Here is a 115,343-nt window from a genome sequence, read left to right as displayed (position 1 = left end):
TACAGCTGGCATTACGCCTTCCCAATTTATCTTCATATCATAATTTTTATCAAAAATAAGACTTAAACAAAAAGCCCTCTTTGTCATTATTAACCTATATCTGGACTATATTACCACATCTGTTGGATAATCTGATTTTTTTGATAATATTTACATAATTAAATACTATTCCGTTGAAAATTTTACCTTTTAAAATACCTAAAACCGAGAGAGAAGCTCTTATTTATCAGGAGGATATAGAACGTGTGTTTTATGATCAGCTGCATCAGCATGAAGAAATTCAGATTAGTTATATCCTGAAAGGTTCTGGTACTCTAATCGTTGGAGATTCGATTAACGATTATAAAGAGGAAGACATTTTGGTTATTGGCGAAAACTTACCTCATGTTTTTAGAAGTAATGTAGAAGCAAGTGAGGAGTCTGTAATGCTGACTCTTTTTTTTACCAAAACTTCTTTTGGAAAAGATTTCTTTGCCCTGACTGATATGAGTAATGTGGAAGATTTTTTTAAGGATTCGGAATACGGAATGAAAATCCTTTCGAACCAGAATAAAATTATCCATCAATTTTCAAAACTTAAAAAACAGAACAAAATACAGCGAATCGCTTCTTTTCTAAAAATTATAAACATCATTATTTCTTCTGAGAAAACCCCGCTTTCTTCGTTCGTATATAAAAAGAAATATACAGATGATGAAGGAAGACGTATGAGTGCTGTTTTTGAATATGCTGTTGAGCATTATCACCATAACATTACTCTGGACGAAGTTGCCAATAAGGCTAATATGAGTAAAAATGCCTTCTGCCGTTATTTTAAAAAACGTACCAATAAAACTTTCTTTCAGTTTTTGATCGAAATCAGAATTGAAAATGCCTGTAAACTCCTCCATCATAAAAAAGACCTTTCTATCTCGTCGATTTCTGAATTGTGCGGTTTTCAGGATATTGCCAACTTCAACCGAAAATTTAAGGAACTAAAGGGTATTTCTCCTTCTCAGTATCGCGCACAGTTTTAGCTTTTATAATTTAAAAATAGATTTTCGGATCTCTGACTGTAATGGTGACACTTCCGGAAGTGCTTTTATCTCAAAACTTCTTTCTGTAATCTCCGGTTTGGGCACCGATGGCTGAACCGGGCTTAAATCAATCTGCAGTCCTGCATACTGTAAATATTTAGTGTAATTAATTTCATCTACGGTATTTACATACGATTGTATCTCTGCAAGGGGTTTTCCTGCTATTTGTTCGCACACCTGCCAAAACTCAGCTTCGGTAAATCCTCTTTTCTTTTTTTCATAGTATTCATTGTATAAAAAACGCATGACATCGTCTAAGGATTTTTGATTTCGGGTATTGTTTCTGATTTCTAAATCCAGCAGTAAACCTATTATCGGGCCTTTGTTGTAATACGATATCGTAGTTTGTTTCGCATTACTTTCATTATTGAAAAAGTTCAGCCAGATATCAAAACTGGATCTGGCAAGCGACATATGCCTGCTGCCTTCAATATTTTCATATCGTTTTATAGATTCTGTAATATATTTAAGGGCTTCATCTCCGGTAAGCAGGCCGGCTTTCAGCATAATAATATATTCGTAATACACTGTAAAACCTTCGGAAACCCATAACATGGTGGTGTAGTTTTCTTTATTGTAATCAAAAGGCCCCAATTCTACAGGACGAATGGCTTTTACATTATACAAATGAAAATATTCATGGGTTACAAAATTCAAAAAATCGGTATACTGTTCTTTTGATCTGAAGTCAAAACTGCCCTGGGTAAATATGGCCTGGGAATTCCAGTGCTCCAAACCGCCGCCGCCCGCTTCCATCATAATATAACTGTAATAATCATACGGCACTTTTTTCATGACAGCGGTTGTGGCAGTCATTATTTTTTTGAGATCAGAAATAAACTTTTCTTCGTTTAGTCCTTTGGGAGTAGCAATTCCCAACGCATATGATTTTCCTTCGTGTTCGAAATCTATAGTTTTCTGATTGCCCAGATAAACAGGACTATCATACAAAATATCGATATTTTTAGCCTGAAACGTCAGGGCATTCTCCTGCAGCGGACGTAATCCTGTCGAAACTTTTTTCCAGTTTTTATGAGGATTAAGAGTCAGTGTTACCGGATTGTTTACGGTATTCTCTACATGCATCAAAATAGTGTTGGGCATTAAAAAAGCTTTATCGGCATCAACATAAGATTCTGCAACCGATTTTTTATTGGCAAAAACCCGGTATTTAACTTTTATATCTCTTTTATCCTGATTATAAACTACCCAGCAGTTTTTGGCCTTTTTGTTCCAATCTATTTTATGACCTTCTTTATCGGTCACCTCAAAATCTACAACATAACGGGGTGTATCTAAAATTAAATAATAACCGGGTGTCCAGACCGGAAGTATCAGACTGGTTTGTGAGGAAGGAAGCTGTTCCAAATCTAAAACCACTTCCAGATAATGGGATTCCGGGTTATCAAAAGAAACAGTATAAGCTGTTTTTATCTGCGAAGACGTAAGCTTAGACGTGGTTGTGCACGAAATCAGGCTTAAGCAGATCAGTACTGCACAGCTGATTTTTAAAGTTCTAATTTGTAATGTATGTTTCATAGTACCTGATTTTAACTTAAAAAAATGAAAAGCCATCCCTAAATCTATAAGGGATAGCTTTTCAACACTTACAAGTGACCAACTTGCAACCTTAAACTTTACGGTTATGCCCGGATTAATACCCCGGATTTTGTTTCAAATTTTTGTTTGTATTTAATTCTTCTAATCCAATAGGGAAAAGTGTTGTATAATTTCCTTTTGGAACATGATTGTACCAGCTTTTTTTCTGATATACCCCAAAACGGATTAAATCGGTTCTTCTTCTGGCTTCAGCGGCAAATTCCCAGCCTAATTCATCCAAAAATCTGCCATACTGAACTACAGTCTGGTCTCCAGGCTGATCAATCGTTCCGTCTTTAGCCAGTGTACCGTATTTAATGGTTGTATTTCCCTGAAGCTCTGCTCCGGTTACGGCGGCATCGGCAGGATTATCAAAAGATCTCAATCTTACATCGGTAACGATCTGGGCGGCTTCTGTACTTTGCCCTGTTCTTAATAAACATTCAGCTTTCATCATTAAAACATCCGTATATCTTAAGAAAGGAAAATCATTATTAAGACTTCCTGTAGCACCGCGTTGTATCTCAAATTTTCCGCATCTGAAACCTTGTGTTGCATCACATGAATATATACTTGGCATTTCTTTAGTCAAGGCAAATTCAATACTACCAGTATCTGCGTTATATTGATTTCCCATCAGCCAGGTATCTGCCAAACGTTTATCTTTTGGATTATAACTGTCTATAAACTGCGGGTTACAGCTTGAACCTCCCCAAGGCTGTGTTTCCATTCCGAATACTTTTCTATGACCAGGCAACAGCATCTTCATATGAGCACTAAATCCTCCAGCGTACTTCTGGTCATAAGGAATTGCAAAAACCATTTCCGGATTGCTTTCATTGGTCGCGCTGAAAATAGCTTTATAAGAATCTGATTTTTTAAAAAAGCCGCTTGCTATAATCTTATCACATGCCTCGATACATTTCTGCCATTGTGCTGTACCGGAATATACTTCGGCATTTAAATACACTCTTGCTAATACATGATAAGCAGACCACTGGGTCATACGACCATACGTACTTTTATCTACTTTAGCTGACAGATCCGGAATTACCTCATTTAATTCGCTTACAATAAAATTATAAACTTCTACTCTTGTATTCTGTTCCGGAAGTTTATCGCTGTAATTAGGAATAATAGGAACATTACCATGTGTATCGACCAAAATAGAATAATATAGTGCTCTCACGGCTCTCATTTCGGCCAGAATAGCGACTTTCTGCTCTTCACTAATTGGAAACTTTCCGGATTCCATCTGCAGCATAACCCTGTTAGCCGCGTTAATTCCGTTAAAACAGGTAATCCACGTATTTCTGGGCTGCCAGTCAGTTTTTGTCCATTCGTGAAAGTGCATTCTTTTATAAGTTCCTCCATCGTCCCAGCCATTTGGTCTTGTAGGCGTAACAAATGCATCTCCGGGTTCTTCCTGTACATCAAATAACCCCTGCCAGTCCATCACATAACGTAAAGGTGTATAAGCCGAAGCCATAATGGCCACAATATCTGATTCTGAGGCAACAAAATTAGATTCGGTTACTTCTGAGAACACTTCTTCATTCAGGTCTGTACAGCCAGACAAAGACAAGCCTGCTGTAATAATTAAGGCGAAGTATAAAATCTTCTTTTTTAAGAAAGATAATTGATTTATTAAATTTTTCATTTCTCTTATTTTTTAAAGTGTGATATTAAGTCCTAATGAAAATGATCTGGTCGAAGGGTATTTGTCCCTGTCGTCGTTACCCGGAAACAAACCTTCTCTGTTTACCTCAGGGTCAATTCCTTTATACTTTGTGAAAGTGGCCAGATTGTTCCCCGCTACATAAATTCTTAAAGTATCGATAAACTTAACAGTCGATTTAGGAAGTGTAAAACCTAAAGTAATGTTATCGATTTTCAGGAAGTCACCATCTTCAACGTAGTAGCTTACATAACGCTGTACATCATTTAGTACGGCTTTATCATATACTTTATCATAAGCAGAATCTAAAGTGTTGTAAGCAATAGTCGGGTTTTCATAAAACATTCTGGAAAAATTCAGGATCTGGTAATCTGCTGCCCCTCTCAGGTTGATATTCATATCCCAGTTTTTATAGCGTACTGTATTGTTAATGCCGTAATATGATTTTGGAAGTCCGTTTCCTAATATCTGGCGGTCTTCGGTTGTGGCTTCTGTCGCCGGAATTCTTCTTCCGTCGGGTGTTTCAATGATCCAGATACCGTCATCGGTAATATCTACACTTTTCAGACCAAAGAAATTACCAACCGGCTGTCCTTCCTGAATACGGTGTGTTGAAATCTGGATAGGCTCTCCGGTGTATCCCGTATCAAAAAAGTTATTGGTAAGCTGAAATTTATCATTGGATAAGGATACAATTTTATTAGTATTTCTGGAGTATGTTAAATTCGCTGTCCAACTAAAATCTTTAGTTTTTACCGGAGTAACATTCAATAACAGTTCTAAACCAGAATTTTTAATTTCCGCAGCATTAGCGGCTATCGTTCCAAAAAAATAAGGGGGTGTTGGAACGCTGTAATCCATCAGAGCATCTTTTGTAGTTCTTCTGTAATAGTCAACGGCTCCGCTGATACGGCCTTCAAAAAAGCCAAAATCTAAACCAAAATTAAGCTCTTCCTTTCGCTCCCATTTCAAATCAGGATTGGCATTTCTGGTAGGCACCAATTCTCTAATCCATTTTCCGTCATTTAAAAAATAGTCGCCATACGTTAATCCGCTTAATGACTGATAGTTCGTTCCTGCATTAATTCCGGTAATACCATAACCTGCTCTTAATTTTAAATCACTGACCCATTTTGCATTACTCATGAAAGCTTCGTTACTGATACGCCATCCGGCCGAAATTCCCGGGAAATTTCCCCATTTGTTGTCTTCTCCAAATCGGGATGACCCTTCATGTCTGATACTGGCCATTAACAGATACCTGTTATCATAGTTATAGGTCATACGGCCAAAGAATGCAATCAATGTATTAGAGTTTTTATAACTTCCCATTCCTGCTTCTCCCAATTGAAGCCCCTGACCAGAACCTATGTTATTGTACGTAAAGGCATCTGTAGGAAAACGTCTGTTTGTGGCATAAAATCCTTCTGTTACGTTATCTTCATAGTTGTAACCTGCAAGTCCTGTAAAAGTATGTTTCCCAAAAGATTGTTTATAATCTAATGTAAATTCACCATAATTTCCGCGGTAATCTTCTGCGCTTCTGGAAGCAAATCCATCCTGCCCGTATTTTACTGTTGAGACATGGTTTTTAGTCTGGTAAAAACCTCTCATAATTGAATTACCTTTTCTGGTATAAACTCCTTTTAATTTAAAATGCTGATTAAAATCGTAGCTCATACTAAAATCAAAACGCGTATTTCTTAACCTGTTCTCTCCTATTGTTTCTTCTATATAACCAACCGGATTATCATAGAAATAAACATCTCTTTCATTCCATTTTCCATTTTCATCTCTTACAGGTTCTGTAGGATTTCGAATCAAAGCCTGTCTGTAGATATAAGGATTAAAACTGGTTCCGTCTCCTAAAGCATTATAAACCTGTTCACTGGCAATGAAACCAATATTGGTCTTTAATCTTTTATCAAACATCGAATGGCTTACATCTGCTCTTCCTGTCATTCTGGTGTTATCGGACTTTAAAAATATTCCATCACCGCCTTTATAGTTAATAGAGGCACTAATATTGGTTACATCTGTACCACCTCTGAACAATACATTATGTGTTTGGGTAAGTGCTGTACGGGTAATTTCGTCAAGCCAGTCTGTATTAGAACCGAAATCTTTATTGTTGGCCCCGATAAAAGTATAACCTTCAGCCATTTTTTCACGCAGCTGATTCGCATCTAAAAAGTTCATTCGTCTGCTTATTGTTGAAACAGTCGAATAACCATTGTACTCAATAGTAGGTTTAGAATTAAAACTTCCGCTTTTTGTTGTAATGATTACAACACCATTGGTTCCTCGTGTCCCGTAAATAGCTGTTGCTGATCCGTCTTTAAGAACATCGATCGAGGCAATATCTTCGGGCGCCACAGTATTTAAACTGCCGGGTACTCCGTCTACTAAAATTAAAGGAGCACTGCTGCCCGTAAGAGAAGAAAATCCCCTTAACTGAATCTGGGAACCTTCGGTTGGGTCACCGGAAGGTGCTGAAACGGTAAGTCCCGCTACTTTTCCCTGAATTAACTGTGCTGCATCACGTACATTCCCCTGAACAAAATCGGTTGATTTTACAGAAGCAATCGCACTGGTAACATCTCCTTTTTTCTGCGAACCGTATCCAATTAAAACAACTTCTGTTAATTCATTTACATCTGATTCCAGAACAACATTCAGAACAGTTTTACTGCCGGGTTTTACTTCTTTTGTTTTGAGTCCTAAATAAGAGAAAACTAAAATGGCATCATTTCCTTTTGTTACAATTTCAAATTTCCCATCGAAATCAGTTGCCGCGGCATTGGTTGTGTTCTTTTCTAAAACGGATACTCCGGGAAGAGGAAGATTGTCTGCATCTGTAATTTTTCCTGTGATTTTCTGCTGCGAAAATGAAGCAAAAACAACAAACAATAATAAAATTGTAAACAGCTTCCTGTCTCTGTAACAAGACGCTGCAGTACCTTTTAAAGCATGAGTGGTTGGTTTCATAATTTAACGATATTTGGTTAGTGTATTATTAACACTTGTAAAATTATGTTAAATCAGAGTCTAGGAAAATGCTTATATTACCACATGCTAAGACTATATTATCCGTTTTTGCATAATATTTTACATTTACGACCAATCACGTATTATTTACCAACAAATTGGATTTAAAATTTTCACATATCTATTTTTATACCTAAAAAACAGCATTAAACGCAAGAAAACACTAGCTTTTTTTAGATAACCAAATCCTGACCAGATAGCGTAAATACCCTATTCCGCTTAAAATAGTATGAAAAGCTTCTTCAAATTTAAAAAGCTGAAAGCCGGATTTTGTTATGATGGCTTTAGTAAAGATATTCCCCTGCTATTCTTTAAATTCAAAGGAGTCCGTAAAAAGTATTGTTTGATTAAGTCTGAATTACTGCCGCAAAGTATTATTTACTTTCTTCTTTGTGCTTCGCTGTTCAGCTTTCTTAAATTTTTATGAAGTATACTGCGCGTGGATGCTTTTTTGAGTTCGTAACTTCGGGCGCATCTCTGTAATTCGGTAAATAAAACCATAAAACTGCTGTATAATATATCGAGTTCTTCCATATTCTGGTAAATTCGGGTATTGTCTTCCAGTTCCATTTTACTGCTGCAGTAAATGTTTTTATACTTTTTAAATACTTCTACTAAGTTTTGATGTTCTCTTTTATCGATTCCCTGCATAAAGCTGATTATTTTAAAACTACGGAATAAATTCTACCCATCCGGCATCTGCTTTGTTCGCAGATAAAGGCAGCGTTGTTACAATTGCAGATTTTATTCTGGCTGTACCCGGATTCATTATCTTCAAAGCAGCTGCCAGAACTGCTTCAGAAGGATCCCCTAAAGGAAAAATTTCGGGCCGCTGTATTTCGTTGACAGCAATAACAGGCTGTATTCCTTTTGAATAATTTCCTTCGTGTCTGGAATTGTATAATTTATAAATGGCCGGATATAAGGTCCAGCCTCTTTTTCCTGTAATGCGGTTGTCTTCTATTGGAAATCCTGCCACATCTTTACCAAAAGTTGTTTCGCCTATTGTAATGACTTCCATATAAGGTTTCAGGTTGTTTATGATTAATTCTGAAGCCGAAGCAGTATGTTTTCCGCATAAAACAAAAACCCGGTTTATGGAAGGATGAACATTTCGCAGCGCTTCAAAGCTAATCCGGGTTTCGTTGGCTGCTAATGCCTGCTGAAAGGACTGGTCTACGTTTCCTCCATTGGCATTTCCTTCAAATTTGATAAAAAGATCAGCAGGCTGAATTTGAGGTGCCAGAATAATGCTTAAGGCGGCTGCCGAAGCAATATCACCTCCTCCATTGTATCTTAAATCCAGTACCAGTTCTGTTATCGATTCGTTTTTCAGTTTTTCAAAAATCTGAAGGTACAGACCCGCCTGCCCCACATCAAAATGCGGAATCCCGACATAAGCTGTTTTTTTAGTTCCAATTGCGATACTATGATACGGAATGGGCTGCGAAAAGTTATATCCCTGTTCTATGGTAATTTCTTCCGGTTCAGAAAAACCGGATTCCGCTGAATAGGAAACTAACTGTAAACTGATTCGGGAAGCTTCTGCCATTTTAGTATACAATTGTGTATAATTACTCTGGCTTATTTCTGTACCGTCAATTGCGGTAATCAGTTTTCCTCTTTTTAACCCGCTTCTTTTGGCGGGAGAATCTTCGAGTGCATATAAAACGGCTCCGTAATATTTTCCGTTTAATTCAAAAAAGGAAATATCAAAACCAAAACTTCGTCTGAGGCTTTTAGGAGCTGTTTCGGGCAGCTCCGGATGCATCATATAGGAATAAATGTCTTCTTTTTGCAAAAGCCTGGAGAAATACTCTTTGGGATTAAGCTTTAAATTGCTTTTATCCGGCATAGTGGTATTCCACCGGTAATATCTTTTCATCTGGCTGTATATCCAGTCATTTACATATTCATTGGTACCGGCTTCATATTGTATCGGCTCATCATCGTTTTGACAGGATGCCGTAAGTATGAAAACAACGAATAGAAAATTTCTGAAAACAGTGTAATATGTAAAACGCTGGTCCGGCATTTAAAATGAAAAATAATCCGTTAAATTAAGTAAGCCTTCCACATTTTGAAAACCGCCTTCAGCATTGGCTTTTTCTTCAAAAACAATCAAACTGGATTTGTTTTTTTGGGTCACAGTCCTGAAAACAACTCTTCTTCCGGGAACATACGATTCATTGGTGCCGTGTTTTACCAGTTCGATATCAATAATAGGCGGCAAACTAAAGGTGAATTCACAAAAAGTACTAAACTGGTCTGTTTTTATGTTTTCGGAGATTCCCAGCAGTTCCCCGTTCACTTTTCGGATAACGGCATCTAAAGAACCATTATAACCGCTTTTGGAATATTTATTAACTGACGGAAAAATAAATTTATATCCTGTACGCCCCGTTTCAGTTAATTTCCCGGGTTTAAAAGATAAAACATTTCCTATCCAGATATTTTCTTTAGCAAAAAAAGAAAGGGTATCTACCGGTTTGGCTGCTGTAAAAGTATAGGTATGTAAAACCTCCTGTGTGTTTTTATGAATAATTTCGACATTTTTAATGGCATTATCATAAAAAACAAACTCGTAGTTTCTTTCTACTTTTTTCAGAAAAGCGTCATGTTTATCAAAAATGAGCGGTTTTCCGTCTATGGCAATCTGCAATGAATCCTGCATGGCATTATAACCTCGTATCACTATTTTTCCTGCTTTTTGTTCCTCATAAAGCGGAACTAAATTGTCGTTGGTACAGGCCGTAAAAAGAACCACAGGTATAAAAAAAAGAAATATGGCTTTGACTATTTTCTTCATGAAGTATAAAATATTAAAAAGTAACAAGGACTCGTCTTTGCTATTATTGTTTGATAAACTTTATTTTTTTTACGGCATCTCCCTCTTTTATAAGCAGGAAATAAACACCCGAAGCCAAATCACTAACCAAAATTCCTTCTGGTTTATAAGGTGATTCTTTCAACAGTGTACCGGCCGTATTGTATATTTTTAGTGTAAAATCTTCCTGGTTTATAGTGGTTCCCAATTCCAGTTTTACGAAATCGGTTACCGGATTCTGCTTCAGAAAAGTATTCTTTTTATCTTCCTGATTGTCTAATCCTAATCTAGCTGCGGTTATCGAAACTTTATCTATTTCATAACCAATAACAAAATTGGGTGCGCTTAAAAAAGCGAAATATACTTTTGACAGTCCAACGAAAGGTGTAATATCAAAAATATAGTCTTTAAATTCTGTGTCCATTACAGATTCTCTGGTAATCTCTATTGCTCCGACCTGAGAAAACGAATCAGGATCAGTATTGGTTGTAGAAGCGTATAAATACAAAACATCCGGACCGTCGAATATCGCTTTTTGGGCATTTACAGTCATTTCCATGCTTCCGGCATAATACGACAAATCTATTTCGGGCATTATAGCCCAGTTTTTCTGTTCTACTCCCAAAGGAGCACCGCTGGCAAAATCAATATTATAGGTTCCCAGAACTTTATAAGTACCGCCTGTTATGGCTCCATTTTCATCAAGCTGTATATTGTTTCGGGCAATCCAGTTCATTCCGTCACCATCGGCATCCCGTAATATCCAGTCTGATACTTCAGCATCATCAAAATCATCTTCCCAGATGGTAAACTGTGCCGATACCATTCCGGAGGTTAGTAAAAAGAGTAATAAGAGTAGTTTATGTTTCATTTTTTGTTGTTTAAAAGAAGGCTGCCTAAAGAGCGGGAACAGTAGTGCGCTTCTGCCGTAAGATGAGCAATGATAAAGCAGACGGCGTACTGAACTGACCAGCCCTAAAAAAAACATAAACACTCTTTAGGCAGCCTGAACTATTACTTAATAAGGAATGCTAATTAAAAATTAAGAAACTTAGTCCATGTATTGGTCCAGTTTGCTTCTGTTTTAAACGCACCTGTTGCTCCTGTGAAGTTTAATGTACCATTATTGAAGAATGGCTGTGTTAAGCTCCATGCTGTAGCAGGATTAACTGTAGAAGTTGTGCTTCCTAATCCTAATGAAGTACCCGTTGGTAATACAGGATTTGTAAATCCGTGAACTGATAAAAGGCTCCATGAAGAGTTAGCAGGAAGTGAAGGGCTTTCCCATCTGATTCCGGTAACATATCCTGTAACGGTTACGTTAGTAAGGCTTACCTGTCCTAATCTGCGCACATGGATTGCATTTTCGTAAAGAGCAGCATCTGCAGCAGAGCTTGTTCCAATGATAGACATTTGAGAAATTACAGGTCTTGTGATAATTGCTGTAGAAGTTCCTGTAGCATTGTTGTCTAATTCGATACCGTTTGAATCAGGGTTTCCACCGCTTAAACTGTGAGTAGAATTTTTATCGGCAATAGCGATTGCTTTAGTAATTGTACCTGTATAACCAAAATCGAAATCAAAGTTATCATCATCCGGTGCCAAAGAAACTAAGTGAGATGCATTTACAGTTCCCCCAAAGAACTCAAATGAATCATCTCTTCCGTAAGATACCTGTACATAATCTACAGTTGTACCGCTACCAACACCACCAAATGTTAATCCGTTGATTTCAACACCTGTAGCAGCATCCAGAATACGACCTGCAAATTCGATACGAACATATTTCAGGATTCCGGCATTGTGTGCGTTGTTTGATCCACCATAGTAAAAATCAGATACGTTTGGCTGATCTCCTAAACCTTCGATAACGTTTGTAGTTACCCCTGTATTTACCTGAGCGTCTCCTAAAAGGGCAACTCCTCCAAAATCTCCAGGAGTTCCTACTGTAGAAGCATTTCCGTCTAAAAGGTTGTAACTTGTAAAGATAATTGGAGAAGCAGCAGTACCCTGAGCATCAATCTGTCCTGTTTTTGTAACTACCAATACTCCTGTTGCCACTCCGGCGGCTAATGGTTTTGCCTTGATGAAAGTACCTGGCTGTATCGTTAATTTAGCGCCAATTACGCGAACCACTCCGCTGATTTCCCACACTCTGTCATTTGTCCAGGTAGTGTTAGTAGTAATGTTTCCGCTGACAGTCTGTACTGTTGAAGGAACACCTGAATAATCTGCACCGGCAGAAGTCATTGCAAATGATGAATCCGCAGCTGCGTCATCATTCTGACAAGAATGTAAGGAGATAATTGCAATCGCTAATAAAAAAACTTTTTTCATGGTAATTGAATTTTGATTATATTTGCTGCCAAATTTTACATCACAGGTCATTGAGGAGAGCAGCAAATTTTCTTCCCTTTGACCTTTCCTTTTTTGGTAAATACTGTAATAAGTTTTCCGTTTTACCACCGGAAACTTATCCCTTGATTCTTCTTTCATTTTCGGGGCTTCAATGAAAGCGGTACTTCTTTTAAAATTATAAACACCCTGGCAGTTCTGTCTACGTGACAACCTATTTTAACCTGTACGCCATTCTTATGGCCGGGACATTTTTGCGGGTTTCTTACGTGTCAATTTCTACTGTGTCCTTGTCGTAATTTTAAAAGAAACTTTTTTTTAACACTTTATTAACAACAACTTATTATTCTCCATTTGAACCTAGAAGTTGGTAAACTTGGTCCAGGTGTCCGTCCAGCCTGCTTCGGTCCTAAACGCTCCGGTTGTTCCGGTGAGGCTGAGTGAACCATTGTTAAAGAAAGGCTGCGTTAATCCCCAGGCGGCAGCCGTGTTCGAAGTAGATACAGTGCTCCCTAATCCTAATGAAGTACCCGCTGGTAATACCGCATTTACAAATCCGTGAACTGATAAAAAACTCCAGGAAGAATTTGACGGAAGCGAAGGACTTTCCCATCTTATTCCGTGATTATATCCTGTAATCGTGGCATACCTGAGATTTATCTGTCCTAATCTTCTAACATGAATTGCGTTTTCATACAAATTAGCATCTGAAGGCGAAGAAACTCCAATTATTGATAATTCTGAGATTACCGGTCTTGTAATAAGCGGGTTCATAGCATAACCGTAGTAATTATTATCCAATTCGATACCATTGGAATCCGGGTTAAAACCGCTTAAAGAATGTATCGAATTTTTATCGGCTATTGCGATTGCTTTTGTAACAGAGCCTGTGTAGCCAAAATTAAAATCAAAACTATCATCGGCCGGAGCAAATGAAACTAAATGTGATGCGTTTACTGTTCCTCCAAAAAATTCAAACGAATCATCAAGTGCGTAAGAAACCTGTATATGATCGATTACGGTATTACTTCCAACACCGGCACATGTCAGCCCGTTAATTGAATTATCAACATCCAAATGACGTCCGGCATATTCGATTCTGACATACTTTAAAATTCCGCCATTGTGTGCATTATTATTTCCGCCATAATAATACTCCCCTATATAAGGCTGATCTCCCAGACCTTCCACTAAATTAGTACCATTTGATGTGTTAATCTGTGCATCTCCTAAAATAACAATACCATCAAAATCACCCGGTACTGCTATTGTAGCGGCATTATGATCTAACAAATTATAACTTGTAAAAACAATAGGAGCATTTGGCGTTCCCTGCGCATCAATCTGACCTGTTTTTGTAATTACCAAAACTCCTGAAGCATTTCCATAACTTAATGGTTTGGCTTTGATAAAAGTCCCGGGCTGTATCGTTAATCTTGCCCCTCTTACTCTTATTACTCCTTCTATCTCCCAAACCCTGTCATTTGTCCAGGTGGTATTGGTGGTAATATCGCCGCTTACGGTTTGTACGTTAACCGGGAAATTTGTATAATCTGCATTAGCCGCTTTCATTGAAAAAGAAGAATCTGAAACTGCATCTTCATTTTGACAGGAATACAATAGTATGATTGTAAATACGATTAAAATTTTTCTCATGACTCTTAGTTTTATAATCTGCGGTTAAACTTATCTGGAAATTCAGACGGCATAATTTATCCGCCTTTTATATACATTAGACTTTAAAAGAGAGAAAAATCACCCATTTTTTTATCCTTAACAGTTTCTTAATTTTAATCCTTCTAATGTTAAAAATGGGTAATCAAATGGGATTAAAATGTGTAGTTTATGGAGAAATTAAAGGATCTCCCGCTCCAGGCCCTGAATTTTTTCTGATCAATATCCGGATCGTATTTATCAGTTGCACCGGCTCCCAGTGTTTTTTGGTTCCTTGGGTTTGTCCCTATTTCAAAATCCTGTATTTTAGAATAACTATTAAAGTTATTATATGTTTCTATCACGGTATCAAACAGGTTTTTGATTCCCAGTTTTAGTTCTATGTTTTTTTCTTTCAGGAATTTGTAACTCATCTGAAAATCGGTTACGGCATAAGGCATACGGATTTCTTCGGCCTGATAATCAAAACCTACCAAAATATACTGGTCACCTATCGCATTGTGCCTGATACTCAAACCTAAACGCTCACCTATATAATCAAGTCCCAAATTGTAATTATAAGGAGCCTGACCATATAAAGGACGATTGGCTTCATAAAGTCCGCCCGTACCATCAATATTTACATAACCCGTTACTTTTGTTTTATTGAAAGCAGCATTTCCGCATAAAAATATCTTTCTTAAAAGTTCGTCTTCACCAAGGAAAGAGAGGTTTTTGTACACTTCAATCTCAGCACCAAAAAGCTTTGCACTGTCAGAATTCATGTTGTAGATGTATCGTGATCCTCCGTCGTTACCAATTTGAGTGACTCCTTCGATTGGATTTTTTATATTTTTATGATACAATCCAAAGGAAACAATCTCACCCGGCGACGGGAACCATTCCGTTTTAAAATCTATATTATCAACTACCGTAGAAACAATTCCACCTGTATAATTTAAAACCTTTGCATCACGAAGCGGATCATAATACGGCATGTTCAGACGTTCTGCAAACTGAGGTCGTAATACTGATTTATTATATCCTACTCTTAAATTGAGTTTATTGTTCGGACTAACGGTAAGGTTTACCGAAGGCAGGTACTGCCATACTTTATCGTCTTTTTGTACCGTTTCAAAACCGGCTTCGTTATCGGCCTGGCTGGCGATCTGGGTATAAACATAACTTTCGGCACGCATTCCCCAAACCAGTCTTACATATTGGGTCAGTTTATTGTCGACCATTAAAAAAGGAGAATGAATTTTAACATCTCCTATATATTCATTACCGTAAGTCGCAATTCTGTTCCAGCCAAAACCTCCCCAGCGGTAATAGGATCCGTCGAGTAACTGCGAAATTGGAAAATCGACTATAGCACGGTCTGTACCCTGCCCTACAACACTTAAAGAAGAAGATTCCTGCTGGTTAGTCGCCTTTTTATACGTTCCAAAATAACCCGCTTTTATATTATTTTTAAACGAATCGCTGAACTGAAAGGCATAATTAAAATTGATTCCGGCGTTATAATCATTCTCGTCATTCTTGAAATTAGATCTTTTAAAAGCTTCAGGATCGGCGTTGTAAACCAGCTGATAAATCTGAACATCGTCTCCGACTTTTCTTCTCATATTGGTCAAAAAAGCAGCATCTTTAGTATCTTTAGAAATATTTCCAAAGGCTCCAAACCAGTTGATTTCAAGATCACCAAAACGATGGTTTCCTTCTATTTTATTCTGAATAAAAGTCTGGTATACCGGATAATCTGTTTCTCGTGTAAAAGGCAGATAGGTTCCGTTTACAATACCTTCCACATCTCCCGCATAAAAATTCCATCCGGTAATCTGCGTCAGCTGATTGTCGTACATGTGCATATACGTATTTCGCATCGTGATTTTGTGTTTTCCTAACTGAATACCGGCATTGAACATTCCGCCCAGTGTTGAATTGAAGTTGTAAGAGGCTCCGTTGTTCTTAAAACCATATTTTTTAAATGTAGAATAACCATTGTCTTTTTCAGGCGTAAACTCTGAATTGATCATATAACTTCCTCTTTCGGTATGGTCAATCTGAAGCTGGTCCTGTGTATTTTTAAAAACAACAGAACCTACAAAACCCCATTTGTTACCGTCGTTGAGATCATAAACTCTTCCCAGGGCAAACTGCAGGGAAGTTCCGGGAGCAGCATAGGTTTTAAAAGTGGTAAAATTATCCTGAGTAAATCTTTTAGATTGTTCGATAAATGGCCCGGAAGCGGCTTCTGTCTGCGGAATATCAATATTAACAAGTCCCGAAGGATAACTTTTGGTACCATCATCAAAACCAATATAATCGTTTGCTCCTTCCTGTTTGGTCAGACGGTCTTTAAAAGTGCTTCGGCTGTTATAAGAAGTTCCTATAGAAAATGCGGTAAAATCTTTCTTCGGGATATCTTTTGTTTTTATTTCAACATATCCTCCTGCAAAATTAGCATTCATATCCGGTGTGGCATTTTTACTTACCACAACACTTTCAACCATAGCGGTCGGGATAATATCAAAACTAAACTGCTGCTGGTTAGGATCTGTACTAGGCAGGTTTACCCCGTCCATTACTGCCTGGTTCCAGCGTTCTCCCATCGAACGCACCACTACGTATTTATCGTCAATCGTAGTAACTCCTGTAATACGTTTTAAAGTACTTCCTACATCTTTATCCGGTGTACGGGCAATTTGTTCCGCTGAGATTCCGTCAGAAAACTGAGCGGCTTTTTTCTGTTGTAACAGCATTCCTTCTGTAGAGGCAGTCGCTTTTTGAAAAGTCTGTGTTACCACTACTTCATCCAGAGATTCTGCATCGTCTTTAAGCACTACGTTAAGTACTAAAGCTGCTCCTTCTGTTACTTTGATATCGGTTATTTTCTGGGTTTGAAAAGACACATAACTTACTTCCAGTGAATAAATTCCTTCGTCGACGTTAAAAGAATAATTTCCGTCGAAATCAGAGACACCTGCACTGGCCGTTTCGATAATTTTTACCGAAGCACCCGGTAAGGCTAGTCCGTTTTTATCGACTACTTTTCCGGAAATGCTTCCCAGCTTTTTACTGGACTGCTGTTTTTTGTTGACTGCAATATTGGTTTCGTTTCTTCGGAAATTTAAACCGGTCTGATTTTGAAGTTCTTTTAAAAGATCGTCTATCGTAATATTCTCTGCTTTAAGTGTAACCGGCGGTTTGCTGAAATCAATATCTTTTTGATAAATAAAACGATAAGGGGTCCTGGATTCTAAATTCTCAAATATTTCCTGCGGAGAGGCATTTTTAAAATCGACTGATACAGTGCCAGACTGGGAATAAGCACTGGTTATTCCGAAAAAAATGCTGAAAAACAGAATTTGTACAGCAGCCGAAAACTGCCTAAAATAATCATTCATAACTAAATAATTTGTTTTGGGTTGTATATAACTTTGGTTTATAAAATGCGGTGATAAGCCTAAAAAAGACCTGAAAGATTATCTGCTGACGATGTATTTGTTTCCGCCTGCCGGTTTTATAGTAATTTCGAGGGCAAAGGCAATGGTCTGCAGTATTTCTGAAACGCCTTGTCGGGTATCTAATGTTCCTTTTACTTCAAGTCGTTTTAAGTCTTCGCTCGTATACTGCAGGCTGAAAGGATGTTTTTCTTTAAGTTTTTCAATAACAGCTTCCAGAGTCAGGCCGTCAACATCTATAAGAGCTTTTTTCCACTCCGGCTCCAGGATCAGGGCTTTTTGTTTTTTTACCAGATTCTCCTGCGGTACAAATATGGCGGCATAACCTCTTTCCAGAAAAACAGCATTCTGTGTACTTTCGACTTTTACTTTCCCTGTTCTTACATTTACTTCGGCAATATTTCCGTAAGTTTTAACATCAAAAGAAGTTCCCAGAACGGTAGTTTTGATATGTCCGGAACTGATAATAAAGGGACGGGTTGTGTCTCTCGCAACTTCAAAAAAAGCTTCTCCTTTCAGCTTTACGATTCGTTCGTTTGAAGCAAATTTTTCAGGATATTCGATCTGGGTATTTTCATTGACCCAAACTCTGGTCCCATCGGATAATCGCAGCAGACGAATATCCTGAGAAAATGTCTGAGTCGCTATTTGAGGGAGTGAAGAAGAATTAAAAACGGAATATAACTGATAACCGCCAATAGAAATAAGCAGAACTGCTGCTGCAGCTCCCGCCATTATTCGCTGGTAATACAGCCTGCGTTTCTTTACTGTGGCAGACAAAATTGTATTCCACATACGCGTTTTCACCTCTTCCGGGAACAGGCCTTTCTGCGGCAGCTCGTTCCATTCTTCCTGTAATCTGTTTCGTTTCATTTTTTGAGAGTAAAATTTTTAGCTGAGGATAGTCCGTAAAATACCCAGTCAACTACATTAGCCCCCTTTACTTCAAAAAATCACGGGCATTTACACTCTTAATGATTTATTAATACTCAAAAAAACAAAAAACAGATTAAGCCTTTAACAATCAGAAACTTGTAAAAATAATTCAAAAACAAGATTACATTTACTTTACATACCGGATACATTAAGCTCTAAAAAGGTTTCCGTAAGAAACTCTAAAGTGGTATTTGAAAATCATGAAAAGAACTTATAGTCTGGTACTGATCAATAAAAAATAAGGCAAACCAATAAAGTTCATGGCTTTTTACAGCATTTTTTCTAAGATACTGAAGCGTTTTGGAAACCTGATTGGCAACAGCACTCTGAGACATGCCCATTTCTTCGGCTATCTCTTTGTAACTCATTTCATCAAATTTATGAAGGGTGAATATTTTTCTTCTTTTTTCGGGAACCTGCTGCAGCAAATGCTCAATTCTTTCGAGTTTCGAAGTCAGATTGGCATCGGGTTCTTCGGTACTGTCAAGTTCTTTGATTAACTGTTCGTATTCGATAGAAAATATCTTGTTTTGTTTTTTATACCATTTGGAAATTTCCTGCTTACAGCTTTTAAATAAAACCGAATCGAGTTCTGTTCCGGGATCGATTTTTTTTCGGTATTTCCATAAATGAATAAAAACATTCTGGGTAATATCTTCGGTATCTGACTGCTGAGCGGCATATTTTTTTACAAAACAAAACACCTTAAAATGATATAATTCATAAATTTCCTTAAAGCCCGCATCATCTCCATTCTGTAACCTTGTTAGTAAAATAGCGCTCATAATGTAATTTTAAATTGGAAAAGAATCCTTACAAAATTACCGCAAACTAACTTTCATTATTTTGTTCTTCAGTTCATTTAATGATTTTTTAATATTGGAAAGCGTAGTTTTTAAATGCCATTCTCTATAACGTACTGTAATGCTGTTTATAGTCTGATACCTCTTCTTTAATCTGCCGCCTTTTGCTATAAATTAATACTGTCTGGCTAATAAAAATTCTGGTTCATAAACTGTTCTTTAAAAAATAGTGTTATTTTTACACTTATACATTAAAAACCACTTCTTTACTAACAAACCAAAAACAACACCGCAATGAAATCCTTTTTCATCAGCCTTTTGGGCTTCTTTCTTTCCTATTCGCTTCAGGCACAATCCGTGACAGCTGCTGTAAGTCCGGACAAAAACCTAAAAATTGAAATTACACTTCTTAACGGAGATGCTTTTTACAGCTTGTTTTACCAAAACAAAGAATTCTTAGCTCAGTCACCTTTAGGACTGTTGAGTTCTGCCGGAGATTTTACCAAGGATCTTAAATTCGAAAAAAGCAGTACCAGAAAAATACAGGAATCCTATGAACTCAATCGTTCCAAAGTAAGCAAAGTCAATTATAAGGCAAATGAACTAAAGTGTGTGTTTACTAATACAGCCCATGATACCCTGAATATCATTTTTAGAATCAGTAATACGGATGCTTCCTTTTCGTACTTAATTCCTAAGAATAAATCAAACAACACTGATGGCACAATCGAAAAAGAAATAACCGGTTTCAGGCTTCCAGAGGGAACTACAACTTTTATTACGCCACAGGCTCCGCCATTAAGCGGCTGGGAAAAGACAAAACCGTCCTACGAAGAAGAATATACCAGAGAAGAAATTGTAGGAACAAAATCCCAATACGGACTGGGTTATACTTATCCGGCGCTTTTTCATTTGGGAAATAAAGGATGGATGCTGATTTCTGAAACGGGAATCAGCGGAAATTATCCGGGAACGCGTTTAAGTGATGCTGATTCCAACGGAATGTATACGGTAACTTTTCCACAGGAAGGAGAAAATAACGGTGAAGGCGCGGTTACAGCCTCTGCCCCATTTCCTATGCAGACTTCCTGGAAAACCATTACAGTGGGCACTACTTTAAAACCCATTGTAGAGTCAACTGCAGCTACAGATGTTGTAAAACCGCTTAAAACAACGGATAAAATATTTGATCCAGGGCGTGCCAGCTGGAGCTGGATCGTTTGGCAGGATGCCAGCTGTAATTACAACGATCAGGTTACTTTTATTGATCTGGCAGCCGATTTGAAATGCGAATATATCTTAATTGATGCACTTTGGGATGTAAATATTGGTAAAGAAAAAATGGCAGAACTGGTACAATATGCCAAATCTAAAAATGTAAATGTACTGTTATGGTACAACTCTAACGGCAGCTGGAACTCGGCTCCGCAGACACCAAAGGATAAAATGAATACGCAGGAAGCCCGAATAAAAGAAATGCAGTGGCTGCAGCAGATTGGGGTAAAAGGCTTAAAAATAGATTTTTTTGGCGGGGACAAACAAACTACGATGAAACTGTATCATGACATCCTGATGGATGCTGCCGATTATGGACTGAATATTAATTTTCACGGCACTACGCTTCCGAGAGGCTGGGAACGTATGTATCCTAATTATATGACGAGTGAAGCGGTACTGGCTTCTGAAAATCTGGTTTTTCAGCAGGGTTTCAGTGATCGTTATGCTTCAACAGCCTCGATTTATCCTTTTACCAGAAATGCCGTAGCGGCCATGGATTTTGGTCCTGTTTTCCTCAACAAACGATTGAACCGAAATCCTAATGAGGGCAGTATACGAAGAACCACAGATGCTTTTGAAATGGCAACTGCTGTGGTATTTTTCTCGGCTGTACAGCATTGGGGCATTACTCCTGAAAACTTAAAAGAAAAACCGGCTTATTTGTTTGATTATGTGAAAAAAGTACCTGTCGTTTGGGACGAAACCCGTTTTATAGAGGGTTATCCGGGTAAATACTGTGTAATAGCACGAAGAAAAAACAACAAATGGTATATAGCTGCTATTAATGGTGAAAATAAAGTCCAAAAGCTCACTCTGGATCTACCTATGCTGAAAGGAAAAGAAATCTCGATTATATCTGATGCAGAAAACGGGGAATCCAAATTTGATACAAAAAAAGCAAAAACTGCTTCAATAGAAATTGAAATGGCACCCAATGGAGGAACGGTATTGTTTATACCCTAAGATTTAATAAAAGAAAAGGGGCAGTTCACAAAAGGGCTGCTCATTTTTTGTAAGTTTCGGAGAAGCGCCCTATTTATAGAATAAATAGGGCAAATGTTTTCAATATAAAGCTCCAGAGGAGCGACATATAGTGTAAATTGCAAATAATATGTCGCTCCTTTGGAGCTTTTTTTCATTTTCGTATTGAAATTCTATAAATACTGTACCCCTCTGGGGTTTATCATAGTGTTTTTTTTAGCAAATAGTATCTTTTATTCAAAGAGACTATCCTTTTGAGACAGCCTATTTTCTTTTTATTAGCAGGCAGGGTTTTTATTATTATTTTTTAGTAAAGCCTTTTCTGGTCATCTCTCCCCAGTTTTTGGTTCCTGTTATTTTTTCTTTATAACCAATTAAAGCGGAATAAACCGTTAAAGGATGAAAATAAAAAGGTTCAATAAATGCGGCCAGTAACAATTTGAAAAAGTCGGCCTGTTTTGGATATTTATGATACGTTTTCTCTTCGCTGTATAAAGCAATAACCGAAAAGAACACCGCAAAAGTATACACAAACAGCAGCAGTAAAAGGAAAAAATGCCAGTTAAGCAGTCCGATTATAAGAAACACAATGGTAATAACAAGTCCTATAAACTCAATTCCCGGCGCCAGAAATTCAAACAAAGTCCAATAGGGTACACTTACCATACCCAATAATTTATATTTGGGATTCAGGAACATTTTTTTATGAAAACTCAGGGTTTCAATGGTTCCTCTCATCCAGCGGCTTCTCTGTTTTTTAAATATTTTAGAATCCTCCGGAGCTTCTGTCCAGCATAACGGATCGGGTATATAACTCACCGTATACGGCAGTTTATTTTCGAGCATATAACGACGCATTCGTACTACAAGTTCCATATCTTCACCTACCGTTTTAGTATTATAACCTCCCGCCAGTAAAGCAATTTCTTTATCAAAAGCGCCAAAAGCGCCACTTATCAGCAATAAACCGTCAAGTCTTCCCCAGGCCATTCTGCCCAAAAGAAAAGCTCTTAAATATTCCAAAACCTGTATTCTTGGCAGCATTACATCCGGAATATTGACTTCAACCAAACGCCCGTTTTTAATCACACACTGATTCGCAATTCGCACTACGCCGCCTGTGGCAATAATACGCTTACCGTGCGATTCCAGAAAAGGTTTCGCCAGTTTAAGCAGCGAATCTTTATCGAGTATACAATCCACATCAATACAAACCACATAGGGATTCTGGGCAATGTTTAACCCTACATTCAGGGCATCGGCTTTACCGCCGTTTTCTTTGTCGACTACTATTAATTTTTTAAATGCCGCATTTCTCGAAGTATAAATACCTCTTATTTCTTTGGTTTTGATCTTTTGATGAATATCCAGTTCTGTTAAAACAAGGTCATAGGTTTTAATTAAAATCTCCATCGAATTGTCCTTGCTTCCGTCATTCACCACAATTACCTGATAGTGATTGTAATTAAGCGAAAGCAGTGATTTTACGTTTTCCTCAATTGTAAAACCTTCATTATAGGCAGGGGCAATTAAAGATAATTTTGGAGCAAATTCACTGGTAAGCAGTACTTCATAATCTACAAAACTGTTCTTTTTTAAATAGGCTCTTAATTCTTTTACCGAGAGATAGGCCAATATTAAATATGATGACATAATTAATATGGCATAAGCCAGTATAAGAACTAAATAAAAATGGGTAAAAATTGTTACTTCTGTATTAAAAAAATTCATCTGCCAATGGGTTTAAACCGTTAATGCCTGCAGTACATCCTGCGCCTCGTATTTGATCCAGGTATTAGAAGCTCTTTCGGCAAGCTGTTCTACATAAGGAACTTTCTGGGTCAGTTTCAATTCTTTAATCAATTTTAAACCAAGGGTTACCACAGTTGTATTTTGTGATTCCAGCAAAAGCTCAATACCTTTGGTATCGCCTACATCATGTTTTTTAAAAGCATGTATTATGTTAACCTGTGTCCAGTCATCAATAGGATTGGTATGTTCTGTAAGATGTACAATACCTTTTGTCCCTGCCAGTTTGATACAGGCATTAATAGCGGTAATCTGAAGGGTTTTATTGCGGGCTTTTGAAAAATGTATAATGGTATCAAAAGCGTCGTCAATGTTCATTTCTGCCAATTCGGTAATCCCTTTGCATTTTACATCCCATTTCAGGCTTTTGAGTTTTCGTAAAGAGTCTTTTATCAATGCCGAATCTTTGTAAAACTGTTCCAGTTTTACGGCATAAATACCATCATAATTTTTATGAAGGTTGATAATCGATTCTGTCATCACTTCCCTGAAAAAGTCTGTTGCCGCATAAACAGCAAATTCTTTATCTTCAACAGCCGTCTTATACAAAAGATCTTCAAACACTACCGAAAACATAAGCTTATCCACAAAAGCAACGTACTCGATACGAAGTCTTTCTTTTTTGATATTATTACTTCTGCTTGCAATAATTAAAAGATACACCAGAAAGGAGGTTAGTACAAACAAACAGATCGAAAACGTTAAAAAGGGTTCAACCCAGCTGCCTTCTTTATAATATTCCCAGAGTTTCTCCATTCTTAAAATCGTTTGGTCAGGATCACCTGAACATTAAACCTGTTCCTGTATTCTCCGGGTATATATTCTTCGTATTCGTACAAAAAAACAGGACGAACAAAAAACGAATCACCAAACCTGTGCTGGTATTGTACTCCTGCCCTGTAGGCTTTTAAAGGTTCGGTAAAATTATTATACAAATACAAATAAGGAACATTACCGTACTGAAGTTCAAATCGTATAAGACGTTCTTTTTCTTCATTGGTATGCTGGAAACTTAAAACATGCGAAAACAACTGGTTCCCGGTATCATAATAAGGTCTGTAGGCAATACTGTTACTTCCTGTTTTATAAGAAATCTGCCCTGTAAGCAGGGTTACATCATCGGTTTCAAAATGCATATAACGCGCTCCCAAAGCATAATCAAATCTTTTCTGGGGTCTGAAATAATATTCGGCTCCAGCCTTATACACCGGAAAAATAGTTTCTCCTGTTGAGGCTCCTGCATTTACATACAAATAATCTTTTTTGGCAAATGTCTGATAATAATCAGCCTCAAAAAGCATTTGGGTTTCGTTGTTAACATGCCCGATATTAGCACGTCCTACCAAAGCCGATTTGGTAAACTTATGCGAATATTCTACATAACCGTAATGCAGTGGTTCTTGTCCCGGATTAGAAGTGGAAACGTTTAAATAAGAAGCCGAAACCGCATTTTTGGTTTTACGTCCAAGAAGTGTTCGTATTCCTTTAAATGCCTGTGTACTGTTTTCTGTTACTGATGCTTTTTCGATAATATCGAGTGCTTCCTGATCGCGGTCGAGTTTTTCAAGACAGGTTACTTTTATCTTTAAAACATCAATAGAATTCGGGTCTTTTACCAGGTACTTGTCACAATACAATACACATTTTTCGTATTGTTCCCACCAGTAATAGGTATTAATAAGTGCCAGCAGGGCATCCTGATCCGGATTGATTCTGTCTGCTATTGGCGACAGGATTTCTACCGCTTTTTTATAATCTTTTTTCCAGCTGTAAATTCGTCCTGCATAAATTTTTATATCCTCATTCTCCGGATATTTTTTACATAAAGGTTCGATTAATGACAATGCTTTATCATAACTGCCCTTTTCAACCTCACTTTTTACAGTGACCAGTGTTTCATCAAAAGTAATCTCCTGTGCCGTAACAGCCGTCGAAATAAACAGCAGAAGAACGGAATAATATATAAATTTCATCAGACACGTTTGTTTAGCAATTTATTAATTCTCACTAAAAGCACAGCGGGACTGACCGGTTTGGCAATAAACTCGTTAGCGCCAATGTCAAATGAGTCCAGTTCAATCTGCTCTACACCTGAAGAGGTAAGTATAATTATCGGAATATCTGTATTAATATTATGCCTTACATACTGCGTAATTTCCATTCCGCTTATGCCGGGCATGTTGATATCTGTAAGGATCAGATCATAATTATTTGTTTTGATGGCATCCAGTGCATCTTTACCATCGGAAAACTGGTCAACTGTATATCCTTTAGACTCTAAGAAGAAAGATAATGATTTGCGTAGGATCTCATTATCTTCGGCTAAAACTATTCTCATTGGTTCAATATTTGTCTTTGGAGCATTTTTTCTTTAAAAATATGCCTAATTATCGTAAAGCTAGAATTTATTTCTCTTTTATCATAGCTCCTTTAAACATTTAACTACTTCAATTATTCCACAATGTATGATATTCATTCTGTCGGCAGATTCGGCAGTAAATTTTCCCTCCGCTGCTTCCTGTTCCATAACCGCCAGACCGTTGCTAAGATCCCCCAGCATAAACAAGTCTAAACTGGAACGCATATTGTGAGCCATTTTCCTGACCGCTTCTGTATCGTTGTTTTTAAAAGCATCTTCGAGCTGATCGGCTTCATTTGGAATCCTTTCTATAAAAAGATTAATCATATCCTGTCTGAAGTTTTCATCGCCGCAGGCCATTTCATCAATAAAAGACAAATCCACTTTTCGTCTGCGTACGGGTCTGTTTTCTTTATTCATTACCGTTCGAATCGCTTCCAGAAGAACGGTCTGCTTAAATGGTTTTGGTACATAACCGTCCATCCCCACATCGTAACAGCGTTCCTGTTCACCCATAAGCGAATGGGCTGTCATGGCTATAATAGGAATCGTCGAATTCATTTCATTTCTGATAAACTGAGTCGTCTGGTAACCGTCTTTAACCGGCATCTGAAGATCCATCAGTACCAAATCATATTCCTTTTGTGATAAAAGCTCTATTCCTGCTTCTCCGTTATCAGCAATATCCAGTTCAAAACCAAAATTCTCAATAACACTTCTTGCCAGTTTTTGGTTCAGCACATTGTCTTCACAAAGCAAAACTTTAAGCCTTCCCAGACTGTCTCCGTCCATAACTTCAGAAACGGTTTCGGTATAATCTGTTTTTCTGTATGTAATGGTAAAGAAAAATTCAGAACCCCGTCCCTCTTTACTCTTTACATGTATTTCTGAATGCTGTAACTCGATTAACTGTTTTACGATACTTAATCCCAGTCCGGTACCGCCAAATTTTCGGGTAGTACTGTCTTCTGCCTGCGTAAATCGGTTAAAGATCGTTTTGAGTTTCTTTTCGTTGATTCCAATACCGGAATCTTTAATAGAAAATTTTAAAGAATAATGGTCTTCTGTTTCATCCACTTTTTTTACAGCAACCGTTACATCGCCTTCTTCTGTAAACTTAAGCGCATTGCCTATAAGATTGACTAATATCTGATTAAGCCTTCCCTGATCGCCTATGACCATTTCAGGCAGATCAGCATCCAGAAAAAGATTAAATTCGACCGCAGAAGGCACTTTCACCTTTAGTAAATTGTAAACGTGTTTAAGTGTTTTCTGCAGATTAAAAACTTCTGATTCAATGGTTAAATTACCTGATTCTATTTTAGAAAGGTCGAGAATATCATTAATAATCAGTAAAAGGTTTTCTCCCGCTATCTGAACACTATCGATATAATCACGCTGTACATTATCCAGTTTCGTTTGTGCCAGTAAGTCGGTAAAACCAATTATCGCATTTAGCGGAGTCCTGATTTCGTGGCTCATATTGGCCAGAAAACTGTCTTTGGCCAGTATGGCTTTTTCTGCTATTCTCTTCTGAGCATCGAGCTGAATGTTTTTGGTACCCAGTTCCAGCTGGTTAATCACGTGTTTGGCTACAATAGAAAGTGCATTTCGCTGATTTTCGTTTAGTTCTTTCACCACATGATCCAGCGCACATAAAGTCCCTATATTGTAACCATCGGGCGTAGTAAGCGGAATTCCGGCATAAAACCGTATTTTAAAACCTCCTGTAACATTAGGGTCATCTTTAAAACGCTCATTCAAAAACGTATCGTTAATTTCTACCATATTGGATTCCATAATGGTATACTGACAGAAAGAAATTTCACGAGGTACTTCTCTTACTCCTATTCCTATTTCCGACTTAAACCACTGACGGCTCTCATCTATAAACGAAATATGCGCGATTGGTACACCGCAGATATACGAAACCAGTTTGGTGGCATCATCAAAAGCATCATCGGGAAGTGTGTCCAGAACATTATAACGTTTTAATGCCGCTAAACGTTCCAGCTCATTGTGTGGTATTGGAAAATCTTGATTACTCATTTGTTTTGCTAAAAAAATTCTATCGGCTTATACGCATACCCTTCACGGCTGACTACAGAAAAAAGCAGATACCTGCAAAGTTATTTAATTAAAATCTTAAAATACAATTTGAAACCCGGAAGTATCAAAAATCAATAACATTAAGTATTTTATTGAAAAAATGCCCTCTGTAAAGAAGTTTTTTTGTTTACACCAACTAATAACAGAATTAAAACTTTGCTATTTACAGCTTCTCTGTTTTCAAAATACCGGGCTTTATAACTGAAAACTACTAAAATAGCAGTATATTTCCGGGTAAAATCCATAGAAATCCTTTTTGTTACTGATTTAAAAATCTTTAGAGATGAAAAATGAAATTATTACCGATATTCGTCAGACACTGAGTGATTGTTCAGATGAAAAAACAAAACTATCGTATGCCCGTTTCTTTAAAGAAGAAGTAAAAACCTATGGCGTAAAAACGGCTGATGTGGGTAAAATTGGAAAAATGGCTTTCATGGAAATTAAAAACCTAAGCAAACAGGAAATTTTTGAATTGTGTGAAGAGCTTTGGAAATCAGGATACCAGGATGAAGCATACATTGCAGCTAACTGGTCTTATTATCTCCATAAAAAATACGAACCGTCTGATTTTGCAGTTTTTGAAAAATGGGTAAATCAGTACATCAGCAACTGGGCTTCCTGTGATACCTTCTGTAACCATACCGTGGGAACCTTTATCATGCAATATCCTGACTATATAAACAGCCTGAAAAAATGGGCTGAATCTTCCAATCGATGGGTTAAACGGGCGGCGGCAGTAAGTCTGATCATTCCGGCACGAAAAGGACTTTTTCTTAAAGATATTTTTGAAATTGCCGATATTCTTTTCTCAGATAAGGACGATATGGTTCAAAAAGGGTACGGCTGGATGCTGAAAGCGGCAAGTGAAGCAAACCAAAAAGCGGTATTCCGTTATGTTTTATCCCGAAAAGACACCATGCCCCGTACCTCTCTGCGTTATGCCATAGAAAAAATGCCCGCTGAAATGCGAAAACAGGCCATGCAGAAATAAAGGCATTCTCGCATACTTAAAGTCTGCCTCGTTATTATTTTTATATTTCATTTCTTCTCTAAAAATCCTTTAGACCGAAACTATTTATCACAGAATCTGTCTCAAAAAAAGAAGTTTTAGTAAAAAATAAGTATTCTATTTTTTGTTAAATTTTTCTTAAAACAGCATTTTAAGGAACAGAACTATAATTAACCTTAATCAGCTTGTTTTTAAATATTTAAATAAAACAAACTAAAGCTTTACATTATATTTTTTTCTTTCCTAAATCTCTTACAGAAGTTCCGTCTGTAAAAAAAATACTATTACTATTATATTAATTACTATTTTTACCAAGTCTAAATAAGAATAGAAATTATTATCTTATTGTAAAAGACAGCGGATAAAATACCACAATGAAAAATAAAAGCATTTACTGTCAGACAAAAAAGAGAATTATTGCAGGTTTTGTCTTATTATACATCCATTTTGTACAAGCCCAGGATAACAATACGATCAAAGGTTTAGTCTATCATTCTGAAAACCCAATTGCACAGGCACTGGTAAGATTAGAACCCTCAGGCAGAACTTCTTTAACAGACCAAAATGGTTCTTTTTCATTTTCCGGTTTATCCCATGGAACATATACCATTACAATTACGAATATGGGGTTTAAGGATTATATACATACTGTCTCTGTTAATGGAAAAACCATTAAACCGCTGCATATACAAATGGAGGCTGGCGTAGATCTCCAGGAAGTGAGTGTAATAAGCCGCAGTACTGCCTCAAATAATCCCGAAAATCTTATCAAAGCACAATACAGCGCTATGCCGGTAACGGTAATAGACCGTAAAACCATAGAACTTATGGGCAGCCGAAGACTTGATGAAGTTTTAAAGGAACAAACCGGAATTGCGATTGTAAATAATATCAGCGGCGGAGCAAGATCGGTTGGTGTACAAATGCAGGGTTTTGGCAGCGAATACATTATGGTTCTCATAGACGGACAGCCCATGGTAGGCCGAAACAATGGAAACTTTGACCTTTCGCGCATCAGTGTTTCCAATATAGAACGTATCGAGATCATCAAAGGCGCTTCTTCGAGCTTATACGGAAGTGAAGCACTTGGCGGTACTATTAACATTATCACCAGACATGGCGTAATCGATCCGCAGCTTCAGGCCGGCATCAGCTATGGTTCCCTCAATATTATAGATGCCACTTTAGAAGGCGAAACTCCTTATTTACAAAATAAAGGTACGGCAAACTTTGCGGCCAACTATTACAGAACAGACGGTTATAATACCAATTCCAAATACATTACAGGAACCACTTCCCCACCCTATGACAATTACAGCCTTCAGGGAAGATCACGTTATCAGGTTACTGAAAACAGTTATCTGAACTTAAGCGGACGATATGGTTTACGACGTTCGTTCATGCAGAAAGATTTTGGTTTAGGAAACATTTCCGGTGACAATCAGGACGAACAGGATCTGAATCTTTCCGTTTCTTTCGATCATCGTTTCAATACCAATCTAAGAAGTAACACCCGATATTACCTTACCTATTATACAGCCGATATGAGTGTGGCCTGGCAGCAGACAAACAATACGGCCAGTCAGGATGTTTTTAAACAGACCTTACACCGTTTTGAACAGCAATTCTCCTACAGCAGTACAAACTCGTATAATCTCGTAGGCGGTTTTGGCGGAAGTCTTGAAAACATGAATGATGATGCGTTAACGGGTGCCAATACCTTAGAAACCGCTTTTGCCTACGTACAGGGTGAATGGACTCCTTTTGAAAAAATAAAGGCAATTGGAGGGTTACGCTATGATTACACCAATAATTTTGGAGGAAAATTAAACCCAAGTTTTGGTTTACAATATTTTATAACGCCTAAACTAACCTTTAAAACAGGAATTGGGACAGGCTTTAAGGCACCTGATTTTAAAACCAATTACTTAGTGTTTTACAATTCCAACAGCAACTATATGGTGATTGGAAATGCTGTACTGCGTCCTACTCTGGAGCAAATGCAGCAGGACGGTCAGATTAGCGAAATCAGGGAATATGTTTTAAACCAGACCGCCGGAAATTTACAGGCTGAGAAAAGCACTTCTTATAATGCCGGATTTGTAGTCGAACCTTCTAAATCTGTAAAAATAGAAGCAAACGCTTTTTATCATAAAATTACCAATCAGATCAACAGCATTCAGGTAGCAACGGGTACCAATAATCAGATTATTTATACCTATCAAAACCTGCCTCAGGCTGTTAATAAAGGCTTCGAACTGGGATTAAAACTAAGTCCGTTAAAGAATCTGGAAATAAGTGCCGGGTATCAGTTTCTGATTGCTAAAGATTTAAGTATCAAAGACAGTATAAGTTCCGGAAAATGGCCTTACAGCCAGAACATACACGATCCGGCAACCGGAAATTCATACAAACCGCGTCCGTCTGATTACTGGGGAATTGAAAATCGTTCCCGTCATATGGCCAATACGGCAGTCTTCTACAATTATGAGCCCTGGAAACTCAGTGTCAATGCCAGAATCAACTTCAGAGGCAAATATCCTTTTGGAGACCGTAACGGGAACCAGTTTATTGATAAATATGACATATTCGTAAAAAACTACTGGCTTACAAATCTGGGTATTGAGAAAAAACTGCTCAGGGATTATCTCAGTATTCGTTTTACAGCCGATAATATTTTTGATTACACTGATCCGCTGATGCCCGGGCAGCCCGGAAGAATACTGCTCGCAGGTGTAAGCTATCGTTTCTTTAAAAACCAATAACAAACAAAATGATAACAATTCAAACAATAAGAAAAGCTGCATTGTTCCTGACGGCCGCCGTTTTGGTTTCCTGCAGCAGTAATGAAGAAGACAACAATTCCTCTCTTGAAGATGGAAAAAGCACTGTAATAACAGATCTTGCGGGAGATACAGGAGCGTCTATGGGGGAAGGAACAGACGGAAAAACGCAAAGAGGTTTTCATACTTTTCTATTTCGTTTCAGCGACAAAAAACAAATATGGCTGCATACCAAAGCTGATTCTTTACAATACATGAAAACCGCAGACTGGGATATTGCTTTTACAGGACCTTATAACAGTGAAATTTATGTAAACAATGCCAAATACCAATACAATCCCGGTTACGAAGGGCCTGCCGGTAATACAGCCGTTATTATGATCAATGATCTTTATCAGAATGTACATCAGGCTCCTTCTGATACGGAGTTTAACAACAGCGAAATCACTAAAATTGGCTGGGCTTCTTCTGAAAGTTCCACGGGCTGGTTTTATTACAGCTTAAGCACACACATTATGCAGTCTATCCCTGCCCGTACTTATGCTGTCAGGCTGCCGGACGGTAAATATGCCAAGCTGCAGCTGATCAATGCCTACAAAGGAAACCCGCCTGCTGTAACTGATCTTAACTGGCCGGCACCTTATTTCACTTTCAGGTATTTTGTACAAAATGACGGAAGCAAAAATATAAGCACAAATTAATATATCCCATGAAAAAACTCAAAACCATAACACAAAGAATCCCAAACAAATTACTGGCGTTTCTGTTTATTGCTGTACTAACAGCAGCCTGCTCTTCTGATGACAACAGTCCGGCAGAGCCCGAAACTGAAGAACCGGAAACAGAAGTTCCTTCTACTGATCTGTTCAACAAAGTAATTCATGTAAAGAACTATCAGGGAAGTACTTCCGATGATAACCCAACTGCCCCTTCGGCAACCTTATATTACAGTCTTGAAGAAAATAAACCTATGGACGGCTCGTATAAAAAAACACGTAAATGGGATCTGGCTTTTGGCGGACTTTATGCCAGCTTTTTATCCGGAAACAACGGAAGCAACAGTCAGAACAACGGATATCTGGCGGGCGGAAAAGGCGGTATTACTATTGTAGCCCAGCATTTTGATGATGTTGTGGACATTCCGGCCGACAGTCAGTTTAAAACAGGAATTGACCTTATTGGTACTGATGACGCCGGTTCCTTTGGAAACGGAACGGGCTGGTATTTATATGATTTTGACGGCGTGGTAGTAACTGACGGAACCAACCCGCAAAAAGCCCACGTAGCGTATGCACTGGGAGAACCGCTTACAATCAAAAACGGCACGACAATACCAGCCAGAACCATAATTCTGAAAACCGCAAACGGAAATTATGCCAAAATCAAAATGATCTCGGTTTATAAAGATGTATATACCCCGACAGAATGGTTTAAAGACACTCCTCATATGTACTACACTTTTGATTATGTGATGGTACCGGCAGGAAGCACCAAATTTGAAATTAAATAACCTATACCAATCCAAAAATGAATACTAAAATTTCCAAACTAAAAACGCCTTTGTTTTTAACCGCTTTTACACTGGCAGGTCTTTTAACATCATGTGACAGTGAAGAAGAAAGATGGACCGACGTAAAAGGAGATCCGGTAACCGAAATTATTACTGATCTGGATGCCAGACGAATCATTTCTTTTAAGGTAACCAATCCAGGAGAAGAGCTTGCCATTTACAGTGCTGTTAATAATGTCGACAAAACAATTACAGTCTATCTGCCTTCTTTTTATGAATATGAATACCTGGAAACTGCTATAACACTGCCGGAAAAAACCACTATAACACCTGCTGCTACTGAGTTACTGCCAGTTTTTAGCGAAACTCCTTTAACCTATACGACAAAAGCAGCCGATGGAACAACAGCGGTTTACACCGTTTCAATTGTAATACAGCAGCCGGAACTTGTTTTAAGAGAGTTGTCTACTCCAACCAATACTTATACACTCGCCTCTACAGGTTCCTTAACCGTAACAGGAGATAACTTCCTTCCGTCTTACGAAGTCACAAAAGTATTTGTTGTAGATGCACAGGGTAATAAAAAATGGCAGATGCAGCAATATAATGACGGACTGGATATCTTTAGTTTCTCGGCTATGTATGTGTTTGGAGACACGGCTAATAATCCTTTGACTTTAGAACCAGATACTGATTACTGGATCAAAATGGAAAGTTATAATCTTTCGGTTACGATGCAATATCCAATCCGAATTACAAAATAAAAAAAATAAAAATGCCTGTATTTTAGTGCAAGGGTAACCTAAGAAGCCAAATTAATCTATTAAATATATATTATGAAAAAAATAATCTTATCATTTATAGCATTGGCTGCTATTACAATTACTTCTTGCAGCTCTGACGATCAAACTGCTGATACACAAGCTCAGGCTCAGGAACAACAAGTTTCCAATGGTTCTACAAAAAAAGCACTTGCTCTTTGTACTTCTACTTCAACAACTGTAACGGTAAACAGATGGCAGGCGCCTTCTTCTGTTGACACTAACTGGACTCCGGTAGCGGCTGCCATTGGTGGTGTAAACGTACAGTGGGAAGGAATCTACGGTGCTTCCTTGCGTCCTGCAGGAAATACTGCTCAATGGTATGTAGGTACTATCGATTTAGATGCAGCCTGTGGCGAATGGGATCTTTGGAAAGGCAGTATTGCTGTTAAAAATGCAGCTGCTAATGTTGGAACAGCTCCAACATCTGATCCATACAATGTTGTAGGATACAACGGAACTATCTCAGGATCTAGCTACGGATTAGGATATTACTCATACAATATCACTACTCACGTTATGACTCCTGCAAAAGCAATTGTGATCTGGAAAACAACAGGTACTAATTCTCAGTCTGTTACTAATCCATCAACCGCTACAGAAGTTTATTTAGTAAAAGTAACAGCAGTTACTCCAGGAACTTCAAGCAGTACAATTAGTTACAACTGGACTCAGGTAAAATAAGTATTAACAATGTAAAAAAGAACATGGGATCACGAAATAATTAAAGGTGAGCAGTAAAGCTGACAGGCGATCTCTGCATAAACCAGTAACATATCATTACCCCATGACTATCGAACGGCTTTTTTAAGTACCGCTGGCATTGCAAATACAGGCATTTTAAAAAATATAAAAGACCATTAACAATGAATGGCAAAATTAACAAAATAAAATCATTTAAGAATCAAATAATTAATACAATCATGACTAAAAAAAATGATATCAGTATCTTTTTTTACAATACTGTGGTACTTTTCTTATCACTGGTATTTTTTTCCTGCGATACTGAATATATTGACAAGGTAAATACCATTCCGGGCGATGTAGTTCAGGTTCCGGGTTACACCCAGATTGAATCTTTTACCGTTAAAGACGACGAGAATAACTCAGTAAGTGCCAGTATAACCGATGAAACTATTGTTTTTACCTGGAGTACAGACAAAACCCTTCCTGAAACTGTAAAACCGGAAATCGTTCTGGGTACCGAAGCGGTCATTTCTCCGGCATCCGGTACTGAAATCGCTTTTAAAGACGGTGCCGAATATACGGTTACTTCTAAAGCCGGTACTACCAAAAAATATACACTTAAAATAGATTTCAGACAACAGGAACCAACCGCCTGGATCGCTTATCCTGAAACGTATCAAAAAGGATACTTACAAAGATTAGTAAACATAGGTCTTGCCGGAAGTACAGGATCAATTAGTAATTTATGGCTGAGCATTGAAAATACAAGAGCTTATTTAGTAGCTGCCTCAGATCAGAAAACAGAATACGATACTGAAATTGTCTATATGGGCGGCTCACAAGGTACTTTAACAGCTAACGGGACTGCATACACAGATTACGGTATTTATTTTATTGTTCCGGAAAATGTACCAACAGGAACTTATGATCTGCGCATCAAAAACGGAATCTATACACTTCAGAATTTAGATGTGGAGAACCGTTTTAAAATTGAAGTGATAGAACCTCAAAATTTCAAAGCGGAGTTAGTAGGCTCACCGACCGTTAAAAACGCGGGAGAAACCTTTGAAGTACGCGGAGCTTTACTAAACACTATCACTTCTGTAGAAATGTACAGCAGTGCTAACAGCTCTGTGATTCTTCCTGTAGAAGTGGTAAGTACTACTACTTATAAAGCGGTATTAAAAGTTCCGGCAGGAACGCCGGCAGGAACTTATAACAGAATGAGGTTCAGAAGAGGCGAAGATAGTACCCTTACTGCTTACAGAGTAACGGTTAATTAATATTTTTGGTTAAAATATTTATTACGAAAGCCTTTAGCTCCTGCAAACAGGACTAAAGGCTTTTTCATACCTTTTTTATTTCAAAAGACTCTTTCCATTGTTTTTCCTCCTGTCCCATTAGTTCCAGTTTGGCCGTAATCTGCGCCAGACTTTCTTCCAGAGAAATCTTTCCGTCTTTCCATTCCTTTTTATAAGAATCTTTCCGGATCTGTAATATAAATTCCCCTGTATAAACATAATCAGCACTTTCCTTTGAATTTTTGGGAGGAATCCTTTTTAAAGCTTCCCGCAGCGAAATTTCGATTTCAATTTCTTTATTGATATAAACAACCGCTGTGCCGTCACCACTTTTCTCAAACTGGTGCCCCCTGTATTCTAAAAGTTTAATCAATGCATCCATGAAGCGTAAGGCTCTCGGTATATTTTTCTTTTCCACATTCAGATTAAGTACTTCATTAGAAACGCCCTGTATATTTTTATCAGGTTCGCTGCTTTCCCAATAACGCTGTACTTCAAATATAATGTCATGCGGATTATTTAATCTTTTGGAAACGTTTAAAGGCGCTTTTTGATCGTTTTCAATACTTTTTACCAGTTCCAGTAAAGGTGTTAATCTCGACGTTTTACGACTATGCATCTCATAGGTTTTTTTCCAGATTCCAATCTCGTTTCCTCCTTTATAATCGCCTGAAAGTTTAGGGGCACTTTTTCTGGCATAATTAACTTTAAACCAGTGTTTGCTTTCCGGAAGCGGGATTTCCATTTTGGTACAGGCGCTTTTTATCGACATACTCGAAATCTCGTAATGTTTGGCTATCTGTATAATAGGAAACTTCCAGACCAAATTGTAAAGTTCCAAACGGGTAAAAACAACTTTCTCCATATTTTATAAACAATAAAAAAAATCCATCATTGACTGCCTGAACAGAAATGATGGATTCTATAACATTACAGACTACTCTGCTCCGCCCCCGAGAGCCCGATACAAAGTAACCGCTGCGTTTAATTTTTCTATTTTGATGGTCACCACCTCCAGATCGTTCTGCAGTGCACTATTCTGGGCGGCAATAACTTCAAGATAAGTAGCCATACCACTTTTGTATAAAAGAGAAGCATCAGAAGTGGCTTTCTCCAGAGAAAGCGCTTTTTCTTCCGCCAGTTTAATTCTTTCATCGGCATATTTCAGTTTTGACATTGCATCTGAAACTTCGCCTACGGCTGTAATAAAAGACTGTTTGAACTGTACCACTGCTTTTTCCTGTTCGATAACTGCCACTTCATAAGCCGTGCGAAGTGCTTTTTTTCTAAAAATAGGCTGTGCGAGATTAGCGGCTATATTCTTAGTAACAGAACCGGGAAAATTGAACCAGGTATCAAATTCAAAAGAGTTAATTCCAATTGACGGATTCAGACTCAATGCAGGATACATAGTTGCTTTGGCCAGTCCGGCTTTGGCTGTAGCCGACATAACTGCATATTCACTTGCTTTTACATCCGGTCTTCGGCTTAAAAGTGCTGCAGGGATTCCTGCCGGCAGTTCATAATTAAAAGCTTCTACATCCAGACTTCCCGCACGGGCGATACTGTCCGGATATTCGCCGCATAAAATCCGCAGGGCATTTTCCTGAACAGCAATATTAGCTTTTGCCATAGGCACCAGTAATTCTGCTGTTTTTTTCTGCGCTTCGGTCTGGTTTACGGCCAGCGAACTAATGGAGCCTGAATTGTACTGCAGCTTCATCATATTCAGTGTATTATCGCTCAGTTCAATATTTTTCTCAGCAATTTTAAGCTGTTCGTCTAAACCTAAAAGCGTATAATACGACTGTGCTACCTGAACAATAATACGGGTTTTTAAAGCCGACAGGTTTTCTTTCTGTGCAAAATAAGCGGCTTTGGCATCCCGTTTCTGCAGGGCAGCTTTTCCCCAGATATCCACTTCCCAGGACATACGCAGATTAGCGCTGTAATCGTCCATATAATCTTTACTGGTAAACTGGGCGCTTAAAGAACCGTTTAAGGAATTCTTTGATAAATACGAACGGCTCGCCGCGGCATCAAAATCCAGTGTTGGCAGCAGGGACAATTTGGCCTGTTTGTAATTCAGATCCAGCTGTTCCATACTTTTAACTGCAATGAGCACCTCATTGTTTTTAACGAGGGCTTTTTCGATCAGATCTGCTAAAAGCGGGTCTTTGTAATAATTTTTCCAGGAGTGCAAAATAGTATCTCCTGTAGCTGTTAATTCTTCACGGTACTGCTCTGGAGCATTTAATTCGGTGCGGGCATATTTTTTTCCCACTACGCACGATGTTAAAATCATACCCGAAAATACCGTTATTCCAATTTTATATAGTAATTTCATTATTATTCTTTTATAGTTTGAAGGACCGTTTTCTTTCGGGATACTTTTTCCTGTAAATACTGAAATACAATGAAAAGCAGCGGAATTACAAAAACGCCCAGAATAACGCCGCTGAGCATTCCAATAGAAGCACTCACACTAATCGAGCGGTTTCCTACTGCTGTTCCCCCGGAGGCAAACATCAACGGAATCATCCCTACAATAAAGGCCAGCGAAGTCATGATAATAGGACGTAATCTTGACTTGGCTCCTTCCAGGGCCGCTTCGGCAATAGACAATCCTGCGTTACGTCTCTGCAAAGCAAACTCTACAATAAGAATGGCATTTTTTGCCAAAAGCCCCACAAGCATAATTAATCCTACCTGAACGTAAATGTTGTTATCCAGACCCACCGCTTTAATTCCGGCAAAAGCCCCTAAAATTCCGGTGGGAATTGAAAGTAAAACCGCCAGCGGCAGTAAATAACTTTCATATTGTGCTGCCAGTAAAAAGAATACAAACAACAGACATAAACCAAAAATGGCAATCGTCTGGTTTCCTCCGGATTTTTCCTCCAGACTTAATCCGGTCCATTCGTAACTGTAATCAGACGGAAGTTTATTTAAAACCGTTTCCAGATTCCCCATAATCTGTCCGTTACTGAATCCCGGTAATGCTACTGCCGTAATATTAACCGAATTATACAGATTGTAACGGTTCACCGATTCCGGTCCGTAAACTTTATGCAGTTTTACAAAAGACTTTACCGGTACCATTTCCATATTGGCGTTTCGGACAAATATTTCATTAAAAGCATCCTGATCCATTCTGAAAACCCCATCGGCTTTTACATTTACCCTGTAGAACTTACCAAATCGGGTAAAATCAGCTGACTGGTCTCCGGCAAAATAAGTCTGGATATTACTTAAAAGTTCACGCATGTTTACGCCCATCTGTCTGGCCTTTTCTTCGTCGACTTCCAGTTCCAGCTGTGGATAATCGGCTCTGAAAGTCGTATAAGCATATTGTACGCCCGGCTGCTGCATTATCTGCCCGATTACTTTATCGGCCATGGCTTTTAAAACAGCAGGATCTTTTGCTGTTCTGTCCTGAAGTACGATTTCGGCACCGCTGGTAACCCCAAATCCTTCAACGGGCGGCATTCTGAGCACCATAATCGAACCTTCTTTAATTGACGCTAATTTTCCGTTAATGCGGTTTAGAATTTCATCAATGTCTTTTACAGCACCTCTTTCCTTCTTTGGTTTTAACTTTATAAATCCTAATCCGTAAGCGGTACTGGCACTGTTACTCAAAATATTAAATCCGGTAATACTGGTATTTACAGCTACAGATTCTTCGGTAGCAATTATTTTCTCCATTCTTTTTACTACTGCGGTTGTACGGTCCAGTGCTGTTCCCGGAGGCATTGATAAACTGTAAAGCATAAAACCGTCATCTTCCAGCGGAACAAAACTTTTGGGAGTCGACATCATCATCCACACTGCCAGGGCACTAATTCCGGTAACCAAACCTGCTGCCAGCCATTTTCGGCCAATTAAAAAACGGACCCCTTTAATGTATCGTCCTGTTAGATTATTGAAACTGGTATTAAAACCAATGAAAAAACGTTCTTTAAAACCGGTTTTATGTTCAACTCCATGTTCTCCGTTATGGACATTCTTTAAAAGAAGTGCGCACAAAGCCGGAGTTAAGGTAAGAGCGTTCACCGCCGAAATAATAATAGCAATAGCCAGTGTATAAGCAAACTGCTTATAGAAAATACCCGAAGATCCGGTCATAAAACCAATCGGGATAAATACAGCTGACATTACTAAAGTAATCGAAATAACGGCTCCTGTAATTTCAGCCATAGCACCGTGAGTAGCTTCTTTGGCTGTTAAACTGCTGTCTTCTTCCATTTTACTATGTACAGCTTCCACCACCACAATCGCATCATCGACCACAATACCAATCGCCAATACTAAGGCGAAAAGGGTTAAAATGTTTATCGTAAAACCAAATACGAGCAGGAAGAAAAACGTACCTACAATGGCCACCGGAACGGCAATAGCCGGAATAATCGTTGAACGAATGTCCTGCAGGAATATAAATACCACTATAAATACCAGAATAAAAGCTTCCATCAGGGTCGATTTTACCTGTCCGGTGGCTTCATCCAGTCTTTCTTTGGTACTCATTACATTGACGTATTTCACTCCGGGAGGAAATGACTTTGATAAGCGATCCACTTCTTTGTTTACCCCAATTTCAATATCATTGGCATTAGAACCCGAAGTCTGTAAAATAGCCATCGTAACAGCATTCAATGAGTTCGATTTATTGTCACCGCTGTACGAAATAGAACCAAATTCTATTCTGGCCACATCTTTTAAACGTAACAGGTTTCCTCCGTTATTTTTCACTACAATATTTTCATATTGTTCGGGTTTGTTTTTCTTTCCTTTATAACGAATTACATATTCTAAAGCGGCTTTAGATTCTTCCCCCAGTTTTCCGGGAGCCGACTCCAGACTCTGGTCAGCAATAGCCTGTGTTACATCTGAAGGAACCAAACCGGCATTGGCCATTTTTCTCGGATCGAGCCAGACACGCATTGAATAATCTTTCTGTCCGAAAATCTGAACCTGCCCCACTCCCGGTACACGTTTCATCTGCGGAACTAAATTGATATTCGCATAGTTCTGCAAAAACAATTCATCGTATTTACTGTTATCATCCGTATAAAGATTGAAAATAACAATCATACTGTTTTGCTGTTTAGAAGTCGTAAGTCCCATACGAACTACTTCCTGAGGCAGTTTTGGTGTAGCCTGCTGTACCCTGTTTTGTACGTTTACAGCAGCCTGATCAGGGTCGATTCCCTGTTTAAAAATTACACTGATCGAAAACGATCCGTCATTACTGGCAGTAGACTTGATGTACTGCATGTTTTCAACTCCGTTAATTTGTTCTTCCAGCGGTGTTACTACAGAACGAATCACGGTTTCGCTGTTTCCTCCGGGATACGAACCGCTTACCATTACGGTTGGAGGCGAAATATCGGGAAATCGGGTAACAGATAATCTGGTAAGACCTATGATACCCAATATCACCAGAACAATGGAGATAACGGTGGCCAGAACCGGCCTGTCTATTATATTCTTTAACATGGAAAATGTTATTTTATATTAAAATTTATTTACTGCTTTTTGCTTTTGCAGTGATTTTAGGCACGACTTCCATACCATCATAAAGAGCATCAATTGAATTTAAAGCAATTTTATCTCCTGGCTTCACCCCTGATTTTACGAAGTAATCGGTTGCAGAACTGCCTTCTATTTCAATAGGCACCATGGCTGCTTTATTTCCTGGTTTTAAGACAAAAACAAAAAATTTATCCTGAATGTCTTTGACACTTGCCATAGGAATTGTGATAACAGATGCTATATTGTTATTCAAAATCACTCTGGCAGAACCTCCGGAACGCAGCAGTTTTTTAGGATTTGAGAAAATCGCTTTTAAAGAAATCGTTCCTGTAGTGCGGTCGATATTACCACTGGCCACTTCCAGTGTTCCTTTTTGGTCATACATGCTGTCATCCGCCATAATCAGACTAACGGTCTGGTTGGATTTTGATTCTTTGGAAAAAGTAAGATAATCCGCTTCTGTTAAAGAAAAATACACAAAAACGGTATTAATATCCGAAAGAACTGTCAGCGGTACAGCATCTGTTGGAGTAACCAGGTTTCCGATACGATTAGGGATACGGCTGATATAACCGCTTACCGGAGCTTTTATTAAAGAGAAATCAGCATTTAACTGTGAAGACCCGAGCGCCGCTTTGGCTTGTGCCACCTGTGCAAGAGCCGCTTCATAATTGGCCTGAGCGGTTTTTAACTGCATGTCCGAAAAAACTTTTCCTTCTACAAGTGGTTTGATTTTTTCTACTTCAAGTTTGGCATTGGCCAGATTAGCCTGTGCACTTTTGTATGCGGCACGGCTGTTATTTACCTGTTCGGCATATACATCCCCTTTTATTTTAAACAGGGATTGGCCTTTGTTAACATAGTCCCCTTCTTTTACATAAATAGCTTCAAGGTAACCGGAAACCTGTGCTTTTATATCTACATTCACAGATCCTTCAACAGTTCCCGGGTACTTTTTTTCTACCTGTCCGGTTACGGATTCAGCCTGAAAAAAGTCTACTTCCGGTTTCGGGGCTGCAAAAGCACCTGCATCGGCTCCACTTTTACCACAGGATGTAAAACTGGTTATAATCAATAAAACGACTGCCTTACCGAGTGTTTTATAGTTTTGGAAAATTTGTTTTGTCATTTTGTTTCACTTTAATGAATTCGTCTAATTTGGACGGCAAAATAACAGCGTAAAACACCTTAAAACCGGGACAAATTTACCCAAACGTAATTTTTTGATACTGAAACGAAGGGGGTATGATAATGCCGCAAAGGCACAAAGGCACTAAGTTTTAGTTTTAAACCAAAACAAAAGTTTAATGTTATAATTTTTATGAAAAAAAGGGAACGAGCAGTATTCCTAAACTATTACGAATACAAATATCATTGTTTAAGAAATATTCTATTTAAAGATAAACAGCAAAGAAAAATAATCCTGGAAATAAGCATCTAAAAAAACCTTAGCACCTTAGTACCTCAGAATCTCAGCATCTTTTAAAAAAAACTCACCTGTCCATCCACTGCTTGAAAAACGGCGCTTTTTCCCGACTGATAATCACTTCACGGTCGGCATCTGATTTGAGCAGGATTTTAAGTTTGGCATTGAAATAATTGGCTATCGATTTTATACTTTCGGCGCGAATAAAAAACTGGCGGTTGGCACGAAAGAAAACATCCGGATCCAGTTCCTGTTCCAGTTCTTCCATAGTCTGCGGAATTGGAATTACCATACCGGATTTTAAAACCAGATTGGTTGTTTTGAATTCTGAATAAATAAAATCAATATCGGTTACATTGACGCTTTTGTAACCGTCGCGATAGGTAACCAGAAAACGAAGACGGAACGTAGGTTTATTAACAAAACCTTTCAGGATTCCGGCAATATCATTGTAACTGTCGCTTTTAGACAGGCTTTTAAATTTCTGGAGCGCAAATTCCAGTTCGCTTTTATCTATAGGTTTCATCAGATAATCAATACTGTTGACCTTAAAAGCTCTTATAGCATATTCATCATAAGCCGTGGTAAAAATAACCGGGCTTGTAATTTTGATTTCTTCAAAAACAGAAAAGCTAATCCCGTCGGCCAGACGGATATCCATCGTAATCAAATCGGGTTTCGGATTCGACTTAAGCCATTTTACGGTTCCTTCTACCGTATCAATAATATCCAGAATCTCACAATTGGGTTCCAGTTCTTCCAGAAGTCTTTTTAAACGGCTGGCATTAATACTCTCATCTTCAACAATTAAAATCCTCATACTCTCTCTATTAATGGTAAACGTACTGTAAAACTTTCCAGTGATTGTGAAAAAACAGGTTTTTCGTTAAACAATATTTTATAACGAAACTCAATATTTTTACGTCCTACACCTGTTGAAACCAACGTTTTTCCTGAGGTAGGCTGCAGATTGTTTTTAACAATAATGTGATTCCCTTCAGAATAAATAGAAATCACCAACGGACTGGACAGTGTTGCCATGTTATGCTTAACCGCATTTTCTACAAGCAGCTGCAGTGTTAATGGCGGTAAATGAAGATCCAGACAGTCACTGTCGACCTCTAACTGCAGATCGATTTTTTCTCCCAGTCGTTTTTTAAGCAGATAGAAATAGGCATTTAGAAATTCTATTTCCTCTCTTACCGATATGGTATCTTTATTTAAATTGGAAATCATATAACGGTACACCCGGGTGATGTTTTCCAGAAAAGAAGCGGCTGCTTTCTGATCCTCATGAATCAGTTCTGTAAGTGTGCTGAAATTATTAAAAATAAAATGCGGATCGAGCTGAAGTTTTAAAGATTCCAGTTCTGAACGGGTTACCGCTTCCTGAAGTTCCGAAGCTCTGATTTTTAGTTCAGCCGCTTCATTTGAAGTAAGGCGCCATCTGTTGAGCAGGAATATTCCCGTATGTATCGAACTGATAAAAAGGGATAATATCACGGCCATAAGGTTAGACTGCCAGATAATAAGCAGTTCGTTTTCTTCTAAACAGGTTTCAGGATATAAATAGTTCCATAAATGCGAAAAAATATAATTTAAAACCATATTTCCGGCAATAAGGCAGATAAACTGCGCTATTGCCCTGAAAATAGGATTATGTTCCCAGCGTATCAGCCTGTTTAAACTGCGTCCTACAAAAAGGCTCAGCTCTGTAAGAACAGCACAATACACCAGGATAATAAACATATCAAAGCTCCAGTCTAAAAGCAGCGACGAAATTTCCTGAAGGTCACGATACGGATTCATAAAATAATACGAAGACAGATAAACGAAAAAAACCACCGGAATAACTATCACTCTATAGTATTTATAGAAAAAATTCTTTCCGGTGGTTTTATTTTGAATATTTGTATGCATCAGCTGGACTATGACAGTGGTTTGTTTTTTAAAATTATAGATTTTTTACTGGAAACAAAGATAGAAATTGAAAAATACCCTGTTCTTTTAAAGCGTTTTTATTCCTGTTCTACTAAAACATTTTCCTTTGGAACATTGGTTTTCAAGGAACTTCCTGTTCTCTTTGGTCTCATCACACCCCATTTTAAACAGGCTGCTCCCCATGAAAATCCGGCACCAAAAGTGGTTATCAGCAGGTTCTGCCCTTCCTTGAAATCGGCAGCAAAATCCCATAAACACAACGGAATCGTAGCCGAAGTGGTATTACCGTATCGTTCGATATTTACTTTTACTTTTTCGGGTGCTATTTCCAGGCTTTCACTAACGGCATTGATAATGCGAAGATTGGCCTGATGCGGAATTACCCAGTCAATTTCATCAGCTTCGAGTCCGTTACTGATCAAAACTTCTTTTGAAACACTCGACATGGATTCGACTGCTCTTTTAAATACAAAAGCCCCTTCCTGTCTGATATAATGTTTACGGTGCAGGATACTCTGCATACTGGCAGGGAATTTAGAACCTCCGGCCGGAACTACCAAAGAGGAAGTACCGCTTCCGTCTGTTCTCAAAATACTTTTCATCACACCATATTCCGTTTCAGAAGCTTCCAGAAGCACCGCTCCTGCTCCGTCTCCAAATAAAATACAGGTATTACGGTCTTCATAATCAACGATCGAACTCATTTTGTCGGCGCCTACTATCATCACTTTTTTATAGCGCCCGCTTTCGATCAGGGTGGCTCCCATTTCGAGTGCGTAAAGAAACCCGCTGCAGGCTCCGTTCATGTCAAAGCCAAACGCATTTATGAGTCCGCTCTGCTCACATATTTTACTGGCTGTTGGTGCCAGAAGATGATCCGGCGTGGCTGTGGCCAGTATCAGGGCTTCAATTTCTGAAGCTTCGACCTCATAATGGTCCATCAAATTTTCAATTGCTGCGCAGGCCAGGTCTGAGGTACCTTTTCCTACGGCAATACGTCGTTCTTTTATTCCGGTTCTTTTTTCAATCCATTCTTCAGTCGTTTCAACAGTTTCTGAAATGGCTTTATTATCGAGGATTGAAGTGGGTACAAAACCGCCTATAGCTGTTATTACTGCCTTCATTTGTTGTTTGTTTGTTTTTGTTATTTGTTTTTATTTTAATTTTTAAAGGTATACACTATTAACTTTTTTTCTGCCCGGTTTAGTATAATACTGGTATAAACCTAAAAATACATACTGAAATACCGGCATTGGAAAAAGGAATATAAAAGCGGAAAGGAATATGATGGCTGCAGCCAAAAGTAATTCCTGATACGTAATACTGTTTATATCGCTCAGGTAAACTGAAAAGCTGATAAAAAGCACCATTATTACCGAAGTACCAAAAAGCATGTACAGTGTTTTGGAGCCTGCGTTTAAAACCGCTTCTTTTATATTGGGATTCTTTTTATAAGAATCGAAAGCCATATCGGTCTGAAGATAAGCACCTGTAACCGAGATGATCATACTGCTGAAAAAGCAGACCTGCATCAGAATTTCGGAATTCCAGAACAAAACCCTTGACAATTCTTCAATCAGCAGGTAATTTAAAAGTATTGAAAAAACAGGTATTAAAGCCAGAATGTAACTTTGATACCGCATTACAATTACTAAATAAAACAGCACAGCGGCAGTGATAAAATACTGACTTTTAGAATCACCATCGAACATGATGCCGTCAAAAAAATCAGGGATAAAACTAAGAATCAATACTAAAAAAAGAGCCGTAACAGCAAACGCCGCTTTTTTATGATTAATAACCGGACTTATTACCCAGATTAAAAATGAAGCTGTTTTTTCTACCGTGCTGTTAAACTTTAAAAGAAGGTTTTCAGAAAAAGTTAGTTTCAGATTGTCCTGCTGTCTTTCTTCATTTATATGTCCGAGCCATACGCCAGCCGCCAAAGGCAGAAGCGCAAATCCGTTAATTAAAGCCACAGTAAATCCGGCTGTACTAATCAGCACAAAATCAATATTAACAAAGGCCTGACACTGAAATGTAAGCAGGAAAACCAGCAGAAGCAAAGTGCCGAAAGAAAGCAGTATGCTCCAGAAACCTGTGGACCAGATTTCTTTTACAGCAGTTTGCACGCCATAATCTGCCCCTTTTTTACGCTGATGGAAAATAAGGAGTAAAATGGTATTGATGACCAGTGAAAAAACCAGACTTATTATTATGGCTGCGGCTATCAGCGACGAATAGGGTACTTTGAACAAATCGATAAAAAAAAGTATTCCAAACATCGAACTGACAGTACAGCCAAAACTAATAAGCGCTGAAATGCTGTCTCTTAAAAAAAGATAACTTCCGGCTGTTATAATGGTAAACAGAATCAGAAGGTCATAAGCATCTATTCTGTATAAAGACAAGGAAGGTTTAAAAAATGATAAACTTCCCGATATCAGAAAAAATACCGGAAGCACACTAAGCAAAACTGAAGTTTTTAGGGTACGCGTCTTCATATGCTGTTTATTACAATCAGTTTTTAGGAATAGACAACAACGGAATATCTAAACCTGCTGCCATTATTCTGGTTTTACTTCTGTGGACTAACGAATCCCAGAAACCATATTTTTGAGGTACCATTACAAGAATATCAGCACCAAAATTTTCAATTTCTTTTCTAATTTCATTGATTACCGCGTTCGACCTTACGTTTTTATAGATGTATTTTACATCTTCAAATTCTTTTTCGATACTGGAATTGAGTAAAATTTTGCCCTGTTCTTCTTTAATATCGTCCAGTTTTTTATCAACACTGAAAAATTCAATTTCAGATCCCAGATTCCCAATTACCTGTCTGATCCAGCTAAACCTTCTGATCGAAGATAAACTCAGGGTATCACAGGCATACAGTATTTTCTGGGCATTGTTAAAACGGGCATTCTGCGGAACCGCGAGAACGGGGATATTTAAATTTTTAATGACTGAAGTCGTTGAATTCCCTAATAAATCCTGTTCAAGGGAACGTTCTGCCATTCCCATAACCACAAGATTGGCGTTAACAGAGCTGATAATAGAAGGCAGTTCATCTTCTAAAAAAGAATAACTGCAGATACTTTCTGTTGATATGGTAAATAAACCGGCAATTTCTGAAGCTAATGTGCTTAATCTCGAAGCCGCCCTGTCCATCTGTTTCTGCATGGATTCGGCCGTAATCAGCGAATTGGCACTATGGACACTTAAGGAAAATGAATTAAATAAAACAAGTTTTGCGCCCGTTGCTTTGGCAAGACCGGCGGCATAAGTAACGGCATTATTGGCTATCGAAGAAAAATTAGTGGCGGCGATTATAGTAAGCTGAGGGGTCATAATAGGATCAATTAAACATTTTTAACGTAAAAGTGCTTAATTAATCGTTTTGATTTCTTTTAAACTTACCGAACAGACATTTTGAGGCTCCCAACCGTAAAAATTAGTGACCGAAAAAAGCACCGGTAATGAAAATCTTCCTTATTATAAAAGGTACGTAATAAATTCGCCAGCGGCAGTCCAGTCTCTGTTTGTGTCTTTGATAACGTTCGAACCTGTAATTTCAATAGCAATATTGCCTGCCAAAATATTGGCCAAAACCAATTCTTCTACCACACTTGAGGGAAGTTCCAGAATTTTTCCGCTTACAAATAAGGCTGTATTTTGATTAGCAGAATTATTCTCCATAAAAATATCCATGATTTCAGAATAATAATGTGCCGCCAATTTGGATCCCTGAAATTCAAGTGCTCTTTTTAACTCTTTAATTTCTAAAGGAATAGTTTCCATACTTTCAATCGCGTCTACGTTGACATCGTTGTTCCAGAACAAATCAATGCCCGTATCGGAGCGTTCCAGAACCACATCATTCTTCAGGATACAGTTAGATTTGTCCAGATTTAAAGTCAGTTTTGCAGATCCGTACTCTGGTTCTGTAATATCCTTCAGAGTATTTAGAGGAAGAATTCTAAGGTTGCAGTGAAATAGTTTGTTATCATCCAGTTTCATTAGGATGACCACTATACCGGTTCCGTTTATAAGAGGTTCAATCACAAAGGACTGATAAGAATCGTAATCTTCATTTTGTCCTGTACAATGCACATTTCTCATTGTAGGACGGATCCGGCCATTTGTTGTGACCAGATTAAAAACAATACGTTCTGCATTATTTTCAGGTGTATTGAGACTAAAATACTCAGAATCCGGTTCTCTCGTCAGAGAAAACCTTTCAAATAATTCTTCTAACAAAGGCAGGTTTAGAATTCTGGCAGGTTTGGGTTCTTTATGACTCATTTTTTTGAATTTTTAACTGACACACTAATTTACTAACCGGATAATAATCTAAGTTACAGTTGTTTTTTCTGATACTGATAAGTAAAATTACTCGTTTTTAAGCGTTTACAGAAATAAAATACGTTATCAAATCTAAAAAATGATATAATTATAAAGCCTGATAAAAGAAAAAAAGTCTATTTCACCAATACGCTTATCGTGTTACTAAGGTCTTCCTTAATTATAAAATCCTGTATAAACTCTCTGACTTCGTTACGGGCTTCCAGTTTAGTTTCAAAAGAATTGATATGAAATTCATCATCCTGATCACTAATATGAATAATCTCCGTATATCCTTTAGATATTAAACTGCCTTTCAGTTTAATTACGTTCAGCTGCTGCCTGCCGTCCAGTTCTTTGCGAACCTGTAATTTTATAGCTCTTTCCATTGGTAAACATTTTTTAATTAGTTAACTCTCATTCTATTATAAATTTATAAGAAATAATTATTCGAAGATTTTTTTTAACACATACTGCAACCTATTATTTATCAACACCTTATGAACAAAATAGAAAATCCTATTTTTCCGGTTTTAAATACTCCTTATAATTAAGTAAATAACGGCCGAAATGCTATAAGACTGCCGGGCTGCAGTATTCTTATTTTTGAATCGAAAATTATATACGATAAATCCATTAAAACAGATTTTTATGATAACAGATAACAGTCGTAATTATAATCCGGACGATTATAACGGCACAGACCCGATTAAAAATTACAGTAACGAAACCTTTTATAGTTTTTCTGAAAGAGACGAAGACGACTGGGACGAAGATGATGATTTAGACGAAAACGACCTGGATGATGACCTGATCGAAGATTACGACGAAAACGATCGTGAAATCGATAGTTTTTCCGATGATAGTTACAAGATCGATTAAGTAAAGAAGCAGGAAAAAAAAAGCCAATGAGGGATCAGTATCATTGGCTTTGCTAAAAAAATATAAAAAGAAGGCTGGTTCTTAGTTTTCTAAAACAGGTTCTGGTTTAAATTTTCGGTCGTAAAAAATTACAAATCCAATCCAGATGATCAATAGAACAATAATTAAAAGCAGTTCTTCATCCTGTATTCCTTTTACAAAGAAATTATTTAGTGAGTGAACCCCGGCTACTGCCAGAAGTGAACCGGTTTTAGAATAAATCTTACCAATTCCCCAGCTGCCAAAGAATATAATCCCTAAAAAGATCATATTGGTAGGTGTCATATTCAGGTTAAGATGCCACACAAACCAAAGAACGGCAATAATCAGAGTCGAGTAAAATGTTGGAAGTCCTTTTAGCTGTTCCTGTAAAAAACCTCTCCAGCCAATTTCCTCCAGCAGTCCGTATACTAAAACCGTAAATGCAAATACAATTGGAAAATTCCCATATTTAAAATAGTATAAAGTCGGAACTAAAATAGCCGGAATCAGCCAGTATACTGCAAATGGCAATACTAGAGTTTTATATATTCCTTTTAAAGAAAGTGAGGTTTTAATCGAGAATACCTTTATCGCAATAAAAGCACCTAAAGCCGGCCCTATACCACGAAGTAAAATAAAAAAATAGTCGTGAACATTATTCTGAATTAAATCTGTTTTAACCGCCACAAATCGGCAGATAACGGCAATGATATAAAAAAGGGCAATGGCTGCATAATTAAGGTTACGTTTCATATGTATAAGTTTTGGGTTTGATTATCTATGACAAACTTATACAATGACTGTAAGAATAAAATTGACTTTGGGTAAGAAATTACTTTTCTGTAATTCTTTTTCGGATCCGGCTTAAACTCTCTGCTGTCAGCCCCAGATACGAAGCTATAATTTTTAAAGGAGTCCGCTGAAATATTTCCGGTCGGGATTCAATAAGTTTTAGGTAACGGTCCTGGGGCGAAAGCGTGAGCAGGTCAATCTGCTGTTGCTGTTTCTGCATGTAAAGCATTTCCGAAACTGCTTTCCCGACCCTTAATCCGGCTTCAGAACGACTGTAAAGTTCTTTAAGATCAGTATGTGTAATCGACCATAAGGTAAGATCTTCCAGGGCTTCGACTTTAATAACAGACGGTTTTTGATTCAAAAAAGAAAGATAATCGCTTATAAACGATTTTTCGTAGAGCAGATTGATACAGATATCCCGGCTTCCGTCCCATACAAACAAACCTGCAGAACCTTTTATAATGATATTAAGGTATTTTTCGACCTGTTGATATTCCTTTATTACCTGTGATTTTTTAAACCTGCGTACTTCAATTTTATCAGAAAACGCATCCCAGATATTGGTATTGGAAGGATAATAGGAATCAAAAATCTTTTTGACATCTTCGGGAGAGGGATTTTGGGGCATATATTGGAGAATATCAATTAAAAAACCAAATTACGAAACAATTCTGTAGGAATTGCCATAATACTGCCCTTTTTCTTTAACTTTTTTAGAAAAAATTAAGAAGAGGTTACTTCTCAAATTAGTATATTTGACCCCATTACATATAAGCCTGTCTTAACCTCAAAGAAAATTAAAATCTTCGGATTGTCTCCATGAAAAAAACAAAATTCGCCTGTTTACTTGTATTATTCCTGCTTCTGTTTATAAGAAGTACGGAATCTTATAAATATCATGCTGAGACTGCTGTCTGTAAAAACCTTTGCGAAACTGCTGCTGCCGATATTCCGCAGTTATCTTCTTCCGACATTCAAAACAAAGAACTACAGGTACATTATATTGCAAAGAAGAAGCTAAAAATAAGGGCAAACACACTAGAAAACAGCACCTTAAAAGCTCCTTATTACAGCAACCTTGTTAAATTTAAGCTTTACAAACAAAGCCTTATATATGGTATAGCTTCTGTATACCAGATCCAGCGTCATACCTATCTTCACCTTTACCAATTGTTCTAGTTTACAGCATCACGTTTTTTATTTTTATACCTGCCGTTTTTTAACGGTAACGCCTTGGTGTATCTAACCCTGCACAAGAGTTTGTATTGGCATAAATAAAAATACTTCAAATACTCAAAACTGTCTGAAAAGATGGTATTGGGTACCCTTTTCATTTTTTTACCTAAACCAAATTTAAACTCCCTGCAGCTGCCGTTGTAAGGGAGAGAATCTATTTATTTATATTATACCTAAATTAATTATGAGCACTAAAAACAATTCATTTTTCATCTCGATTTTATCCCTGTTCGTGTTAGTCTCGTGCGGAGATAAAGCCAAAAAAAACACCGAAAAAGTTAAAACACTGCCTGTTTACAAGGTAACTTTAAAAGATACCGTGGTTTCTAACCGTTTTGTTGCTGACGTACATGCCAAAAACAATGTCGAAATTCACGTTCGTATTCCGGGTTTACTCGATAAAGTATATGTAAGCGAAGGCCAAAAAGTAAAAAAAGGACAGCTTTTATTTAAAATAAGCGATGTAGAACTGCAGATACAGCTTTTAAAAGCCGAAGCCGTTTACAAAAGCAGTATGGCCGACTTACGAATCGCCAACGTTGAGCTGGAACAGGCACAAACCCTTTTTAATAAAAAAGTAATTGCCGACAAAGAATTAGAATTATCCAAAGCCAAACACGATGCGGCTTCTGCAAAAGTGGCCCATGCTGTGGCCGAAAGAAAAGCTATCAACCAGCAGATTAGTTTTACAACCCTAAGAGCACCGTTTGACGGTACTATTGACCGAATTCCGTTTAAAGAAGGAAGTCTCGTAGAAAACGGTTCGCTGCTTACCACCGTTTCCCAGCTGGATTATGTATACGCCTATTTCTCTATTCCTGAAAACATCTATTTCCAGATGATGACTGATAAAAGCCTGAATACACAGGAAGATATCAAACTGGTACTGCCCAACGGAATGGTGTACAACCAAAAAGGTGAACTAAGAACTGCCGACGGGGAAATCGACAGACAGACCGGATCTATTCAGTACAAAGCAAAATTCCAAAATCCGCAGGGGTTTATTAAACACGGAACTTCCGGAAAACTTATTATTTCGGAGCCTAAAACCAATGCCATTATAATTCCGCAGAAAGCCGTTTTTTCTATTCAGGACAAACAATTTGTATTTCTGGTAAATAAAGAAGGGGTCGTAAAAATGACCAACGTTACCATTGGAAGTACTCTTGATGATGTATACATTTTAAACAAAGGACTAAAAAACAATGATCTTATTGTTCAGGAAGGCATTCAGTCTTTACGCGACGGCGACAAGATCAACATTAAAGAAACCCAAAACGTAAGCCTTTAATTCAGTATATATTAAAAAGATTTCCAAATGATAGAAATGTTTATCAAAAGAAAAATATTATCATTAATCATCTCGGTTATGATAGTACTTTTAGGATTACTGGCTTTGTTCCAGCTTCCTATTACACAATTTCCGGACATTGTACCTCCCTCTGTAACTGTTACAGCCAAATATACAGGAGCTAATGCCGAAGTTTCGGCCAATGCTGTGGCCCTTCCGTTAGAACGTGCCATAAACGGGGTTCCGGGTATGACCTATATGTCAACCGTAACTTCAAATGACGGTTTAACACTGATCCAGGTTTTCTTTGAAGTAGGCACCGATCCCGATCTGGCAGCCGTAAACGTTCAGAACCGTGTCACCACGATACTCGATGAACTGCCCGAAGAAGTAATCCGTGCGGGAGTAACGACCGAAAAAGAGGTAAACAGTATGCTGATGTACCTGAATATCACAAGTACCGATAAAACTCAGGATGAACAGTTTATCTTTAACTTTACCGATATTAATATCCTTCAGGAACTAAAACGTATCGACGGGGTCGGACGTGCCGAAATCATGGGGCAGAAAGAATACTCTATGCGTGTCTGGCTGGATCCGCAAAAAATGCTTTCCTATAATATTTCAGCCAATGAAGTAATCAATTCCCTTCAAAAACAAAATATTTCGGCCGCTCCGGGTAAAGTGGGTGAAGGATCCGGACAATTAGACAACCAGCTGCAGTATGTCATTAAATACGGCGGAAAATTCTTTGAACCGAAACAATATGAAGAAATTCCGTTACGGGCAAATCCTGACGGAACGATTTTACGATTGAAAGACATCTCGAATATCGAATTTGGTGCGATGAGCTACGGAATGGTTTCTAAAACCGATGGTAAACCTTCGGCTTCTATCATGCTGAAACAGCGCCCGGGTTCTAATGCATCTGAAGTTATTGCCAGCGTAAAAGAAAAAATGGCCGAACTAAAAGGTACTTCTTTCCCTCCCGGAATGGATTATAATATTGCTTACGACGTTTCCCGTTTTCTTGACGCTTCTATCGACGAGGTTTTACGAACCCTGATCGAAGCTTTTATACTCGTGGCTTTTGTCGTTTTTATCTTCTTGCAGGACTGGCGTTCGACCTTAATTCCGGTACTCGCTGTACCCGTCGCTCTAATTGGGTCATTTACCTTTATGTCGATGATGGGATTCTCTATCAATTTATTAACGCTTTTTGCTTTGGTACTTTCGATTGGAATCGTGGTCGATAATGCAATTGTCGTAGTCGAAGCCATACACGTTAAAATTTCCGAAGAACATATGGATCCGCTGCCGGCGACCATTAGTGCTATGAAAGAAATTACCGGAGCTATTATTGCCATTACCATCGTTATGGCGGCTGTATTTATTCCGGTAGCTTTCCTGAGCGGTCCGGTTGGGGTTTTCTACAGGCAGTTTTCGCTTACCATGGCGATCAGTATTGTAATTTCGGGGGTTAATGCCCTTACCCTTACTCCGGCACTTTGCGCTATCATGCTTAAAGCACACGATTCGAACAAAGAAAAAACTTCTTTACTGGACAAATTTTTTCACCGTTTCAATCACTGGTTTGATAATGTAACCTCTAAATATATCAAGGTACTTGTAAAATTTGCCGACCGGACTACTGTTACTGTTGGTTTATTGGTCGTATTTTGTCTGTTAACCTGGGGAACCAGCAAATTTGTGCCTTCAGGATTTATTCCGTCAGAAGATCAGGGAATGGTATATGTTAGTGTAACTACTCCGCAGGGAGCCACTGTAGAACGTACCGAAAAAGCCTTAGACGAAGTGACCCGTCTGGCCAAACAAATTGAAGGTGTTGATAACGTAACTACGCTGGCCGGATACAGTATTGTAACCGAAATCGCCGGAGCTTCGTACGGAATGGGAATGATTAACTTAAAAGACTGGAAAGAGCGCAATATCTCCGTAAACGAATTTATCGCTAAACTTTCTGAGAAAACAAGCGGAATTACCGATGCCCAGATAGAGATTTTTGCACCGCCAACCGTACCGGGATTTGGTAATACCAGCGGTTTTGAACTTCGCTTACTCGACAAATCCGGAGGAACTATTAATAATACTGATGAAGTAACGAAAAACTTTATCAAAGAACTGAACGCTTCACCGGAAATTCAAAACTCCTTTACCAGTTTTGATGCTACTTTCCCGCAGTATTTAGTTCATATTGATTATGATCTCGCGGCCAAAAAAGGAATTTCGGTAGACAATGCTATGGCTACTTTACAAACCATGTTAGGTTCTTTTTACGCTACCAACTTTATTCGTTTCTCCCAGATGTATAAGGTAATGGTACAGGCCAGTCCGCAGTTTAGAAAAAACCCGGAAAGTATACTGGACATGTACCTGAAAAACGATGCCGGGGAAATGGTACCTTTTTCAACCTTTATTAAACTCGAACGCGTTTACGGACCTGAAGTTTTAACCCGATACAACATGTATATGTCGGCTATGATTAACGGTGAAGCTGCCGAAGGTTACAGTTCCGGAGAAGCTATTGCCGCTGTTGAAAGAATCGCAGCCGAAAAACTGCCCAGCCGTTTTGAACTCGAATGGTCGGGTATGACACGTGAAGAAATCCTGTCGGGCAACCAGACGATTTACATTTTTGCGCTTTGTATCCTGTTTGTTTATTTACTGCTGGCAGCGCAGTATGAAAGTTTACTGCTTCCGTTTCCGGTGCTTTTAAGTCTGCCCGTAGGAGTCTTTGGTTCCTATCTGGCGCTTTTAATGGTTGGACTGGACAATAATATTTATGCTCAGGTGGCCCTCGTCATGCTCATTGGTCTGCTCGCTAAAAATGCCATTCTGATTGTAGAATTTGCTATGGCACAGAACAAACTCGGAAGGGATATTACCGAAGCGGCTATTGAAGGAGCCAGACTTCGTTTCCGCCCTATTCTGATGACCTCATTTGCTTTTATCTCCGGACTGATCCCGCTGTGTATCGCCACTGGAGCCGGAGCTGTTGGTAACCGTTCAATTGGTACGGCTGCTGCCGGAGGAATGCTTATAGGAACTGTTTTCGGACTGGTAATCATTCCGGGACTTTACATCCTGTTTGCCAAATTAGAAAAAGCAATGAATAAAAATTAAAAAATGAAAGAGATACTAAAACGAACGATCATCTGCGGCAGTATCGCGCTGGTAACCGCCTGTTCTGCCCCAAAAATCAATACCGAAACCGCAGTCAGAAAACTACCGGAAAACTTCGATCTGAAACGTAAAAAAGCAGCCGACAGCCTGACGGATTTTATTCCTTTAAAACCACAAACGTATTTTAAAGACCCTAATCTGGACAAGCTTTTAGCAAAAGCGATAGCTCAGAATCCTGACTATTTAATTATGCAGGAACGAATTCTAATTGCCAATTCGCATTTAAAAGCTGCGAAACTTGCATTATTACCGTCTTTAGATTTACAGGCCGATCTTTCGGGGACGCATTTTGGAAAATATACCATGGAAGGTGTTGGAAATTATGATACCAACTTTTCCCAGAATATTACCGAAAAACAGAGAATTAATGAAGATGTGACACCCAATCTGTTTCTGGGAGGAAAAGTTTCCTGGGAAGCAGATATCTGGGGCAAACTGAGCAATCGTAAAAAAGCAGCACGTGAACGTTTCTTTGCGACTCAGGAAGGGATGCGTTTATTGCAGACCCGATTACTGGGCGATATTGCCGACTTGTATTATAAACTGATTGCACTGGACAAACAGGCTCTTATTTACAGCAAAAATCTTAAAACACAACAGAAAGCACTTGATATTATTGCTGCCCAAAGATCTGTTGGTAAAGCAACCGAACTGGCGGTACAGCAGTTTAATGCCCAGAACAACAATATACTGGCAGAAGCGGAGCAGCTGAATTTAAGTATCGACCAGACCGAAAAAGCTTTATTAAACCTTTTAGGCGAATATGGCGGTACAATTGAAAGAAGTTCCGATTTCCTTTCCGGTCATCTTGAAGTGCTGAACCAGAAAATAAGCGTAGATTCTGTGATCCATAAAAGACCCGATGTTTCCGAAGCTTATCACGAACTGCTGGCTTCTAATGCAGATGCCAGAGCGGCAAGAGCGGCTTTTTTCCCAAGTCTGAACCTGGGAGGTTATGCCGGGTTAAATTCTTTTTCTTTTTCTACTTTCTTTGATAACGGTTCCTTTGCCTGGCAGTTACTGGGCGGTTTAACGGCTCCGGTTTTTAATAAAGGCCAGATCAAACAGGAATTTTTTGTATCCGGTAAAAGGCAGCAGATTTCGTTACTGCATTATCAAAACACTATTACAACCGCTTATAACGAACTGAGCGCTTTACTGCACAGAACGGAATCGTTTGTAGATGTTTTGAAATATAAATCGAAAGAAATTGAACACCTCGAAATTGCCGTTAACGTTTCAAATGATTTGTATCTGAGCGGTTACGCCAATTATCTTGAAATCATTAATGCTCAGAAAAATAAACTGCAGGCCGAACTGGACTTTGTAGACATTCAGTTAAAGAATGCAGAGTCGCAAGTAGTATTGTACAAGGCTTTAGGAGGAGGAATTAACTAATCTTAAAGTCTGATTGGTCGTAAACTTTTGAATTAGTACTTAAAATACTGCAGTTATAAATCCCTTCTGTTTCTGGCAGAAGGGATTTTTTTTATGTTTTAGTTAAAAATACCGTTCATTTCGGTTAAGATAATCGGAGCTCCGTTGGTCACCACAATAGTATGTTCGTGCTGGGCCATATAACCGCCCATGTTTCCTGCCATTGTCCATCCGTCAGGAAGTTCAAGGGCCAGATTAGAAGCTGTGGCTATAAAAGTTTCAATCGCTACAACCGAATTCTTTTTAAATCTTCGCTGGTCAAAACGGTTTTTATAATTCATCAGTTCAACCGGTTCTTCGTGCAGGCTTCTGCCTATTCCATGTCCGCCAAGATTTTTAATTACTCTGTAACCCCGTTTTTTAGCTTCTGTTTCCATCAGAAAACCGATATCCGAAATTTTGACACCGCCTTTAATATTGCTGATTGCTATTTGCAGAATCTCTTTAGAAGCTTTTACCAGATCATTATGCTGATGTACATCATTTCCAATAACAAACGAAGCACCATTATCTGACCAAAAGCCGTTTAACTCTGCCGAAACATCAATATTAATCAGGTCTCCCTCTTTTAAAATACGGGTTTCAGAAGGAATTCCGTGGCAGAATTCATTGTCAACACTAATGCAGGTACAGCCCGGAAATCCGTAAGTCAGATAAGGCGCCGACTGAGCCCCAAAATCAGCTAAGATTTTTGCACCATACTCATCCAGTTCTTTTGTACTCATTCCTGGTTTAGCATAACGTACCATTTCTTTTAAGGTATACGCCACTGCCTCGCTGACTTTCTGCATTCCTATCAATTCTGATTCCTGTTTTATCGACATAACTTTTATTTTTTAGTTCCGTAACAATCACAAAATTAAGGAAACCGGATCCGTAAACCATTTGGTTTAAGATTATTTTATCCCTAAAAGAGCAAAAAGTTCTTCTTTTTTATTGGCCGCAATCGAAATGGATTTGCCGTTTATGAGTTCTACTGTTCCTCCGTTTATACTTCTCACCGCTTCAAGATTCAGAATAAAGGAACGCTGTACACGAAAAAAGCTGGGCTGATTCAAAATTTCATCCATTGATTTAAGAGTAAGCTGCGTGCTGAAAGTCTCAGAAGGAATCACAATTTTCAGATAATCTCCCTGCGCTTCCACATATAAAATTTCGCTCAGTAAAATTTTGACCAGTTTCCCTTCTGACTTTATAAAAATCTTATCGGTACCGGACTGCTGTATCACCGGAGAAGCAGGAAGCAGTATACGCTCTTTTGCCCGGTTGACAGCTTTTAAAAAACGTTCAAAACGAACTGGTTTAATCAGATAATCCGTTACCCCGGCATCAAAGCCGTCAAGGGCAAAATCACGATGTGCCGTAATAAAAATAACCAGTGGCGGATGCAGCAGTGAACGCAGGAGTTCCATCCCGTTTATTTTAGGCATCTGGATATCGCTGAAAACAAGATCGACGCTGTTGTCCTGTAAATACGACAACGCCTGAACCGGATCTTCAAAAGAAGCCGAAAGATTCAGGAAAGGAACTTCTTTGATAAAAGTTTCTACCACTTCCCTGCCAATTGGTTCGTCATCAATAACAATACAGTGTATCTTTTCCATTATTTTTCTAAATCTATTTTCAAATTTACGGTAAACTTCCCGTTCTGATTTTCAATTCGCAATTCGTGTTTTTCGGGATATAAGAGCTGTAACCTTTTAGAAACATTCGTAATTCCGATGCCTCCAAATTCATTTTGGGAAACACTTTTTCCAGCATCATTTTCAAGTTTAAAATAAAACTGTCTGTTCACAATTTTTATTTCCAAAAACAAAAACGATTCACCATCACTCTGTAAACCATATTTAAATGCATTTTCAATAAAAGTAAACGTCAGCAGCGGAGCTATAAAAAGTCCGAAAAGCTCCCGGTCTTCGGGAAAAACAAACCGTATATTTTTTCCGGCCGCATAACGCATTTTTTCAAGCTCGATATAATTTTTAATGAAATCCAGCTCTTTACTGAGTAAAACCTTTTCATTATTAGATTCATAGAGCGTATAACTCATAATATCCGAAAGGTTTAAAATAACCTCAGGAGCAGAATCGTCTTTTTTAATCGAAAGGCCGTATAAATTGTTCAGGGTATTAAAAAGAAAATGCGGATTGAGCTGTGCTGTTAAAAACTGTTTTTCGATATTGATGTTCTGGATCTCAAGTTCGGCTTTCTGGTTTTGTACTTTCAGAGTTCTGTTATACAGCCTTGAAATTTCAAAAAGGATTTTCACAAAGAAGAAAGGTGCTAAAATCGATACGATAATAAACAACTGCGAAATCATTCTTTTTACAGAAACGGCCTGAAAAAAGGTTTGTGCAGCACTTTTGCCAATAGCACCTTTTAACTCTCCGCTTTCTATTTCAAAACCGGCAGCATGATACCAAAGTGAAAAGAAATAGGTAACCGCAATCCATAAAAAAATGCAGAATAAAAAGGTGACCAAAGATAAAAACACTAACCTTCTTCCGCTTCCGGAAACTATTTTAGGCAGAAATAGATAAAAAAAGAGATAAAACACAAGCATGTTTATCGTCGTCATCCGTATGGTAAACAAAAGAGCTTCAAAATTCGACAGCTGATACCCTAAAACATAACTCATAAACAACAGCAGCGAAAATCCCAGCCACATAGCCGTATGAAGTAAAATGCGATTGGTACGGGTATAAAAAGTTCCGAAATCAAGTTCGGCTATTTTAGCCGTCAGGTAACTTGTAAAAACAATATGATCCTGCATTGTATAATTTTAAAAGAAGCAGATTCAAAGATAAAAATTTTTAAATCTGCTCCTAAAAGTTTACTTATAATATCCTGATTACCGCATTGAGTACATTAATCGTATTATGTCCTAAAACGGAATAGATAAGACTGCCGGAAAATTTTCGCAGAAAACCAACACTTACAGAAGAGATCAGCGTAAGGTACAGTATCGTGATCAGGTCAAATTTAAACTGATAATCCTCCGTTAAAACCGCTCCATGAGCCACACCAAAAATAACAGTTACAATGACAAATCCCCATCCAAAACGGATTCCTTTCCAGTTCCATTTGGGCTCAAAGGCTTTATCCAACAGCCACAAGCTAATTCCTCTAAAGGTAATTTCCTCTGTTAAACCGGGCATTGTGGACTGAAACACAAAAGTTTCTAAATCGAATGTACCGCCTTTTGGAAATAAAATCAGTTTGAAAATAAAATCAAACAACAGGAATCCTGAAAACAACAGTATTCCAAATCTGAGCTGCTTTGGTGAATGGGTCTGTGTAGTAAAACCTATTTCTTTCCGATCTTCTTTAGTAACCGTAAATAAAATCATAAGAGATAAAAGCAGGCTTAACAGTTTTCCCGCCCAGGCAAATTTTAATCCGAGAAATTCCAGAGAAATAAACTGCCTGCTTAAATACTGTAGGTAACTGTCGGCCAGAAAGTACAGCAGAAAAAATCCTAAAAATTTAAAATGGGTCTTTTGGGTATTAAAGAACGCTAAAACAATAAACGGAAGGATTAATAAAATCCAGATCAGGGGTGTGAATAGTGACATAGTGATGTAATTTTCACCAAATGTATTTTCGTTCCGGTTTATTAAAAAAAGCTGCCGACGAAAAGGAGCATTCTGCCGATGGAATTTGATTTTTGGGCTTTTTGAAAGCTTTGTATGGGACGCGGATGAAACGGGTTCGCTGTGCGAAGACACGGATTTGAACGGATTTTTTATCAGCCGTTTATAAATTTAAACACATAGAAACATAGAGTTTAATACTACTTAAAAGGCGTTTTACTTGTCGTAGCAAACATAGATTAGGGACGCTGATGAAACAGATTCGCTGTGCGAAAACGTGGATTTAAACGGATTTTTTTTCTGCTGCTTATTAATTTAAACACATAGAAACATAGAATTTAATACTGCTTAAAAGGCGTTTCACTTGTCGCAGCAAACATAGATTGGGAACGCGGATGAAACGGATTCTATTTTTAAAATCTGCGTCAATCAGCGTTTTTGCGATAGCAAATCCGTTTCATCCGCGTCCAATTTATTTACATCCAAATTTCAGTAAAAATCCTAGACTGCATTTACCTGTACAATCCTGTTGTAATCTTTGGTATACTTTTCGGGATCGGAAGCGGCATATTCGTTTTCCGGTTCGGGAATGGCGTGAATTTTTGAATCACTGATGGATATTACGGCCGAGCAGACATAAATACCTACTTTACCTTCGCTGTATTTAAAATCGAGCAGGGTCAGTTTCACAATTTCGTTGATCGACAGTTCGTAATAATTACCATAACGGATAATTTTAAAATAAATTTGTTTGTTATCCTGGATCTCAAACTGGTTGGTCTGAATGTTTTCAAAGATAAAATTGTTCTTTACATCTTTTTCATTAAATCCCCAGGCCCTGAACTGTACAAAACCATTCATAAAATCAATGGAGATATAATAGCCTGTTCCCTCTTTGTCACATTCAATTACAAAACCGGTCTTTCCCATTCCTTCTACAGACAGGGTTCCCTCCCAGACAAAATCCATTGCGGGTTTTTCGAAACAGTAAATTTCGTAACCGCTTCGGCAGCCAAACCTCCATTTGCTTTCATTTTCCTGAACAAAATCGGCTGTGGGATTTCCCAAAACCGGTAAAGGTCTTGGCAGGTCTTTTTGAAGTATGGTTTTCTGATAGAGCTTTTCCCAGAAATAATACGTTTTCAGCAGCAGTCTTCCGCTTTTATCGACATCGAGTTCTTTAGGCGGCGGTATGACCCGGTGCGTATTTACATTCCCGTCGGCAAAATAAAAATTATAAACTAAAAAGTGCTCTCCTTCTTTGACCACTCTGGCAGCGTAATTGCCCTGCGGCAGCAGTACATTGTTATGAAAAGCACAATATTCGCCTCTAAATTCGGGAGAAGACCAATACCTTACTTTGATATCTTCCCTGATTGACCCTAATAAATAATGGGTGCCTTTAATTTCAAAAACACACGGACATTCGACATCATCGTATACATACGGAATATGTAATGGTTTCTGAAGTACAAAGCCTTCTTTTTCCCTTTTGGCAACTCCTATACAGCCTCTGCGGTAAATAGGTCCTGAAGCACTTCGGGCACAAATTAACAAATAATCTTCATTTTCGTACGTATATTTAAAAGGATCCCTAAAGCTGATCCACTCCCTCGGATTGTTAGTAAAGCTTTCATAATGCGGGGCTTCGCTTTTAATAGGCAGTTCGTACAAATTTTCTTTTTTCCAGTGAATCAAATCGGTAGAAACGGCCCTTCCTACTTTCTGCTCAATTCCTTTGTCCTGACGTTTCAGTCCGGTATAATACATTTCGTAGCCTTTACCATTTGATTTTTTACTGACATGCATCGTCCATAACATATCGTCATCCCATTCTCCCGGGTCTCCCACGAATAAGGCATTTTTTACCCTTTTCCATGAAAGTCCGTCGCTGGACACTGCATGCGCTATATAATCGTGATTGGGAATGATCAGATGAAACAAATGATGCACGCCTTTTTCATCTATAAATACATCAACATCTCCAATTTCCCAGTTGCTGAATCCTGATCCTGAATACATTTTATTACTTATTTTTTATGTTACTATAATTTTTCAAATACCTGAACACATAAAGCTTATACTAGTGAAATGTCTTTTTAGGCTGTATAAATCCTGTGTTTTTTAGATATTTTAAATGAGTTTATTTGATAATTTTATAATGTTTTAAACCTTCCAAAATACCTTCTGAAGCCGAAGTCTTGGCCACATAAATACTTTTGGTAGTTTCGTAAGCCTCCAGTTCGGCACTACGGTTTCCTACTATAATTCCTTTGATTGGTCCTCTGAACATATCGACATCGTTTCCCGAATCCCCGGCGGCAATCACATTGGTTAACGGAATATTCCATTTTCGGCATAAAAATTTTATGGCATTGCCTTTTGAAGCTCTTTTGGGAATAAAATCGAGGTATTGTCCGTGACTCGGAATAATATTGACTTTATACCAGCCTGTTCCTAAAACCCGGATCAGTTCGTCGTGATCGTAGTTTTCCTGTTCGTAATAATAGGAGATTTTATAAGGGTTTTGTGCTTCTTCTTCCTGTATTCTGATCCATTTTACTTCTTTTAAACGCTCAACTATATCTTCCCTTTTCCATCTTCCGGAGAGAAATTTTGCCCAGCCTTTGTCCAGAATGTAATCGTTACCGTTGGTATAATAAATCTCTGTCCCAACTGAACAAATGATAAAATCAGGTAACGGGAATTTCTCTTCATCAATCACTTTCTTTACCAAAGCCAGATTCCGGCCTGATGCCATCGCAAACGCCATTTTATCAGTACGATTGGTCAAATGTGTTTTTAATTCTTTAAGTCCGGGATTGTTTAATCTGGGCTCTATCAGGGTTCCGTCGATATCGGAAACCAGCAGGTTTTCTATTTTCCTTTTTAAGCGATGGATATTGATATTTGGGTAATGCTGTTTTTTGATTCCGGCACCGGATGAAAGCGACAAATTTTCTTTAACCAGTTCTACATAATGATTAACGTGGCTCAGCCAGCTGTAATGTTTCTGGATATTGATCGCTCCGTTATTCGAATAGTATTTCCACTGATTTTCATCGGTCAGTATGTCGTGAAGTGCTCTTTTGATCTGTGCTTCATTCTGCGGATCTACGAGTTCACCGTTCTGGCAGACCGGAATAATCTCCGAAGGCCCGCCGTTTTTCGTTACCACAACCGGAAGTCCTGAACTTGCTGATTCTATAACGGTTAAACCAAAGTTTTCATGAAGCGCCAGATTGACAAAAACACCTCTTTTTTCGGCTGCATGACGGTAAATAATCGAAACTTCATTTTCGACATCGTGTTTCTTCGGAATAGCCATTTTACCGTATAAATCGTACTTGTCCATTTTGAGCAGTAAATCGGTTAAAACTTCTTTCTCCGACTCGGGCATTTTGGCAATGTCTTTTCTGATTCCGGCAAAAATGACAAGATTGGCAATACTCTGCAGTTCTTTGTCTTTTCCGTAAACATCGATTAAAGTATTCAGGTTTTTATGGCGGTCCGGTCTCGAAAGTGCCAGAATAAGCGGTTTATGCGGATTGGTCAGGAATTTGGAAATCGTTTCGGAAACCCAGTATTTACGCTGTGCTTCTTCCATATGTTTGTCATTTTCCGTTTCCTGATAATAATACGGAACAAATTTCCGGGTATCGATTCCGGGACTTACGGCATGGTATTTCCCGAGTTCAAAATTGGTATACGCTTTATAGGTTTCGATTTCCTGTTCGGTAGAAGTCACTATAAACTCTGCGAGTTCCAGTGTTTTTTCTTCGGCTGCTATTCGGGTTTTAAACTTAAATTTTTTTTCGAGTTCTTCTTCGTTCTCCCCGCCTTCTAGCAGTTTTTTCTTTTTATAAAATCCAAGTGAATGTCCGGTATGGGCAAACGGAATATTTAAAACTGTTGATAATTCGGCCGCTGCATAACCGGCATCGGCGTAATGAGAATGCAGCCAGTCGGGATAGATATTATGCTCTTTGATATGCTGCATCAGACCGTTTACAAAAGTGTCCAGGCCTTCCCATAACTGTTCCTTCGATTTGTATTTTTTACCCAGAAAGGGAATTCTTCTTATATCCAGTTTCTCATTAATAGTTTCCACGCCTACGGCATATTCGGGAGAAAGTGCGGGATCTTCAATTAAACGGGTAAATAAATGAACCTGTTCTACGTCTTCATGCTGTGATAAAAACTCGGCCAGTTCGTAAACATACTTGGTTTGTCCGCCGTTATCAGCGTCCCTTCCTATTTCAAGACCAGAGCCTTTTAAAAGTCCGTGAATATTAATAAGTCCTATTCGTAATTTTTTCATCATTCATACTTGTTGTTTGAAACCCCAAGTTACTATGCCCGTATTGATTTTGTTGAAATAATTACATTTAAAATTTACATATTTCCCATGTCTGCAAAGCTTCAGTTCTTATCAGAATATAAAAAAACCCGGCATTTTATAAAATACCGGGCTTGTCTAAACTATATCTTTTTTAGTTTTTCCTGATCAGGTTTTCAATTTCAGATACGGGAATCTCAGGATTCGCGCCCGCCGATCCGGCTACCAGTGCTCCTGTGGCACAGGCGAAGTTTAAAGCTGCCTGTGGTTCTTTTCCGGTAAGCAGTGAAGTAATCAAAGCACCCAGAAAGGAATCTCCAGCACCAACCGTATCGGCTACCTTTACAGTATATCCGGTATTTTCATACAGGTGGTCTTTCCATAACAGTAAAGCTCCGTCTTTCCCTCTTGTTACACAGATTGCAGGCGAACTGGTCAACGAAGAAATAAAATTCATATTACTTTCAAGATCTGTAAAAGGGGATTCTAAAGCCGAAGCGATCTCCAGAATTTCTTCGTCATTAAACTTTATAAAATCGGCTGACAGCATTAATTCTTTTAAAATTTCATACGTATAATGCGGCTTTCTCAGGTTGACATCAAATACTTTATAACTGTCTGTATGAAGTAGTTCTTTAAGGGTATTTCTCGAAACCTTATCACGGCAGACCAGACTTCCATAGATCAAAACGTCCGCTTTTTCTAAGGCTTTACGGGCTTCGTTATTCAGTTTAATATGGTCCCAGGCAACAGGATGAACTATCTCATAAGAAGCAGAACCACTCTCGTCTAAAGTCACTTTTACCAAGCCCGTAACAAATTCCTCCGACTGACTAATTGTCGCTGTATCAAGCCCCAAACGTTGTACTTCTTTTATAATTTCCTCACCGTCTTTATCATTTCCTGTACAGCTTATCATACTTACATTGGCACCTAAAGCTTTCATTCTCAAGGCCACGTTGAGCGGTGCACCGCCAATCTTTTTTTCAGTTCCAAAAATATCCCACAGCACTTCGCCAAAAGCTACGGCGTTTAGTTTTTTTTCGTTACTCATTTTATTATTCTTTTAAAATTATCGGGCTTTACAGCACCATTTTAATAAAAATAATAAAGATTGCCGATACCTGCAACCTTACGCCACTGTGAAACTAAAAAAACAAAGAAAATTTCGTGACAATAAATCCCCGTTTTATGACATATTTTTTCTATAAAGTATACTATATCATTACTTTTAATGTCCAATTAAGAAACCAGCTTCCAAAAACAATCTAACCGAAAAATGCCTGAAAAAAAATCTATATTGATTGGATGTGATGATACTATGGTATTAACGAGAGTCCTGAATATTTTAGCGACTATGTCTGACTTTGCATTCTCCACAGTATCGGTTTCCCGGGCAGTAGATTTAAACAGTACCATCGATTCTTTACATCCGGATCTAATCATTTTATGTTTCAGGAATAATCAGAGTATTTTAAAGAACAATCCTTTTAATTCTAAAAACTTAGATACTCCTATTTTATGTTTAACTCAAAGTAACGAATGCGAATCTTCGTGCTGGTCTAAGAACTGTATTGTCTTTACGTATTCGTATAATCATATTAATAATGCCGAGTTTCTGGTTTACAGAATCCGTTCTATATTTCTGCTGAAAAAAACGGCTGTTAAAAATAAAACTACCTCATCATTTGCTGAAGCGGCAATCAAAAAAAACAGCATTCATTATACCAAAGAACTAAGTCATTATGTAATGGAACTTGATCAAAAGGTTGAAGTCCTTAAAAAGGTAAAAGAACGTATTTCATATCTCTTTCCCAATGTAAATGATGCAATCCGGCAGGAACTGATGTCGATCGTAAATTCGATAAAAGCGGTAGCCAACGACACTAAACTCTGGGATGATTTTAAAATCTATTTCGAACAGTCTAATCCTAATTTTTTATTGTCACTGGCACAAAGACATCCTTCTCTAAGTTCTAAGGATTTAAAATACTGCTGTTATATCAAGATGAATATGAGCAATAATGACATTACCAATCTTCTGGGGATCAATCAGGACAGCGTACGCACTCATAAATACCGCCTGAAAAAAAAACTGACTCTTGAAAAAGACCAGGACATTATTTCTTACCTGAGAACTGTTTCTTAGTTCCCATTAAAAAACATAGTTTTTCCTGAATGATGCGGACTGAATTTTCAGACTAAAAATTATTGTGCTTTTCTATAAAATAATATTTTTTTTTCACTCTATTTACCTCAATTACACCTAAAAACAGACTCTTTTAGCTAAAAAATAAAAATGTCTACAATTTGTCTACGGAAAATACGGGATTTAAAAAAATGTATACGAAAAGTACATACTTAATTTCTTACACGAATGAATTTCTAAAGTAATTTTACCCTAACAATCAGACGGATAATCCTTTGATGCGCCCCAAAACAAATTAATCATGATTAACGATTCCCTACAATTTACGAGTAAATTACTCGGACAGTTTTTGAAAAACCGTTTTTCTTTAGACGAGGATAAAATTGTCCTGAATTATATTGTGGATACAAGCGGCGTATTTCCAAAGGTCAATCAGAACAAAGTGGTACTGTCGTTAATCAATATTGAAAAAGAAACCAATCAGCCTTTTTATATTCAGAATAAGAAACTCGCAAGTGGAAATTATTCTCACTTTAATCCGGTAGAGCGTTATAATATTGATCTTTTAATCAGCTGTAATTTTGAAGATTACAGTGAGTCACTGAAATTTTTAGATGCAGTGATCAATTTCTTCCAGATTAACAATTATCTCGATGCTTCGTCCTCCTCTTCTATTCCGTCAGATTTGTCCCGATTAGAATTTGAATACGAGAAAATCTCATACCACCAGATGCACAGTTTATGGACGGCAATGGCGGCCAAATACCAGCCTTCGATTATTTATAAAATGAAACTGATTAAAGTTCAGGCAAACGAAATGACGGAAGTAATCCCGTCTGTAACCCAAATTGCAAACCGGGAAACGTTATGAAAAAGAGTAATTACATAAAGATGTTTTCCGTGGCGGCTTATCACACCTTTTTTGATAACCAGAAATGCAACTGCCTGCATTTTAAACCGAACAAAAAAACAGAAACTATCCTGCGTAAATTCGGTTTTAAAACAGACTCTCTTTCGAACGGTATTCAGTTATTCGGCAACAGCCAGACTTCGCTTTCAGATTTACTCGATTATATTTCCAAAACTACTTTTCAGGATTATTTTGAATTTGACATTAGCTGCAGCAATCCGAGTTTTACCCTGTTTACCGATATGCCTGTTCAATGGCTCGGTCAGTTTACTTACAGCAGCCAGGATTCGAAAAACCAGCCGGATAATGACGCCATAACCCTAAACCAGACCTTAGTGACCAAAGCCATGGCACCTCATTTTGGCAGCTTACAAATTTATTTTGGAGATCTTCAGAAAAGCCTGAGCACTGCTGATCCTGTAAAATATAAAATAAGTTTTGAAGCCCGGGCTACCCAATGGCAGTATTATTTTATTAACCGAAATGCTGTTCCGCTCAATAATCCTTCGATTACAGAAAAAGACAACATACAGTTTGAAGGACCTCAGCAGGTTACTCTTCAGACAGGCGAAGAAGCACTGCTGTTTACCTCAAGTACTACCAATATTCCGCTGAGCGAAAAACCAAAATACAAGTTTGATTTGATTAACAAGAGTGATACGGCAGGATCAAATCAAAGCAGTTCCAAAGGTAAAATCATTTTTAAAGGTTTACCTGTCCCCGATGTTTCCAGAATTGGAATCATTGCTGTAGATGAGAAAAGTCAGGTTACATCACCCATGTATATTTACTTATAACAAAATTTTAAAATGAACACTAAAAATTAAAAATCAATGAATTTATCTACCATCCAAACACCTGGTGTTTATATTCAGGAATTAAATGCTTTTCCGAATTCGGTTGTAGCAGTGGCTACTGCTGTTCCGGCATTTATTGGGTATACACCACAAGCCTCTTACGAGGGAAAGTCGTACACTAATGTACCGGTAAGAATTACATCATTCTCTGATTTTCAAGCCTTTTTTTGTTTACCGGATCCTCCGCTTCCAGCAAGTCCGGCCAAACAGTACAGTCCTGAATATTATTTAGTTCAGGAAAAAAGCCAGCCTGCAAAAGGAGATTATATGTTGATCAACGGATCGTATTATTCTATAGTGCCAGATCCTAACACGATTTATTATTTGTATAACAGCGTAAGGCTTTTTTACGAAAATGGAGGCGGTGACGCTTATATTGTATCCGTAGGAAGTTATGGTCCGCCATCACAGAAACCGGGTACTCCGGGAATTCCGGTGGTAAACCCTAACGTACAGTTAAACGATCTTACCAATGGTTTATCGTTACTGTTAAACGAGCCGGAACCTACTATGTATATCTGCCCGGAGGCCACTTTATTAAGTCTGGCTGACAATGGTACGTTAATGCAGGCTATGCTTTTACAATGTACACAGATGCAGACCGCTATGAGTGTATTCGACATTATTGGCGGTGATGCACCGGATCCTATTTTGTACACACAGGATATAGAGAATTTCAGAATGAACACGGGTTCTCAGGGATTAAACTACGGAATGGCGTATTACCCGTTTATCGGGACAACGATCATGCAGAATTCTGACATTGACTATACCAACCTTTTTGGCGGTGATATTACACAGCTGGCAGCGATCCTGAATCCGCCAAGTGCCCCAAACCAGAGTGTTGCCACTATTATTGCCAATATCCAGAATACGGCCAGCGGTTTAACCGTAACTCAAAATAATAATGCCCTTTTAATCGCAAGCCCTACTTATTCCTTAATTGTAAAACACGTTTTAAGCGATGCCAATATCCTGCCTCCAAGCGGTGCCATGGCGGGGGTTATTACGACTACAGATAATGCAGTAGGTCCTTGGCAGGCTCCGGCCAATACTTCAATTGTAGGAGCAGCCTCTTTACCAATTGCCATTTCCGAAAGCCAGCAGGCTAACTTAAACGTAGATGCCGTTTCGGGTAAATCGATTAATGCCATCCGTATATTCAACGGTTTAGGAATTCTGATCTGGGGATCGAGAACACTGGACGGAAACAGCCAGGACTGGCGTTATATCCCGGTTAGAAGAACGATGATCTTTTTAGAGCAGTCCTGTAAACTGGCTACTCAGGCTTATGTATTCCAGCCTAATGATAAAAATACCTGGGAAGCTGTTATTGCTATGATCAGCAGTTTCCTTACTTCGATCTGGAAACAGGGAGGTTTACAGGGAGCCAGTGCTTCTGATGCTTTCTCTGTGGCTTGTGGTCTGGGTTCTACAATGACGGCCGACGATATCTTAAACGGATTTATGAATGTTACGGTAAAAGTAGCAGTTGTACATCCTGCCGAGTTTATCGTACTGACCTTTCAACAACAGATGGCAACTTCCAGTTAAGAAAGTATTGTATCTGCTCACTTTTAATTAAGTCTTTAATTTAAAACTAAAATATCATGCCAACAGATGACGGAAGCGTACAAGGCGCAACGTGGCCCATGCCAAAGTTCAGGTTTGAAGTAGACCTTGGAACAGAATTAACAAAAGTAGCTTTTCAGGAAGTTACAGGAATGGATGTCGAAAACCAGATTATAGAATACCGCAAAAGCAACAGTCCGCTTTTCTCTGTAGAGAAAATGCCCGGAATTACCAAATACGGAAACGTAACCATGAAACGCGGTGTGTTTGTAAACGATAATACGTTTTGGGACTGGCATCAGCAGGTTGTAATGAACACGATTAAAAGAAGAACCGTGATTATTAAACTTCTGGATGAAAAAGGCGATGTTACCATGCAGTGGACACTTAACAATGCCTGGCCGACTAAAATTACCAGTACAGATTTAAAATCTGACGGAAATGAAGTTGCCGTTGATACCATTGAGATTGCACACGAACAGTTAATTATCAAAAATGGAGGAAAGTAATGATTATCCGGTAAGCTTTTATTTTACACTTTCATTTTCGGGTGTAGATGCGGCTTTTAAGGAGGTATCGGGCATTTCTAAAGAACTGAGCACAGAAGAAATTGTAAGCGGAGGCGAAAACAGGTTTAAATACCGCCTCCCTACAATTTCCAACAGTCCGAACTTAGTTCTTAAGAGGGCTATTGTACCGGTAGGATCAGCTCTCGTTAACTGGTGTGCCAACTGTATCGATCAGGGGCTTGCCAATCCTATTCAGCCTCATAATGTCATACTGCGGCTGCTGAATGCAAGCGGTGTGGTTTGTATGCAATGGACTTTTAACAATGCCTATCCCGTGAAATATTCGGTTTCCGATCTGAACTCACAGGAAAGCAATATTGCCATTGAATCTATTGAACTGGCTTATACTTACTTTAATATTTCATCGAATACCCAATACGATAACCTTTTTAATTAAACATTATGCCGATCGAAATAAGGGAATTAGTCATCAAAACAGAAATTGTAAGCTCTAATTCAAGAGCCGCCAATACGGTAAAAGAAAAAGAACTGACACTCTTAAAAAAGCAGGTTCTCGAAGAATGCAGGAGACTGATTGCTGAAAAGAATCAGGAAAACAGATACAAACGTTAAAAAATAGTACCATGGCAAGTCTAGAACTAATGAAAATAACAGGCTATACAGACGAGGAGTTTCAAAACAAATTCCCCGGCAATCCGTATACCTTTATGATTAATCCGGACACTATTAAAGTACAAAAAGCCATTGATTATAACGAACAGCAGGCTCCGGCCACGAGTTCGACTTCACAGAAGTATAAAAGTACGCCCAGCGACAAACTTAATTTTGATATTGTCATTGACTGTACCGGTGTTGTCGATTCCAAACGTGTTGACATGGCGCAGGAAATTAAAGCTTTAGAAACTATTATTTACACCTATAACGGTAAAATACACCGTCCAAATTTTGTTAAAATACAATGGGGTCAGGATATTACTTTCAACGGAGTTTTGAACTCTATAGACATTTCTTATACACTGTTTAAACCAGACGGAAGTCCGTTAAGGGCTAAAATCTCCCTGGCATTCAGTCAGTACATGTCACCCGAAACCGTTACGATGAATGACGGCCCTGAATCGCCTGACCTTACCCATATTGTTACGGTTACAGAAGGAATGTCACTACCTCAGCTTTGTTTAAAAACCTGGGATGATGATTCGCTTTATGTACAGGTAGCAGCCTATAACAAACTCAATAAATTCAGAAACTTAAACGGAATAGATAAATTAATCTTTCCCCCCGTAATAACCTCCAATTCATGAGTGCTTCAAACGACATACCAAACGGCGCAATAGCGACCTTCGCAGTAAAAGTAAACGGTACGGCAATACCGGACGAGCTTAGTGTGTATACTATTCATATTGAAAAAAAAATAAACCGTATTCCGCTTGCCAAAATCACCATTCTCGACGGAGAAGCCAATACCGGTACTTTTCCGGCCAGTTCTTCGGCTACTTTTGTTCCGGGTTCTTCAATTAGTATAGAAGCGGGATATGACAATAACAATCAGGTGGTTTTTCAGGGTATTATTACAGCCCAGTCTATCCGCATTGACGGACAAATTGGTTCGGCTTTAGAAGTAGAATGCCGCGATACTGCCGTAAAGATGATTGTAGGCAGAAAAAGCCTTACCTACAGCAACCAGAAAGACAGTGATATTATCACCTCAATTATAGGAACCTATTCCGGATTAAGTGCCGATGTTACGGCTACCGAAACCACCTGGCCGGAACAGGTACAATATTATGTAACCGACTGGGATTATATTCTATCCCTTGCCGAAGCCAACGGACTTGTAGTCACTACCATAAACGGGAAAGTGTCTGTAAAAGCCCCTGGCAGCAATACCTCTTCTGTTCTTACGATTACGTATGGCTTAGATTTGTATGAGTTCAATGCCAAATTAGATGCATTGACACAGCTGGGCAGTGTTACTTCTAATTCCTGGGATTATAAAACCCAGGCTATGATCAACGCTCAGGCCTCACCGGATGTAGCAGGTGCCGGAAACCTTTCGACCAAAAAACTATCGGACGTTGTGGGACTTTCTACATTTGAGTTACAAACTTCAGCACCTTTGGAAAATGCCGATTTAACAAACTGGTCCAAAGCACAGCTTATCAAAAGTGAATATGCTAAAATAACCGGTACTGCAAAAATTCAGGGCACTAATCTGCTGGAACCTTCCCAATACATGACATTTGCAGGACTGGGAGACCGCTTTAACGGTGATTATCTTGTTGCCGGTGTTACACAGGATTTGTCTGACGGAAACTGGTTTACCTATGTAGACCTGGGTCTTTCCCCTCTTTGGTTTACCGAAGAGCCGGATGTAATGGCACCAGCGGCTTCAGGACTGCTTCCGGGTGCCAGAGGTATTTTTAATGCCACTGTAAAACAAATGTACAACGATCCTGATTCACAATACCGAATCCTGGTAGAGATTCCGTTGTTTGATAATAATGGTGCCGGAATCTGGGCAAGACTATCCAACTTTTATTCTACCAGCGGAGCCGGAGCTTTTTTCCTGCCGGAAGTTGGAGACGAAGTAATCGTAAGCTTTTTAAATGAAGACCCCCGTTTTCCGGTAATTCTGGGAAGCCTTTACAGCAGTTCCAGTAACAAACCTTACAACGGTCTGGATCCTAATGAGAAAAATACAACCAAAGCCATTGTGTCCAAATCCGGTATTTCGGTAGAATTTGATGATGAAAATAAAGTATGGACCGTAGCCACGCCTAATAAAAATACGATTATACTTAGCGATCAGGACAAGAAAATTACCATACAGGATCAAAATAGTAACAGTATTGTAATGTCTGAAAGCGGCATTGACATTTCGAGTTCGAAAAATGTCAACATCTCGGCACAGCAGAATGTAACGATCAAAGGAACCCAGGGAATTTCAATTCAGTCCAGCGGCGGTGATGTACAGACTTCGGCTCTGAATATTAAAGAAAATGCCGATATGCAGTTTTCTGCACAAGGCTCGCAGATGGCACAGGTGCAAGGCGGAATGGAATTAACACTCAAAGGTGCCATGGTTATGATTAATTAAACTTTAATAATGGGAATATAGAACACGGACAAAACAGATTCACTTTGCGAAAACACGGATAGAAACGGATTTTTTTAATTACAACTAAAACATTATCTCCGTGGATCAGCGTCTTTGCCATAGCAAATCTGTTCAATCAGCGTCTCATTTTACACGATACAAACCAATTTAAATTATAGAAAATATGCCGCCAGCAGCACGACTTACTGATTTTCATGAATGTCCAATGGTAACACCGGGGCTTCCGCCTATTCCACATGTAGGAGGGCCTGTAGTGGGACCTGGAGAACCAACGGTTTTAATCGCCGGATTACCAGCAGCCCGCGTTGGCGATATGCTGGTTTGTGTAGGACCGCCGGATTCGATTATAAAAGGATCGGCGACTGTAATGATTGGCGGAATGCCCGCCGCAAGAATGGGAGATTCAACCGCTCACGGAGGCACTATTGTACTCGGGGCATTTAATGTTATGATAGGTGGATAATACAGGAAACAAAGAGAGTCATTTTTTAGGTACGGGCTGGTCATTTCCCGTTTCTTTTTCTGTGGGCAATCATCAGCTGAATATGTCTGCTAATGAAGCTAATATTAATGAATCGATCAATGTAATACTGAATACCCGTAAAGGCGAACGTACCCTGGAATCTGATTTTGGTTCAGGACTGCAGCAGTTTATGTTCCGAAAAATTGACAACAGCCTGAAAGGCGAAATAATCGAAACCATCCGTTATGCTTTACTGCGCTTTGAACCCCGAATTGTGGTACAGGACGTTAAAATTGCCTCGACAGATATTATCAACGGACTTATTGAAATCCTGATTATTTATGTCTATTCGCAAACCAATACAAGACACAATTATGTTTATCCTTTCTATTTAAAAGAAGGAACCAACTTAGCTAAAAAATAATGATTGCAATTGATCAAAATACGGCTATACAATCACTGAACGATGCGCTCGTTCCGTCTCCTCATTTAATAGACGGAAGGAAAGAACAGGACTGGCTGAATTTCCTGACCGAGTTTAGCAAACTGATCAATTTTTATAATGATACCAATACCATTGAAGGAAACTGGAATCCGTTTTTATTAAAAGACCCCGTTTTTTTAACGGCTTCGATTTCTAAAACCAATTACAAAAGCCTTCATGCCGATTATAAAACCAATTGTACTGAAATTGTCAGACTGGCTGCCGACCCCAATAAAAAATACCTGGCCGTTAAAGCTTTAAACAAACTGTTTGATCATTTAACTGCTATCTATAAAATGATCGAACGCTGGACGTATTTCATGCAGATGACGGACCAGACGTATGATCTTAAAAAATATGTCCTTCATGAAGTACAAACCAAGCTGAGTGTGGATCTATGGGCTATACAGTCTTTCAGGCAATATTTACATACGCTGCCCGTAGACGGCATTATTCCGCCAAATCAGCTTTTGGATGCGGCTGCTTTTGATGAAATTATCTGGAATATCAATAAAGGTAAACAGCCCTTCTGGGAAGTTTTCGGAATTGACAGTCCTGAGACTCTTTTGAATGCTGCCGAACAAACCGCCACTTTTTCGTTAAATGCAGTCACTACTATTGGCGACCGTTTATTTCGTTTTCTGGAGACCGTTATTCACCATTCCGGTCACGAATTTAAAAAACTGAGCCATAAAAAAAGCCGTTATCCTGATACCACCTTACTGCGTTCTTTTATCGACGTGCTCAAAGTACAGCAGAAAGAACTCAATGGTATTTCGCAAAAACATCTTGATTTTTATTATTCCGATATTTTAAAACAAGCTAACCTTCCGGCAGCTGCAGATACCGCTTTTGTATCTGCAGTCCTTGCCAAAAACGATTCGGTATTCAGTTTACCGGCCGGAACCCTTTTTAATGCCGGAACAGATGCCAATAAAAATCCGGTCGTATTTGCTTCTCAAAAAAATACCGTTCTAAATCCGGCTGCAATTGCCAGTGTTCATACTCTTAATTATCAAAAAAATGATCATACGTATAACTTACAGACCATTGCAAAACCAACTGTCCTTCAGAAAGACCAGAACGGAAAAACTATAAGCTGGCCAACCTTTGGTAATACGGGGACAGCGGTACAGGTTCAGCCTTTGGGTGCTGCCTTTGCTTCGCCTATGTTACTGCTGAGAGAAGGTACCCGAACCATTACCCTGAATCTTGGTTTTAATAATGCTGTTGATTTAAGCCTTTTACAAAATGCCGACTATTTTTTAAGCACTCAGACAGACTGGCTGAAACTGCAGTTAACACCTTCCTGTTTTGAGGTAAACAATACACAGCCCAATACCAACAGTATAACGATAACGATCAGCCTTCTGCCGGCAGAAGCTCCGATCGAACCTTTTCTTGTAAATCCTGACGGAATACAAACCAGCTGGCCGATGTTTAAGGTTTTATTCCCGTCAGTTACAAATCCGGCGGATTCCCCAAAAATAAACTTCATTTCTATTGCAGTTAAGGTTACTGATATAACTACTTTCCAGCTTTACAATGACTTTGGGGAATTAAACGCCAAAAATCCTTTTACGCCTTTTGGCCCTGTTCCGCTTGAGAATTCCGGTTTTATAATCGGGAACAATGAAATATTCAGTAAACCGCTGGACAATTTCAGGATTCAGATTAACTGGGACAAACGTCCTGCTGATTTTTCGGCTTATTATGCCGCTTACAATACTTATATAGACAAACCGGCACCGCAGCCTAAAAGCAATTTTATCAGCAGATGGCTTTCTTCTCCCGAGCCTGAAACCACTGAAGATCTTCCTTATTACAGAAATTCAAGTTTTACGGTTGATTTTACTATATTACAGGAAAAGTCCTGGCAGGATATTGCCATGTATAAAATTGACGATACCGGAACTGATTATGTATTTGTTCCCACAGGAGTTAACAACAACCCGGTATTTTTATTTGACCCGGAAGTACCCAATACAACAAATCCTTTTATAACGGATTCAAGCACTTATTATACCTATAACAAACCTGAACCTGTAGTTACGGATTCACAAACAACTTCAGCACCTGCTTTACAGCCAGATCCTAATATTCAGAACCAACCTTTAAAATTCACCGATACCAGCACATCCGGTTTTATTAAAATACTGCTGAACGGCCCTGACTATGGTTTTGGAAGCGAAATATATCCCAATATTGTAGCCAGTATAGCGCTGCAGAATGGTCTTGTTATTTCGTCTAAAGATTCCAGTGCCGACAAACAAAAGGAATTAAAACCGGCAGCCAATATCCCTTTTGCCCCAAAAATAAAAACAATATCAGCCAATTATTCGGCAAGTGTAACCTACAAACTTGACCAAACGGGAGATTATCCATTAGAATACTTTTTATATTCGCCTTTTTCCCATTACAAAATTTATAACAACAGCAGTACGGCGGCCGATGCCGTTTCCCCCATCGCGACGATTGTTGGTACTTCCGCTGATACCGGAGATGGTCTGCCGCTCTACCCTGTTTTTAACTATTCAGGTGCTCTGTATATCGAACTGGAAAACCTGATTTGTAACAGTACACTGAATTTATATTTTGAATTATCCCGTAATTCTATTGCCGCCATAGCCGGACAGGCAGTACAGTATTTCTACTTAAGCAGTTCCGGCTGGAACGAAATAAAAGCTTTAGCTGACGGGACCAACAATTTTAAATGTTCCGGTATAATTGAACTTCCTGTTCCGGCCGATTGTGAAAACAGTGAAGTTTATATGCCCGGAACCAACAACTGGATTTCGATTGCCGTTTCGGGTGATATTGATTCCTACTCGCAGACAACCTCGGTCCTTACAAACGGTTTTAGTGTACAAAGAAGCGGAACTTCTTTTTTAACGGATACGACTGTTCCGCAGATTACTGCCGGCACTATTACAAAACCACAGACCGCTATTCCGCAAATTGGATCACTGGTACAGCCTTTTCCTTCGTTTGGCGGAAAAGCGGCAGAAAACAACACCCAGCGTAATCAGCGTATCAGCAACAGTATCAAAACGAAAAACAGAGCCGGAAGTCCGGCGGATTATTACACGCTTATCACGGAAAATTTTGACGATATCTATTATGTAAAAGTGGTACACAAAAAATCCGACAACAGCTGTAATGTGTATCTGGTAAAAGAAGTGGCTTCTGAAAACGAAAGCAATGCTTTTCTGCCGCTGGTGACCAATTGTACCGAAAGTGACATACAACTCTTTTTAAGCCAGAACGCCTCACCTTTTTCTCCCATTACTGTTTTGAATTTTAATCTGGAATATGTCGTTATTTCAGTACAGATAGAAATAGAAAGCGGTTATCAGCCCACACTCATACAAAAAAATGTAAATCAGGCCTTAAAAGTCTATATATCACCGTGGATCAACAGCAGTCAGAAGCAGACCAAAATAGGTAAACCGCTTACCAATGCCAAAGTAAGTTCTTTTATACAGGACATTGATGGCGTAGCGGTTGTAAACAATGTAACGTTTTCCAGTTATTTTATCAATACGGAAACGAAAAATATGACCGCTTGTAAAAGCAATACCACCACGCTTAAGGCTTATGGCCCGGCGACCTTATTAGTTTCGGCACCAGAACATCTTATCATTATTTAAAAACGGCAATGGATATAATCAATTATATAGTAAAGAACCAGCTTCCTCCGCATCAGGATTTTACGACCCTGAAAGAGAAAGCGCTTGCTTATATCCAGACGCATATAGGAAAAGAATGGACCAATTTTAACCCGAGTGATCCCGGGATTACTATTTTGGACCAGTTTTGTTACGCCCTTACAGAACTGGGGTATTGTACTGATTTTAGTATTCCGGATATCCTGACGAATGCTAATGGACAGATCGATTTTGCTGACCAGTTTTATCAGCCTTCTGAAATCTTTACCACTGCTCCCTGCACCGTTAACGATTATAAAAAATACCTGCTTGATGCAATAGAAGATATCGTAAATATTGAAATCGTCTGTTATGCCGGTAACCTGCCGCTTTTCAGCAGGGTATATCAGGTGTATTTGTATATCAATCCCGATATTACAGATGTTAATCAACGTACTGCTATCTGCAGAGAAGCCTTTTACTATTTAAACAAAAGCCGTAATCTGGGAGAACTCTTTAATATGCCTGCTGCCATGGAGCCGGTAAACTGCCAGATAAGCGGTAAAATCGAATTGCAGCAGCGTAAAGAACCTTATGAAGTTTTACTGGAACTGCAGGACAAAATACGTACGTTTATTTTTTCAGCTGTAAACCAGCAGGGCTACGATACCCTGAATGCCTTAGGTTATAATGCTGCCGAAATATTTGACGGCCCAAATCTTGCCAACGGCTGGATTTTGACAGCTGCCTTAACGGACAAGAAAAACAGCATACAGGCTATTGATCTGGTTCCGGTTATTGATTCTGTGAGCGACGTGGCTGCTATTTCCGGTTTACAGCTTTATCAGGACGGAAAAACAACACAGACCCTTCAGTCGGCAGTAAACCAGATTATAAACATTGATATACTGGGTTCTTACCAGAGTAAAAAACTGGTTTTAAGTTACAGCGGAAAAGAGCTTGCCTTTGATGCTTTTGGCCCTTTAAAAATAAACGACGACAATTTTGAAGAAACCACGGCAGTTTTAAACAAAAACGATGCGAGCAAACTTCCCAAAAGTACTTTCAGGGATATTAACACCTACTACTCTATCCAGAATACTTTTCCGGAACAGTATGGTATCGGGGCCGATACAATCAAAGACCAGTCCAGTCCGGTACAAGTGGCACAATCCCGTCAGTTAAAAGGTTATCTGACCTTGTTTGATCAGATACTGGCCAATCAGTTTTCGCAGCTGGCCAATGTTTCAAAGCTTTTTTCTTTTAAAAATTCGTTATCGGGCGCACCTTCAGACGAAGCTTCTTTTTATGCCTTAAAAGACAAATACGAACAGGATCATCTGCAGTATCCGGTACCGTATCAAATGTTTGCACCCAGTTATTTCTATCAGTCACTCTATACTGTGCCTCATATTAAACCTTTATTAAAAGACTATAAAACGTTTGATTTTGGTTATACTAATAATTCTTCAGTAGAATCCAAAGAAAAAAGCTGGCTTGAATACCAGCAGGATCCGTACAACCCGTACATTTTTGGTCTGATGAAAATAATGGAACAGGAAAATGTAAATCTGGACCGCCGTAATCATTTACTGGATCATTTACTGGCCAGACACGGTGAATCACCAAAAGTAATGGATGTTTTTATTGACGATACCGTTTATACCGGTGAAAAAAGAAAAGACCAGATTATTGTAAAAAGCCTGTATCTGCAAAACCTGGGATCACTGTCTTATAACCGCCAGAAAGCCTATAACTTTATCAGCGCGGCCAAAGTGCATACCGACAGCAGCGGAATACTTGATGTAAGCCTGCCAAAAATTAAGGAAAAACACTTTCAGTTTATTAATGAAAACACGACTGATTTTATTTTTAAATCGGAACAAATCAATAAAAAGGAAAAACTGCATGCTGCCGATTATAACAATTTTTCGGGTATCGAATTAAAATTGAGTCTGTTGTTTGGTTTAAAAAATATATATTCCAATTTTATAAATGCCAGACTGGAAGTATTGCGAAACAGTACTTTAAACCCGCTTAACCAAAATGAATACCTTGTTGTCCGGGAGTGCTTATGGTTTACCGAAAAAAGAAACGGAACTGTTGGGATTGAAACTGTACTGCTCTTAAAACAACTGGAGTTTGATCTGGACATCATAAAACCCAATCAGGTAAATTACAGTTTTTACAGCATTCAGAATATCGATTTTGAGGCCGTATCCAATTTAAATTACCTTTTAAATACCAGCAGCCAGGCCGTTCTGGACAATGCCTTTGAACAGGGATATTTGTCTTTTGCAGATAATCAGTATCCGTTTTCATTTGGCTCTATGCCTCTGGAAAACACCATTGATTACACCAAAACCAGTCAGTCCACCTATTCGTTCAGAATTAAAATTGCAACTGGCGGCGGCAGTATCACCCTTGATTCGGGGATTTTTAGAAAAAATATGCTGTTCCTGTTTCCGGATTTTATTCCGGCAATGCAGACCGCTGAATTCAAAAAACGATTACAGCAGTTCCTGAAAACCAACCTTCCGGTAAACATAAGCTGCGAATGCCTTTTTTTAAACAGCACTCAGCTGGAAGATCTTATACCCAAATACATGTACTGGCATGAAAGCCTGAGACACAAAACGCTAATGCTGCCGCTTTACAGCAAAGAAGAAAGCGCAGCCTTAGCACCTGCGGCCAGAACCGCTATGATAAACCCGGCCGAAACAGCCCTGAACCTAATTAACAGTTTAACCAGCATTTTAGCATCAAGAAATGGAAGAAATTAACCGCCATATTGTATCGAGCCTGAAATGGAACACTACTTTTGACCAAAAAGAAGAAGGGTACAGACTGCAGGAACGTTTGAGCAGCTGGAGCAAAATTTCACTGCCGGGTGAAGTCGCAGCAGTCTTTAACGAACTTTGTCCGCCGGAACAAAGCTGGAGAATTCAGTCGCTGGAACTAGATCTGGGAGCCTGCGATTATCATGACCTTGAATTTGATCTGAGTACCAAAATACGCACGCAGTTACGGGATAAAATAGCCGAACTGATTATTTATCAGAACAGTCAGAAACAAAACTTAATATCGGTTTACAATAAAGAAAAATCCATTCTCGAAAATCTGACCGTATTCCTGACCGAAGGATATCTGCCATGGAGTTATCAGAATAAAGAAGGATCTGTCAATCATCTTATGGCAGAACTCCTTCAGAACAACCTTTCTGAAATTATCGCTATTATCAAACAGGAAGGCATCAGACAGGAACAGGTACGTAAAAGAATTGCCTGGCAGTTTGACGAAAGAAACGTCAATAAAATTATCGCTGCCCTTGAACCTAACAACAGCGACACCATTATTGAGTTCAGTTCGATTATTACTAATCTTCAGGTAAAAGAAACCATCATACAAACCAGTACGGCAGGCTTTAAAAAGAACCTGTATTTCTTTATTCTTAACTTTTTACTGCTGGAACGGGGAACGCTGTTTAATAAAACAGCCTTTATGAAAAGCAGTATCCTGCAGATGGCCAATCATTACAATATTGCTTATGCCGAACTGATTGTACTTATCGAAAATACGGTAGTCAAAATATCCGATAATACTACCCGGAACAACGATTTTATCTATTCGTTAAGAATGCTGACACAGGAATTTGAAGACAGTAAAAAGGAACATTTTACCATTCAGAAAAATACCGATTACTGGAAACTTCTTGAAAAATTATTTGAAAACAAAAACGAAAGAAAAACAAAAACACAACGCAATATTCTAAACGAACTCATTGCCGCTTTACATACCGAAAACCCAATAAAATTTAAAGCGCTCATAAACCGGCTGATTCAAAAGGAAAACGAATTTACGGCTGTTATTGAAGATCTGGAAGATACAACAGTACAAATTATCCTGGCTGTAATCAGTACCCGTGCTTCTGCCCTGCTTATTACTACCATTACGTATCTGACTAGACTAAGTACGGTTTTAAAACTAAAAGTAAACCCGAAATTTTTATGGCAGACCGCAATTGCTAACCTGATCCGTAATACAAATGCAGGACACCATGCTCTTTTGAGACACTGTATTGCCGAATTAAGCCGAAAAAGCAATATTGAAACTGAAAAACTATTAGGAATGCTGACTACCGCTCAAATTCCGGCAGCAGTAAAAAACAACCATACTGTTATTATATACGAACGTTTAAACAGCCTGTACTGTCAGGAAATCGATAAAAACCATTCTGATTATCCGGCCGTACATTTTAAAAATCTGGTTGTAAAACTCGAAGCTGAACTGCAGAAAAGTGCGGCCAAAAATACCGTTTTTAAAGAATTGCAGCGATCACTGATCAAAAACATTCACCTGCATCCTAAAACGGCTTTTGAAGTCCTGCTTTCCTATGAAAACAAAGAATTTATAAAAGCCCTTATTCCGCTGATTCTGAACCGTGAGCTTTTACAATTAATTATTAAAACCGCCAATTATAAAAAAACCAGACTTGTACAGACAGTTCAGATTGTTTATGAAATATTAAACGCCAAAGAAAAATATGACCTGCACGAAGAGCTCCTTACCGATGATTTATTATGGTTCAGTATTCAGGAAATTTTGCTGCATCCGGAGCATAACTCGTCTGTATTTCTGGAAACCGTACTGGTACAGCTTTCTAAAAAAACATCCAATGGCCAGCACCATGATTTTTTCAGGTTTATTACCAGACTGTTACAGTCCAGACGCATTCAGTGTTTTGGTATTACCATTAAAAAAAGCTTCCTGCTGCAGCTCAAAAACAACAATTCGATCGATATTATCGAACTCGCTCTGCTCATGCAGAATACATCCGGACGGGCACAGTCACCGCTGGCAAATGTATTAACGGCACATTTTGATGATCCTAAATTTACAGCATTACGAAAAGAAGGCAAAAAGGAAAGTGAAACTATTTTAGAATATTTTCTAAAAAACAGTAAAACCTTAAAAAACAACTGGATTAAAGAACAGACTGATTATGTGGTACAATGGTCTAAATCGGTTTCAAGAGTCAAAATCAGTCTCGAACTGAATGAAATATTCTGGAAAACAATTTTAAACTATACCGCTTACAAAGGCAGTGCTGTACCTTTTCAGAAACTGCTCGACAAAGCTTTTCTCTTCTATCTTAAAAATCAGGTTCCCGAAGCTTATCAGCATCTAAATGAAACAAAAGCACAGGAAGAAATCCGGTATAACTATGAAAACTATTTAAAAAGAGAAGAAGAACTGCAGCTGGAGTTTTATTCGGCAGAAAACCCGGATGAAACAGAAGAGCTTATTGAAGATGCGGATTCAGACAATCCTGAATATGAAGTTATTTTTCAAACCCAGAAAGCAGAAAACCTATTTGCAGGCATCGCACTCACGGCCGAAGAAAAATACGAATGGTTTGTGATGATGATCTGCCTCAGACAAATTCCGCCGGAACTGGTTCTTTTAGGAGAATATAAGCCCGCCGATTTACTGAACGAAATGATAGCAGCTGACTCAAAACTCTTCTTTCAGATTCTGAGAAAAGAGTTTATAACTGAAGCACAGACCGACTGGCTAAGCCGTACTATTGTTTTTAATACGCTCTGTGCTGCGGTTAATCAACAGGATCAAAGCAGGGAATCGTATTTAAAAATTCTCGAAAAGTTTCATCATACACTCGGAAGGATTACCATAAACGGCATTTCTTCCAAAGAAATACAGACGCTTTTATTAAGAAAAGTGCTTAAAGCGGCGGCCAATGACAACTGGCGCTTAATTACCATCAATAATATCTGGAACGAATTAATCTGGGATATCGTAACCCAAAAAGGGATTTCCAAAAAAAGCTTCCTGATGGACATTGAAAAATATATTTATCAGTTTCCACCCTCGCTGCAGTTGAGCTTCAGGGAAATTGTAAAAACCGAAAAACGAACGTTAAAAATCCCAAAAATTATGGAAAATACATCCAAAAACGGTGCTGTCAGAGATACAATAAAAACCAAAACCCATTTAAGAGAAGGGGTTGCAGTACGAAATGCAGGAATGGTTATTCTAAGCAGTTATTATCCCATGCTTCTGGAAAGACTTAATCTGGTGAGCGACGGTGTATTTAAAAGACCGGAAGACCAGATAAAAGCCACACAGTACCTGCAATACGTGGTTACCGGATTAACAGTAACGGAGGAAAACTATCTGCCTTTAAATAAAGTTTTGTGCGGGCTTCCCCTTTCCCAGCCTGTTCCCGATGAAATAGAAATAACTATCGAAGAACAAGAACTTATTAATGGCATGATGCAGGCCGCTATAGCTTACTGGGACGCAATAGGCATGACTTCGATAGATGGCTTTAGGGGAAACTGGCTCGTTCGCGACGGACTACTTGCTGAACAGGAAGAACGATGGGAACTTACCGTTGATAAAAGAGCCTACGATATTTTACTGAACAAATCCCCTTTTGCCTTTTCCATTATAAAATATCCCTGGATGTCCAAACCGATACATGTAAACTGGCCGTATTAAAAATAAACCGACTATCGCAATAAGTAATTAATCAATAAAAAGAACCATTATGAACACCTACAATGAAAATTTACATTCTAGTGTTTTAGCTTCATTAGAAAGTCAGCAGCTGAGTAAAAAGCAGCTGGATGCACAATTAAGTGCTTCTATGTTTACCCTGTATTATGCAGAGGGTGCCGAGATTATTGCAAGTGAAAAACTTGATGCCGCATCAAAAATGTACCAAAGCAAACAGCATATCAACAATGTGGTTGTAAAGAATAAAAACATGTCCGACAATTTACTGTTAACTGCCAATCAGCAGAAAACCTTTGTTGGGCAGTCTGTTACCAATATGGCGGTTTGTGCTTCAAATATTCAGATTGCGGCCAATGCCATTGTACGTCTAGCCAGTGATGTAGGCAGTATTTTTAGTATTGTTAATGCTGCAGATTACGGTTCACAGATTTATCAGCAGGGGCTTGATGCGTACAACCTTATGAACAAAACGGCTTATCATGCCGAACTTACTTCGCAGCATGCTATGGAAGCCTCGGCAACAGTGGCCGAAGTACCTTCGACTACGGTTGCAGACGGTGCCAAAGTAACCAATGATTCTGTAAACAGCCTGCTTCAGGTAACTACAGCCGACTTAACTGCTATTACAGCCATCCTTACGGCTGATAATGATACCAAAGCACAAGCCAGTATTACAACACGCAGTGCCGAAGGCGCCATAAAATGCAGTAAAGTAGAGTACGAAGCTTCCAAAGAAGCCTACAGCATTAATAACAAAAAATTCAATCAGAATATAAAAGTAGAAGTTCCCAAACCTTTCGACCCTTCTCCAAAAGGTTCTTTTACCGTGTCTTTTGATTATTTTAAAAGCCCGTTCTCCGATACTGATCTGTCTGTACAAAACGCAAAAGCAAAAAATCCGGTAAAAAGCTACAATATCATTATTGTAAAAGAAAGCAAAAAAGCCTTGTTTACCACTTCAACAGCCGAAGATCTGTTAAGCAATCCTTCGCAGTTTGTAAATGTGTCCGAAAAAGCAGGAGAAACAGAAGGCAAAGCTGTTATCAGTCTGAGCAGTGTGCTGGATTCTGATAATGAAGCTTTGACACTGGGAGAAAAATACGTGGCTTTTTTACTGATTATCTTCACAGAAGACTATAAAAAAGAAATCAACACTTTTGATGAGTATTTATCTGTTGCTTCAGAGTCCTTTAGATTGACACAGACCTTAAACGAAGCCACAGGCATCGCACGTGCAAAATCTCCTTCACACGAAGAAGACTACGACACCCAAAAAACACCTTCGAATGAGTATACTTTTACAGTGAAAAAAGATGATACGATCAAGCCGTCATTGATTGACCACCGCTTTATCCTGCTTCCTTATCCGGATGATCTGCTTACCGACGTAGAGTTAAACACCATCGAAGAACGAATCGAAGTACTGGAATTAGAAGAAGAACTTACCATTTACGAGGAAGAAATCAGTTATTTAAATGAGGAAATTGCCAATTTAAATACCGAGATTGCGCAGCTGAGCGGCGAATCTTCTAAAACGAAAAACCCTGCTGAAACGGATGCAGCCAAACAAAAACTAACTCATTTTAAAACGGCACTTACCGAAGCAAAAGCCAGACTTGCTATTGCTAAAGAACAGCAGGTAAGAGTGAAAACTGAATTAAAAAAGGTAGAAGAAAGTTTCCCTGCACCTATTAAAAACAACAAAGCCTTTTTCTTTAACCTGAGTCTCGCCGAAAATATCCCTGCCGGAAACTATATCTCCGCCAGTCCTTCTAAAAAAGAAGAAAAAGGGGCAAAAGGAGAAAAAGCAGAGAACCATTTGAAATACGATATCAAAATTGAGCCTACAACCACAGATAATTTCGGAAACCCGCTGATTGAAAAGAAAAAATACATTCCGGTGGTTCTGTCATTCTTCAACGGAAACGAAATCAGCAAAAGCAAATATACCAACAGCCTTTCGGATTGGGAAAATACAAATACGGTGACTTTTTCCTCAACTGAACTTACCCACAACAACTAATCTAAAAGTATAAAAACATGGAAGCACAAATATTAACTCCAATCCCGGTTTCAAAGAAATACGGGATTACCGAAAAGAAAAAATCAGAAATTGATGCTTTGACCAATCAGGTAATTGATGTTACGGCCGAGATCCAGCAGCAGCAGGTAATCGTGACTTCCCTTACCGAAAAATCACAAAAATATCAGGGGTATCTGGTTACGGCCGAAAACAATCGTGTACATGCCTTAAACAATAAAAACCTGATCGATCAGGTAATCCAGAATGCGCACGATCTGGCTTATAACTCAAAAAATGCTTTTAGTACGATGGCAGAGGCTTCAGAGGCTTCGTTAATGGTATCTACAGACATCAGCGAACTGATCAATAAACTGATTTATGCGGTAGAAATACTAAACAAACTGTCTAATCTGGTAACCCGTAAAAAAGCTTTAAATCCGCTTATTTCAGATGACCTGGTGGCTAAACTGGCTTCGGCAGGATCAGATGCCAACAATGCCATTGCGCTGACTTTGATTGCCTTAAAAGCTACGCTGGCAGCCGAAACTTCTGTACTGGAAGCTGAAGCAGCCGTTACTTTAGAGTCTGATCAGGCCAATAAACTATATACTTCTTTAACAGGAGAAAGAAGCAGTGATCATCCGCTGCCGGCAAAGCCTTCGTCTACAAATTCAATCAGAGGACTGCTTTATCAGGCTTACGACGATTCGAAAGTAGCTTACGAAAAAGCAAAAGTGGCTAACGACCAGACTTCCAGACAGCTTAATATTGCCACTACCAATTTAAGTAAATCTCAGGTTAAACTGAAATCGTTACAGGCCGGACTGGCAGCCGCAAACGCAGCAGCACTGGCTTCCTGAAAATTATAAAAGTCCGCTGCAGAATTCCTTTTTACAGCGGACTTATCACCACTAATTTTTAAGTTTATGGATCGTGTTTACAGAAATTTTTACAGGCAGTTTTACTTAAAAACAGGAGGATTTATACCTACAAAACCGCTAAATCAAAACCTGTTTCCGGGAGATTATTTTCAGATCAAAAACGGCGAAATAATCCTTTTGGGAAACTTATACCGAAATTCGGTTATCAGCAGACTGGATATTGATATCAGCAGTCCTATAGCTCAGAATGCGGCTGCCTGGAATTTCAGCGACGGGATTTCAAAACCTTATTCGGGCCGCGGACATGGAAATGCCGCCATTGACGGACAGTTTGAGTTTAGTAAACAAATACTGGGTTTTGCCCATAAAGGAAGTTTTATATTTAAGGCCGAAGATCCGGAATCTGTTAAAATAAATAACTGGAACGAAATTCAGCAGTCCTTAATTATAAAGCTTACACAATCGGTGTATTCCTTTCGTGAACTTTATGTCGTAACCGAAAGTGCTGCCCCGGCAAGTACTACACTGGCTGTTGCCGGTGATGCCAATGCCGAACTGGAACTGGCGAGCGAAACGGAAAATTTTGGACTTGTCGATATTTTTGGGCATGCCAGTACCAAGACGATACAGTCTAAAGACATTTTGTATTACCACAGGGAAACCAAAAGAAAACCGGCTTATTTCAGGGCCAAAAAACTAACGGTGCAGGACGAAAAACTGTCTTACTTCATTAGTGATTTTATTGCCAGGAATACTCATACAGCCGAATGGACCAAAGATTTATTTGAATCCTTTGACAGCGATATTGATTACAACTCTCAGAATATCATTCAAAATCCGCAGGGACATTTTCTGGACATGCTGCAGTCCAATGAACTAAATGCTAATACGGCACTGCTTTATTTTAAATGGACGGATGCCAGTTTAGACGACGTTGAGAAATTATTTGATACTTATGGAAACTAATGCCAATATAAAAGCGCTGTATGATGAAATGGACTGGCTGCAAAAAGTGATCGATCAGGTCATCTGCAGTTATCTGCTTCAGGAAGGCCATGAAAACCGCTGGCAGGATATTCCGCTGCCGGAACCGGAAACCGATCCGGAATCAGAATCTCCTATAGCTGCGTACTATCAAAAACTGGAAGAATGGAACCTGAACCTGTACGAACGCCTTTGTCTTGCCCTGATAACAGCTCCTCAGATCCGACCGGAAATACTGGATATTTTTTTCAGCAAAAATGCCATGTACGACCGCGGCTTTACTGAATTTGGCGGTCTTGTGGGCAAAAACCACAGCGGTTTTATTCCTACCGGACAGACTTTTTCTTTTCTGGTAACCGCTGTTAATCCGGAACTGCTTATGGACATGCTCAATGTACTGAGTTCTTCCAATATTTTACTAAAAGAACAGGTCTTGCTTTTAGATGCTTCAGAATCCAATATTCCGCTGCTGAATCAGGGAATTTCGATTAACGAACGCTGGCTGCAGTTTTTTTTAAGCGGTACCCTGCCCCGTCTGGAACATAGTGTCTCCTTTCCGGCACAGCAGATTTCAACCAAAATGGACTGGCCTGATCTGGTTCTTGAAGAGCATGTAATGCAGCAGGTTATGGAAATTGAAGCCTGGCTGAAATTCGGTGCTGTTTTAATGACCGACTGGGGGCTCGACAGCAAAATAAAACCGGGTTACCGAACCTTGTTTTACGGCCCGCCTGGAACCGGAAAAACACTTACGGCTACTTTATTAGGCAAAAGTACCAATCGTGAAGTATACCGTGTTGATCTCTCGATGATTGTATCTAAATATATTGGGGAAACCGAAAAAAACCTTTCTAAAATATTTGATACAGCACAACACAAGGACTGGATTTTGTTTTTTGATGAAGCCGATTCACTTTTTGGAAAAAGAACCCAGACCTCGTCGTCCAACGATCGTCATGCCAACCAGCAGACAGGATATTTACTCCAGCGGATTGAAGATTTCCCGGGTGTAGTAATACTGGCTTCTAATTTAAAGGAAAACATGGACGAAGCTTTCTCCAGAAGATTTCAGTCGATGATTCATTTTACGATGCCAAAAGCCGAAGAAAGAATGCAGTTGTGGGAAAATGCTTTTTCAGGAAAATGCCAGTTAGACCCTGCCATTAACCTTGAAGAAATAGCCGAAAAATATGAACTCGCAGGCGGTGCCATTATCAATGTGCTGCGATACTGCGCTTTAAAAGCCATTCAGAAAAATGAAACCATCGTAAATCAGCGTGATTTACTGGACGGTATCAGACGTGAATTCAGGAAAGAAAACCGAACCTTAACCGTGACCCAAATGAACTGATATGAAAAAGACTGAAGAAAAATCAACTTCCATGATTTCTAAAAAACACCTGCATACACATCTGGCCGAACTCAAACTGGGAAGCTGGAAAAAACATTATGATTTCAACTATCGTAATACCGTAATTGCCATGACGCTGAATCATTTTATTAAAGAAAATGAACTGGTCATTAACGGTTATTTAATCACTACCAAAAGTCTTTTTCTGGTTGCTAAAACCGATCATCGCTCTTTTGAAGAAATTATAGAACGCATTGAACTTCATATTGCCTTATTATTAAAAAAATACGACAACAAGTTCACCAATTCCATCTCTAAGGCTGATTTTATTCTGGATATGGAAAACGTATTTCAGGCGGTTCATCAGCCGCTTTTCAAAATAAAACCTTTACACAACCACTATCTTGTCAGACTTATTACGGGCAAAAAAATAGATCTTCCTTACTTAGACCCCGAACTTGAATATTTAAAACTGCTTATTAAAAATCATCCGTTTTGTTCTTCTATTGATTATTCAGGTGCCTTAGGACCTGTAGAGGTTACGCTGCTGGAGACTTAATTATGGGGTATGAGCTATGAGTTATAGGTTAATAAAAATGGTGCAGGGAAAAAAATAGTATTTAAAACCTTCTGAAGATGGCACTACAACACCAAAAAACATCGGAAAACCAGTCAGCGGTTACAGCGGCTAACGGGAATAACAACACTTCGGAAGTTCTGTTAAAAGATAACCAATAAAAGATTTTAAATATGTATCAGCAACTAGAAAATTCAAAAGAAAATAAAAGCAGTACAGCTGCTAATTCTGTTATTCAAAACAAGAGTAATGATAACAATTCGAAGGTAATTGCGGATAACCGTCCAAAATCTGTTTTACAGAGAAAAATGGGAGATACAATATCTGGTAATCTAACAAATGTAGTACAACTGGCAGATCATCCTAAAAAAGCTTCAGGCACGGGAATGGCCAGAAAAGACCCGGGTCATGGACCAGTAAAAAGTAAACAGCATGCAGAGGCCCGAGCAAAAAAAGACGGAAAAAGAGCCGCCAAAAGAGCTGAAAAAATAAAGCAGATACAAGAAAAAAGAGCTGCAAAATGACCAGCAAGCTGATTAATAAGCCATTTATTAAAGTGTAAAAACCAGCTTTTTTTTGATACCTAAATTGTAAAGGGTTTCCCTTTCAAAAATTATTTTTTAATTAAATACAGCCAATACCCAAACCTAAAAAAAGTATGAACACACACGCTGATATCAGGCAGGATAACACAAGTCAATCCGCAGCAAATGCTATTTCAAAAAAGCAGGGCAATGCCGCATCTGTTTTTCAGTTAGTGGACAACAGACCCAAGCAGACTGTACCATCACAGAAAAAAGACCAGGCTGCTGCTTCAACTGTATTTCAGCTCCAAAAACTAGAGGCAGGAAAACTAAATGTTGTGGGTGAACATCATTCCGAAAGCGAAGCAAGACGACCGCAGGAAAAGGAATTAGCAGCAAGAGAAGTCGGAGGCGGATATTGGACAGAAGATAATTTTCGAATCAGAGAAACGAAATCATCCCAGGAAAATGATGTAAAAAACACTCCTGAAGATCCAAGAATCCCGGGAGATGCTTTGTATTTAAGGATAGCGGAAAGTATTCAATATGTTTATGATGCCAAAAATGAGTTTAAGGAAGCATGGACTGAATCGACTGCTGAAAAATTGTCTGAAGAAGATTTAACGGGTTTAAAAAGGGATTTACAAACCTTCCTGGTAGCCTGCAAAACCCACACTCTTGAAGCAAACAGGTTAGCCGAAGCTTACACACATAATGAAGAGTCCAGGACGCTTCCCCAATTCGTTACAGACCAAATTACACAAATCCATAAGCTGCTGCCGGAAACTGTAAAGTTGTTTCTTGATTTGGCCGAAATCTGGAAAAAACATCCCCTTAAACAATTAATCTCAGACGATTTCTTAAACTCTTTCGAAGTTTTCGGTTCTAAAATTAACGATCTTAATAGGTATGCTGCAACAATAGGTGGTGCAAAAAGGACGGATACCAGTAAGTTAAGGTCTTATGAAATGGACAATGCAGCCAATTTTGCACACAACAGGGTTGGTGTCTGGAAAATAGGTTATGACCATGTTAAGGACATCAAAAAAGAACTACAGCACGACGGTATTAAAAACTATGTATTAATAACCCGAAAAGAATTCAATAAAGAATACAAAGAGCTGCCTGTTTTAGTTGGTGATCACATGGTGGAACAAAAAAAATAGTAATGAAAGAAGGCATAAAAATCGAAGATAAAATAAAAAACTCCTGTCGGAAAACGGCAGGCCAATAAACAAATCAAAGCCTTTAAAATAATTCCGTAGTCAGCTTATCCATTTATTTCAATAGTATGAATAACTATAATGAAACATCTAAAAAAGGACAGGTATCAGCTGTTTTCAGCTCAGCCGAAAAAACGGCACAAAGCAAAGCAGCTGTACTTGCAGACAACCGCCCTGCCTCTGTTTTACAAAAAAAGGCAAACAATACCGGTCTGCCCGATAATTTAAAATCCGGAATAGAAAATCTGTCCGGTCATTCTATGGACGATGTCAAAGTACATTACAATTCTGGTAAACCGGCACAGCTTAACGCTCATGCCTATGCACAGGGAACCAATATTCATATTGCTTCAGGGCAGGAAAAACACCTTCCGCATGAAGCCTGGCATGTCGTACAACAAAAACAGGGACGTGTAAAACCTACCCTGCAAATGAAAGGAAAAGTGAATATAAATGATGATAAAGGTTTAGAAAAAGAAGCTGATGTTATGGGGGCAAAAGCTTTGCAGATGAAATCAGATAATTTATGCTCCTCTAAGTCCCATTTCCCAGTCAAACAGGAAGCAAATGATTCCGTGATTCAGAGGTATACGGATATGAAAAAAGGTTTAATTCGCGGATATGGCAAAGGAAGAGGTGATGCTGCCCCAGAATTCGAATTTCAGAAACAGGAAGTAGAAAAAACAAAAGATGATAATGCTTCTACGATGACCTACGATATGAAGACTTCGAAAGTCTATAAAGATGCCCCGGATATGAAAGTATCTGACAACTATGATATGGCGGTCCCAAATGCGGAAGGAGCCGAATCAAAATCGTTTTTTGCAACCCCCGGAATAGTAGCTGTGAGTAATCGGGCTTTGACTGCAGCAAATGCTCCTCTCAGATTAAGATCAGGATCAGGCCGTATTACACTTCCCAGTATGTGGAACCCGTTTGGTATACCTCTGTATCAGGTCAGCCCTGTGATTGCTCCGGATTTGCTTTCATCCAGTGAATGCGGGGATTTTGCTAATAAGATCCTAAGGGTCGATGTACAAAAAATAGAACTTTTAAACGGAATGGCGGGTGCTGCCGTAATTACGAATCTGCCTCAGAGAAATCAAAGAGATGCAGCATTAAATACGGCTCTTGGAGGGCAGAATCCCGAAAATATAGGTGCTGATAAAAATGCAGATCCGGATGTTGGTGAAGGGTTTGGAATTTTTGCAAGAACAACAGTACCCCCGACAGGTTTAATGCAAAAATTATGGAATGAAATAACAACCGTACATGGTCTTTTCTCTGAAAAACGCACCCATATGCAATGGGGAGAACACTGGGCAGGGGTTGTTGCCAAAAGCGGCGGCGACTATGTCACCTTAGAAAACTATAACAGAATGGCTATTGCCGTTGATATCATCCTTCAGCAGCTCGAAAAAGATTATAAAGAAATTGTGGCAGCAGGAAATGTAAATGTATTTAGAGATCATACGGCACAATATGAAAAACACAATGATGAATGGCGCTACGAACGGCTTTTAAGATTAGGCAGAGGATACATGAAATATGCTGTAAAATTAGGTACTGTTACAGGTTACTATGAAAACCAGCTTGAAAATATGTGGTACTTTGCTATGTATGGCCGTGAAAAAAAATCTTTCCATGAAACCTGGAAAAAATCTGCCCCAAATGGTGTTACAGCAAAAGTGATACAATAACATCCCAATATTTCGCAGATAGCAACATTTTACAATCAGGTAAGTAAAGAATAATTTTTACATCGAAAAGATTCTATTATGCAGCAGTATCAAAAAATAACAGACCAGTCCAAAACCGAATCAGCTGCGGCTAATTCGGGTAGCGGGGTTATTCAGAATAAGGCAGCCGAACTTCAGGATAACCGCCCCGCCTCTGTTTTACAAAAAAAGGCAAATAATACCGGTCTGCCCGATAATTTAAAATCCGGAATAGAAAATCTGTCCGGCCATTCTATGGACGATGTCAAAGTACATTACAATTCGGGTAAACCAGCACAGCTTAACGCTCATGCTTATGCACAGGGAACCAATATTCATATTGCTTCGGGGCAGGAAAAACACCTGCCGCATGAAGCCTGGCATGTCGTACAGCAAAAACAGGGTCGTGTAAAACCAACTTTGCAGATGAAAGGAAAAGTAAATGTAAATGATGATAAAGGTTTAGAAAAGGAAGCTGATGTTATGGGGCTCAAGGCTATGAATATTTCCGATAAAAAGACACCCTCCGAACATTCAGGAACTATTCAGAAAATGTCCGCAGAAAATGTCCAATTGATGTCTAAAGCTCCTGATTTAATTCAATTTACAATAAAAGACACCTTAAACCTTATTGCTTCTTATCTTAATGTAAAACCGAGTAAACAAGCCATAGCGGCATACTTTGGTATTACAGCTGCAATGCTTACAAACTTTATATCTCCTCTTGCCGCTGTGGGTACAGCAATCATTGTTACTATGCTCAGGGTATATGGCAGTCATTACAGAAAACAGCTTCACGATGCAGCTGTAGCAAAAAATCTTACATATAAAAATCGCGTTATACAGATAGCGCAAAATGGGCGGGCACAAAATGAGGATTTAAGATTAAAAAATTCATCTGAATGGGTTTTAATGCCTATGACTCCTATAGATATTTTAAGTGAGACCGGAGACAGCAATGCCAGGGTCATCACAGCTATGAAAAATCCTGTTACTACTCATGCATTGTTTGGAAGCGAATTACAAAGTGGTGCTGCCGATTATGATTGGGACGACCTCAATAACAATTCAAGTGTACATCTTGAACCAAGAGGACAATTGGGAACACAAACAGCGGGAAGAATGACTTTAGTAATGTCTGATGGAATGTCTGCTAAATCAATACAGGAGACTTTAAAACATGAAGTTCAGCATGATGCTGATGAACACAGAAAACAAAAAGGCAATGGCGCTTTAATTGGTTATGAAACTGAATACAGGGCATATTCTTATGAAGGCGGGAATTTCGATAAATTCAGTAACACAAAAAAAATCAAAAAAGAAGGTTTTACCTGGACTGAAAAACAATATAGAATTTTTAATTACATAAGAACCTATTATTCATATGTAAAAGAAGCCTGGAACAATCCTAAAAAGACTGAGCGGGATAAATTCAGAAAAGAAGTAGCAGAATATAAAAATCCAGATACTAAAGGAGTTAACAAAATTAATTCATTAAGAATTACAAATTTTTGGTTAACACTTTTACAAGTTCCACATGGGCTGAAAAATACAGAAAGTGAAGATTATCAGAGGCTGCTAAATTTTAGTTTTAATGTTCCCGACCTTAAACTCAATAAAGAAGACGCACAATATATTCTAAACGAAGGTATAACGATTCAGAATAAAATTAAAGAATTAATGCCTAAAAACGGAAAAGCTTATAAATTACTTATGCAAAAATTAAAATCTGTGAATTAATACTAGCCTGATTTTTAATCTACATTACTGTTATTATGAATACTTACAGAGGAGTTTCTAAAGAAGAAAAAATCCATCCTGCAGCCAATAAGGCAACTGGGAATTCAGCAGTTCAGTTAGCTGACAATCGTATTACGAAATCTCTGTCGCACAATTCTGCTCCTCACAAGCAGTTAAAATCTTATCAGGCTATAGTAAATTTTAATACCAGCACTACTATACAGCGGTCTGAAAAGCATATTGCTGAAAATGAAAAAACGAAAAATCAAAGTCAATCGAACCAGGAACCTGTACAAATGCAGTCTGTTCAGGTGTCTCAGCCCCATCATGTGATTCAGCTGGGAATAGTCAAAAATCCTCCGAAAAAAGACAAAAATAATCATCAAAAAAACAGAAGAAGGCAGAGACTTGAATACGAAATGAACCCTGCAAAAGAATATCTGGATATAAAAAACACTATCGCCCAAAAAATAGCGGCAGCTTATAAATACATTAAAAAAGTTAAAGAACAGCTTGATGATGACGCTGACATTAATCTCATCAATACGTATTCAGCCAGATTTACCGAAATTCGCAAAAGAGCAAGAGAGACTATTAAAAAAATACGCGAGCTGCCTCCTGCTCCAAGAAGGGCCTTAAGGAACCAAACTGTAGAAAGAGACCTTTTACTTGGAAAATTAAACGGCTATAGTCTCCTAATCACTAAAGTTAAAAGTGAGCTGGTGCAGGTTTTCCCAATGAACAAGGGTGGTTTTGGTGCAAAAGGACGTGCCCACAAAATGGAGACCGAAGTAAACCCTGCTATTGTACCCGGTGACAAGACACTTAACAATCATTATTTTAATAATATAATACTGGATGGCCAGAAAAGCGGTGTAAGGGTCTACAAAAAATCTGCCACTGTAGCCGGTGAAGCATCAGGGCCGTTGCAGATAATGGGACAAAATTATACTAATCAGGCACTGCATAAAAAGGAAAAACTAAAACTCCGAAACAAGCTGGATCAAACTTTAGGAAACATCCAGACCCCTCAAACTGCCACATTCACTAATACGCCTGTAGGACGCGACAGAGGTGACGGACAGTATAAAAGCATGGGCAATACCAATGCAGCAGGCTATGCCTGGCTTTTAAACCGATTGGGCGGTCAGCGATGGGAATGGCTTCATATAAGAGGTGCCGGATTAGGAGGAAGAACAGACTCCACTAATCTGGTTGCCGGAACCAGAGATGCCAATACCCATATGATCCCTTTTGAATCTAATATAAGGCATCTTGGAACCGCTGTAAAAAACAATAGTACATATTCACGCTTAGAAGTTATTTGGTCGGCGGCCGGTCAAATTGCCAAATATGCTTATAATACAATTTCAATAACCTGGAATTTATTTAAAAAAACAGGCGGTAAAAAAGCCAGCGGAACCGTGTCTTTTGATCCCTTGGATACCTCAAATAATATTTCTAAAAATGAAGTTGATAAAATAGAAGAAATCCTTAGTGATATCAGACAGGGACTTTAATTAAAAAGAGACTGCGTCCTCTCCCGCCCCCTCCGGAGCTTTATATTGTAAAAATCTATTCTTTTCTATAAATATCCTGTTTCTCTGAAGCGAAAAAAAAAGCTGTCCTTTTGAGACAGCTTTTTTTCTTTTCACTATTTACTAATTACTCTTTACTAATTACTCTTTACTAATTACTCTTTACTAATTACTATTCACTCTTTACTTAACAATAAACTTAGCTTTATAAGCCGCATCTGCATTATAGAGCAGTAAATAATATATTCCTGCGGTTCTTAAATGTGTTCTGATTTCTTTTCCTGAACCTGATGCCATTTCGAGTTTATCCTGTTTGTAAACCAGTTTTCCGCTGGTATCAAAAACATTTAAAATAAACTGTCCGTCGTTACCATTTAAAGTCAGGGTAAAGTCTCCGTCGTTAGGTACCGGTGCCAGAATCAAACCGTTTTTACCTTCAGTTGGATAATCAACAGATAATGACGCATCTACTTTTACCTCCAGTGACGTGCTTTTACTGCAGGAACCCGGTGTGACATAATACAGCCAAAGCGTCTGAACTCCCTGTTCGGTCCATTTGATGGTAACCGAATGATCCGTTTCAGCGATAATCTCACCTCCGGTTACATTCCATACATAATTCTGCATAGCTTCAGTTGCTGTATAGGTTGTAGTTACATTCGCATCTGTTATAACAGCATCTCCCGTGATTTCGGCAGTATTGTTTACCGAAATTTCGACATTGGTGTACACTACTCCTTTTCCTTGTAAACCACTTGATTTCTTGTTTAGCTTGGTCAGGTCAATTCCAAATGAGTGGGTTCCGGTATACTTTTCAATGTTTCCAATCTCAAATTCTTTATCTGATATTTTAGTCAGTGTAAGCTCTTCATTAGAAACCACTATTCCACCCGACTTCACAATGATATTCTCTTTGGTAAATGCCGAAGCAGTAATCTCATCGGCAAACTGAACTTTTAGAACATCTGTTTCGGAACAATCACTGTTAATACTCAACGGCGTTACTGTACAATCTAAATCAACGATATCAATATAAGTCTCAATACGAACAGCATCGCTGGCGTTTCCTGACTCATCATATACCAGGGCTTCAAAAGTATTTTTACCGGTATAACCTGTTATTGGCAGTAAAACTTCTTTGGCGGTTTCCTGACTTTGTCTGCTTACCAGTGTTTTCCCGGCAGCGGTTATCACATACAATTCGATAGTTTGTTTATTACCTTTCGTCGTAAGGGCAATTGACAAATCAGTGCCTGAAGTAATATTATCAGCCGCAGAAATTCCTCTGTCTGGTGTAATATGCATATTAGACGGTGCCGAGGGTTTTCCTAGTTTTACTTCCCACATCGTACTCGCACTGCCCGTTCCAAAATTACCCGAAGCATCTTTAAATCCGGTCTGGTCTACTACTATTTTGTATCCTCCTTCGGTTTGTGTATACGTTCCTAAACCTGAAATCAGATACTGCAGATCATCTTGTTTGGTTACTGTTACAACCGCATTTTGATTTACGCTTCCTTTAAACAAGGTAATACTGTTTTTATCAAAACCTTCAACTGGTTTGTTTAAAGTAACCAAAACATCTGTAACGTTCTGACTGTGTACGGCTCCCTGGTATTTTGGTGTAAAGGCATCTACTTCAGGAATTACGATATCGACTTTCCATTTTTTCGACTGAACCAGTAATCCAACCGTATTGTCTTCTGCTTTTACAGCTGGCAGATCGACTGAAAGTTCATATTCACCGCTTTCTTTATTGTATTCATTTAATCCTACAATAGTGTACTTCAGATTGTCCTCGGTTACTATCGAAATATTTTCCGGTGTCTGACCATTCAACGTCAGTTTTTCTTTGGTAAACTGAACCGGTTTTACGGGTTTATTAAACAGAATTTCAACACTGTTTACCGACTGGGCTTCGATCTGATCGGTTTTAAACTGAACAATTCCCAGTTCGCCGATAATCTGTATCCATGAAATGCTTTTTCCCTCTGTACCTTCATTATCTTCCAGGTCTTTTATTCCGGCACATTGTACCGTTAATTCATAATAACCTGAAGCAATCGCCAGTGTTTTAGTATTTAAAACATAAGTAGAATCGTTTACTTTTCCGATCAGACTGTCATCAAACGGAATTTTGTTCCCCTGATGCAGCAAGGTGATATTGGCCGATGTAAAGGTGTTCGGGTTGATGGCTTTATTAAAGTTTACCTGAACAGATTCTACCACTTTTGTAGATGTTGAAGGTACCTCTCCAAATGAATCTACTTTTGGTACATTCCTATTAATTGGACTATAGTATAAAGTATATCTTTCTAATCCTGAAATTTTATCCAGAAAGTGAAGATTGTTTTCATACTTCGGATCCAGACCATCTCTCAGCGTTACATGTGTCTGCCAGAAGTTTTCTATTGGCAGTTCCAGATTATCGCTTATTCTTACCACTCTTTCCAGTTTGTATCGGTCCGCTCCCGGATCGGCCATATTACCATAGTTCCAGCCTGTTTTTGACGAATCCATAGTTAAAATTGTAGTCAGCTGAGCAGGTGAAATAGTATTTGAAACCGTTCCCGAAGTTACTTTATAGACTTCGTCGTTTTCTCCGTTTGAATAATAAATCGCATCCGGAGTATCTTTTATATCTGCAATATCATTAACCAGGAAATCATTTATATTGTCCTGTCCGGCACCGTATGCTTTTACACTTCGAATCAGTTCATGTACATACGAAGCTTTGATCAGGCTCAGGTTTTTATTTCCGTAGCTGCTTAAATGTTTAATTTTAAGATCATATTCTACAAAATGGCCCAATAAAGTACTGGTGAACCACCATTGTCCCAATGCCGATTTCTGAGGCTCAATATTTCCAAAATCAACATTCAGTAAGCCTAATTGTTTCGGTTCGTTATTAAAATTACTTCCAATAATTTCAAAGTCAATCAACAGTCCTTTTTTGTTTTCGATAATTTCCGGCTGAACCGATTCTACCTGAACATTTTTAGCGATTCCATAACCTTCATTTTTAATCAGTAAGGCCATTTCTGCCGGAACAATTGGTTCTACTTTATCTGTTAAAGGATCATCTCCCAGAATATCACGCTGCATAAAATAATGCATTACCAAATCCGGGCTTGGGTTTACATCCAGTGTTACCGGATATAACTGTGTTGTCACCCTGTCACCTGTATTAGGATCCAGATACGATAAAGTACCGCCAAATGAATAGGATTTTGGTACCGTTGGTGCAGCCTCTTTGGTCGGGATAAAAATAACCGTTCCCGACTGATTCGTATTAGGAGCCACAAGTCCGCTTCCGCTTAAGAAAGCATCTTTATTGATCTGAAATAAATGGGTCATATCGTTTCCGGCTTCATCTCTGATCAGTAAATCCAGATTAATATCTTTTATGGTGTTTGAATCACTTCCGTTATTCAGCGTCAATGTACCTTCAAACGCCTCTCTGGTCATGGTTATTTTTTGAGAGAACTTAACGGTTACAGTCGCACAAACCGAAGTTTTGGCATCCAGCTCGTCAATATATTCTTTAAGGTCTTTCATATCTGTTTCGTACATTTTCTCTGCCGAAACAAAACCTCTGCTTTGATAATGTGCTGTCAATAATCCTCTTACTCTGTCATATTCTTCGATATCATTTTTATTGATAATGTCGGGATATGCTGTAGTAGGTGCCTTGATATTTTTCGACCAGGCTTCTACTGTTTTATTCCATCGGTTACAGAAATTATCAATTTCCTGACTTGTAATATCTGTGCCCGCTAAATTGGTTTTAATTCGTGTTACATCAGCTGCAGAGTATGCTTTTTCAGTATCGAGGTTTACCGCGACTTCCTGCATAAAGGCATTAAACGAAGCGCTTTCCAGCAGTCTCGGATTTCCTAAATAGGCCCGCAGTCGGTTACTCAAAGCTGTCTGGGCATTATCCATGATATAAAAGTCATTGTACATCGCTTCAAGGAAACTATTTTTGGCTGTAGTTTTTCCGGAAGCCAGCGGATCATAAATACAGGTTTTTAAAACCGAAACCATACTTGCTACACAGCCAATTGGTCCCGGAATACAGCCTGCCACAGCGATAATCTGGTTTATGGTATCGCCGTTTACCGTTGCCAGTCCTAAAAGACAGCCCGCCACAGCTCCTGCAGGTCCTCCGGCACAGCCTATTACCATCCCGAATACCGAAGTAATACAAGGGTTATCGCAAATCGTAGGAAGTCCGGTAACAATATTCCCAATAGCTGTTCCAATAGGAATTAAACCTCCAAAGCCGCCTCCGTTAAAAGAAGGACTTCCGCCCACTACCGGAGTACTTGGAGTGGAACATGTTAGTACATAATACGGTTTAAACGCTGCCACATCCTGCTCTGTTTCACAAACATACGTTCCTCTTGTTATTAAATTATAAGAACAGTTTTGTGAAGCGGTCGTTTTGGATGTATTTCCGGTTTTCGTGATAAGGATTGGAATTATAATTGTCGATTTGGCGTTTAACACATCCATTTTTTCAATCATCAGTTTGAAACTGTAATCCTGCTGGCTGTCTATATTAAATTTTACATTCGACAAAGCAATTAGTCCGTGATTGGTTACTGTTGCATAACTCATTCTGCTTTCACCGGTATTCAGGTTTAAAACAGGATCATCAATATCAATTACGATTACCGGTTTCGGTACGTTGGTTTCAAATTTCACTACCAGATCCGACTGGTATTCATCGGCAATTTCAGTTGGGGTTACCACCCATTCGTAACTAACTGCCTGATACGTAATAAAGACTCTTTGCGAAGTTACTTTACCCGGATCAACTAATAAATTATTCTGATACGAATCGTGTTTATCAGCAGTTACCGTCACAGTATAATACCCTTCCGGTATCTGCGGAGTGCTGAACAATCCGTTTTCATCGGTAATTCCTTCTGCTACCACTACTCCTGAAAAAGGATGACGCACTGTTACTTTCGCACCTTGTAAATGCGGGGCTCTTTCGGTGTTATACGTATATTCATCTACAACATCGATCAATAGCGAACCTGTCGCTTCTGAAACGGGTTCTATTCTGAAAGGAATACTTACCCCGCCTCCGTTCGAAGGGTTTAATGCTAAATTTCCTGTCAGCGGAACATTCAGCTGCTGCTGGTCTGTCGGAGCTAATTCCAATATGAGTTTTACAGCTTCATTTGGAGCCATTTTCTCAATTACTGCGGGACTTTTTAATTTCATCCATTCCAGAACAGGAATGTCTACTTTTACTTTTTCGGCATCAACAGCGCCTGTATTGGTAACGGTTACTTCGTAAAAACGGGATGATCCTTTAATCATCGTTGTATTGATACTAACCGGATTAGCCTGTAATTTTGGTGTCTGTGCTTTGGCATGATAATAGGCCAGAATTGGCAGCTGCGCACCTTCGGCTGAAGTAACATTAAAATTGATCTGATAATATTTTTCTTCTGCTGATGCTGTTTCGGCTAAAATAGTATATGCCAGTACGCCTTCCTGTCCGGCCGACAGCGTTAATGCATCGGTCTGAATGGTAAATCCGGCATCCGCAGGCAGTTCTATTTTAATATTGGTTAAAGGCGTTTTACTGTTGTTTTTCAATTTAAATTCTCCTTTATAAGGCACCTGTGTTACGACTTCCCATTTTAGGTAATCGGCTGGTTTATTGGTCCACTCAAAACCAACGATATCAAACTGGGCCTGAACCGCATTAACCGTTCCCGGATATCCGGCACTTACCGTATAATGTCCGCTTTCTGCCTGTAACGGTTCAAAATCGTAAACAAAGTTTCCGGCAGCATTGGTTTTTACTTTAAACGAACGTGTAAAATTTCCGTCAGAAATCGTAATCTCCACTTCTTTATTGGCTGCAGCACTGTTATTGACCAGTTTGGCTGATCCGGTAATATTTACTAATTCACCTGATTTATAAACGGGTTTTGAAACCGCACATACCGCTGAATAGTTCGAATTTAATTTGATAGCCGAATAGCCTTCGTTATTCGTATACGATAATTCAACTGTTTTCTGATCAGAATTAACGGCCACTACAACAAAATAGGCACCAGCCTGCTGCGGCAGTTTAATTGATTTTACGAGATGCAGTTTTTTACCCGCCTGGATATCCTCATTAAGCTGTCCGGAAAAAATCAGGGTACCGTTTTTAGCCGACTGCTCTTTTGAAAGATAGTATTCTATTTTTGTTCCTTTGGCCAGTACTGCAAATCCCTGATTCGTGATGGTTGTTTTTACTTCTATGGTATCTTCTCCACCCGCTTCAGCTACTGTGTTTACGGAAGTTACTACGGCATCCGCTTTATTTTGATCTGTTACCAGAATCCAGGCAAAACCGGCGCTGAACGTGTCTGCTTCGGCCTGAATACGAACGGTCTGATCTCCTGTTTTTGATGCATCAATAATCGTATTGATTTCTACTTCAACGCTTTCCTGTCCAACCGGAATAGTGACTTGTGCCGGAATCGAAACAATGCTTGGAGTATCTGATGTTAATTGTACTGAGACAGCTTTAGACGTATCTACCGTATTTCTGGTAATTGTAATTTTAGCCGCCTTTTCTACTCCGGCTTTCACCGTTGCAGGATTTGCTTTTACGCTTAAAGCCGGTCCGTTACTGTCTAAAATAGTAACCGGTTTTGAAACTGCAGTTCCTCCGTTTCCTGCCGGAACCGTACAATTGCAGGACGATATATACACATCTGCCGTTACGTTTACCGTTTTGGTTCCGTCTACGATTCCGTTGTTTACAGCCCCAATATTGAATTTCTTCGAATTGACATTGGCCGGAAAATCAATTACATCCGGAAGGATTAGCGCATTGGCTGTACTGGCACTTAAACGGATATTGGTACTGATTTCCGGTTTACTGATACGCTTCAGTGTAGCATAAGTTGCATACACTCCATCGGCTTCCGAAATAGTCGACGGACTGATTTCGAGTTCAAATACCGGAATATTGGAACTTTTTAAACTAATTTCTGTTGTTCCCGCCTGAAAACCTTCTGCTCTTAAAGTCAATTTTCCGGTTACGGTTGGTTCAGGAACTTTATTGTTTTTTACGGTAATGGTAAACGATGTTGTTTTACTGCCCGCAGGAAGAATTACTTCTGCCGGGACTGTCCAGCGTGAACCCTGATCTGCCGAAATAGTAAATGTCGTGGCAGCAGTTCTCGCATAATTGGTCTCTAAAGTAACCGTAATCGTTTCATCGTCTGTCGCTGTTATTTTTGAAGGTGTCAGCGTAATCGTCGAAAATTCGTTATCGATGATTTCAACAGTCTCTGCTGCGGACGGATATTCATTTCCGGAAACCGAAAGCGATACTGTTCTCGCACCATCATTAACATTATTGTCAATTGGTTTGATATAAAAAACTACCGAAGACTGGTCTTTTGGAATGGTAATGTTAGAATCCAATTCCAATTGTCCGTTCTGCGAAGCTGTCAGAGCAAATGTTTTATCACTGCTTCTGTCCCCGCTCTGGGTCAATACAGCCCTGATTACTTCTGTCGAATTCTCAGAAATACTTTTTTTGTCCAAAGTCAGGTACAAACGTTTTTCTAGTAGAATGGCATTGGCTGCTATTACCTTGTTGTTGTTTTTTAAATCATCCGGTTCTTTTACAGCAGCATTGGCCGTAAGACTTATTTTTACTTTTACATTACCTTCGATCCCTACAACTTTTGGCAGTGTAAATGCGGCTGTTCTGTTTACGGATTTCTTTTTATCCAAATCGTCATTATAAGAAACAGTACCTAAAGTGTATTCTGTTCCGGTAAGTTCCGACACGATGCTTATTTGTTCAATCCATCCTCCCGAAGCGATACGGTCTCCAATATTATCCACTTTCCAGGAAACATTTATTTTGCCTTCAGGTGTTATTTTAGATTCGGCTGCCGTGATTCCGGAAATTGTCAGATCTGGAAACTGTGCCGCCGCAATCGTTAATTTTCCGTTTACGTGATTGGAACCAATATCTACGGCACTTTTAGAACTTAATACTACACCTGACAAATCCAGATTGTGAATCTGTCCCGAAGTATAGTTTAACGGAATTTCAATTGGAATTTCCAGTAAGGTTCCGCTTTTTGCTTTAAAAGGCGTACTGGTTAAGGAAAGGATTATAAAGTGATAATTCCTTGGGTTGTTCTTTTCGATGTTGACATAAATAGCATGATCTCCTTTACGGCTTTCGATAATTTTACTGTCTTTTTCGTTTACGATCAGTCCTTCGGGAACAGTCAGCGTAAATTCTGCCCCCACTACTTCATCGGTATTAGCAAGTTCCACCAAAACTGCCGACTTCTCGCCCGGTCCTGCTGATGCATCCGTAACTTTCAAACTATTCTGAGCCTGAATAAAAGTTCCTAAAAACAGGAATATAAAGGCCAGAAACGGTTTTATTTTTATTGTTTTTAATTCGTTAGCTATCATTATGATGAGTTTATTGTATTAACATTTTTCCTTTAAAAATTCCCGCTTTTCCGGTTCCCTGTACTTCAATGGTATAGAAATATACTCCTGAGGCCAGTCCGTTTCGTTCAAAAGTCACTTCATGGTTTCCTGCTGAAGTTTCCAGATCAGACTGCTGCTTTACCAGTCTTCCCTGTGTATCAAAAACTTTGAGAACGGCTTTATCAGCACTTTCCGGCAGATGGTACTGAATGACTGTTTTTTCAGTAAACGGGTTCGGGTAATTTAAAAGGGCTGCAGCAGTATCTGATTCCATATCTCCGGTTCCTAAAGTTTTAGATACTTTATAACTCAGCTCTTTGGCATCAGAATCCGAAATCATCGCGGTAGTAATTACCGTCTGAGGAGAAACTCTGGCAACAGCCTGTTTACCTGAAAGTGATTTATCCAGAGAGAAACCGGCAATACTGATTTCGCCTTCACGTTCTGCGACTGAAACCGTATATCCCAGACCGGAAAGAAGTTCTTTTACTTCTCCTTTGGCACTGTCTTTTAAACGAATATCAAAGGCCGCTGTCGAAGCTGACTGATTGTCGATATAAAGAGTATTGTCTTCAATGCTTAATACGACATCTTCGGTACCGGTTAACACCGGACGTTTTGTACTGGCAGGTTTTTCAATGTTTCCGGCCTGAATTTTATTGATTAATAAAATAATGTCCAGCAGATTCAGGTTCTTGTCTTTGTTAATATCGGCAGCACCATAATTAAAGAATTTTGGTTTCTGGCTTAAGGTATAATTCAAAGTAGACTGAATGTCTAAAATATTAACACTGCTGTCTAAATTTGAATCTCCTTCTCTATAGGTTATTGTATAAGTCAATACACTGTTTCGGGCAGATCCTGCAATTTGTCTTAGTTCGAGAACCTGATTGTTCGGAACGTTCCATTCGCTTAAAATACTGGTTAGTTTTACACCATCCTGCGGTACGGCCACCACCTGGAAATAGTCTTTTAAAGTCATATTATAAGACTGGCTGGTATTAAAAACAGAATTGGTATGATCGTAACGGTTTAGTTTCTGGTCTTTTAGTACAGCATCTACCGTTAAAGGCAATTCGCCCAGATTGATTTTCTGACGGTCGATTTTAAAACTTACTGCCGGCGCAAATGCTGCATCAATTCCTGTCAGACTGTTTTCTGAAAGATCAACTGTTTTTAATTTGGTTACTTTGGATAAACTTTCCGGAATGGTTCCGGTTAATTTGTTTTTAGCCAGGTTTAGGTTCTGTAATTCTGTTAATTTGCCAATTTCAACACTGATGTTTCCTGTTAAGTTGTTATCAGGAAGATTAATAGATACTACATGTCCGTCATTAGTAGTAACACCTTTCCATTTCTTTTCATGTAGATTATTGGAAGAGATATCCCAGGTCTCTTTCCACTCTGTTCCACCCGCATTCTGGAAAAATGCTACTAATACATCATATTCTTCTGCTGCTAAAGGCGTTTCAGAGCCGTCAGCAATGCCTTTAAACTCTAAATAAGTTCCCTGAGAAGTTCCGTTTTTCTGCCAGATTGCAATTTTTGCTCCTGACGGAATACTGGCTGCCGCAATATTTGGGAATGTAATGGTATTAGCAACCGCCGTCGCTTCAGAAATTTTGAAATTATTGGCCTGAAGTTCAAACTGGTATTCACCGCTGTAATCCTGTGCCGTTTCGTTATAGGAAGCAATTGCCGGAAGATCAACGATAATTTCGTCTCCTTTTAAATACAGGTATTCGTCTTTTGCTATTACCTGTCCTCTCAGGTTCACATATACTTGAGCAGGATCATAAGTAAAAGGTTTTTCTAAAGCATCAAATCCGTTATTCGAAAGATCGATCTGCTCGATACTTTCAAAATCATTTAAATGCCCCGGAATGGTACCTTTATATAAATTACCCGAAACGGATAATTTCTTTAAGCCTGAAATACCGGATAAAACCGGAATAGTGCCTTCAAACTTATTGGATTGTAAATTAAGTGTTTTCAGGTTTTTCAGTTTCCCTAAATCTAACGGAACTGATCCTCCTACGGTATTGGACTGCAGGTTCAGGGTTTCCAGATACGTCAGATTAGAAATTTCGGCAGGCAGTGTTCCGGACAAGTTATTTCCTGATAAAATAAGCGATACTACGTGGCCTTCTTTGGTTCCTACACCGTACCAGCTTACTTCATGAAGTTTGTTTTCAGAAATATCCCATTTTTGTGTCCACTGTGCTCCGTTTGTACTGGCATAAATTTTCTTCAGGATTTCAAATTCTTCCTCGGTCAGCGGTTTTCCAAAAACAACCTGTGTATAATCAATAGCGGTTCCCTGAGCTGCACCGTCGTTTTGTACAATCCTGATTTTATCTGTTAATTTAATTCCGTATAAAGCGATATCCTTAAAAATCAGGTTTCCTTCGCTGTTGGAATAATTCGACGCCTTGTTTACCCCATTGATATAAAGTGAAAAATGGTTTTTATTATTGATAACCCCGCCATTAGCCGTAAATAATAGTGCTGACAAAACAGGAAGATCGATTACCAGTTCGTTTGCCCCTACTTCAATAGTAGGAACAGTAATAGTCTGATTTGTTATATCTACTATTTTTAAAAGCGGTAAATACGCCAGCGCTTCATCCGTATCGGCAATATTGTTATAGCTTAGATACAGGGTTTTCAGCAGCTGCAGCTTATTCCATGAAGCCGGAATCGTACCTTTAAGTTTGGTATATCGAAGATCTAAAGATTCCAGTGACTCTAAGCCCGAAATGACGGCCAGATCAGTCGTACTTAAATCTTTGTTGTAATTTCCTCCGTACAATGACAGGTTTTTAAGGTATTTCAGGTTTCCAAAAGAAGCCGGAATCGCTCCCGAAACATTGTAATTATTATTCAGGTTAAGTCCTGTAATATGTCCGTTCTGAATACTAACACCATACCAGGCCCCTTCATGCAGGTTATTTTCGGCTACATTCCACTGGTTGTTCCAGTTGGTTCCGCCCATCGCATTGTAAAAATCAACCAGCGCCTGATATTCAGTATCCGATACTTTTGGCTGGTCTACTTTTACATTGGTAAAATAGATATAGGAATAATAAGAAGATCCCGTTGTTCCGTCATATTCCTGATACAGGTACATTTCATCTCCTGTTTTTAAAGTGGCCAGATAATCGGCCGGGACTGTCAGCGTTCCGTCTGCCGCCACTCTGATATTACTTCCAACCTGACTGCCTCTGATGTAGAGTCTGAAAGAACGCTGCGCAGAGAAATCATTCGTCGGTTTATTGTATAAAAGCACATTAGGCAGATTGCTGATTTTTACATCGGTACCTTCGTATAAAAAGTTTTCAATACTTAAATTCTGTGAATTCAGTTCCAGATACACAGACCCTGGCAATAAAGCCTGAATAGCCGCTACTTTATTTCTTGAAAGATCTAAAGTCTGTAAAGCCGTATTTTTTTCTAAATCTTTAATCAGCACTTCGATCTGATTACTGGAAAGGTTTAACGTTACCAGATTGGCCAGATTCCCTGTCGAAACCGGAATAGCTTTAATCTGGTTGTACGATGCGTCCACTGTTTCCAGACTTTCCATGGCACCAAAATCCTCCGGTAATGCCGTAATCTGGTTACTGTTCAGATAGAGCGTTTTCAGTTTTTTAAGCTTGTTCCAGGAAGCCGGAAGATCACCTTTTAAACTTGTATATCGTAAATCCAGTGTTTCAAGGGATTCTAATTCGGACAGAACACTTAAATCAGTTGTGCTTAAATCTTTACCATAATTCCCGCCATAAAGCGAAAGGTTTTTTAGGTATTTTAAATCGCCTATAGAAGCCGGAATGGCGCCCGTAACATTATAATTATTGTTTAAATTTAGTCCGGTAATATGTCCGTTTTCTATACTTACCCCGTACCAGGCACCTTCGTGCAGGTTGTTTTCGGCCACTGTCCACTGATTGTTCCAGTTGGTTCCGCCCATTACGGTATAAAAATCAACTAAAGCCTGATATTCTTCATCCGGTATTTTAGGCTGATCGATTTTGATATTGGTAAAATAAATTCGGGAATAATAGGAACTGCCGCTCATACCATCATACTGCTGATACAGGTACATTTCGTCTCCTGTTTTTAAAGATGACAAATAGGAAGCCGGAATAGTAATGCTGCCGTCTTCTGCCATTACTAAGTTAGTAGCTGTCTGAGTGCCTCTTAAGTATAAATAAAACTGTCTTCTTGACGAAAAGTCATTTAAAGACCGGTTATAAGAAAGTACATTGGGCAAGTTTTCCACTTTAACATCGGTTCCCTGATAAAGGAAACCATCAATCGTAATGTTTTGCGAATTCAGTTCCAGATATACCTGACTTTTTAAAAGCCCCGTAATTGTTCTAATTTTATTGCCGGAAAGATCAATGGTAGTTACGGCCTGAAGATTTTCCAGTTCTTTAATAACTTCTTCGATCTGGTTATTGGAAAGGTTTAACGTTTTTAGTTTGGTCAGATTTCCAACAGATACCGGAAGTACTTTGATCTGGTTATAGGGCATATCCAGTATTTCGAGACTTTCCAATGCGCCAATTTCTTCAGGAAGTGCCGTAAGGGCATTGTTTCCTAAATAAGCCGTTTTCAGTTTTTTAAGTTTGTTCCAGGAAGCCGGAAGATCACCTTTGATATTCGTATATCGTAAGTCTATGGATTCTAATGACTCCAGATCAGCTAAAACTGCCAAATCGGTAGTACTTAGATTTTTACTGTAATTTCCTCCGTACAGAGACAGGTTTTTAAGATATTTCAAGTCAGCAATTGAGGCCGGAACGGCACCTGATACATTGTAATTATTGTTCAGGTTTAGACCTGTGATATGTCCATTTTCGATACTTACTCCGTACCACGCTCCTTCATGAAGGTTGTTTGAAGCTACATTCCATTGATTGTTCCAGCCGGTTCCGCCCATGGCGTTATAAAAATCGACTAAGGCCTGATACTCAGTATCCGGTATTTTAGGCTGGTCTACTTTGACATTCACAAAATAAATTCGGGAATAATAAGCACTTCCTGCTGTTCCGTCGTACTGCTGGTACAAATAGAACTGATCTCCTGTTTTTAAAGATGACAGATAAGAAGCCGGAACAGTTACGCTTCCGTCTTCGGCTGCTGTAATATTGGTTCCCGCCTGATTTCCGTTTACATAAACTGTGAACTGTCTGCGAGCCGAAAAATCATTCTGGTTTCTGTTATAATACACAATATTGGGAAGGTTCTCAATTTTGGCATCGGCACCTGTATAGGTAAAATTTTCAACGTTTACTGATTGTGAATTCAGTTCCAGGTTAACCTGACTGCCCAGTAATGCCACGATATTGGCAATTTTATTACTCGAAAGATTCAGTGTTCTTAAAGAGGCAATATTTTCAAGTTCTTTGTTTAAAACTTCAATCTGGTTGTTATATAAATTCAGCGTCACCAAATTGGCAAGGTTTCCAATCGATGCCGGAATAGTTGTAATTTTATTAGTTGACATCTCTATGGTAACAAGGCTTTCCATCTCGCCAATTTCTTCGGGAAGTGCGATAATGCTGTTACTTTCAAGGTAAATTGTTTTAAGGTTCTTTAATTTACTCCAGGCAGACGGAATTGCACCGGCAATATTACAGTAACGCATATCCAGGGATTCTAAAGACTGAAGTTCTGCGAGTACATTTAAATCGGTTGTACTTAAATTTTTAGAATAGTTACCTCCGTAAAGCGAAAGGTTTTTAAGGTATTTCAAATTTCCAAAAGAAGCCGGAATCGCTCCCGAAACATTGCTGGTATTATTCAGGTTTAATCCGGTAATATGGCCGTTTTCTATACTTAGACCTGTCCAGGCTCCTTCGTTAAGATTATTTTCATTGATATCCCACTTATTGTTCCAGCTGCTGCCGCCCATGGCATTGTAAAAATCAACCAAAGCCTGGTATTCAACATTAGGCACACTGGCCTGATTTACTTTTATATTGGTAAAATAAATATTGCTGTAATAAGCACTTCCGGATGTACCATCGTACTCCTGACGCAGATATATTTCGTCACCGTTTTTTAAACTCGCCAGATAAGAAGACGGAATGGTTAAACTCCCGTCTGCTGCCGCTGTTATTGCTGTCCCGATCTGACTGCCGCGCAGATAAACCGTAAATTGTCTGCGGGCCGAAAAGTCATTGGCAGACCTGTTGTAATGCACTACATTAGGCAGGTTTTCAATTTTTAAATCGGTTCCCTTGTAAACGATATTTTCAAGGTTTATTTTCTGATAGTATAATTCAAGACTTACCTGACTAGCCAGTAAACCTGTAATTGTCCCTACTCTATTACTGGATAAATTCAGGGTTCTGAGTGCCGTAAGGTTTTCCAGTTCTTTAATGAGTACAGGAATCTGATTGTCAGTAAAATCAGCCGTTACTAAACTTTCAAGCTCACCAAACTCAGGCGGTAATCCTGTTATGGAATTTGAACCGATGTAAAGGGTTTTAAGCTTTTTCAACTTGTTCCAGGAAGCCGGAATAGCGCCTTTTAATTTACAATATCTCAGGTCTAATGATTCCAGGGCTTCTAATCCGGAGAAAACTCCTAAATCGGCCGCACTTAAATCTTTAGAATAATTTCCTCCATAGAGCGAAAGTGTTTTAAGATATTTTAAATTTCCGAACGAGGACGGAATAACTCCTGCAATATTACTGGTATTGCTTAAATCAATGCCTGTAACATGCCCCTCTTCTACCGTTACCCCGTACCAGGCAACTTCATGCAGATTGTTCTCACCTGTATTCCATTTGTTACTCCAGTTTGACTCTCCGGCTGCCTTGTAAAAATCAACCAAAGCCTGATACTCCGAATCGGGAACAGGAATGTTAAAACTGGAAGCAAAAAGAGAAAAACTGCTGTACAAAAACAACAGTCCAATAAGTAGTTTTTTCTTCATATATCAATGTTTAGCGACTAGTATTTTGGAAGATACCTTTTGTTAAAAAAATCGATCAAAAGTAAGAAAAATAATCTCTTTATTTTTGTTAAACGACATTTAAATAACAACAAACAATTGATTTACAGTTATTTAATTAAAAAAATTACCTGAATACAGGTAAGTTTTAATCATTATAAATAAGACGTTTTCTGATCAAAACTTAAACAATTGTTATGGTATTTTTTTAATCAGAAAAAAGGGTTAAAAAAGCGTTTTTATTTGTTAAAATTTGAAAAGAAAAAATGAAGATAATTAGAGAAAATTTATTTTTTAGACAGAGAAAATATTCTACGAATCCCGTAATAAAATCTGAATTTGGAGACTGCTTCAGAATGTTGTATTTCGCCCCTCCGGGGCTTTTTGTATGATGGTGAAATTTGTTTCTATAAATATGTCGTCCCTCCGGGACTGAAAAATATTGGCCGCCCATCAAGGATTTTGCTTTATGCTGAAATTTGTTTCTATAAATATAACGTCCCTCCGGGACTGAAAAAATATTGGCCGCCCATCAGGGATTTTGCTTTATGCTGAAATTTGTTTCTATAAATATGTCGTCCCTCCGGGACTGGAAAATATTGGCCGCCGATCAGGAATTTTGCTTTATGCTGAAATTTGTTTCTATAAATATAACGTCCCTCCAAGGCTGAAAAAAATATTGACCATCCCTCCGTTTTTATATGATGATGAAACCTGTTTCTATAAATATGACGTCCCTCCGGGACTTAAAAATGTGTCCACATAATGTTACTATCTATATTTTGTTCCAACGGAACATAATTTCACTGGAAAACAACTGATTCTCTATAACTGCATAAGAACAATATATAACCTAAAAAATGGCTTCGGAGATTCTGTGTTGATTTACAAGTTAAAATTGAAATTTTAATTATTTTT

General features: G+C 38.7%; 78 protein-coding genes (1 of these 78 running past the window's edge). 38 read left to right on the top strand and 40 right to left on the bottom strand.

Annotated elements, in window-relative coordinates; genetic code table 11:
• On the bottom strand, positions 1 to 36 hold the 5' portion of the coding sequence (locus ACODST_RS12785) for a dihydrodipicolinate synthase family protein (RefSeq protein WP_488932498.1). 879 nt of this gene lie to the left of the window's left edge; the window shows 36 of its 915 coding nt (coding positions 1–36); it begins with the start codon at positions 34 to 36; the stop codon falls past the left edge of the window.
• A gap of 137 nt (positions 37 to 173) precedes the next feature.
• Between ACODST_RS12785 and ACODST_RS12780 the strand changes: the two genes are divergently transcribed.
• Positions 174 to 1,016, top strand: coding sequence for an AraC family transcriptional regulator (locus ACODST_RS12780; RefSeq protein ID WP_488932497.1), 843 nt, complete (start codon positions 174 to 176; stop codon positions 1,014 to 1,016).
• 3 nt (positions 1,017 to 1,019) lie between these two features.
• Here the strand turns inward: ACODST_RS12780 and ACODST_RS12775 are convergent, their stop codons facing one another.
• The 12 genes from ACODST_RS12775 to ACODST_RS12720 form a co-directional block, all read right to left on the bottom strand.
• Positions 1,020 to 2,615, bottom strand: coding sequence for a M61 family metallopeptidase (locus ACODST_RS12775; protein WP_488932496.1), 1,596 nt, complete (start codon positions 2,613 to 2,615; stop codon positions 1,020 to 1,022).
• A 115-nt stretch (positions 2,616 to 2,730) separates the two neighbouring features.
• Positions 2,731 to 4,335 (bottom strand): RagB/SusD family nutrient uptake outer membrane protein, encoded by a 1,605-nt coding sequence (locus ACODST_RS12770; protein WP_488932495.1) that lies wholly within the window; start codon positions 4,333 to 4,335, stop codon positions 2,731 to 2,733.
• Between the two features lie 12 nt (positions 4,336 to 4,347).
• Entirely contained in the window at positions 4,348 to 7,341 is a 2,994-nt protein-coding gene (locus tag ACODST_RS12765; protein ID WP_488932494.1) for a SusC/RagA family TonB-linked outer membrane protein, read from the bottom strand.
• A 438-nt stretch (positions 7,342 to 7,779) separates the two neighbouring features.
• A complete protein-coding gene (locus tag ACODST_RS12760) occupies positions 7,780 to 8,052 on the bottom strand; it encodes a hypothetical protein (protein ID WP_488932493.1) in 273 nt (90 codons plus the stop codon).
• Positions 8,053 to 8,071: 19 nt separating this feature from the next.
• The gene (locus tag ACODST_RS12755; protein WP_488932492.1) at positions 8,072 to 9,436 is read right to left on the bottom strand and encodes a S41 family peptidase; all 1,365 of its coding nucleotides are present in this window, start codon (positions 9,434 to 9,436) and stop codon (positions 8,072 to 8,074) included.
• On the bottom strand, positions 9,437 to 10,210 hold the full coding sequence (locus tag ACODST_RS12750; RefSeq protein WP_488932491.1) for a hypothetical protein: 774 nt from the start codon (positions 10,208 to 10,210) through the stop codon (positions 9,437 to 9,439).
• Between the two features lie 43 nt (positions 10,211 to 10,253).
• Complete coding sequence (locus tag ACODST_RS12745; protein WP_488932490.1) at positions 10,254 to 11,099, bottom strand: T9SS type A sorting domain-containing protein; 846 nt, start codon at positions 11,097 to 11,099, stop codon at positions 10,254 to 10,256.
• Positions 11,100 to 11,263: 164 nt separating this feature from the next.
• Complete coding sequence (locus tag ACODST_RS12740; RefSeq protein WP_488932489.1) at positions 11,264 to 12,565, bottom strand: hypothetical protein; 1,302 nt, start codon at positions 12,563 to 12,565, stop codon at positions 11,264 to 11,266.
• 378 nt (positions 12,566 to 12,943) lie between these two features.
• Complete coding sequence (locus ACODST_RS12735) at positions 12,944 to 14,239, bottom strand: hypothetical protein (protein WP_488932488.1); 1,296 nt, start codon at positions 14,237 to 14,239, stop codon at positions 12,944 to 12,946.
• 173 nt (positions 14,240 to 14,412) lie between these two features.
• Positions 14,413 to 17,646, bottom strand: coding sequence for a TonB-dependent receptor (locus ACODST_RS12730; protein ID WP_488932487.1), 3,234 nt, complete (start codon positions 17,644 to 17,646; stop codon positions 14,413 to 14,415).
• 78 nt (positions 17,647 to 17,724) lie between these two features.
• Positions 17,725 to 18,576 (bottom strand): FecR family protein, encoded by an 852-nt coding sequence (locus ACODST_RS12725; protein WP_488932486.1) that lies wholly within the window; start codon positions 18,574 to 18,576, stop codon positions 17,725 to 17,727.
• A 242-nt stretch (positions 18,577 to 18,818) separates the two neighbouring features.
• Positions 18,819 to 19,424, bottom strand: coding sequence for an RNA polymerase sigma factor (locus tag ACODST_RS12720; RefSeq protein ID WP_488932485.1), 606 nt, complete (start codon positions 19,422 to 19,424; stop codon positions 18,819 to 18,821).
• A 312-nt stretch (positions 19,425 to 19,736) separates the two neighbouring features.
• Here ACODST_RS12720 and ACODST_RS12715 point away from each other — a divergent pair, with 312 nt between their 5' ends.
• Positions 19,737 to 21,683, top strand: coding sequence for a glycoside hydrolase family 97 protein (locus ACODST_RS12715; protein WP_488932484.1), 1,947 nt, complete (start codon positions 19,737 to 19,739; stop codon positions 21,681 to 21,683).
• A 318-nt stretch (positions 21,684 to 22,001) separates the two neighbouring features.
• On the opposite strand, the gene ACODST_RS12710 is transcribed toward ACODST_RS12715, so the two are convergent.
• From ACODST_RS12710 to ACODST_RS12690, 5 genes are all read right to left on the bottom strand, one after another.
• Positions 22,002 to 23,432 carry a glycosyltransferase family 2 protein gene (locus ACODST_RS12710; protein WP_488932483.1) on the bottom strand — a complete coding sequence of 477 codons (1,431 nt, stop codon included), beginning with the start codon at positions 23,430 to 23,432 and terminating at the stop codon, positions 22,002 to 22,004.
• Between the two features lie 12 nt (positions 23,433 to 23,444).
• Positions 23,445 to 24,266, bottom strand: coding sequence for a hypothetical protein (locus tag ACODST_RS12705; protein ID WP_488932482.1), 822 nt, complete (start codon positions 24,264 to 24,266; stop codon positions 23,445 to 23,447).
• Between the two features lie 2 nt (positions 24,267 to 24,268).
• Complete coding sequence (locus tag ACODST_RS12700) at positions 24,269 to 25,483, bottom strand: YaiO family outer membrane beta-barrel protein (protein WP_488932481.1); 1,215 nt, start codon at positions 25,481 to 25,483, stop codon at positions 24,269 to 24,271.
• Complete coding sequence (locus tag ACODST_RS12695; protein ID WP_488932480.1) at positions 25,483 to 25,848, bottom strand: response regulator transcription factor; 366 nt, start codon at positions 25,846 to 25,848, stop codon at positions 25,483 to 25,485. Before ACODST_RS12695 ends, ACODST_RS12700 begins: the two co-directional genes overlap by 1 nt.
• Positions 25,849 to 25,929: 81 nt before the next feature.
• Complete coding sequence (locus tag ACODST_RS12690; protein ID WP_488932479.1) at positions 25,930 to 27,918, bottom strand: GAF domain-containing hybrid sensor histidine kinase/response regulator; 1,989 nt, start codon at positions 27,916 to 27,918, stop codon at positions 25,930 to 25,932.
• A 343-nt stretch (positions 27,919 to 28,261) separates the two neighbouring features.
• On the opposite strand from ACODST_RS12690, the gene ACODST_RS12685 reads away from it, so the two are divergent.
• From ACODST_RS12685 to ACODST_RS12655, 7 genes are all read left to right on the top strand, one after another.
• Entirely contained in the window at positions 28,262 to 28,972 is a 711-nt protein-coding gene (locus ACODST_RS12685; RefSeq protein WP_488932478.1) for a DNA alkylation repair protein, read from the top strand.
• A gap of 392 nt (positions 28,973 to 29,364) precedes the next feature.
• Positions 29,365 to 31,755, top strand: coding sequence for a TonB-dependent receptor (locus ACODST_RS12680; RefSeq protein ID WP_488932477.1), 2,391 nt, complete (start codon positions 29,365 to 29,367; stop codon positions 31,753 to 31,755).
• 8 nt (positions 31,756 to 31,763) lie between these two features.
• Entirely contained in the window at positions 31,764 to 32,474 is a 711-nt protein-coding gene (locus tag ACODST_RS12675) for an HmuY family protein (RefSeq protein WP_488932476.1), read from the top strand.
• Positions 32,475 to 32,482: 8 nt separating this feature from the next.
• Entirely contained in the window at positions 32,483 to 33,283 is an 801-nt protein-coding gene (locus ACODST_RS12670; RefSeq protein ID WP_488932475.1) for an HmuY family protein, read from the top strand.
• A gap of 17 nt (positions 33,284 to 33,300) precedes the next feature.
• A complete protein-coding gene (locus ACODST_RS12665) occupies positions 33,301 to 34,047 on the top strand; it encodes a hypothetical protein (protein ID WP_488932474.1) in 747 nt (248 codons plus the stop codon).
• 72 nt (positions 34,048 to 34,119) lie between these two features.
• On the top strand, positions 34,120 to 34,788 hold the full coding sequence (locus ACODST_RS12660) for a hypothetical protein (protein ID WP_488932473.1): 669 nt from the start codon (positions 34,120 to 34,122) through the stop codon (positions 34,786 to 34,788).
• A gap of 239 nt (positions 34,789 to 35,027) precedes the next feature.
• Positions 35,028 to 36,074: a hypothetical protein gene (locus ACODST_RS12655; protein ID WP_488932472.1), complete on the top strand. Its 1,047-nt coding sequence runs from the start codon at positions 35,028 to 35,030 to the stop codon at positions 36,072 to 36,074.
• A gap of 64 nt (positions 36,075 to 36,138) precedes the next feature.
• Here the strand turns inward: ACODST_RS12655 and ACODST_RS12650 are convergent, their stop codons facing one another.
• The 11 genes from ACODST_RS12650 to ACODST_RS12600 form a co-directional block, all read right to left on the bottom strand.
• On the bottom strand, positions 36,139 to 36,957 hold the full coding sequence (locus ACODST_RS12650; RefSeq protein WP_488932471.1) for a hypothetical protein: 819 nt from the start codon (positions 36,955 to 36,957) through the stop codon (positions 36,139 to 36,141).
• A 72-nt stretch (positions 36,958 to 37,029) separates the two neighbouring features.
• Entirely contained in the window at positions 37,030 to 38,439 is a 1,410-nt protein-coding gene (locus ACODST_RS12645; protein WP_488932470.1) for an efflux transporter outer membrane subunit, read from the bottom strand.
• A gap of 2 nt (positions 38,440 to 38,441) precedes the next feature.
• The gene (locus ACODST_RS12640; RefSeq protein WP_488932469.1) at positions 38,442 to 41,591 is read right to left on the bottom strand and encodes an efflux RND transporter permease subunit; all 3,150 of its coding nucleotides are present in this window, start codon (positions 41,589 to 41,591) and stop codon (positions 38,442 to 38,444) included.
• Between the two features lie 25 nt (positions 41,592 to 41,616).
• Entirely contained in the window at positions 41,617 to 42,756 is a 1,140-nt protein-coding gene (locus ACODST_RS12635; RefSeq protein ID WP_488932468.1) for an efflux RND transporter periplasmic adaptor subunit, read from the bottom strand.
• Positions 42,757 to 43,120: 364 nt separating this feature from the next.
• Positions 43,121 to 43,873, bottom strand: coding sequence for a LytR/AlgR family response regulator transcription factor (locus tag ACODST_RS12630; protein ID WP_488932467.1), 753 nt, complete (start codon positions 43,871 to 43,873; stop codon positions 43,121 to 43,123).
• The gene (locus tag ACODST_RS12625) at positions 43,870 to 44,913 is read right to left on the bottom strand and encodes a sensor histidine kinase (RefSeq protein ID WP_488932466.1); all 1,044 of its coding nucleotides are present in this window, start codon (positions 44,911 to 44,913) and stop codon (positions 43,870 to 43,872) included. Before ACODST_RS12625 ends, ACODST_RS12630 begins: the two co-directional genes overlap by 4 nt.
• Positions 44,914 to 45,071: 158 nt before the next feature.
• Positions 45,072 to 46,118, bottom strand: a complete 1,047-nt coding sequence (locus ACODST_RS12620; protein WP_488932465.1) for a 3-oxoacyl-ACP synthase III family protein — start codon at positions 46,116 to 46,118, stop codon at positions 45,072 to 45,074.
• Between the two features lie 42 nt (positions 46,119 to 46,160).
• Positions 46,161 to 47,498 carry a hypothetical protein gene (locus tag ACODST_RS12615; protein WP_488932464.1) on the bottom strand — a complete coding sequence of 446 codons (1,338 nt, stop codon included), beginning with the start codon at positions 47,496 to 47,498 and terminating at the stop codon, positions 46,161 to 46,163.
• Positions 47,499 to 47,514: 16 nt separating this feature from the next.
• Entirely contained in the window at positions 47,515 to 48,348 is an 834-nt protein-coding gene (locus ACODST_RS12610) for a universal stress protein (RefSeq protein WP_488932463.1), read from the bottom strand.
• 144 nt (positions 48,349 to 48,492) lie between these two features.
• Positions 48,493 to 49,302: a hypothetical protein gene (locus ACODST_RS12605; protein ID WP_488932462.1), complete on the bottom strand. Its 810-nt coding sequence runs from the start codon at positions 49,300 to 49,302 to the stop codon at positions 48,493 to 48,495.
• A gap of 176 nt (positions 49,303 to 49,478) precedes the next feature.
• Complete coding sequence (locus tag ACODST_RS12600; protein ID WP_488932461.1) at positions 49,479 to 49,730, bottom strand: hypothetical protein; 252 nt, start codon at positions 49,728 to 49,730, stop codon at positions 49,479 to 49,481.
• Between the two features lie 262 nt (positions 49,731 to 49,992).
• On the opposite strand from ACODST_RS12600, the gene ACODST_RS12595 reads away from it, so the two are divergent.
• The gene (locus tag ACODST_RS12595; protein WP_488932460.1) at positions 49,993 to 50,223 is read left to right on the top strand and encodes a hypothetical protein; all 231 of its coding nucleotides are present in this window, start codon (positions 49,993 to 49,995) and stop codon (positions 50,221 to 50,223) included.
• Positions 50,224 to 50,304: 81 nt separating this feature from the next.
• Here ACODST_RS12595 and ACODST_RS12590 read toward each other — a convergent pair whose 3' ends face one another.
• The gene (locus ACODST_RS12590; protein ID WP_488932459.1) at positions 50,305 to 50,997 is read right to left on the bottom strand and encodes a CPBP family intramembrane glutamic endopeptidase; all 693 of its coding nucleotides are present in this window, start codon (positions 50,995 to 50,997) and stop codon (positions 50,305 to 50,307) included.
• 79 nt (positions 50,998 to 51,076) lie between these two features.
• Positions 51,077 to 51,667: a Crp/Fnr family transcriptional regulator gene (locus tag ACODST_RS12585; protein ID WP_488932458.1), complete on the bottom strand. Its 591-nt coding sequence runs from the start codon at positions 51,665 to 51,667 to the stop codon at positions 51,077 to 51,079.
• A 191-nt stretch (positions 51,668 to 51,858) separates the two neighbouring features.
• Here ACODST_RS12585 and ACODST_RS12580 point away from each other — a divergent pair, with 191 nt between their 5' ends.
• From ACODST_RS12580 to ACODST_RS12565, 4 genes are all read left to right on the top strand, one after another.
• Entirely contained in the window at positions 51,859 to 52,218 is a 360-nt protein-coding gene (locus ACODST_RS12580; protein WP_488932457.1) for a hypothetical protein, read from the top strand.
• A 241-nt stretch (positions 52,219 to 52,459) separates the two neighbouring features.
• Positions 52,460 to 53,566, top strand: coding sequence for an efflux RND transporter periplasmic adaptor subunit (locus tag ACODST_RS12575; protein WP_488932456.1), 1,107 nt, complete (start codon positions 52,460 to 52,462; stop codon positions 53,564 to 53,566).
• Between the two features lie 27 nt (positions 53,567 to 53,593).
• Positions 53,594 to 56,710, top strand: a complete 3,117-nt coding sequence (locus ACODST_RS12570; protein WP_488932455.1) for an efflux RND transporter permease subunit — start codon at positions 53,594 to 53,596, stop codon at positions 56,708 to 56,710.
• 3 nt (positions 56,711 to 56,713) lie between these two features.
• On the top strand, positions 56,714 to 58,168 hold the full coding sequence (locus ACODST_RS12565) for an efflux transporter outer membrane subunit (protein WP_488932454.1): 1,455 nt from the start codon (positions 56,714 to 56,716) through the stop codon (positions 58,166 to 58,168).
• A 98-nt stretch (positions 58,169 to 58,266) separates the two neighbouring features.
• Here the strand turns inward: ACODST_RS12565 and map are convergent, their stop codons facing one another.
• The 7 genes from map to ACODST_RS12530 form a co-directional block, all read right to left on the bottom strand.
• Positions 58,267 to 59,031, bottom strand: coding sequence for a type I methionyl aminopeptidase (gene map, locus ACODST_RS12560; RefSeq protein ID WP_488932453.1), 765 nt, complete (start codon positions 59,029 to 59,031; stop codon positions 58,267 to 58,269).
• 72 nt (positions 59,032 to 59,103) lie between these two features.
• Positions 59,104 to 59,811 (bottom strand): LytR/AlgR family response regulator transcription factor, encoded by a 708-nt coding sequence (locus ACODST_RS12555; protein ID WP_488932452.1) that lies wholly within the window; start codon positions 59,809 to 59,811, stop codon positions 59,104 to 59,106.
• Entirely contained in the window at positions 59,811 to 60,980 is a 1,170-nt protein-coding gene (locus ACODST_RS12550; RefSeq protein WP_488932451.1) for a sensor histidine kinase, read from the bottom strand. The genes ACODST_RS12555 and ACODST_RS12550 overlap by 1 nt, the downstream gene beginning before the upstream one ends.
• Positions 60,981 to 61,044: 64 nt before the next feature.
• A complete protein-coding gene (locus ACODST_RS12545; RefSeq protein WP_488932450.1) occupies positions 61,045 to 61,782 on the bottom strand; it encodes a CPBP family glutamic-type intramembrane protease in 738 nt (245 codons plus the stop codon).
• Positions 61,783 to 62,301: 519 nt separating this feature from the next.
• Positions 62,302 to 63,822, bottom strand: a complete 1,521-nt coding sequence (locus ACODST_RS12540) for a glycoside hydrolase family protein (protein WP_488932449.1) — start codon at positions 63,820 to 63,822, stop codon at positions 62,302 to 62,304.
• 121 nt (positions 63,823 to 63,943) lie between these two features.
• A complete protein-coding gene (locus ACODST_RS12535) occupies positions 63,944 to 66,124 on the bottom strand; it encodes an HAD-IIB family hydrolase (protein ID WP_488932448.1) in 2,181 nt (726 codons plus the stop codon).
• 169 nt (positions 66,125 to 66,293) lie between these two features.
• Entirely contained in the window at positions 66,294 to 67,193 is a 900-nt protein-coding gene (locus ACODST_RS12530) for a carbohydrate kinase family protein (RefSeq protein ID WP_488932447.1), read from the bottom strand.
• A 225-nt stretch (positions 67,194 to 67,418) separates the two neighbouring features.
• Between ACODST_RS12530 and ACODST_RS12525 the strand changes: the two genes are divergently transcribed.
• The 24 genes from ACODST_RS12525 to ACODST_RS12410 all read left to right on the top strand — a co-directional run bounded on the left by ACODST_RS12525 (position 67,419) and on the right by ACODST_RS12410 (position 98,950).
• Complete coding sequence (locus ACODST_RS12525; protein WP_488932446.1) at positions 67,419 to 68,288, top strand: helix-turn-helix transcriptional regulator; 870 nt, start codon at positions 67,419 to 67,421, stop codon at positions 68,286 to 68,288.
• A 301-nt stretch (positions 68,289 to 68,589) separates the two neighbouring features.
• Positions 68,590 to 69,159, top strand: coding sequence for a Pvc16 family protein (locus tag ACODST_RS12520; protein WP_488932445.1), 570 nt, complete (start codon positions 68,590 to 68,592; stop codon positions 69,157 to 69,159).
• Positions 69,156 to 69,995, top strand: a complete 840-nt coding sequence (locus tag ACODST_RS12515; RefSeq protein WP_488932444.1) for a hypothetical protein — start codon at positions 69,156 to 69,158, stop codon at positions 69,993 to 69,995. The genes ACODST_RS12520 and ACODST_RS12515 overlap by 4 nt, the downstream gene beginning before the upstream one ends.
• A gap of 36 nt (positions 69,996 to 70,031) precedes the next feature.
• Positions 70,032 to 71,609, top strand: coding sequence for a phage tail sheath family protein (locus ACODST_RS12510; RefSeq protein ID WP_488932443.1), 1,578 nt, complete (start codon positions 70,032 to 70,034; stop codon positions 71,607 to 71,609).
• A 56-nt stretch (positions 71,610 to 71,665) separates the two neighbouring features.
• Positions 71,666 to 72,136, top strand: coding sequence for a phage tail protein (locus ACODST_RS12505; RefSeq protein WP_488932442.1), 471 nt, complete (start codon positions 71,666 to 71,668; stop codon positions 72,134 to 72,136).
• On the top strand, positions 72,123 to 72,593 hold the full coding sequence (locus ACODST_RS12500; protein WP_488932441.1) for a phage tail protein: 471 nt from the start codon (positions 72,123 to 72,125) through the stop codon (positions 72,591 to 72,593). Before ACODST_RS12505 ends, ACODST_RS12500 begins: the two co-directional genes overlap by 14 nt.
• Before the next feature lie 5 nt (positions 72,594 to 72,598).
• Positions 72,599 to 72,769, top strand: coding sequence for a DUF5908 family protein (locus tag ACODST_RS12495; RefSeq protein WP_488932440.1), 171 nt, complete (start codon positions 72,599 to 72,601; stop codon positions 72,767 to 72,769).
• Positions 72,770 to 72,780: 11 nt separating this feature from the next.
• Entirely contained in the window at positions 72,781 to 73,458 is a 678-nt protein-coding gene (locus ACODST_RS12490; RefSeq protein WP_488932439.1) for a CIS tube protein, read from the top strand.
• Positions 73,455 to 75,254 (top strand): type VI secretion system tip protein VgrG, encoded by a 1,800-nt coding sequence (gene vgrG, locus ACODST_RS12485; RefSeq protein WP_488932438.1) that lies wholly within the window; start codon positions 73,455 to 73,457, stop codon positions 75,252 to 75,254. Before ACODST_RS12490 ends, vgrG begins: the two co-directional genes overlap by 4 nt.
• A gap of 184 nt (positions 75,255 to 75,438) precedes the next feature.
• A complete protein-coding gene (locus ACODST_RS12480) occupies positions 75,439 to 75,738 on the top strand; it encodes a PAAR domain-containing protein (RefSeq protein WP_488932437.1) in 300 nt (99 codons plus the stop codon).
• On the top strand, positions 75,731 to 76,162 hold the full coding sequence (locus tag ACODST_RS12475; RefSeq protein ID WP_488932436.1) for a GPW/gp25 family protein: 432 nt from the start codon (positions 75,731 to 75,733) through the stop codon (positions 76,160 to 76,162). Before ACODST_RS12480 ends, ACODST_RS12475 begins: the two co-directional genes overlap by 8 nt.
• A complete protein-coding gene (locus ACODST_RS12470; RefSeq protein WP_488932435.1) occupies positions 76,162 to 79,872 on the top strand; it encodes a hypothetical protein in 3,711 nt (1,236 codons plus the stop codon). The genes ACODST_RS12475 and ACODST_RS12470 overlap by 1 nt, the downstream gene beginning before the upstream one ends.
• 8 nt (positions 79,873 to 79,880) lie before the next feature.
• Positions 79,881 to 82,652 carry a hypothetical protein gene (locus tag ACODST_RS12465; RefSeq protein WP_488932434.1) on the top strand — a complete coding sequence of 924 codons (2,772 nt, stop codon included), beginning with the start codon at positions 79,881 to 79,883 and terminating at the stop codon, positions 82,650 to 82,652.
• The gene (locus ACODST_RS12460) at positions 82,639 to 86,391 is read left to right on the top strand and encodes a contractile injection system tape measure protein (RefSeq protein ID WP_488932433.1); all 3,753 of its coding nucleotides are present in this window, start codon (positions 82,639 to 82,641) and stop codon (positions 86,389 to 86,391) included. The genes ACODST_RS12465 and ACODST_RS12460 overlap by 14 nt, the downstream gene beginning before the upstream one ends.
• Before the next feature lie 49 nt (positions 86,392 to 86,440).
• Positions 86,441 to 88,432, top strand: coding sequence for a hypothetical protein (locus ACODST_RS12455; protein ID WP_488932432.1), 1,992 nt, complete (start codon positions 86,441 to 86,443; stop codon positions 88,430 to 88,432).
• Positions 88,433 to 88,449: 17 nt separating this feature from the next.
• Entirely contained in the window at positions 88,450 to 89,292 is an 843-nt protein-coding gene (locus tag ACODST_RS12450) for a hypothetical protein (RefSeq protein WP_488932431.1), read from the top strand.
• Between the two features lie 66 nt (positions 89,293 to 89,358).
• Positions 89,359 to 90,279, top strand: coding sequence for a hypothetical protein (locus tag ACODST_RS12445; protein ID WP_488932430.1), 921 nt, complete (start codon positions 89,359 to 89,361; stop codon positions 90,277 to 90,279).
• Positions 90,269 to 91,648 (top strand): ATP-binding protein, encoded by a 1,380-nt coding sequence (locus tag ACODST_RS12440; RefSeq protein WP_488932429.1) that lies wholly within the window; start codon positions 90,269 to 90,271, stop codon positions 91,646 to 91,648. Before ACODST_RS12445 ends, ACODST_RS12440 begins: the two co-directional genes overlap by 11 nt.
• 1 nt (position 91,649) lies before the next feature.
• Positions 91,650 to 92,207 (top strand): hypothetical protein, encoded by a 558-nt coding sequence (locus tag ACODST_RS12435; RefSeq protein WP_488932428.1) that lies wholly within the window; start codon positions 91,650 to 91,652, stop codon positions 92,205 to 92,207.
• A 191-nt stretch (positions 92,208 to 92,398) separates the two neighbouring features.
• Positions 92,399 to 92,749, top strand: a complete 351-nt coding sequence (locus tag ACODST_RS12430; RefSeq protein WP_488932427.1) for a hypothetical protein — start codon at positions 92,399 to 92,401, stop codon at positions 92,747 to 92,749.
• A 134-nt stretch (positions 92,750 to 92,883) separates the two neighbouring features.
• Positions 92,884 to 93,915, top strand: coding sequence for a hypothetical protein (locus tag ACODST_RS12425; RefSeq protein ID WP_488932426.1), 1,032 nt, complete (start codon positions 92,884 to 92,886; stop codon positions 93,913 to 93,915).
• Between the two features lie 125 nt (positions 93,916 to 94,040).
• Positions 94,041 to 95,672 (top strand): eCIS core domain-containing protein, encoded by a 1,632-nt coding sequence (locus ACODST_RS12420; RefSeq protein WP_488932425.1) that lies wholly within the window; start codon positions 94,041 to 94,043, stop codon positions 95,670 to 95,672.
• A gap of 78 nt (positions 95,673 to 95,750) precedes the next feature.
• On the top strand, positions 95,751 to 97,430 hold the full coding sequence (locus ACODST_RS12415; protein WP_488932424.1) for an eCIS core domain-containing protein: 1,680 nt from the start codon (positions 95,751 to 95,753) through the stop codon (positions 97,428 to 97,430).
• A 35-nt stretch (positions 97,431 to 97,465) separates the two neighbouring features.
• Positions 97,466 to 98,950 (top strand): hypothetical protein, encoded by a 1,485-nt coding sequence (locus tag ACODST_RS12410; RefSeq protein WP_488932423.1) that lies wholly within the window; start codon positions 97,466 to 97,468, stop codon positions 98,948 to 98,950.
• Between the two features lie 201 nt (positions 98,951 to 99,151).
• On the opposite strand, the gene ACODST_RS12405 is transcribed toward ACODST_RS12410, so the two are convergent.
• Entirely contained in the window at positions 99,152 to 107,437 is an 8,286-nt protein-coding gene (locus tag ACODST_RS12405; RefSeq protein WP_488932422.1) for a T9SS type A sorting domain-containing protein, read from the bottom strand.
• A 10-nt stretch (positions 107,438 to 107,447) separates the two neighbouring features.
• The gene (locus tag ACODST_RS12400) at positions 107,448 to 114,407 is read right to left on the bottom strand and encodes a leucine-rich repeat domain-containing protein (RefSeq protein ID WP_488932421.1); all 6,960 of its coding nucleotides are present in this window, start codon (positions 114,405 to 114,407) and stop codon (positions 107,448 to 107,450) included.
• Positions 114,408 to 115,343: the final 936 nt, after the last annotated feature.

The sequence above is a fragment of the Flavobacterium sp. FG19 genome, assembly GCF_057809475.1.
Note: the sequence above shows the minus strand (reverse complement) of the source record. Positions and strands in the feature narration are given on the sequence as shown.

Excerpts from the sequence above, each read along its gene's own strand:
- ACODST_RS12775 (WP_488932496.1), bottom strand. The coding sequence starts at position 2,615 with ATGAAACATACATTACAAATTAGAACTTTAAAAATCAGCTGTGCAGTA.
- ACODST_RS12770 (WP_488932495.1), bottom strand. The coding sequence starts at position 4,335 with ATGAAAAATTTAATAAATCAATTATCTTTCTTAAAAAAGAAGATTTTA.
- ACODST_RS12765 (WP_488932494.1), bottom strand. The coding sequence starts at position 7,341 with ATGAAACCAACCACTCATGCTTTAAAAGGTACTGCAGCGTCTTGTTAC.
- ACODST_RS12760 (WP_488932493.1), bottom strand. The coding sequence starts at position 8,052 with ATGCAGGGAATCGATAAAAGAGAACATCAAAACTTAGTAGAAGTATTT.
- ACODST_RS12755 (WP_488932492.1), bottom strand. The coding sequence starts at position 9,436 with ATGCCGGACCAGCGTTTTACATATTACACTGTTTTCAGAAATTTTCTA.
- ACODST_RS12750 (WP_488932491.1), bottom strand. The coding sequence starts at position 10,210 with ATGAAGAAAATAGTCAAAGCCATATTTCTTTTTTTTATACCTGTGGTT.
- ACODST_RS12745 (WP_488932490.1), bottom strand. The coding sequence starts at position 11,099 with ATGAAACATAAACTACTCTTATTACTCTTTTTACTAACCTCCGGAATG.
- ACODST_RS12740 (WP_488932489.1), bottom strand. The coding sequence starts at position 12,565 with ATGAAAAAAGTTTTTTTATTAGCGATTGCAATTATCTCCTTACATTCT.
- ACODST_RS12735 (WP_488932488.1), bottom strand. The coding sequence starts at position 14,239 with ATGAGAAAAATTTTAATCGTATTTACAATCATACTATTGTATTCCTGT.
- ACODST_RS12730 (WP_488932487.1), bottom strand. The coding sequence starts at position 17,646 with ATGAATGATTATTTTAGGCAGTTTTCGGCTGCTGTACAAATTCTGTTT.
- ACODST_RS12725 (WP_488932486.1), bottom strand. The coding sequence starts at position 18,576 with ATGAAACGAAACAGATTACAGGAAGAATGGAACGAGCTGCCGCAGAAA.
- ACODST_RS12720 (WP_488932485.1), bottom strand. The coding sequence starts at position 19,424 with ATGAGCGCTATTTTACTAACAAGGTTACAGAATGGAGATGATGCGGGC.
- ACODST_RS12715 (WP_488932484.1), top strand. The coding sequence starts at position 19,737 with ATGAAATCCTTTTTCATCAGCCTTTTGGGCTTCTTTCTTTCCTATTCG.
- ACODST_RS12710 (WP_488932483.1), bottom strand. The coding sequence starts at position 23,432 with ATGAATTTTTTTAATACAGAAGTAACAATTTTTACCCATTTTTATTTA.
- ACODST_RS12705 (WP_488932482.1), bottom strand. The coding sequence starts at position 24,266 with ATGGAGAAACTCTGGGAATATTATAAAGAAGGCAGCTGGGTTGAACCC.
- ACODST_RS12700 (WP_488932481.1), bottom strand. The coding sequence starts at position 25,483 with ATGAAATTTATATATTATTCCGTTCTTCTGCTGTTTATTTCGACGGCT.
- ACODST_RS12695 (WP_488932480.1), bottom strand. The coding sequence starts at position 25,848 with ATGAGAATAGTTTTAGCCGAAGATAATGAGATCCTACGCAAATCATTA.
- ACODST_RS12690 (WP_488932479.1), bottom strand. The coding sequence starts at position 27,918 with ATGAGTAATCAAGATTTTCCAATACCACACAATGAGCTGGAACGTTTA.
- ACODST_RS12685 (WP_488932478.1), top strand. The coding sequence starts at position 28,262 with ATGAAAAATGAAATTATTACCGATATTCGTCAGACACTGAGTGATTGT.
- ACODST_RS12680 (WP_488932477.1), top strand. The coding sequence starts at position 29,365 with ATGAAAAATAAAAGCATTTACTGTCAGACAAAAAAGAGAATTATTGCA.
- ACODST_RS12675 (WP_488932476.1), top strand. The coding sequence starts at position 31,764 with ATGATAACAATTCAAACAATAAGAAAAGCTGCATTGTTCCTGACGGCC.
- ACODST_RS12670 (WP_488932475.1), top strand. The coding sequence starts at position 32,483 with ATGAAAAAACTCAAAACCATAACACAAAGAATCCCAAACAAATTACTG.
- ACODST_RS12665 (WP_488932474.1), top strand. The coding sequence starts at position 33,301 with ATGAATACTAAAATTTCCAAACTAAAAACGCCTTTGTTTTTAACCGCT.
- ACODST_RS12660 (WP_488932473.1), top strand. The coding sequence starts at position 34,120 with ATGAAAAAAATAATCTTATCATTTATAGCATTGGCTGCTATTACAATT.
- ACODST_RS12655 (WP_488932472.1), top strand. The coding sequence starts at position 35,028 with ATGACTAAAAAAAATGATATCAGTATCTTTTTTTACAATACTGTGGTA.
- ACODST_RS12650 (WP_488932471.1), bottom strand. The coding sequence starts at position 36,957 with ATGGAGAAAGTTGTTTTTACCCGTTTGGAACTTTACAATTTGGTCTGG.
- ACODST_RS12645 (WP_488932470.1), bottom strand. The coding sequence starts at position 38,439 with ATGAAATTACTATATAAAATTGGAATAACGGTATTTTCGGGTATGATT.
- ACODST_RS12640 (WP_488932469.1), bottom strand. The coding sequence starts at position 41,591 with ATGTTAAAGAATATAATAGACAGGCCGGTTCTGGCCACCGTTATCTCC.
- ACODST_RS12635 (WP_488932468.1), bottom strand. The coding sequence starts at position 42,756 with ATGACAAAACAAATTTTCCAAAACTATAAAACACTCGGTAAGGCAGTC.
- ACODST_RS12630 (WP_488932467.1), bottom strand. The coding sequence starts at position 43,873 with ATGAGGATTTTAATTGTTGAAGATGAGAGTATTAATGCCAGCCGTTTA.
- ACODST_RS12620 (WP_488932465.1), bottom strand. The coding sequence starts at position 46,118 with ATGAAGGCAGTAATAACAGCTATAGGCGGTTTTGTACCCACTTCAATC.
- ACODST_RS12615 (WP_488932464.1), bottom strand. The coding sequence starts at position 47,498 with ATGAAGACGCGTACCCTAAAAACTTCAGTTTTGCTTAGTGTGCTTCCG.
- ACODST_RS12610 (WP_488932463.1), bottom strand. The coding sequence starts at position 48,348 with ATGACCCCTCAGCTTACTATAATCGCCGCCACTAATTTTTCTTCGATA.
- ACODST_RS12605 (WP_488932462.1), bottom strand. The coding sequence starts at position 49,302 with ATGAGTCATAAAGAACCCAAACCTGCCAGAATTCTAAACCTGCCTTTG.
- ACODST_RS12600 (WP_488932461.1), bottom strand. The coding sequence starts at position 49,730 with ATGGAAAGAGCTATAAAATTACAGGTTCGCAAAGAACTGGACGGCAGG.
- ACODST_RS12595 (WP_488932460.1), top strand. The coding sequence starts at position 49,993 with ATGATAACAGATAACAGTCGTAATTATAATCCGGACGATTATAACGGC.
- ACODST_RS12590 (WP_488932459.1), bottom strand. The coding sequence starts at position 50,997 with ATGAAACGTAACCTTAATTATGCAGCCATTGCCCTTTTTTATATCATT.
- ACODST_RS12585 (WP_488932458.1), bottom strand. The coding sequence starts at position 51,667 with ATGCCCCAAAATCCCTCTCCCGAAGATGTCAAAAAGATTTTTGATTCC.
- ACODST_RS12580 (WP_488932457.1), top strand. The coding sequence starts at position 51,859 with ATGAAAAAAACAAAATTCGCCTGTTTACTTGTATTATTCCTGCTTCTG.
- ACODST_RS12575 (WP_488932456.1), top strand. The coding sequence starts at position 52,460 with ATGAGCACTAAAAACAATTCATTTTTCATCTCGATTTTATCCCTGTTC.
- ACODST_RS12570 (WP_488932455.1), top strand. The coding sequence starts at position 53,594 with ATGATAGAAATGTTTATCAAAAGAAAAATATTATCATTAATCATCTCG.
- ACODST_RS12565 (WP_488932454.1), top strand. The coding sequence starts at position 56,714 with ATGAAAGAGATACTAAAACGAACGATCATCTGCGGCAGTATCGCGCTG.
- map (WP_488932453.1), bottom strand. The coding sequence starts at position 59,031 with ATGTCGATAAAACAGGAATCAGAATTGATAGGAATGCAGAAAGTCAGC.
- ACODST_RS12555 (WP_488932452.1), bottom strand. The coding sequence starts at position 59,811 with ATGGAAAAGATACACTGTATTGTTATTGATGACGAACCAATTGGCAGG.
- ACODST_RS12550 (WP_488932451.1), bottom strand. The coding sequence starts at position 60,980 with ATGCAGGATCATATTGTTTTTACAAGTTACCTGACGGCTAAAATAGCC.
- ACODST_RS12545 (WP_488932450.1), bottom strand. The coding sequence starts at position 61,782 with ATGTCACTATTCACACCCCTGATCTGGATTTTATTAATCCTTCCGTTT.
- ACODST_RS12540 (WP_488932449.1), bottom strand. The coding sequence starts at position 63,822 with ATGTATTCAGGATCAGGATTCAGCAACTGGGAAATTGGAGATGTTGAT.
- ACODST_RS12535 (WP_488932448.1), bottom strand. The coding sequence starts at position 66,124 with ATGATGAAAAAATTACGAATAGGACTTATTAATATTCACGGACTTTTA.
- ACODST_RS12530 (WP_488932447.1), bottom strand. The coding sequence starts at position 67,193 with ATGAGTAACGAAAAAAAACTAAACGCCGTAGCTTTTGGCGAAGTGCTG.
- ACODST_RS12525 (WP_488932446.1), top strand. The coding sequence starts at position 67,419 with ATGCCTGAAAAAAAATCTATATTGATTGGATGTGATGATACTATGGTA.
- ACODST_RS12520 (WP_488932445.1), top strand. The coding sequence starts at position 68,590 with ATGATTAACGATTCCCTACAATTTACGAGTAAATTACTCGGACAGTTT.
- ACODST_RS12515 (WP_488932444.1), top strand. The coding sequence starts at position 69,156 with ATGAAAAAGAGTAATTACATAAAGATGTTTTCCGTGGCGGCTTATCAC.
- ACODST_RS12510 (WP_488932443.1), top strand. The coding sequence starts at position 70,032 with ATGAATTTATCTACCATCCAAACACCTGGTGTTTATATTCAGGAATTA.
- ACODST_RS12505 (WP_488932442.1), top strand. The coding sequence starts at position 71,666 with ATGCCAACAGATGACGGAAGCGTACAAGGCGCAACGTGGCCCATGCCA.
- ACODST_RS12500 (WP_488932441.1), top strand. The coding sequence starts at position 72,123 with ATGGAGGAAAGTAATGATTATCCGGTAAGCTTTTATTTTACACTTTCA.
- ACODST_RS12495 (WP_488932440.1), top strand. The coding sequence starts at position 72,599 with ATGCCGATCGAAATAAGGGAATTAGTCATCAAAACAGAAATTGTAAGC.
- ACODST_RS12490 (WP_488932439.1), top strand. The coding sequence starts at position 72,781 with ATGGCAAGTCTAGAACTAATGAAAATAACAGGCTATACAGACGAGGAG.
- vgrG (WP_488932438.1), top strand. The coding sequence starts at position 73,455 with ATGAGTGCTTCAAACGACATACCAAACGGCGCAATAGCGACCTTCGCA.
- ACODST_RS12480 (WP_488932437.1), top strand. The coding sequence starts at position 75,439 with ATGCCGCCAGCAGCACGACTTACTGATTTTCATGAATGTCCAATGGTA.
- ACODST_RS12470 (WP_488932435.1), top strand. The coding sequence starts at position 76,162 with ATGATTGCAATTGATCAAAATACGGCTATACAATCACTGAACGATGCG.
- ACODST_RS12465 (WP_488932434.1), top strand. The coding sequence starts at position 79,881 with ATGGATATAATCAATTATATAGTAAAGAACCAGCTTCCTCCGCATCAG.
- ACODST_RS12460 (WP_488932433.1), top strand. The coding sequence starts at position 82,639 with ATGGAAGAAATTAACCGCCATATTGTATCGAGCCTGAAATGGAACACT.
- ACODST_RS12455 (WP_488932432.1), top strand. The coding sequence starts at position 86,441 with ATGAACACCTACAATGAAAATTTACATTCTAGTGTTTTAGCTTCATTA.
- ACODST_RS12450 (WP_488932431.1), top strand. The coding sequence starts at position 88,450 with ATGGAAGCACAAATATTAACTCCAATCCCGGTTTCAAAGAAATACGGG.
- ACODST_RS12445 (WP_488932430.1), top strand. The coding sequence starts at position 89,359 with ATGGATCGTGTTTACAGAAATTTTTACAGGCAGTTTTACTTAAAAACA.
- ACODST_RS12440 (WP_488932429.1), top strand. The coding sequence starts at position 90,269 with ATGGAAACTAATGCCAATATAAAAGCGCTGTATGATGAAATGGACTGG.
- ACODST_RS12435 (WP_488932428.1), top strand. The coding sequence starts at position 91,650 with ATGAAAAAGACTGAAGAAAAATCAACTTCCATGATTTCTAAAAAACAC.
- ACODST_RS12430 (WP_488932427.1), top strand. The coding sequence starts at position 92,399 with ATGTATCAGCAACTAGAAAATTCAAAAGAAAATAAAAGCAGTACAGCT.
- ACODST_RS12425 (WP_488932426.1), top strand. The coding sequence starts at position 92,884 with ATGAACACACACGCTGATATCAGGCAGGATAACACAAGTCAATCCGCA.
- ACODST_RS12420 (WP_488932425.1), top strand. The coding sequence starts at position 94,041 with ATGAATAACTATAATGAAACATCTAAAAAAGGACAGGTATCAGCTGTT.
- ACODST_RS12415 (WP_488932424.1), top strand. The coding sequence starts at position 95,751 with ATGCAGCAGTATCAAAAAATAACAGACCAGTCCAAAACCGAATCAGCT.
- ACODST_RS12410 (WP_488932423.1), top strand. The coding sequence starts at position 97,466 with ATGAATACTTACAGAGGAGTTTCTAAAGAAGAAAAAATCCATCCTGCA.
- ACODST_RS12405 (WP_488932422.1), bottom strand. The coding sequence starts at position 107,437 with ATGATAGCTAACGAATTAAAAACAATAAAAATAAAACCGTTTCTGGCC.
- ACODST_RS12400 (WP_488932421.1), bottom strand. The coding sequence starts at position 114,407 with ATGAAGAAAAAACTACTTATTGGACTGTTGTTTTTGTACAGCAGTTTT.